This is a genomic window from Micromonospora globosa, from assembly GCF_000717585.1.
GTDB lineage: Bacteria > Actinomycetota > Actinomycetes > Mycobacteriales > Micromonosporaceae > Micromonospora > Micromonospora aurantiaca.
This window is the reverse complement of record NZ_JNZR01000006.1, coordinates 1-115,343: the sequence shown is the minus strand read 5'-3', so window position 1 is coordinate 115,343 and position 115,343 is coordinate 1. Positions and strand designations below refer to the sequence as shown.

General features: G+C 72.4%; 92 protein-coding genes and 3 tRNA genes (1 of these 95 running past the window's edge). 66 read left to right on the top strand and 29 right to left on the bottom strand.

The features are described 5' to 3' along the window. Nucleotides 1-752: the 5' portion of a glycoside hydrolase family 3 N-terminal domain-containing protein gene (locus tag IF06_RS0108905; protein ID WP_030270166.1), read on the bottom strand. It extends 700 nt beyond the left edge of the window; only the first 752 of its 1,452 coding nucleotides appear in the window; it begins with the start codon at nt 750-752; its stop codon lies beyond the left edge, outside the window. A 124-nt stretch (nt 753-876) separates the two neighbouring features. Between IF06_RS0108905 and IF06_RS0108900 the strand changes: the two genes are divergently transcribed. Next, nucleotides 877-2,082: an ROK family transcriptional regulator gene (locus tag IF06_RS0108900; RefSeq protein WP_013284437.1), complete on the top strand. Its 1,206-nt coding sequence runs from the start codon at nt 877-879 to the stop codon at nt 2,080-2,082. An 85-nt stretch (nt 2,083-2,167) separates the two neighbouring features. Here IF06_RS0108900 and IF06_RS0108895 read toward each other — a convergent pair whose 3' ends face one another. Both IF06_RS0108895 and IF06_RS0108890 read right to left on the bottom strand, forming a co-directional pair. Further along, nucleotides 2,168-3,178, bottom strand: a complete 1,011-nt coding sequence (locus IF06_RS0108895) for an ABC transporter permease subunit (RefSeq protein WP_030270165.1) — start codon at nt 3,176-3,178, stop codon at nt 2,168-2,170. Then, nucleotides 3,175-4,179 (bottom strand): ABC transporter ATP-binding protein, encoded by a 1,005-nt coding sequence (locus tag IF06_RS0108890; RefSeq protein WP_013284439.1) that lies wholly within the window; start codon nt 4,177-4,179, stop codon nt 3,175-3,177. The genes IF06_RS0108895 and IF06_RS0108890 overlap by 4 nt, the downstream gene beginning before the upstream one ends. Nucleotides 4,180-4,311: 132 nt before the next feature. On the opposite strand from IF06_RS0108890, the gene IF06_RS0108885 reads away from it, so the two are divergent. Next, on the top strand, nt 4,312-5,151 hold the full coding sequence (locus IF06_RS0108885; RefSeq protein WP_013474286.1) for an ABC transporter ATP-binding protein: 840 nt from the start codon (nt 4,312-4,314) through the stop codon (nt 5,149-5,151). Nucleotides 5,152-5,167: 16 nt separating this feature from the next. Then, entirely contained in the window at nt 5,168-6,064 is an 897-nt protein-coding gene (locus IF06_RS0108880; protein ID WP_030270163.1) for a ribokinase, read from the top strand. A 45-nt stretch (nt 6,065-6,109) separates the two neighbouring features. Here the strand turns inward: IF06_RS0108880 and IF06_RS0108875 are convergent, their stop codons facing one another. Then, complete coding sequence (locus IF06_RS0108875) at nt 6,110-6,874, bottom strand: hypothetical protein (RefSeq protein ID WP_030270161.1); 765 nt, start codon at nt 6,872-6,874, stop codon at nt 6,110-6,112. A 94-nt stretch (nt 6,875-6,968) separates the two neighbouring features. On the opposite strand from IF06_RS0108875, the gene IF06_RS0108870 reads away from it, so the two are divergent. Beyond that, the gene (locus IF06_RS0108870; protein WP_030270160.1) at nt 6,969-8,450 is read left to right on the top strand and encodes an alpha/beta fold hydrolase; all 1,482 of its coding nucleotides are present in this window, start codon (nt 6,969-6,971) and stop codon (nt 8,448-8,450) included. Between the two features lie 15 nt (nt 8,451-8,465). Here IF06_RS0108870 and IF06_RS0108865 read toward each other — a convergent pair whose 3' ends face one another. Further along, nucleotides 8,466-8,948 (bottom strand): DUF6232 family protein, encoded by a 483-nt coding sequence (locus IF06_RS0108865; protein ID WP_030270158.1) that lies wholly within the window; start codon nt 8,946-8,948, stop codon nt 8,466-8,468. Between the two features lie 58 nt (nt 8,949-9,006). Here IF06_RS0108865 and IF06_RS0108860 point away from each other — a divergent pair, with 58 nt between their 5' ends. Then, nucleotides 9,007-9,438, top strand: a complete 432-nt coding sequence (locus tag IF06_RS0108860; protein WP_013284445.1) for a nuclear transport factor 2 family protein — start codon at nt 9,007-9,009, stop codon at nt 9,436-9,438. On the opposite strand, the gene IF06_RS0108855 is transcribed toward IF06_RS0108860, so the two are convergent. After that, nucleotides 9,384-9,962: a DUF6232 family protein gene (locus tag IF06_RS0108855; RefSeq protein WP_030270156.1), complete on the bottom strand. Its 579-nt coding sequence runs from the start codon at nt 9,960-9,962 to the stop codon at nt 9,384-9,386. The genes IF06_RS0108860 and IF06_RS0108855 overlap by 55 nt on opposite strands. 131 nt (nt 9,963-10,093) lie before the next feature. On the opposite strand from IF06_RS0108855, the gene IF06_RS0108850 reads away from it, so the two are divergent. Together IF06_RS0108850 and IF06_RS0108845 are read left to right on the top strand one after the other, a co-directional pair. After that, nucleotides 10,094-10,867 carry an enoyl-CoA hydratase/isomerase family protein gene (locus IF06_RS0108850; RefSeq protein WP_013284447.1) on the top strand — a complete coding sequence of 258 codons (774 nt, stop codon included), beginning with the start codon at nt 10,094-10,096 and terminating at the stop codon, nt 10,865-10,867. A gap of 70 nt (nt 10,868-10,937) precedes the next feature. Continuing rightward, nucleotides 10,938-12,560 (top strand): acetolactate synthase, encoded by a 1,623-nt coding sequence (locus IF06_RS0108845; RefSeq protein WP_013474291.1) that lies wholly within the window; start codon nt 10,938-10,940, stop codon nt 12,558-12,560. 55 nt (nt 12,561-12,615) lie between these two features. Here the strand turns inward: IF06_RS0108845 and IF06_RS0108840 are convergent, their stop codons facing one another. Genes IF06_RS0108840 through IF06_RS0108830 form a run of 3 tightly spaced genes read right to left on the bottom strand, consistent with a single transcriptional unit; the run spans nt 12,616 to nt 13,723 of the window. Then, a complete protein-coding gene (locus IF06_RS0108840; RefSeq protein ID WP_013284449.1) occupies nt 12,616-13,014 on the bottom strand; it encodes a PLD nuclease N-terminal domain-containing protein in 399 nt (132 codons plus the stop codon). Nucleotides 13,015-13,040: 26 nt separating this feature from the next. Then, entirely contained in the window at nt 13,041-13,340 is a 300-nt protein-coding gene (locus IF06_RS0108835) for a DUF202 domain-containing protein (protein WP_013284450.1), read from the bottom strand. Next, nucleotides 13,337-13,723 (bottom strand): YidH family protein, encoded by a 387-nt coding sequence (locus IF06_RS0108830; protein ID WP_013284451.1) that lies wholly within the window; start codon nt 13,721-13,723, stop codon nt 13,337-13,339. The genes IF06_RS0108835 and IF06_RS0108830 overlap by 4 nt, the downstream gene beginning before the upstream one ends. Before the next feature lie 41 nt (nt 13,724-13,764). Between IF06_RS0108830 and IF06_RS0108825 the strand changes: the two genes are divergently transcribed. The 4 genes from IF06_RS0108825 to IF06_RS0108810 all read left to right on the top strand — a co-directional run bounded on the left by IF06_RS0108825 (nt 13,765) and on the right by IF06_RS0108810 (nt 16,897). Further along, nucleotides 13,765-14,562, top strand: coding sequence for a GNAT family N-acetyltransferase (locus tag IF06_RS0108825; RefSeq protein WP_013284452.1), 798 nt, complete (start codon nt 13,765-13,767; stop codon nt 14,560-14,562). A 2-nt stretch (nt 14,563-14,564) separates the two neighbouring features. After that, nucleotides 14,565-14,969: a hypothetical protein gene (locus IF06_RS0108820; RefSeq protein ID WP_013284453.1), complete on the top strand. Its 405-nt coding sequence runs from the start codon at nt 14,565-14,567 to the stop codon at nt 14,967-14,969. Between the two features lie 176 nt (nt 14,970-15,145). Continuing rightward, a complete protein-coding gene (locus IF06_RS0108815) occupies nt 15,146-15,925 on the top strand; it encodes an electron transfer flavoprotein subunit beta/FixA family protein (RefSeq protein WP_013284454.1) in 780 nt (259 codons plus the stop codon). Nucleotides 15,926-15,937: 12 nt separating this feature from the next. Beyond that, nucleotides 15,938-16,897, top strand: coding sequence for an electron transfer flavoprotein subunit alpha/FixB family protein (locus IF06_RS0108810; RefSeq protein WP_013474293.1), 960 nt, complete (start codon nt 15,938-15,940; stop codon nt 16,895-16,897). Nucleotides 16,898-16,994: 97 nt separating this feature from the next. Here IF06_RS0108810 and IF06_RS0108805 read toward each other — a convergent pair whose 3' ends face one another. Both IF06_RS0108805 and IF06_RS0108800 read right to left on the bottom strand, forming a co-directional pair. After that, complete coding sequence (locus IF06_RS0108805; RefSeq protein WP_030270154.1) at nt 16,995-17,762, bottom strand: anti-sigma factor; 768 nt, start codon at nt 17,760-17,762, stop codon at nt 16,995-16,997. Further along, nucleotides 17,716-18,321 carry an RNA polymerase sigma factor gene (locus IF06_RS0108800; RefSeq protein ID WP_030270152.1) on the bottom strand — a complete coding sequence of 202 codons (606 nt, stop codon included), beginning with the start codon at nt 18,319-18,321 and terminating at the stop codon, nt 17,716-17,718. The genes IF06_RS0108805 and IF06_RS0108800 overlap by 47 nt, the downstream gene beginning before the upstream one ends. A 240-nt stretch (nt 18,322-18,561) precedes the next feature. On the opposite strand from IF06_RS0108800, the gene IF06_RS0108795 reads away from it, so the two are divergent. The 7 genes from IF06_RS0108795 to IF06_RS0108765 all read left to right on the top strand — a co-directional run bounded on the left by IF06_RS0108795 (nt 18,562) and on the right by IF06_RS0108765 (nt 24,996). Then, the gene (locus tag IF06_RS0108795) at nt 18,562-19,395 is read left to right on the top strand and encodes a DUF4397 domain-containing protein (RefSeq protein ID WP_013474295.1); all 834 of its coding nucleotides are present in this window, start codon (nt 18,562-18,564) and stop codon (nt 19,393-19,395) included. After that, the gene (locus IF06_RS0108790) at nt 19,392-20,063 is read left to right on the top strand and encodes a class F sortase (protein WP_030270150.1); all 672 of its coding nucleotides are present in this window, start codon (nt 19,392-19,394) and stop codon (nt 20,061-20,063) included. The genes IF06_RS0108795 and IF06_RS0108790 overlap by 4 nt, the downstream gene beginning before the upstream one ends. A gap of 108 nt (nt 20,064-20,171) precedes the next feature. Next, nucleotides 20,172-21,347 carry a cysteine desulfurase family protein gene (locus IF06_RS0108785; RefSeq protein WP_030270148.1) on the top strand — a complete coding sequence of 392 codons (1,176 nt, stop codon included), beginning with the start codon at nt 20,172-20,174 and terminating at the stop codon, nt 21,345-21,347. Nucleotides 21,348-21,384: 37 nt separating this feature from the next. Continuing rightward, a complete protein-coding gene (gene mnmA / locus IF06_RS0108780; protein ID WP_013284461.1) occupies nt 21,385-22,461 on the top strand; it encodes a tRNA 2-thiouridine(34) synthase MnmA in 1,077 nt (358 codons plus the stop codon). 30 nt (nt 22,462-22,491) lie between these two features. After that, on the top strand, nt 22,492-23,496 hold the full coding sequence (locus IF06_RS0108775; RefSeq protein ID WP_030270146.1) for a methionine synthase: 1,005 nt from the start codon (nt 22,492-22,494) through the stop codon (nt 23,494-23,496). 37 nt (nt 23,497-23,533) lie between these two features. Next, on the top strand, nt 23,534-23,902 hold the full coding sequence (locus IF06_RS0108770; protein ID WP_030270144.1) for a VOC family protein: 369 nt from the start codon (nt 23,534-23,536) through the stop codon (nt 23,900-23,902). A gap of 26 nt (nt 23,903-23,928) precedes the next feature. Beyond that, nucleotides 23,929-24,996: an ADP-ribosylglycohydrolase family protein gene (locus IF06_RS0108765; protein WP_030270142.1), complete on the top strand. Its 1,068-nt coding sequence runs from the start codon at nt 23,929-23,931 to the stop codon at nt 24,994-24,996. 38 nt (nt 24,997-25,034) lie between these two features. On the opposite strand, the gene IF06_RS0108760 is transcribed toward IF06_RS0108765, so the two are convergent. Next, nucleotides 25,035-25,649 (bottom strand): type II toxin-antitoxin system PemK/MazF family toxin, encoded by a 615-nt coding sequence (locus IF06_RS0108760; RefSeq protein WP_030270140.1) that lies wholly within the window; start codon nt 25,647-25,649, stop codon nt 25,035-25,037. A gap of 182 nt (nt 25,650-25,831) precedes the next feature. Here IF06_RS0108760 and ligA point away from each other — a divergent pair, with 182 nt between their 5' ends. From ligA to IF06_RS0108725, 7 genes are all read left to right on the top strand, one after another. Then, entirely contained in the window at nt 25,832-27,985 is a 2,154-nt protein-coding gene (gene ligA / locus IF06_RS0108755; RefSeq protein ID WP_013284466.1) for an NAD-dependent DNA ligase LigA, read from the top strand. Between the two features lie 151 nt (nt 27,986-28,136). Next, the gene (locus IF06_RS0108750; protein WP_030270136.1) at nt 28,137-30,680 is read left to right on the top strand and encodes a putative bifunctional diguanylate cyclase/phosphodiesterase; all 2,544 of its coding nucleotides are present in this window, start codon (nt 28,137-28,139) and stop codon (nt 30,678-30,680) included. A gap of 105 nt (nt 30,681-30,785) precedes the next feature. Beyond that, entirely contained in the window at nt 30,786-31,091 is a 306-nt protein-coding gene (gene gatC / locus IF06_RS0108745; RefSeq protein ID WP_013284468.1) for an Asp-tRNA(Asn)/Glu-tRNA(Gln) amidotransferase subunit GatC, read from the top strand. Then, nucleotides 31,088-32,563, top strand: a complete 1,476-nt coding sequence (gene gatA / locus IF06_RS0108740) for an Asp-tRNA(Asn)/Glu-tRNA(Gln) amidotransferase subunit GatA (RefSeq protein WP_030270135.1) — start codon at nt 31,088-31,090, stop codon at nt 32,561-32,563. Before gatC ends, gatA begins: the two co-directional genes overlap by 4 nt. Before the next feature lie 233 nt (nt 32,564-32,796). Next, nucleotides 32,797-33,969 carry a putative Ig domain-containing protein gene (locus tag IF06_RS0108735; RefSeq protein ID WP_030270133.1) on the top strand — a complete coding sequence of 391 codons (1,173 nt, stop codon included), beginning with the start codon at nt 32,797-32,799 and terminating at the stop codon, nt 33,967-33,969. 124 nt (nt 33,970-34,093) lie between these two features. Beyond that, on the top strand, nt 34,094-35,587 hold the full coding sequence (gene gatB / locus IF06_RS0108730; RefSeq protein WP_030270131.1) for an Asp-tRNA(Asn)/Glu-tRNA(Gln) amidotransferase subunit GatB: 1,494 nt from the start codon (nt 34,094-34,096) through the stop codon (nt 35,585-35,587). Nucleotides 35,588-35,704: 117 nt separating this feature from the next. After that, the gene (locus IF06_RS0108725; protein WP_030270130.1) at nt 35,705-38,062 is read left to right on the top strand and encodes a transketolase-like TK C-terminal-containing protein; all 2,358 of its coding nucleotides are present in this window, start codon (nt 35,705-35,707) and stop codon (nt 38,060-38,062) included. 622 nt (nt 38,063-38,684) lie between these two features. On the opposite strand, the gene IF06_RS0108720 is transcribed toward IF06_RS0108725, so the two are convergent. The 3 genes from IF06_RS0108720 to IF06_RS0108710 form a co-directional block, all read right to left on the bottom strand. Next, entirely contained in the window at nt 38,685-40,298 is a 1,614-nt protein-coding gene (locus IF06_RS0108720; protein WP_030270127.1) for a metallophosphoesterase family protein, read from the bottom strand. A gap of 53 nt (nt 40,299-40,351) precedes the next feature. Then, nucleotides 40,352-41,527 carry a PQQ-dependent sugar dehydrogenase gene (locus IF06_RS0108715; protein WP_030270126.1) on the bottom strand — a complete coding sequence of 392 codons (1,176 nt, stop codon included), beginning with the start codon at nt 41,525-41,527 and terminating at the stop codon, nt 40,352-40,354. Between the two features lie 85 nt (nt 41,528-41,612). Beyond that, nucleotides 41,613-43,418 carry a SpoIIE family protein phosphatase gene (locus IF06_RS0108710; protein WP_030270124.1) on the bottom strand — a complete coding sequence of 602 codons (1,806 nt, stop codon included), beginning with the start codon at nt 43,416-43,418 and terminating at the stop codon, nt 41,613-41,615. Nucleotides 43,419-43,561: 143 nt separating this feature from the next. Between IF06_RS0108710 and IF06_RS0108705 the strand changes: the two genes are divergently transcribed. After that, complete coding sequence (locus tag IF06_RS0108705) at nt 43,562-44,488, top strand: 2-hydroxyacid dehydrogenase (RefSeq protein WP_013284476.1); 927 nt, start codon at nt 43,562-43,564, stop codon at nt 44,486-44,488. Nucleotides 44,489-44,499: 11 nt separating this feature from the next. Here the strand turns inward: IF06_RS0108705 and IF06_RS0108700 are convergent, their stop codons facing one another. Next, nucleotides 44,500-44,883 carry a PH domain-containing protein gene (locus IF06_RS0108700; protein WP_030270122.1) on the bottom strand — a complete coding sequence of 128 codons (384 nt, stop codon included), beginning with the start codon at nt 44,881-44,883 and terminating at the stop codon, nt 44,500-44,502. A gap of 430 nt (nt 44,884-45,313) precedes the next feature. Here IF06_RS0108700 and IF06_RS0108695 point away from each other — a divergent pair, with 430 nt between their 5' ends. Next, a complete protein-coding gene (locus tag IF06_RS0108695; protein WP_013284478.1) occupies nt 45,314-47,695 on the top strand; it encodes a GGDEF domain-containing protein in 2,382 nt (793 codons plus the stop codon). A gap of 11 nt (nt 47,696-47,706) precedes the next feature. On the opposite strand, the gene IF06_RS0108690 is transcribed toward IF06_RS0108695, so the two are convergent. Continuing rightward, entirely contained in the window at nt 47,707-48,732 is a 1,026-nt protein-coding gene (locus IF06_RS0108690; RefSeq protein WP_013284479.1) for a LacI family DNA-binding transcriptional regulator, read from the bottom strand. Nucleotides 48,733-49,082: 350 nt separating this feature from the next. Between IF06_RS0108690 and IF06_RS0108685 the strand changes: the two genes are divergently transcribed. The 6 genes from IF06_RS0108685 to IF06_RS0108660 all read left to right on the top strand — a co-directional run bounded on the left by IF06_RS0108685 (nt 49,083) and on the right by IF06_RS0108660 (nt 56,856). Continuing rightward, entirely contained in the window at nt 49,083-50,366 is a 1,284-nt protein-coding gene (locus IF06_RS0108685) for an ABC transporter substrate-binding protein (protein ID WP_013284480.1), read from the top strand. A gap of 70 nt (nt 50,367-50,436) precedes the next feature. Then, complete coding sequence (locus tag IF06_RS0108680; RefSeq protein ID WP_013284481.1) at nt 50,437-51,450, top strand: carbohydrate ABC transporter permease; 1,014 nt, start codon at nt 50,437-50,439, stop codon at nt 51,448-51,450. Further along, nucleotides 51,447-52,307 (top strand): carbohydrate ABC transporter permease, encoded by an 861-nt coding sequence (locus IF06_RS0108675; protein WP_030270116.1) that lies wholly within the window; start codon nt 51,447-51,449, stop codon nt 52,305-52,307. Before IF06_RS0108680 ends, IF06_RS0108675 begins: the two co-directional genes overlap by 4 nt. Then, nucleotides 52,304-54,751, top strand: coding sequence for a glycoside hydrolase family 2 protein (locus IF06_RS0108670; RefSeq protein ID WP_030270110.1), 2,448 nt, complete (start codon nt 52,304-52,306; stop codon nt 54,749-54,751). Before IF06_RS0108675 ends, IF06_RS0108670 begins: the two co-directional genes overlap by 4 nt. A gap of 78 nt (nt 54,752-54,829) precedes the next feature. Next, nucleotides 54,830-55,168, top strand: a complete 339-nt coding sequence (locus IF06_RS0108665; protein WP_013284484.1) for an ArsR/SmtB family transcription factor — start codon at nt 54,830-54,832, stop codon at nt 55,166-55,168. Next, nucleotides 55,165-56,856, top strand: coding sequence for a SulP family inorganic anion transporter (locus IF06_RS0108660; protein ID WP_030270108.1), 1,692 nt, complete (start codon nt 55,165-55,167; stop codon nt 56,854-56,856). The genes IF06_RS0108665 and IF06_RS0108660 overlap by 4 nt, the downstream gene beginning before the upstream one ends. On the opposite strand, the gene IF06_RS0108655 is transcribed toward IF06_RS0108660, so the two are convergent. Beyond that, nucleotides 56,853-57,527 carry a DUF4386 domain-containing protein gene (locus IF06_RS0108655; RefSeq protein ID WP_013284486.1) on the bottom strand — a complete coding sequence of 225 codons (675 nt, stop codon included), beginning with the start codon at nt 57,525-57,527 and terminating at the stop codon, nt 56,853-56,855. The two genes, IF06_RS0108660 and IF06_RS0108655, sit on opposite strands and share 4 nt — an antisense overlap. An 86-nt stretch (nt 57,528-57,613) precedes the next feature. Between IF06_RS0108655 and IF06_RS0108650 the strand changes: the two genes are divergently transcribed. The 3 genes from IF06_RS0108650 (at nt 57,614) to IF06_RS33890 (ending at nt 60,195) form a co-directional block, all read left to right on the top strand. After that, a complete protein-coding gene (locus tag IF06_RS0108650; protein ID WP_030270105.1) occupies nt 57,614-58,318 on the top strand; it encodes a TetR/AcrR family transcriptional regulator C-terminal domain-containing protein in 705 nt (234 codons plus the stop codon). Between the two features lie 219 nt (nt 58,319-58,537). Beyond that, nucleotides 58,538-59,932, top strand: coding sequence for a hypothetical protein (locus IF06_RS0108645; protein ID WP_030270103.1), 1,395 nt, complete (start codon nt 58,538-58,540; stop codon nt 59,930-59,932). A gap of 89 nt (nt 59,933-60,021) precedes the next feature. Next, nucleotides 60,022-60,195 (top strand): hypothetical protein, encoded by a 174-nt coding sequence (locus IF06_RS33890; protein WP_013284489.1) that lies wholly within the window; start codon nt 60,022-60,024, stop codon nt 60,193-60,195. Between the two features lie 77 nt (nt 60,196-60,272). Here IF06_RS33890 and IF06_RS0108635 read toward each other — a convergent pair whose 3' ends face one another. Next, nucleotides 60,273-60,995, bottom strand: a complete 723-nt coding sequence (locus IF06_RS0108635; RefSeq protein ID WP_232236639.1) for a hypothetical protein — start codon at nt 60,993-60,995, stop codon at nt 60,273-60,275. Nucleotides 60,996-61,181: 186 nt separating this feature from the next. Here IF06_RS0108635 and IF06_RS0108630 point away from each other — a divergent pair, with 186 nt between their 5' ends. The 9 genes from IF06_RS0108630 to IF06_RS0108590 all read left to right on the top strand — a co-directional run bounded on the left by IF06_RS0108630 (nt 61,182) and on the right by IF06_RS0108590 (nt 83,922). After that, complete coding sequence (locus tag IF06_RS0108630) at nt 61,182-63,200, top strand: DUF2075 domain-containing protein (RefSeq protein WP_030270098.1); 2,019 nt, start codon at nt 61,182-61,184, stop codon at nt 63,198-63,200. Between the two features lie 120 nt (nt 63,201-63,320). Beyond that, nucleotides 63,321-67,430, top strand: a complete 4,110-nt coding sequence (pglW, locus tag IF06_RS0108625) for a BREX system serine/threonine kinase PglW (protein WP_030270096.1) — start codon at nt 63,321-63,323, stop codon at nt 67,428-67,430. Next, entirely contained in the window at nt 67,427-70,978 is a 3,552-nt protein-coding gene (gene pglX / locus IF06_RS0108620; RefSeq protein WP_030270094.1) for a BREX-2 system adenine-specific DNA-methyltransferase PglX, read from the top strand. Before pglW ends, pglX begins: the two co-directional genes overlap by 4 nt. 12 nt (nt 70,979-70,990) lie before the next feature. Next, a complete protein-coding gene (locus tag IF06_RS0108615; RefSeq protein WP_030270092.1) occupies nt 70,991-72,256 on the top strand; it encodes a PIN-like domain-containing protein in 1,266 nt (421 codons plus the stop codon). A gap of 59 nt (nt 72,257-72,315) precedes the next feature. After that, the gene (locus IF06_RS33885) at nt 72,316-73,749 is read left to right on the top strand and encodes an HNH endonuclease (RefSeq protein WP_198039649.1); all 1,434 of its coding nucleotides are present in this window, start codon (nt 72,316-72,318) and stop codon (nt 73,747-73,749) included. Nucleotides 73,750-73,977: 228 nt separating this feature from the next. Then, the gene (locus IF06_RS0108605; RefSeq protein ID WP_030270088.1) at nt 73,978-77,784 is read left to right on the top strand and encodes a phage resistance protein; all 3,807 of its coding nucleotides are present in this window, start codon (nt 73,978-73,980) and stop codon (nt 77,782-77,784) included. After that, the gene (gene pglZ, locus IF06_RS0108600; RefSeq protein WP_030270087.1) at nt 77,781-80,513 is read left to right on the top strand and encodes a BREX-2 system phosphatase PglZ; all 2,733 of its coding nucleotides are present in this window, start codon (nt 77,781-77,783) and stop codon (nt 80,511-80,513) included. Before IF06_RS0108605 ends, pglZ begins: the two co-directional genes overlap by 4 nt. Beyond that, entirely contained in the window at nt 80,510-81,811 is a 1,302-nt protein-coding gene (gene brxD, locus IF06_RS0108595; RefSeq protein WP_030270085.1) for a BREX system ATP-binding protein BrxD, read from the top strand. The genes pglZ and brxD overlap by 4 nt, the downstream gene beginning before the upstream one ends. A 38-nt stretch (nt 81,812-81,849) precedes the next feature. Further along, entirely contained in the window at nt 81,850-83,922 is a 2,073-nt protein-coding gene (locus IF06_RS0108590; RefSeq protein ID WP_232236638.1) for a DEAD/DEAH box helicase, read from the top strand. Nucleotides 83,923-83,978: 56 nt separating this feature from the next. Here the strand turns inward: IF06_RS0108590 and ilvD are convergent, their stop codons facing one another. After that, nucleotides 83,979-85,826, bottom strand: coding sequence for a dihydroxy-acid dehydratase (ilvD, locus tag IF06_RS0108585; protein WP_030270081.1), 1,848 nt, complete (start codon nt 85,824-85,826; stop codon nt 83,979-83,981). A 110-nt stretch (nt 85,827-85,936) separates the two neighbouring features. Here ilvD and IF06_RS0108580 point away from each other — a divergent pair, with 110 nt between their 5' ends. The 5 genes from IF06_RS0108580 to serA all read left to right on the top strand — a co-directional run bounded on the left by IF06_RS0108580 (nt 85,937) and on the right by serA (nt 94,014). Then, complete coding sequence (locus tag IF06_RS0108580) at nt 85,937-88,372, top strand: putative bifunctional diguanylate cyclase/phosphodiesterase (protein WP_013284501.1); 2,436 nt, start codon at nt 85,937-85,939, stop codon at nt 88,370-88,372. Nucleotides 88,373-88,552: 180 nt separating this feature from the next. Then, nucleotides 88,553-90,448, top strand: coding sequence for an acetolactate synthase large subunit (locus IF06_RS0108575; RefSeq protein ID WP_013284502.1), 1,896 nt, complete (start codon nt 88,553-88,555; stop codon nt 90,446-90,448). A 61-nt stretch (nt 90,449-90,509) separates the two neighbouring features. Continuing rightward, complete coding sequence (gene ilvN / locus IF06_RS0108570; RefSeq protein ID WP_013284504.1) at nt 90,510-91,025, top strand: acetolactate synthase small subunit; 516 nt, start codon at nt 90,510-90,512, stop codon at nt 91,023-91,025. A gap of 58 nt (nt 91,026-91,083) precedes the next feature. Then, a complete protein-coding gene (gene ilvC / locus IF06_RS0108565; protein ID WP_013474320.1) occupies nt 91,084-92,097 on the top strand; it encodes a ketol-acid reductoisomerase in 1,014 nt (337 codons plus the stop codon). A gap of 318 nt (nt 92,098-92,415) precedes the next feature. After that, nucleotides 92,416-94,014 (top strand): phosphoglycerate dehydrogenase, encoded by a 1,599-nt coding sequence (gene serA, locus IF06_RS0108560; RefSeq protein ID WP_013284506.1) that lies wholly within the window; start codon nt 92,416-92,418, stop codon nt 94,012-94,014. A gap of 60 nt (nt 94,015-94,074) precedes the next feature. On the opposite strand, the gene IF06_RS0108555 is transcribed toward serA, so the two are convergent. Together IF06_RS0108555 and IF06_RS0108550 are read right to left on the bottom strand one after the other, a co-directional pair. Next, the gene (locus tag IF06_RS0108555; protein WP_030270079.1) at nt 94,075-94,428 is read right to left on the bottom strand and encodes a hypothetical protein; all 354 of its coding nucleotides are present in this window, start codon (nt 94,426-94,428) and stop codon (nt 94,075-94,077) included. Nucleotides 94,429-94,752: 324 nt separating this feature from the next. After that, entirely contained in the window at nt 94,753-95,625 is an 873-nt protein-coding gene (locus IF06_RS0108550; protein WP_030270077.1) for an FAD:protein FMN transferase, read from the bottom strand. A gap of 218 nt (nt 95,626-95,843) precedes the next feature. Here IF06_RS0108550 and IF06_RS0108545 point away from each other — a divergent pair, with 218 nt between their 5' ends. Together IF06_RS0108545 and IF06_RS0108540 are read left to right on the top strand one after the other, a co-directional pair. Beyond that, nucleotides 95,844-96,875 carry a 3-isopropylmalate dehydrogenase gene (locus tag IF06_RS0108545; protein ID WP_013284509.1) on the top strand — a complete coding sequence of 344 codons (1,032 nt, stop codon included), beginning with the start codon at nt 95,844-95,846 and terminating at the stop codon, nt 96,873-96,875. Nucleotides 96,876-97,063: 188 nt separating this feature from the next. Then, nucleotides 97,064-98,158 (top strand): branched-chain amino acid aminotransferase, encoded by a 1,095-nt coding sequence (locus tag IF06_RS0108540; RefSeq protein WP_030270075.1) that lies wholly within the window; start codon nt 97,064-97,066, stop codon nt 98,156-98,158. Between the two features lie 52 nt (nt 98,159-98,210). Here the strand turns inward: IF06_RS0108540 and IF06_RS0108535 are convergent, their stop codons facing one another. The 4 genes from IF06_RS0108535 to IF06_RS0108520 form a co-directional block, all read right to left on the bottom strand. Next, nucleotides 98,211-98,951 (bottom strand): tyrosine-protein phosphatase, encoded by a 741-nt coding sequence (locus IF06_RS0108535; protein WP_030270073.1) that lies wholly within the window; start codon nt 98,949-98,951, stop codon nt 98,211-98,213. Nucleotides 98,952-99,002: 51 nt separating this feature from the next. Next, entirely contained in the window at nt 99,003-99,467 is a 465-nt protein-coding gene (locus tag IF06_RS0108530) for a hypothetical protein (protein WP_013284512.1), read from the bottom strand. Between the two features lie 193 nt (nt 99,468-99,660). Further along, nucleotides 99,661-100,191 carry a carboxymuconolactone decarboxylase family protein gene (locus IF06_RS0108525; RefSeq protein ID WP_030270071.1) on the bottom strand — a complete coding sequence of 177 codons (531 nt, stop codon included), beginning with the start codon at nt 100,189-100,191 and terminating at the stop codon, nt 99,661-99,663. Nucleotides 100,192-100,193: 2 nt separating this feature from the next. Then, on the bottom strand, nt 100,194-100,754 hold the full coding sequence (locus IF06_RS0108520; protein ID WP_013474324.1) for a peroxiredoxin: 561 nt from the start codon (nt 100,752-100,754) through the stop codon (nt 100,194-100,196). 315 nt (nt 100,755-101,069) lie between these two features. On the opposite strand from IF06_RS0108520, the gene cimA reads away from it, so the two are divergent. Then, the gene (cimA, locus tag IF06_RS0108515) at nt 101,070-102,668 is read left to right on the top strand and encodes a citramalate synthase (RefSeq protein WP_030270069.1); all 1,599 of its coding nucleotides are present in this window, start codon (nt 101,070-101,072) and stop codon (nt 102,666-102,668) included. Nucleotide 102,669: 1 nt separating this feature from the next. Here the strand turns inward: cimA and IF06_RS0108510 are convergent, their stop codons facing one another. Beyond that, nucleotides 102,670-103,653: an endonuclease/exonuclease/phosphatase family protein gene (locus IF06_RS0108510; protein WP_030270067.1), complete on the bottom strand. Its 984-nt coding sequence runs from the start codon at nt 103,651-103,653 to the stop codon at nt 102,670-102,672. 288 nt (nt 103,654-103,941) lie between these two features. Between IF06_RS0108510 and IF06_RS0108505 the strand changes: the two genes are divergently transcribed. From IF06_RS0108505 to IF06_RS0108465, 9 genes are all read left to right on the top strand, one after another. Further along, complete coding sequence (locus IF06_RS0108505) at nt 103,942-104,463, top strand: hypothetical protein (protein ID WP_013284517.1); 522 nt, start codon at nt 103,942-103,944, stop codon at nt 104,461-104,463. A gap of 192 nt (nt 104,464-104,655) precedes the next feature. Continuing rightward, complete coding sequence (locus IF06_RS0108500) at nt 104,656-105,705, top strand: AAA family ATPase (protein WP_013284518.1); 1,050 nt, start codon at nt 104,656-104,658, stop codon at nt 105,703-105,705. Continuing rightward, nucleotides 105,702-106,718 carry a DUF58 domain-containing protein gene (locus IF06_RS0108495; RefSeq protein ID WP_030270065.1) on the top strand — a complete coding sequence of 339 codons (1,017 nt, stop codon included), beginning with the start codon at nt 105,702-105,704 and terminating at the stop codon, nt 106,716-106,718. Before IF06_RS0108500 ends, IF06_RS0108495 begins: the two co-directional genes overlap by 4 nt. Beyond that, on the top strand, nt 106,715-107,674 hold the full coding sequence (locus IF06_RS0108490) for a VWA domain-containing protein (protein WP_030270058.1): 960 nt from the start codon (nt 106,715-106,717) through the stop codon (nt 107,672-107,674). Before IF06_RS0108495 ends, IF06_RS0108490 begins: the two co-directional genes overlap by 4 nt. A gap of 39 nt (nt 107,675-107,713) precedes the next feature. Beyond that, on the top strand, nt 107,714-108,574 hold the full coding sequence (locus IF06_RS0108485; protein WP_030270057.1) for a S1C family serine protease: 861 nt from the start codon (nt 107,714-107,716) through the stop codon (nt 108,572-108,574). Nucleotides 108,575-108,748: 174 nt separating this feature from the next. Beyond that, nucleotides 108,749-109,045: a hypothetical protein gene (locus tag IF06_RS0108480; protein WP_013284522.1), complete on the top strand. Its 297-nt coding sequence runs from the start codon at nt 108,749-108,751 to the stop codon at nt 109,043-109,045. Nucleotides 109,046-109,054: 9 nt separating this feature from the next. Continuing rightward, nucleotides 109,055-109,480 (top strand): alternative ribosome rescue aminoacyl-tRNA hydrolase ArfB, encoded by a 426-nt coding sequence (gene arfB, locus IF06_RS0108475; protein WP_030270056.1) that lies wholly within the window; start codon nt 109,055-109,057, stop codon nt 109,478-109,480. A 49-nt stretch (nt 109,481-109,529) separates the two neighbouring features. Next, complete coding sequence (locus IF06_RS0108470) at nt 109,530-110,102, top strand: GNAT family N-acetyltransferase (RefSeq protein WP_030270055.1); 573 nt, start codon at nt 109,530-109,532, stop codon at nt 110,100-110,102. A gap of 87 nt (nt 110,103-110,189) precedes the next feature. Then, the gene (locus tag IF06_RS0108465) at nt 110,190-111,329 is read left to right on the top strand and encodes a cellulose binding domain-containing protein (RefSeq protein WP_030270054.1); all 1,140 of its coding nucleotides are present in this window, start codon (nt 110,190-110,192) and stop codon (nt 111,327-111,329) included. 24 nt (nt 111,330-111,353) lie between these two features. Here IF06_RS0108465 and IF06_RS0108460 read toward each other — a convergent pair whose 3' ends face one another. Both IF06_RS0108460 and IF06_RS0108455 read right to left on the bottom strand, forming a co-directional pair. Next, nucleotides 111,354-112,238 carry a hypothetical protein gene (locus tag IF06_RS0108460; RefSeq protein ID WP_030270053.1) on the bottom strand — a complete coding sequence of 295 codons (885 nt, stop codon included), beginning with the start codon at nt 112,236-112,238 and terminating at the stop codon, nt 111,354-111,356. Between the two features lie 34 nt (nt 112,239-112,272). Next, nucleotides 112,273-113,769, bottom strand: coding sequence for a hypothetical protein (locus IF06_RS0108455; RefSeq protein WP_030270051.1), 1,497 nt, complete (start codon nt 113,767-113,769; stop codon nt 112,273-112,275). Nucleotides 113,770-113,985: 216 nt separating this feature from the next. On the opposite strand from IF06_RS0108455, the gene IF06_RS0108450 reads away from it, so the two are divergent. The 4 genes from IF06_RS0108450 to IF06_RS0108435 all read left to right on the top strand — a co-directional run bounded on the left by IF06_RS0108450 (nt 113,986) and on the right by IF06_RS0108435 (nt 115,339). After that, entirely contained in the window at nt 113,986-114,789 is an 804-nt protein-coding gene (locus IF06_RS0108450) for a fumarylacetoacetate hydrolase family protein (protein WP_013284528.1), read from the top strand. A 107-nt stretch (nt 114,790-114,896) separates the two neighbouring features. Next, a tRNA-Gln gene (locus IF06_RS0108445) sits at nt 114,897-114,968 on the top strand. Between the two features lie 76 nt (nt 114,969-115,044). After that, nucleotides 115,045-115,117, top strand: a tRNA-Glu gene (locus IF06_RS0108440). 149 nt (nt 115,118-115,266) lie between these two features. After that, nucleotides 115,267-115,339: transfer RNA gene (locus tag IF06_RS0108435), tRNA-Glu, on the top strand. The last annotated feature ends 4 nt before the right edge of the window (nt 115,340-115,343 follow it).

Sequence of the window (115,343 nt, the reverse complement as noted above, 5' to 3'; positions counted from 1 at the left end):
CCGGTGAAGCCGTACTCGACGCGCAGCAGGTCGTGCAGGACCGCGCGGCTGAACGTGGCCGGGCCGTCGCCGGTCAGCGCCGGCACCCGGATGTGCGCGGTCATCACCGCGCGGACGCCCGCGTCGACGACGGCGGCGAACGGCGGCAGGTCGCGTTCCCGCAGGACCGCCGGGGGCACGTCGACTGTGGGCAGCTCGTGGTGGGAGTCGGCGACGGTGGCGCCGTGCCCGGGGAAGTGCTTGGCGCAGGCGGCCACGCCGGTCGACTGGAGACCGGCGACGGCGGCGGCCGAGTGGACAGCGACCCGCTTCGGGTTCGCCCCGAACGAGCGGGTGCCGATCACCGGGTTCTCGTCGGCGGTGTTCACGTCGACGGTGGGGGCGAGGTCGACTGTGATACCGAGCGCTGCCAGCTCCGCGCCGATCGCCGCGTACACCTGGCGGGTGAGGTCGGGGTCGTCCACCGCGCCGAGCGCGGCGTTGCCCGGGTACGGGCTGCCGGTGGCGTGCGCCAGCCGGGTGACGTCGCCGCCCTCCTCGTCGATCGCCACGATCACGTCGGGGCGGCCGGCGCGCAGCGCTGCCGTGGACGCCGCCACCTGGGCCGGGTCGTGGATGTTGGTGCCGAACAGGGTGTGCCCGGCGAGCCCGTCGGCGAGCAGGTCGACCGCCCAGTCCGGCGCGACCGGTCCCGGGTACGCGGCCAGCAGCGTGCCCAGCGCGAGCCGGCGCAGTCCTGGATCCAGACCCACGAGTATCCCCTTTCCCTGCCGGGTCGTCCGACCTCTGCGGATGGGGGTGGCCGATACGCTAACGGGCACCCCTCGGCAGGCGTTTTGTGGTTAGAAAACTTTACTGAAAATTGAGGACGTTGGCATGAGTGCGACCCGGCTGCCCGGCACCCCCCGACTCCTGCGGGCGCTCAACGATCGTGCGGCCCTGGAGCTGCTGCTCGAACGCGGCCCGCTGACCCGGGCCCGGATCGGTGAACTGACCGGGCTGTCCAAGGTCACCGCGTCCCAGCTCGTCGAGCGGCTGGAGGAGCGCGGCCTGGTCGCCCGGGTCGGCGAGCAGGCCGGCGGGCGGGGCCCGAACGCCCAGCTCTACGCCGTCCGGCCGAGCAGCGCGTACGTGGTGGGCGTGGAGGTGGGCGCGGAGCGGGTGGTGGCGGCCTGCGCCGACATCACCGGTACGGTGGCCGGCCGGGTCGAGCAGTCCACGAAGGACACCGACGACCCGGTCGGCGTGGTGCACAACGCCGTGGTCCAGGCGGCGAGCAGCGCCGGGGCGGAGCTGTCCGCCGTCCGGCGCGTCGTGCTCGGCACCCCCGGCCTGGTCGACCCGCAGACCGGCGACATCACGTTCGCGTTCAACCTGCCGCGCTGGCACAGCGGCCTGCTCGCCGCGCTGCGCGAGGACCTGGACACCCCGGTCGTGTTCGAGAACGACGTGAACCTCGCGGCGGTGGCCGAGGCGCAGTCCGGCGCGGCCCGTGGCACCGCCGACTTCGTGCTGGTCTGGGTGGACGCGGGCGTCGGCCTGGCCATCATGCTGGGCGGCCGGCTGCACCACGGCAGCAGCGGCGCGGCCGGCGAGATCGGCTACCTGCCGGTGCCCGGCGCGCCCATCCCGCGCGACGTGTCCAAGCGGGCCAAGCCGGCGTTCCAGCAGCTCGTCGGCGCCGACGCGGTACGCGCGGTGGCCGCCGAGCACGGTTTCGCCAGCCCGGAGGCGGCGGAGCAGGGCGTCGCGGCGGCCCGGGCCGCCGAGGTGGTACGCGCGGCCATCGCCGCCGGCACCGCCGGTGGTCCGATGCTCGACGAGCTGGCCCGGCGGCTGGCGCTCGGTGTGGCGAGCACCTGCGTGGTGCTGGACCCGCCGCTCGTGGTGCTCGCCGGGGCGGTCGGGCAGGCGGGCGGGGCGGCGCTGGCCGAGCGCGTGCAGCACGAGGTCGCCGCGATCACGCTGGTCCGGCCCCGGGTGGTGACCACCGGGCTGACCGAGGAGCCGATCCTGCGGGGCGCGCTGCGTACCGCGCTGGACGCCGTACGCGACGAGGTGTTCGGCTCGACGGTCGGCTGACCGCGTCGTGCACCCTGGCGCCATGTGAAGGAATCCTTCATCATGGCGTCAGGGTTCGCAAGGAGTTGCCGAGGTGCGGCTCCGGTCAGATCAGGTCGCGGCGGCGGAACACCGTGAACGCGGCGGCCACCAGCGCGCCGGTGAGCCCGAGCAGCACCACCAGCCCCGACGTCCAGGTGAGCGTGTAGGAGCCGTCGCAGTAGCCGGAGATCCCGGGGCCGCAGGCGTTGTTGTCCCAGAGCCGCACCTCACCGGACAGCCAGGCCGCCAGATAGCTGGACAGCATGTACCGGTCCGGCCGGCCGACCTCCAGGATCTGGAACACCAGCCGCGCCCCCAGCTCCCACACCACCACGTACGCGGCCACGGTGCCGAGCGCCGCCGACGTGTGCCGGCCCAGCGTGGCGACGGCGAACCCGAGCGCCGCGGCGAGCAGCACCAGCATCAGCCCGCGTACCCAGATCGCTGCGAGCGACGGCCAGAAGTCGCCGCCGGTCCGCCCGACCAGTCCGGACGCCTGGCCGATCAACCAGAAGGCCCCCAGGTACGCCGCCGACGCCAGCACCGACAGGCCGAGCAGCCCGCCCAGCAGCGTGCCGAGCTTCGTGGCGAGCACCGTCGGCCGCCGGGGCCGCCACAGCAGCAGGTTGACCACCCCGCCCGAGTTCAGGTCGGCCCCGATGTAGGAGGCGCCGACCAGGAACCCGAACAGCGTCAGGAACGCGATCAGGAAGTAGAGCAGCGGCTCGGCCTCCTTGGCGAAGACGAACACACCGCTGAGGTAGTCGGCCGTGGTCGGCAACTCCTCGATCTGGGCCGGGTCGATCTGGGCGCAGTCGCGCGGCAGGTAGTCGTTCTCGCCCGGCGGGATCGTGCCCTCGCGGATCCGCAGGCAGCGGTCGTACGTCATCTCCATCTGGCGCACGCTCTCCGCCGCCTGCGCCTGCGCCCGGCTCAGCTCCGCCGGGCCGGGCCGGTGCGAACCGGCGAGCGTGGTCACCACGGTCACCGCGAAGGCGGCAGCCAGCAGCACCACCATGAGCTGCACGAAGCGCCGGGCGGCCAGCCGCTCCAGTTCGGCACGGACCAGGTTCACGCGTCCACCTCCCGGATCTCCCGGACGTCGAGGTCGATCACTCCGTCGCTCGGCGGCGCGCCGTCGACCTGCCGCGGCACCGCCACGTGCTCGTTGCCGCCGGTCAGCTCCAGGAAGACGCTCTCCAGGTCCGGCCGCAGCGGGACCAGCTCGCGTACCCACATGCCCTGCTCGCCGAGCGTCCGGCTGATCGTCTCCGGATCCTGCACACCGGTCACCACCAGGTGGTCCGGCGCGACCGCCACCGACAGGCCGGCGCGGCCCAGCACCTGCCCGGCCTGCTCCGGATCGGCCACCCGGACCCGCCACTGGTGCTGGTCGAAGCCGGCCAGCACCTCCTCCACCGGCCCGTACGCGACCCGCTGCCCCCGGCTCACGATCGTCACGTGGTCGCAGATCAACTGGATCTCGGCGAGGATGTGGCTGGACAGCAGCACCGTCACCCCGGCCTCGGCCAGCGACCGGGTCAGATCACGCATCTCCCGGATGCCGGCCGGGTCCAGCCCGTTCGCCGGTTCGTCCAGGATCAGCAGCTCCGGGTTCTTCAGCAGGGCCGACGCGACCGCCAGCCGCTGCTTCATGCCCAGCGAGTAGCCCTTGACCCGCTCGTCGCCCCGGTCGCGCAGCCCGACCTGCTCCAGCACCTCGTCCACCCGGGCGGTCGGCACACCCCCGGCCAGGGCCAGCAGCCGCAGCGTCCGGTGCGCGGTGAAGTTGGCGAAGAACTGCGGGCTCTCCACGATCGCGCCGACCCGGCCGGCCACGTCCGGCAGGTGCTCGGGTGACTCGGCACCCAGCACGCGCATCCGCCCGGCGTCCGGCCGGACCAGCCCCAGCAGCGCGCGCAGCGTGGTGGTCTTCCCGGACCCGTTCGGCCCCAGGAAGCCGTGCACCTGGCCCGCCTCGACCAGCATGTCGAAGCCGTCGACGGCGACCCGGCGCCCCTGGCGCAGCGTGTGGAACGTCTTGCGGAGGCCGGCGATCTCGATGACCGCGCTCATCCGCGCGCCTCCCGGCAGCGGTCGGGCATGGGTGTCCTTCCGGAAGCGGTGACCAACGACACGGCGCCCCACCCTATGGCGGCGGCGCCGCCCGTGGGGGGCGCCGGGCCGGGTGCGTGATTGGATGGAGCGGTGACTGGTGACCTGATCCCCGGCGCCCCGGGCGCCCTCGCCCCCTCGACCGTGGACGCGGATCTGGTGGTCAGCCTCGACGGGGTCGGCGTCAAGCGTTCCGGCACGGCGCTGGTGCACGACGTCGACTGGCGGGTCGAGCTGGACGAACGGTGGGTGGTGCTCGGACCGAACGGCGCGGGCAAGACCACGCTGCTCAACCTGGCCGCCGGCCGGCTGCACCCGACCAGCGGCGTCGCGCACGTGCTCGGCGAGCGCATCGGCCGTACCGACGTCAACGAGCTGCGTACCCGAATCGGCCTGTCCACAGCGACGCTCGCCGAGCGGATCCCCGCCGAGGAGCGCGTCGTCGACGTGGTGGTGACCGCCGCCTGGTCGGTGGTCGGCCGCTGGCGGGAGAGCTACGACCGCACCGACGAGGTCCGCGCCGCCGCGCTGCTGCGCCAGCTCGGCGTCGGCCACCTCACCGACCGCACGTACGGCACGCTGTCCGAGGGCGAGCGCAAGCGGGTCCAGATCGCCCGCGCCCTGATGACCGACCCGGAGCTGCTGCTGCTCGACGAGCCCGCCGCCGGGCTCGACCTGGGTGGGCGCGAGGACCTGGTGGCCCGGCTGGCCGAGCTGGCGTACGACCCGGACGCGCCCGCGATGGTGCTGGTCACGCACCACGTGGAGGAGATCCCGCCGGGCTTCACCCACGCGCTGCTGCTGCGCGAGGGTGCCGTGGTGGCGCAGGGCCTGCTCGCCGACGTGCTCACCGCCGACAACCTGTCGAAGACGTTCGGCCTTCCGCTGGTGGTCACGCGGTCCGGCGACCGCTGGGCCGCCCGCGCCGCCTGAGCGACGGGACGACACAGTGCCGCAGACCCGGATCGCCGTCGTCGGCAGTGCCAACATGGACCTGGTCGGCATCGGTGCCGCGCTGCCCCGGCCCGGCGAGACCGTGCTGGGCGACGACTTCGTCATGCTGCCCGGCGGCAAGGGCGCCAACCAGGCGGTCGCCGCGGTACGCGCCGGCGCGTCCTGTGTCTTCCTGGGCGCGATCGGCTCGGACTCGTTCGGCGTGACGCTGCGGGCCCGGATGACGGCGGCCGGCGTGGACACCGGCCACCTGCGGGTGGTCTACGGGCCGTCCGGCGTCGCGCTGGTGATGGTCGGCGGCGCGGGGGAGAACGCCATCCTGGTCACCCCCGGGGCGAACGCCGCGTTCACGTCGCTGACCGCCGGCGAGCTTTCCGCCCTACGCGATGCGGACGTGCTGGTCGCGCAGCTGGAGGTGCCGGTCGAGACGGTGACCGAGGCGGCGCTGGTGGCCCGGTCCGCGGGCACCCGGGTGGTGCTCAACGCCGCGCCAGCCCGGTCGGTGCCGCCCGAACTGCTGGCGGCCACCGACCTGCTCGTGGTGAACGAGCCGGAGGCGCAGGCGCTGACCGGTCGCGGCCGGGACGAGCCGGCGGCGCTGCTCGACCTGGTGCCCCGGGCGGTGCTCACGCTCGGCGGCGACGGCGCCTGGTACGTCGACCGGGACCGCCCGCCGACGCACGTGCCGGCCGTGCCGGTGGACGTGGTCGACTCGACCGCCGCCGGGGACGCGTTCACCGCCGCGCTCGCGGTGGCCTGGGGCGAGGGGCGGGACCTGGCCGACGCGGTGCGCTGGGCGGCGGCCGCCGGTGCGGCGTGCGTGCGCAAGCTCGGCGCCTCGGTGGCGCTGCCGCACCGCGCGGAGATCGACGAGCTGTTCCCCGGCGGTTAAGAAGGGGCCCTTCCTCTACCGGAGGCGTTAAGAAGGGGCCCTTCCTTACACCTCGTCGGTGAGGCGCTCGCCGCGGCGGCGCAGCATGCCGAGCCCGGGGATGCCGGCGACCGCGAGCTTGAGATCGCGTGTGACGTCCAGCAGGTCGTGCAGGTCCGGGCCGACCCGGTCCAGCGTGGCCAGGATCGGCAGCACGTCCGAGGTGAGATGGTCCTTGAGCTTCGGCAACTCGTCCACCAGCCGGATCGCGGCGGTCACCTCCTCCGGGCTGAGCTGCTCCACGAAACGCGCTGCCATCGGCGCGGCCCGGCGCAGCGTCGCCTCGTACGCGGTCAGCAGCTCGGTCGCGACGCCCGTCGCCTTCTCGGCGGTCGCCAGCGTGCCCGCCGCCCGCGCGGTCACCGTCTCCGCCTCGGTCACCACACCGGCCGCCGTCCGGGCCACCCGGTCGGCCTGGCCGACCACCACGGCGGCCGCCTCGGAGACCCGCTGCGCCTCGCCGACCACCACAGTCGCCGCGGCGGCCACCTCGGTCGCCGTGTCGATCGCCGCGGTGGCGGCGGTGCTGATCACCGCCACCTCGCGGACCGCCGTCTCGGCGTCGGTGAGCACCCGGTCGGTGCGGTCGAGCGTGCCCTCGATCCGGTCCACCACCCCGTCGATCCGCCGGACCAGCGCCTCCACCTGATCGAGGACGGCGAAGGCGCGAGCGGGTACCGAGGCCACCGTGGCGGCCGAGCCGAGCGCCTGGTCCAGGGCGGTACGGGTGAGGCCGAGCACGGCGCCGGGCCGGGGAAGAGGGATCGCCATGACATCCAGTGTGCGGCGTCGCTGCCAGTGCCGCCCGACGGCAGCCGGGCGGCGAAGGTCACGCCGGGCCTCCGACGCGGCGTAGGGTGCCGGCATGCCCACCCCCGGCCCGGCGTCGCGGCGACTGCTCGCCTGCGGCGTGGTCGCGCTGCTCGCCGTCGTCCTGGGCGCCCTGCTCCTGGTCCGTGCCGACGCCGGTCTGAGCACCCGGCGGGCGACCGTGGCGGGAGTCCCGCTGACCGAGGTCCGGGCGGACGGCGTGAGCGGCGACCTGCGGCCCGGGGTGGTGATCGCGCACGGCTTCGCCGGGTCGGCCCGGCTGATGCGGCCGCTCGCCGACTCGGTGGCCCGCCGGGGCGGGATCGCGGTGCTGCTCGACTTCGCCGGCCACGGCGCCAGCCACGCCCGGCTACCCGGCGCGGGCCGGGACGAGGAACGCAGCCGGGCGCTGCTGCGGCACGACCTGGACGTGGCGGTCGCCTGGCTGCGCGGGCGTCCCGGCGTCGACCCGGACCGGATCGTCCTGGTCGGGCACTCGATGGGCGCGGGCGCGGTCACCCGGTACGCGGTGGCGCATCCGGAGATCGACCGGACCGTGGCGATCTCGCTGCCCGACGGCGGTGACGTGCCGGCCGGCTGGCCCGGGAGGCTGACGCTCGTGGTGGGCGGGCTGGAGTTCGCCGGCTTCCGCCAGGCGGTCGACGAGGCGACGCGGGACGCGCCACCGGGCACCCGCACGCGGGTGGTGGCACCGGGCACCGAGCACGTGTCGGTGCTGTTCGCGCCGCGTACCCACGCCGCGGTGCTCGACGCGCTCCCGGACCGTACCGGCGGGCCGCCGCCGGCCCCGCTGACCCGGCCGGGCGGCGCCGGGCTGCTGCTGGCAGGGCTCGCGCTGGGCTTCGTGCCGCTAGCGGCGCTGCTATCGCGCCGGGCGGGGGCGGGCACCGGCGGTCCGCGTACGGGTGCGGGCCGGTGGCTCGCCGCGACGGTGGCGGCGGCCGGGCTGGGCGCCGCGCTCGCCGCACTGCTGCCGACCGCCCGGCTGCCGCTCGCCGTGGGCGGGTACGTGGCAGTGTTCCTGCTGTTCACCGGCCTGATGCTGGCCGCCGCGGCACGCCTCGCGCAACCCCGCCGGCCACCGGTGACCGAGGGCGGCGTCCGGTCCGCTGCCGTCGCTGTCGCGCTCCTCGGGTACGCCGCGCTCGCCGTCGCGCTGCCGCTGCACCTCGGCCTCACCTCGACCGTGCCGGTCGGGGCCCGGTGGTGGCTGCTGCCCCTGGTGACGTTCTGCTGCCTGGTCTTCCTGCTCGGCGCCGAACGGCTCGCGGACGGCCACGGCATCCGTTACGCGGCCACCGGCGGGATCGCCGTGCTGGTGCTCGCCGTCGCCGCGGTGCTCGGCCTGGCACCTGGGTTCGTGCTGCTGGTGGTGCCGCTGTTCGCGGCGCTGGTGGCCTGGCAGGCGGCCTGGGCCGTGGTGTTGCGCCGCCGGGCCGCGCCGTGGTGGCTGGCGTCGTCGGTCGGGGCGGTGGTGCTCGCCTGGCCGATCGCGACCACGCTGCCGCTGGCCTGACCGTCGCCGGGCGGCTCAGCGGCGGTCGGTCTGCTGCTCCACGGCGCGTTGCACGGCCCGGTAGATCTGCCCGAACCGCAGCGCGTCGGGCGTGCGGACCAGCATCGTCTCCCGGCCGTGGTGCTGCACCCACAGCTCGTGCACCCGGTTGCCGCGCTCGTAGGAGCGGTCCAGCCACCCGAGCGGCACCTCCAGGAACGGGGTGAGCGCCAGCCCCGCCACCACGAACGCGGCCAGGATGATCAGGGCCAGTTTCCACTCGCCCCGGTCCTGCGCGGACCAGGCCAGCGAGAGCACGCAGACCACAGCGACGAGGGGTGGCAGCGACAGCAGCAGGACCAGCATCCCGCGGCCCAGCACCCGTCCCCGGACGGCGAGCGTGGTGGCGCCGCGCGCGTGCCAGACGTACGTGACGTCGGCGAGCGCGACGACCTGCCCGCCCGCGTGGATCGCCTCCGAGGTGACCTGTACGGCGTCGTCCCGGTAATAGAGGACCATGAATCAGCCTAACCGCGTGTGTCGACACCGGACGGTCGAGCGTCGGTAGGATGACGGCATGACGGACCGGAACGGGGCCGGAACCGGCGGTGACGAGCAGGCGCGCAACGTCGAGGTGGTCAGGCGCTACCTGCGCACCTTCGTCACGAAGGACCTGGCCGAACTGGCCGAGGTGGTCGACGAGGACGTGGAGATCTACGGCTCCGGCACCGCGGTACGCGGCAGGCGCTACCCCGAGGCCGCCGTCTCCTCACCCGGCCTGACCGTGATCGACCAGGAGATCCGGGAGATCTTCGCGGCCGGGGACCGGGTGGTGGTGTCGCTGGCGCAGACGTACCGGCGGGACGCGACCGGTGCGACCACCGTGCAGAGCGCCTGCAAGATGTACCGCCTGGCGGGCGGCCGGATCGTGCAGTTCTGGGGCGAGCAGGACACCTACGGCCTGTTGCGCGGGCTCGGCCTGCTGCCGGACGAGCCGATCACGTTCTGACCCGTCGCGGGACGACCGGCCGCGGGACGACCGGGTGCGGTACGGCTCGGCCCGGGGCGACCCGGTGCGGACGGCAGGCTCTCCATGGCGCGCTGCACCGCCCGGTAGACCTGCCCGAAGCGCATCGCGTCGCGGGTGTGCAGCAGCCGCACCGGGCGGCCCCGCCATTCGGCCCACATCTCCATCTCCCGGCTGCCCCGGGCGTACGAGCGGTCCAGGTGTTCGAAGAGGAAGTCCGCGAGCGGGCCGACGGCAAGGCCGACCAGCACCGAGACGCCGACGATGGCGACGGTGACCGCGGCCGAGCGCTGCAGCCACACGGCCAGCGCGATGCCCAGCACGGCGGCCACCAGCGGCCCGGCGAGCGCGGCCCCGGTCGCGCCGCGCCCGGCGAGCACCCGCCAGGAGCGGTCGCCCCGCCGGTGCCACACGGTGGTCAGTTCGGCCAGCGGGTAGCTGCGCCCGTCCACCCGTACCGCTGTGGAGGTGACCTGGACGGAGTGGTCGTCGTAGTAGGTGATCATGGCCTCACTCCCGGTGGCGGGGCTGCGGCGACTCCGGCGGCGACCTGGGGAGTCGCCGACACCACACTGTCTACCCCAACGAGGCGAGTCGTAAGGTTGGCACGCGACTTCGACGAGGAAGTGAGGGCAGCGTGGGCGAGTTCGTCAGGCTGGAAGTGAAGGACGGCATCGGCACCATCCGGCTGGAGCGGCCGCCGATGAACGCGCTCAACACCCAGGTGCAGGAGGAGTTGCGCGCCGCCGCGTCGGCGGCCACCGGCGACGCCGAGGTCCGCGCCGTGATCGTGTACGGCGGCGAGAAGGTCTTCGCGGCCGGTGCGGACATCAAGGAGATGGCCGACATGTCCTACGTGGACATGGCGGAGCGCGCTGCCGACCTGTCCAGCGCGCTCGGCGCGATCGCCCGCATCCCCAAGCCGGTCGTCGCCGCGATCACCGGGTACGCGCTCGGCGGCGGCTGCGAGCTGGCGCTGGCCTGCGACTGGCGGATCGTCGCCGAGGACGCCAAGCTCGGCCAGCCGGAGATCAAGCTGGGCATCATCCCGGGCGCCGGCGGCACCCAGCGGCTGGCCCGCCTGGTCGGCCCGGCCCGCGCCAAGGACCTGATCATGACCGGGCGGATGGTCGACGCCGCCGAGGCGCTGCGGATCGGCCTGGCCGACCGGGTGGTCCCGGCCGCCGAGGTCTACGACGCCGCGGTGGCGTACGTGAAGCCGTTCCTGACCGGGCCGGTGCAGGCGCTGCGCGCGGCGAAGGCGGCTGTCGACGGCGGTCTGGACATGGACCTCACGTCGGGCCTGGCCTGGGAGAGCCAGCTCTTCGCGGCGCTGTTCGCCACCGACGACCGGCGCGAGGGCATGGCCGCGTTCGTGGAGAAGCGCAAGCCGGGCTTCACCGGTCGCTGACGCGAGAGCTGTTCACATCCGCGATACCGGCCAGTAGCGTGACCCCGGTCGGTCGACGAAGGGGAATGGCATGACGGAGCGGATCGAGGGCCACGGGGGCGATCTGGCACTCGCGGCACTACGCGCGCACGGCGTACGGGAGATGTTCACGCTGTCCGGCGGGCACGTCTTCCCGCTCTACGACGCCGCGCACAGGGCGGGTTTCCCCCTCTACGACGTGCGGCACGAGCAGTCCGCGGTGTTCGCCGCCGAGGCGGTCGCCAAGCTCCAGCGCCGCCCCGGCCTGGCCGTGCTCACCGCCGGCCCCGGCGTCACCAACGGGGTCTCCGGCCTGACCAGCGCGTTCTTCAACGCCTCACCGGTGCTGGTGCTCGGTGGGCGGGCGCCGCAGTTCCGCTGGGGCTCGGGCAGCCTCCAGGAGATGGACCACCTGCCGCTCGTCGCGCCGGTGACCAAGCACGCCGAGACGGTGTTCAGCGCCGACGACATCCCGCGCGCGGTGTCGGCGGCGCTGACCACCGCGCTCACCCCGCACCGCGGCCCGGTGTTCCTGGACTTCCCGCTGGAGGCGGTCTTCTCGGTCGGTGACGCCGACCTGCCGGCGGTCACGCCGCCGGCGCCGATCGAGCCGGACCCGGACGAGGTGGCGAAGGCGGCCCGCCTGATCGCCGGCGCGTCGCGGCCGGTCGTCATCGCCGGCTCCGACGTGTACGCGGGCGACGCCGTCGAGGCGCTGCGCGCCGCCGCCGAGTCGCTTCGGGTGCCGGTGTTCACCAACGGGATGGGCCGGGGCGCGCTGCCGCCGGAGCACCCGCTCGCCTTCGCCAAGGCCCGCCGGGTCGCGCTCAAGGGCGCCGACGTGGTCGTGGTGATCGGCACCCCGCTGGACTTCCGGCTCTCCTTCGGCGACTTCGGCGACGCCCAGGTGGTGCACGTCGTGGACGCGCCCAGCCAGCGGGCCGGGCACGTGCAGCCGGCCGCCGCGCCGGCCGGTGACCTGCGGCTGATCCTCGGCGCGTTCGCCGACCACGCCGGTGACCGGGCCGACCACGCCGACTGGATCGCCGAGCTGCGGACCGCCGAGGACGCGGCGAAGGCCCGCGACGCGGAGGAGATGGCCGCCGAGACCGACCCGATCCGCCCGGCCCGGATCTACGGCGAGCTGCGCAGGGCGCTCGCCCCGGACGCCATCACCATCGGCGACGGCGGCGACTTCGTGTCGTACGCCGGCCGCTATCTGGAGCCGGCCCAGCCCGGCACCTGGCTCGACCCCGGCCCGTACGGGTGCCTCGGCACCGGCATGGGCTACGCGATGGGCGCCCGGGTCAGCCACCCGGACCGGCAGATCTGCGTGCTGATGGGCGACGGCGCGGCCGGCTTCTCGCTGATGGACGTGGAGTCGCTGGTCCGGCAGAAGCTGCCGGTGGTGATCGTGGTCGGCAACAACGGCATCTGGGGGCTGGAGAAGCACCCGATGCGGGCGATGTACGGCTACGACGTGGCCGCCGACCTCCAGCCCGGCCTGCGCTACGACAAGGTGGTCGAGGCGCTCGGCGGCGCGGGCGAGACGGTGGAGAAGGCCGCCGACCTCGGGCCCGCGTTGGGGCGCGCGTTCGACTCGGGCGTGCCGTACCTGGTGAACGTGCTGACCGACCCCGCGGACGCGTACCCCCGTTCGTCGAACCTGGCCTGACCACGGCGCGTGCGGGCCGTCCACCGGGTGACCGGCGGGCGGCCCGCTGCGCGTGTCAGACCTCGGGGCGGTCCCTGTCGTCCGGGCGGCCGCGCAGCTCCTCCTCGCGGCGGCGCAGGTCCTCCTCCCACAGCCGCAGCCGTTCCTGGTCCTCGCGGCGGGACCGCTCGTCCAGCGAGGCGAGGAACTCCGGGTCGTCGTCCGGTGCGAGCGGGCGGCGGGCCGGGGCGGCGGGCCGGGCCGTGCCGGTGACGCCGGCGGTCCCGGCCGGGCGCTCGCGGCCCACCAGGAACCAGGCGATCGAGCCGACCAGCGGGAAGAAGAGAATGATCAGCACCCAGATCATCCGGGGCAGCGCCTTGACCTTCTCCTCGTCGGCGGAGAGACAGCTGATCAGCGCGCACACGGCGAGGACGATCTGGACCAGGAAGAGCAGCACGTAGAGGCGGGCCATGACTCATGATGGCTCACCGCCGCTCGTCAGCGCACCCCGCCGAGCACGTGCGCCACGCCGAGCACCGCAAGTCCGGCCGCGCCGAGCGCGGTCAGCGGCACCGACCATCTGTCGAACCGGCGCGGTCCGGTGCCGGTGGCCCGGTGCCACGTCACCACGAGCACGGCGAGCCAGACCACCACCGCGAGCCCGGCCGGCGCCGCGTCCGCGGCCCGGCCGCCGAACGCCGGCCGGAGCTGGAGCAGCAGCACCGCAGTGAGCGTGAGCAGCGTCCGCCGCCACGCCAGCCGGGTGCGCTCGGGTTGCAGGCCGGGGTCACGGGTCACCGCGCGCCGCCCACCAGCACGGCGGCCACCAGCAGCAGCGCGCCGACCGCGACGACGAGTGCGAGGACGGCCGGGAAGCGGGACGCGGGCAACTCCTCGTTCAGCCGCATGGCGCGTTCGGTGCGCGCCCAGTGGTCGACCGCCCGGATCGAGACGGTGGCGCCGAGCAGCAGCAGCGCGACCGCGAGCGTCTCGCGCAGGTGGGCCAGGCGCAGCGGCGGCAGGAACTGCGCGGCGGCCAGCCCGCCCGCCACCAGCGCGAGACCTGTTCGCAGCCAGGCCAGGAACGTCCGTTCGTTCGCCAGCGAGAAGCGGTAGTCCGGCGGGGTGCCGACCGAACGCAGCTCACGCGGGTCGAACCAGCTCTTGATCGACTCCCACACGCTGCCGATTATCCGCTTTGCCCCGCGCCTAGCCTGGGGGGATGACCGATCTTGACGCGCGCGAGCTGCGCGACGCCTACGACAGCCAGATCCGACCGGAGCTGCCGGACCCGCTGCCGGCCGGGGTGACGGTCGAGCGCGACGGCCCGCTGTTCCGCGTGCTCGGGCTCGACCACCGAGGCTTCCTGACGTACCGGACGCTCGACGGTCTGGCCGGCGCCGAGCTGGACGCGCTCATCGCCCGGCAGGTCGAGGTCTTCCGGGACCGGGGCGAGCCGGTCGAGTGGAAGCTCGCCGGTCACGACGAGCCGGCCGACCTGGGCGACCGGCTGCGCGCCGCCGGATTCGTGCCGGAGGACCAGGAGACGGTCGTGGTCGGCCCGGTCGCGCCGCTCGCCGCCGCCGTCCCGGTGCTCCCCGAGGGGGTACGCCTGCGCGAGGTCACCAGCCGGGCGGACCTGGAGCGGATCGCCGCGATGGAGGAGGAGGTCTGGCACTCCGACCGCAGCCACCTGGTGTACGGGCTGGTCCGGGAGATCGAGGCCGATCCGCAGTCGATCACGATCGTGGTGGCGGAGGCGGGCGAGACCGTGATCAGCGCCGGCTGGATCCGTTACCAGCGGGGCACCGGCTTCGCCAGCCTCTGGGGCGGCTCGACGCTGCCGCAGTGGCGCAGGAAGGGCGTCTACCGGGCGCTCGTGGCCCACCGGGCGCGGCTGGCGCAGCAGCGCGGCAAGACGCTGCTCCAGGTGGACTGCTCGCCGGACAGCCGCCCCATCCTGGAGCGGCTCGGGCTCGTTGCGGTCACCACCTCCACGCCGTACGTCTACACTCCGTGATCATGGAACGGTTGACGGCGGACGAGCGGCTCACCCTGAAGACCGGTGCGTTCGGTGCCGTCTTCCTGGTCTCCAACGCCGTACCCGGGGTGCTGGCCATGGTGCGGGAGAGCTTCGCCGCCTCCGGCGCGCTCGCCGAGGTGGGGGGCGTGGTCAAGGAGGCGCTGACCACCGGGCCGCTGCCGCAGCTCCCCCGGGACTCGGTCCTGGAGGTCGAGTCGGTGGTGCTGCCCGCGCTGGGCCGGTCGGTGGAGATCCTGCGCGCCAAGTCGCCGGGCGACGTCGAGACGTACCGGTCGGTGGTGCTGGCCGCGGCGGAGCGGGTGGCCCAGGCGCACCGGGGGATCGAGCCGGCCGAGGCGGCGGCGATCGAGAAGATCCGGCAGGCGCTGGCCGAGCCGGCGTGACGGTGGTGAGTTGCGTCACTCCGGGCCGCCGGGGTGGCCATGCTACTTGCGGGTAACATTGCTCCGTGGGGAAGTGCACAGCAGCCCGCGGTTGACCCACGTTGCGTCACGCGGGAGGCTGCGCCCGTGACCGGGCGAGTGATCGCTACACCAAACAGGAGGGTCGTCGAAGCGCGATGAACATCGTCGTACTCGTCAAGCAGGTGCCCGATTCGGGCGCGGACCGCAACCTGCGTTCTGACGACAACACCGTCGACCGCGGTTCGGCGAACAACGTCATCAACGAGATGGACGAGTACGCCATCGAAGAGGCGTTGAAGATCAAGGAGGCGCACGGCGGCGAGGTCACCATCCTGACCATGGGTCCGGACCGGGCGACCGAGTCGATCCGCAAGGCGCTCTCCATGGGCCCGGACAAGGCCGTCCACGTGGTGGACGACGCCCTGCACGGCTCCTGCGCGGTGGCCACCTCGAAGGTGCTGGCCGCCGCCCTCGGGCAGCTCAACGCCGACCTGGTCATCTGCGGCGCCGAGTCGACCGACGGCCGGGTCCAGGTCATGCCGCACATGATCGCCGAGCGGCTGGGCGTGGCCGCCCTGACCGGCGCGCGCAAGCTCACCGTCGACGGGTCGAACCTGACCGTCGAGCGGCAGACCGAGGAGGGCTACGAGGTGGTCACCGCCTCGACCCCGGCCGTGGTCTCCGTCTGGGACACCATCAACGAGCCGCGCTACCCGTCCTTCAAGGGCATCATGGCGGCCAAGAAGAAGCCGGTGCAGACGCTCTCCCTGGGCGACCTGGGCGTGGCCCCGGCCGAGGTGGGCTTCGACGGCGCCACCAGCGCCGTGGTGGAGCACTCCAAGCGCCCGCCGCGCTCCGGCGGCGAGAAGATCACCGACGAGGGCGAGGGCGGCGTGAAGCTGGTCGAGTTCCTCGCCACCGAGAAGTTCGTGTGAGAGGTCACTGACATGTCTGAGGTTCTCGTCGTCGTCGAAGCCACGAAGGAATTCGGCGTCAAGAAGGTCACCCTGGAGATGCTCACCCTCGCCCGCGAGCTGGGCACCCCGAGCGCCGTCGTCCTCGGTGGCGCCGGCGCCGCCGAGGCGCTGAGCGCCAAGCTCGGCGAGTACGGCGCGGAGAAGATCTACGCCGCCGAGGGCGAGGAGATCGACGGCTACCTGGTGGCCCCCAAGGCCACGGTGGTCGCCGAGCTGGTCAAGCGCGTCCAGCCGGCCGCCGTGCTGCTCGCCTCGTCGCAGGAGGGCAAGGAGATCGCCGCCCGCCTCGCGGTCAAGCTGGACAACGGCATCCTGACCGACGTGGTCGGCCTGGCCGCCGACGGCACCGCCACCCAGGTCGCGTTCGCCGGCTCCACCATCGTCAAGTCCAAGGTCACCAAGGGCCTGCCGCTGGTCACCGTCCGGCCGAACTCGCTCAACCCGGCCCCGGCCGCGGCCACCCCGGCGGTCGAGCAGCTCACCGTGTCGGTCACCGACGCGGACAAGCTCGCCAAGGTCGTCGAGCGGGTCGCCGAGCAGAAGGGCTCCCGCCCCGAGCTGACCGAGGCGTCGGTGGTCGTCTCCGGCGGTCGCGGTGTCGGCAACGCCGACAACTTCAAGCTGGTCGAGGAGATGGCCGACCTGCTCGGCGGCGCGGTCGGCGCGTCCCGCGCGGCAGTCGACTCCGGCTACTACCCGCACCAGTTCCAGGTGGGCCAGACCGGCAAGACCGTCTCCCCGCAGCTCTACGTCGCGCTGGGCATCTCCGGTGCGATCCAGCACCGGGCCGGCATGCAGACCTCGAAGACCATCGTCGCGGTGAACAAGGACGCCGAGGCGCCGATCTTCGAGCTGGCCGACTACGGCGTGGTCGGCGACCTGTTCAAGGTCGTCCCGCAGGCCGCCGAGGAGATCCGCAAGCGCAAGTGAGCGTCGCGTGAAAGAAGGCCGCCGCCCGGTGCACCGGGCGGCGGCCTTTCTCGTAGGGAGCTGATCGGCGGGCCGGGGAGCTGAGCCGGCCCGCCGATCAGCCCGTCAGGGTGCCCCTCAGCAGGCTGTCGCCGGAGTGGCCGGGCTTGTTGTCGTACTGCTCCGCGCTGACGTCGACCACGGTGTAGGTACGCAGGTCGACGTTCGGGGGGATCGGCAGGAGCGCGTCCCCTGATCCGTTGCTCAGCGTACCCACGGAGAACATATCCATCGTGTTCGGATCGATCAGCCAGACCTCGTAGTACCCCGGAACGGTCGGGAGATTCGCCACGTGCAGATGCAATCGGTGGTCGCCGAGCACCCGGGCGTCGCCGGAGGCGTCCTTCGGCGTCGAACCGAACGCGGCGAGCGGCGCGCTGGCCAGCACCGGCGGCCGGGGATCGGTCTCCTCGCCGCCGCCGAGCACCGCGGCGGTTCCGGCCACGCCGATCACCGCGGCGGCTGTGGCGGTGACCGCTGTGGTCGCCCAACCCGGCCAGCGCCGGCTCCGCCGCGGACGACGTGCCACGACGGGTACGGCGGCCGGCTCCACCGGGTCGGCCGAACGCGGCAGGCGCCTGTCGGTCAGCGCCGGCAGCTGCTCGGCGGCCCGGACCTCGGCCATGATGCCCTGCCAGATGTGCTCCGGCGGGTCGGGCAGCTCGGCCAGGCCCTGGGTGCCCGCGCCGAGCCCGGCGACGTGCTGGAGCGTCTCCACCTCGCCCCGGCAGTGGTCGCAGGTGTCCAGATGGGTGGCCTCGCCGTCAGCCGCCTCGCTCTCACCGAGCGCCAGAAAGACCAGCCGGTCGTGGTCCAGGTGCTGCACCGTCCACCTCCCATCTGCGTTTCAGGCTCTGCATGCCGCGTCTGATGTGACTCTTGACGGTGCCGAGCGGCACTCCGGTCACCGCCGCGATCTGCTGGTGTGTCAGGTCGTCGTAGAACGCCAGCTCCAGCATCCGGCGCTGCTCGTCCGGGAGCCGGGCCAGCTCGTCGGCGACCACCAGGCGGTCGACCACGGTGTCCGGGTCGGGGCCGGTGGAGACCGGCTCCGGCAGTTGCTTCACCGTCTCGACCACCCGGGTCTCCCGGGCCGAGGCCCGGATCCGGTCGACCACCTTGCGCCGCCCGATTCCGAGCAGCCAGCCGACCAGTGAGCCTTTCGCCGGGTCGAACGTCTCCCGGCCGAGCCAGGCGGCGACGAACGTCGCCTGGGTCACGTCCTCGGCGTCGCTGCGGTTCACGAGCGTCGTGGCGGCCAGGTGCAGCACCGCTCGCCCGTACCTGTCGTACGCCTCTCGCAGGGCCGCCTCGTCGCCGTCGCGGAACCGGGTGGCGAGGTCGTCCTCGCCCGGCGGTTCGGGGCCCTGCCTCGCCGCCGTCACCGGGCGGCTCGCCTTCCGTGGGGCATGCCCGACTGTAACTCCCACAGCCTTCGCCCCACTCTCCCGGTGTGTCGGTCACGACCCTCGTCACCTCTCCTTCGTCGCCGGAGGGTCCGGCGGATGCGCCCGGAGACGGGAAAAAGAAATCGGATCCGGGCGCATCCCGGGGCGACGGAGCCGGCGTAACCCGTTCTGCAAGCCAGGCCTGACGAATCAGCACCAACCACCAGGAGGCAGACAATGCAGTACGCGATGTTCCGTCGGGTCGCCGCGGGCGGCGCAGTGGCCGCCCTCACCTTCGCCGGCGTCGGCGCCGCCACCATGAGCCCGGCCTACGCCGCCTCGTCGAAGGTCTCCGTGGTCCACGGCATCCCGGACACCCCGGTCGACGTGTACGTCAACGGCGAGAAGACGCTGAACAACTTCAAGCCCGGCGACGTCGCCGGCCCGCTCACCCTGCCCGAGGGGGAGTACGACATCGCCCTGACCAAGCCGGGTGAGGCCATCGACAAGGCGATCCTGAAGGTGGACGACGCCGCGGTGCCGGGCGGGGCGAACATCAGCCTCGCCGCCCACCTGAGCGCCGCCGGCGAGCCGCAGATCACCCCGTTCGTCAACGACGTGTCCAAGGTGGGCGCCGGCAAGGCCCGGCTGATCGTCCGGCACACCGCCGCCGCCCCGGCCGTCGACGTGCGGGCCGGCGGCAAGCCGGTCTTCGAGGGCCTGACCAACCCGAAGGAGGCGAAGGCGGACGTGGCCGCCGGCTCGGTCGAGGCGGACGTGGTGCTCGCCGGCACCGACACCGTCGCCATCGGCCCGGCCGACCTGAACCTGAAGGAGGGCACCGCCACCATCGTCTACGCGATCGGCTCGGCCGAGGCGAAGAACCTGAGCGTGGTCGCCCAGACCATCAACGGCCTGCACTCGGCGCCGGGCGGCGTGCCCAGCGGCACCGGCGGCCAGGCCGGCACCGGCGTGGACACCTGGTGGTACGTGCTGGCCGGGGCCGGCGTGCTGCTCCTGGTCGGCGGCGGGGCGCGGGTGGCGGCAACCGCCCGGGCCGGTCGCCGGTGACGGTGCGCAACCGCGGGGCGCTGGCGGCGATGGCCGCCGGCGCCGCCGCGCTCACCCTGGCGGGTGTGGTGGCGTGCGGGTCCGAGCCCGCCGAGGACGTCGGCGGCGACGAGGTGACCGCCCTGGCCGGCGCCACACCCACGCCCACACCGGCGGCGACGGCGACCGGCGGCGGTTCGGTACCGGTGAACCCGGGGACGCTGCCGGCCGACAGCGAGATCGTGCCGCCGGTGAAGCTGAGCATCCCGCCGATCCGGGTCACCGCTACCGTCAACCCGGTGGGCGTCAACGAGCGCACCGACGAGTTCGAGGTGCCGCCCAGCGTGGACCAGGTCGGCTGGTACCGCTACGGCCCGGGCCTGGAGGCCGGCGCCGGCTCGGTGGTGATCGCCGGGCACGTGGACAGCGCCGAGCAGGGCAAGGGTGCGTTCTTCCGGCTGCGTGAGCTGGGCCAGGGGGACGAGCTCACCGCCACCGGCTCGGACGGCCGCGAGCGCTCCTACCGGGTGGTTGCCCGGGAGGAGTACCGGAAGTCGAAGATCCCGCTGGAGCGGTACTTCGCGCGCGACGGTAAACCCCGCCTCACGCTGATCACCTGCGGCGGGCCGTTCGACGCGAAGACCCGCAGCTACCGGGACAACATCGTGATCACTGCCGTTCCCGCGTGATCACGGCCGTTCCCGCGTGAGCGCGCGAGAGCGGGCCGGACCGCCCCGGGTGGGACGGGGCGGTCCGGCCCCCGGTGCCTGGTACGCAGGCCGTTAGGCTGAACCGTGATGGCATACCTTGATCACGCGGCGACGACCCCGATGCTGGACGAGGCACTCGAGGCGTACGTCGCTGCCGCCCGCGAGGTCGGCAACGCCTCGTCGCTGCACGCGGCGGGCCGCCGGGCCCGGCGGCGGGTGGAGGAGTCCCGCGAGCGGGTGGCCGCCGCGCTCGGCGCTCGCCCCTCCGAGGTGATCTTCACCGGCGGCGGCACGGAGAGCGACAACCTCGCCGTGAAGGGCGTCTTCTGGGCTCGTCGCGCCGCCCGGGCCGACCGGGTCCGGGTGGTCTCCAGCGCGGTCGAGCACCACGCCGTCCTCGACGCGGTGGACTGGCTGGTCGAGCACGAGGACGCGCAGGCCGGCTGGCTGCCGGTCGACGCGGCCGGACGGCTCGATCCGGAGCGACTGCGCGCCGAGCTGGCCGAGCACGGCGAGCGTGTCGCGGTGGTCACCGCCATGTGGGCCAACAACGAGGTGGGCACCGTCCAGCCGGTGGCCGAGCTGGCCGCCGTCGCCGCCGAACACGGGGTGCCGTTCCACACCGACGCCATCCAGGCGGTCGGGCAGGTCCCCGTCGACTTCGCCGCCAGCGGCGTGTCGGCGCTCACCGTGACCGGGCACAAGCTCGGCGGCCCGGCCGGTGTGGGCGCGCTGCTGCTGGCCCGCGACGTGGCGGCCACCCCGCTGCTGCACGGCGGCGGCCAGGAGCGCGACGTACGCTCCGGGACGCTGGACACCGCCGGCATCGTCGCGTTCGCCGTCGCCGTCGAGGCCGCGGTCAAGGGCCAGCAGGAGTACGCCGCCCGCGTCGCCGCGCTCCGCGACGAGCTGGTCGAGCGGGTCCGGCAGGCCGTCCCCGAGGTGATCTTCAACGGCGACCCGGCCGACCGGCTCCCGGGCAACGCGCACTTCTCCTTCCCCGGCTGCGAGGGAGACGCGCTGCTGCTGCTCCTGGACGCCCAGGGCATCGCCTGCTCGACCGGGTCGGCCTGCTCCGCCGGGGTGGCCCAGCCCTCGCACGTGCTGCTGGCGATGGGCGCCGACGACGACCGGGCCCGGTCCTCGCTGCGCTTCACGCTCGGCCACACGAGCACCGGCGCGGACGTGGACGCGCTGATCGCCGCGCTGCCCGCAGCGGTGGAGCGGGCCCGCCGCGCGGCCGCCCTCCGTACTCCCCGCTGACCCGGATACGCTCGGTGAGGACGAGGGGAGTGGGCCGGTGAGGGTTCTGGCGGCGATGTCGGGCGGGGTGGACTCCGCCGTCGCGGCGGCACGGGCGGTGGAGGCCGGGCACGACGTGACGGGCGTGCACCTGGCCCTGGCCCGTAACCCGCAGACGTACCGCACCGGCGCCCGGGGCTGCTGCACGCTGGAGGACTCCCGGGACGCCCGGCGCGCCGCCGACGTGCTCGGCATCCCGTTCTACGTGTGGGACATGGCCGACCGGTTCCACGACGACGTGGTGGACGACTTCGTGGCCGAGTACGCCGCGGGGCGTACCCCGAATCCCTGCCTGCGCTGCAACGAGAAGATCAAGTTCGCGGCGGTGCTGGACCGGGCCGTGGCCCTGGGCTTCGACGCGGTGGTGACCGGCCACCACGCCCGGCTCGGCGCGGACGGCCTGCTGCGGCGCAGCGTGGACGCGGCCAAGGACCAGTCGTACGTGCTGGCGGTGCTGACCCGCGCGCAGCTCGACCGGTCGATCTTCCCGCTCGGTGACTCGACGAAGGCCGAGGTGCGCGCGGAGGCCGCCCGGCGCGGCCTCGCCGTGGCCGACAAGCCGGACTCGCACGACATCTGCTTCATCGCCGACGGCGACACCCGCGGCTTCCTCGCCGAGCGGCTCGGCGAGGCGCCGGGCCAGGTGGTGGACGCGCTCACCGGCGCGGTGGTGGGCAGCCACAGCGGCGCCTACCAGTACACCGTCGGACAGCGGCGCGGCCTGCACCTGGACCGCCCGGCGCCGGACGGCCGGCCCCGCTACGTGCTGTCCATCACCCCGACCACGAACACGGTGACAGTAGGCCCGGCCGAGGCGCTGGAGGTCTCCGACGTACGCGCCACCCGCCCGGTGTGGACCGGCGGGCCGCGCCCGGACGGGCCGGTCGAGTGCGAGGTGCAGCTCCGGGCGCACGGCGACGTGGTGCCGGCCGCCGTCGAGGTCGACGCCGACGGCCTGCGCGCGTCGCTGCGCCGCCCGGTCCGGGGTGTGGCAGCCGGCCAGGCGATAGTGGCCTACCGGCCGGACCCGGCCGGTGACGTGGTCCTCGGCTCCGCCACCATCACCGCCGCCTGACCGGCGACGGGCAGCGGATAGGCTGCGGCCGTGACTGAGCAGGCGTGGCCCTGGCCCACCGGCGCGGCGACCGGCATCGGGTCGCTGCCCGGCACCGACATCGCCGAGGCGCAGCGGATCGTGCTCGGCGAGCTGCCCGCACTGCCGCACCTGCCCGAGCTGCCAGCCCGGGGGCCGGGCGCGGACATCGTCGGCCGCACCGCCGGCCTGCTCGTCGAACTGCCGGTCGAGCTGTACGCGGCCCGCTGGCGGATCGCCCCGCGCCCCGGCCGGGACGTGCGTCGTGCCCGCGACCTGATGGAACGCGACCTCGACCAGCTCGCCGAGCAGGCCGAGGAGTACGCCGGACCGGTCAAGGTCCAGGCCGCCGGCCCGTTCACCCTCGCCGCCGTGCTGGAGCTGCCGATCGGCGGCCGGATGCTGCGCGACCCGGGCGCGGTACGCGACCTCGCCGGCTCGCTCGGCGAAGGGCTGCGCGGGCACGTCGAGGCGGTGACCCGGCGGCTGCCCCGTGCCTCGGTGCTGCTCCAGCTCGACGAGCCGTCCCTGCCGGCGGTGCTGGCCGGCCGGGTGCCCACCGAGAGCGGATTCGGCACCCACCGTCCGGTGGAGACCGAGGTGGCGCGGGCGCTGCTGCACGACGTGATCGAGGCGGCCGGTGTTCCGGCGCTCGTGCACTGCTGCGCGCCGGACGCGCCGCTGGAGCTGATCCGGTCCGCCGGCGCGGTGGGCGTCGCCCTCGACCTGTCGCTGGTCACCGACCTCGACCCGCTCGGCGAGGCGATCGACGCCGGGCTCGGGCTGCTGGCCGGCGCCGCGCCGACGCTGCCGCCGCCGTCCGGCCGGGCGCCGACGTCGGCCGAGGTCGCCGACCGGGTCCGGCGGGTCTGGGACCAGCTCGGCTTCCCCCGCCGCCGGCTGGCCGAGCAGGTGGTGATCACCCCCGCGTGCGGCCTGGCCGGCGCCACCCCGGGGTACGCCCGTGCAGTGCTCACCGCCTGCCGCGACGCGGGCCGGCGGCTCGCCGAGGACTGACGTTTTTCCGTCGTACCCGCCGGGCACGATGACCGGCATGATTGGACGACTGCGTTCCACAGTGATCGACTGCCCCGATCCGCGCGCGCTCGCCGCCTTCTACTCCGAGCTGCTCGGCCTGCCCGTGGTGGAGGAGAACTCCGACGGCGACGAGTGGGTGGTGCTCGGCGGCCCACCCGGGCACCAGCCGCGGGTGGCCTTGCAGCGGGCACCGGGCCTGCGCACCCCCGACTGGCCCGACCCGGCCCGGCCGCAGCAGTTCCACCTCGACGTGAGCGTCGACGACATCGAGGCGGCCGAGAAGGCGGTGCTGGCGCTCGGCGCACGGCGGCTGCCAGGTGAGGGGGAGGGCTTCCGGGTCTACGCCGACCCGGTCGGCCACCCGTTCTGCCTCTGCTGGGACTGATCTTCCGCCACTTGCGCGGCGGGGGCATGATCGCCACCGTGACCGCCTCCACCGCCACCGGCCGCGCCGCCGGTTCGCTGTTCGGCCTGGCCTACGGCGACGCCCTGGGCAAGCCGACCGAGTTCCTCACCGTCACCGAGATCGTCCGGCGCTACGGTCCGGGCGGTCCGCGCGAGCTGACCGGCGACCCGGCCCTGGTCACCGACGACACGCAGATGGCGCTGGCCGTGGCGTGGGCGCTGCACGACGCGCCCGCGTACACGGCCGAGGTGGTGGAGCCGCTGCTGCGGCAGCGCTTCGTCGACTGGTCGGTCAGCCCGGAGAACAACCGCGCCCCGGGCATGACCTGCCTGCGGGCCTGCGCCGAGCTGGCCCGGGGCGCCCGCTGGCAGGAGGCCACAGTCGCCGGTTCGAAGGGCTGCGGCGCGAACATGCGCGTCACCCCGGTCGGGCTGCTCGACGTCGACCTGGACACGATGGCCGGGCTGGCCCAGCTCCAGGCCGGCCTGACCCACGGTCACCCGACCGGGCTGGCGGCGAGCGAGCTGACCGCGTACGCGGTCCGGCTGCTGCGCGACGGCGCGGCGCTGCCGGAACTGCCCGGCCTGCTCACCGAGCGGGCCCGGGAGCAGCGCACCGTCTACCGGGACGACTGGCTCGGTGACCTGTGGCAGCGGCCCGGCGAGAGCAACGCGGCCGAGTTCGTCGCCCGGGGCTGGGACGACTGCCTGCGCGTGCTCGGCCGGCTGGAGGCGGCGCTGGCCCGCCCGGACGACGGCGGCGACCCGTGCCGGTTCACCGGCGAGGGGTGGGTCGCCGAGGAGGCGCTGGCCACCGCGCTGCTCTGCGCGCTGCGCCACACCGACGACCCGGTCGGCGCGCTGGCCCGGGGCGCCACCACCGCCGGTGACTCGGACTCCATCGCCGCGCTGGCCGGCGCGTTCGTCGGGGCCGCGTACGGCACGGCCGCCTGGCCCGCCGGGTGGGCCGGGCGGATCGAGTACGCCGGCCAGCTCACCGCGCTCGCCGACGCGTTCGACGGGGAGGCGTCCGGCGCCGGCTCACCCCGCGACGGCCGGGGACCGGCGGCGTGACCCCGCCTTCCGGGTGAGGCCGGGGCGAGGCGGCTCGCTCAGCCGGTGAGGTGGCTCAGCCGGCGGACGCCCCGCCACAGGTCCGGGTCGCAGGTGCCGGCCCGGTCGGCGAACGCGTCCAGCGGCACCGGGATCGGCTCGCTGACGTCGAGGTAGCTGTCGTGGTCGGCGTCCGGATCCCAGTCCCGGGTCGGGATCGGCAGGTGGTCGTCCCGGTCCGACTTGTCCTGGCTGGTGATCTTCAGGACCTCGGCGTCCCGGCCGTCGACGCGCAGCACCAGACAGGGACGCACCTTCGAACCGGTCCCGTCGGCGTAGGGCACGTCGGCCCACCAGATCTCCCCGGGCCGGGGCTCGTCCCGGCTCGTCCGTCCGGCGCCCCGCGGCCTCGGCGGCGTCGCGGTGCGGCCACCCCGTGGCCCGGTGCCGGCCCGGTCACCGCGGCGTCCACCGCCGGTCCGCTCGCCGTCCGGTCCGCCGGTGCGGCTGCCACGCCCGGTGCCCGGCCGCCGTCCGTCGGCCCGGTCGCGCTTCCCGTCGGCCCGGTCGCGCGTCCCGGCGCGTTCGGCCGCCCGGCGGCGCCAGTCGTTCCACAGCCAGCCGGCTGCGACGCAGGCCGCGATCACCAGCGCCCAGATCACCCCGTCGCGCATTCGTCGTCCGCCTTCCGACCGTTGTGGCCCACTACCGCCGACCGATCGTCGCACGGCCCGGCCCCACCCGCCCGGGTGGCGCGGTGGGCGTCCGTTCGCCCTGCTCGGCGCGGGTGGCCGGACGACTGTCACAGCCGACCGCTACGGTTCTCGGGTAGCACGAACACGGGAGGTCGACAGCGGTGTCCGAAGGCGGCGGCGTGTCCGAAGAAGCGGTTCCCCCAGCGGTCGACGCGGCCCAGGACGCGGCGGCGGGTGCCGAGCCGACCCCGGCGGCCCGGGAGCGGCACGCCACGCTCAGCCAGGAGCTGACCGAGCACCAGTACCGCTACTACGTGCTCGACGCGCCGACGGTCACCGACGCGGAGTTCGACAAGCAGCTGCGGGAACTGGAGGCGCTGGAGGCCGAATACCCGGCGTTGCGCACCCCCGACTCGCCCACCCAGCGGGTCGGCGGCACCTTCTCCACCGACTTCACGCCGGTCACGCACGCCGAGCGGATGCTCTCGCTCGACAACGCCTTCGCCGACGAGGAACTGGCCGCCTGGTCGGAGCGGGTCGAGCGCGACGCCGGCGGCCCGGTGCCCTACCTGTGCGAGCTGAAGGTCGACGGGCTCGCCATCAACCTCACCTACGAGAAGGGCCGGCTGGTGCGCGCGGCCACCCGGGGCGACGGCCGCACCGGCGAGGACGTCACCGCCAACGTGCGCAGCATCAAGGGCGTGCCGGCCCGGCTGACCCCGGCCGGCGACTTCCCCGACGTGCCCGACCTGATCGAGGTGCGCGGCGAGATCTACTTCCCGGTGGCCGCGTTCGCCGACCTGAACGCGAGCCTGGTCGAGCAGGGCAAGGCGCCGTTCGCCAACCCGCGCAACGCCGCCGCCGGCAGCCTGCGGCAGAAGGACCCCCGGGTGACCGCCTCCCGCCCGCTGCGCCTGGTGGTGCACGGCGTCGGCGCGCGCACCGGGTTCCGGCCGGCCGCGCAGTCCGAGTCGTACGCCGCACTCAAGGCGTGGGGGCTGCCCACCAGCGACCGGTGGCGGGTGGTGGACGACCTGGCCGGCGTCGCGGAATACATCGCCTACTACGGCAGGCACCGGCACGACGTCGAGCACGAGATCGACGGCGTGGTGGTCAAGGTCGACCCGGTCTCCATCCAGGGCCGCCTCGGCTCGACCAGCCGCGCGCCCCGCTGGGCGATCGCCTTCAAATACCCGCCGGAGGAGGTCAACACCAAGCTGCTCGACATCGAGGTGGAGGTCGGGCGCACCGGCCGGGTCACCCCGCGCGCCGTGCTCCAGCCGGTGCGGGTGGCCGGCTCCACCGTCGCCTACGCCACCCTGCACAACGCGCGCGAGGTCGAACGCAAGGGTGTGCTCATCGGCGACACGGTGGTGCTGCGCAAGGCCGGCGACGTGATCCCCGAGGTGCTCGGCCCGGTGGTCGAGCTGCGCCCGGCCGACGCCCGCCCGTTCGTCATGCCTACCACCTGCCCGGCCTGCGGCACACCGCTCGCGCCGGCCAAGGAGAGCGACGTCGACATCCGCTGCCCCAACGGGCGGGCCTGCCCCGGTCAGATCCGCGAGCGGGTCTTCTACCTGGCCAGCCGCAAGGTGCTCGACATCGAGGTGCTCGGCGAGAAGGGCGCGGCGGCGCTGCTGGACGCCCAGATCATCACCAACGAGGGCGACCTGTTCCAGCTCGACGCCGAGCAGTTGAGCCGGTCGCCGTTCTTCGTCAACAAGGACGGCAGCCTGGGCAGCAACGCCACCAAGCTGCTCGACAACCTCGCCGAGGCCAAGGAACGCGACCTGTGGCGGGTGCTGGTGGCGCTGTCCATCCGGCACGTCGGCCCGACCGCCGCCCAGGCGCTCGCCCGGCACTTCCGCTCGGTCGCCGCGATCGAGGCCGCCGGTGAGGAGGAGCTGTCCTCGGTGGACGGCGTCGGCCCGACCATCGCGGCGAGCGTGAAGGAATGGTTCGCCGTCGACTGGCACCGCGACGTGGTGCGCAAGTGGGCCGAGGCGGGCGTACGGATGGCCGAGGAGGCCGCCGACGAGGGGCCGCGACCGCTCGACGGGATCACGGTGGTGGTCACCGGCACGCTGAGCGGGTTCAGCCGCGACCAGGCGGCCGAGGCGATCCAGGTCCGGGGCGGAAAGGTGACCGGCTCGGTCTCCAAGAAGACGGGCTTCGTGGTGGTCGGCGACAATCCCGGATCCAAGGCCGACAAGGCCGCCACCCTGAAACTGCCGATCCTCGACGAGGACGGTTTCCGGGTGCTGCTGGACTCCGGCCCGGAGGCGGCCCGCGAGGTGGCCCGGGTGGAGGACTGACAGGCTGGTCACAGCGATCGTCCGGCGGATACCAAGTTAATTACGACTACGACCGATTCGTGACTGTCGTGTCGGGGAAATCGCCTCGGAGGGCGTTTCATTGGCGTACGACGCGTGACGGCGCGCGCCAGGACGTTCCCCGGGAGGTGCGATGGAGACCGGCGACCCGCGTAACTCCGTCCCGCCCGGGCGGAGCGGGCCGTTCTTCGGCTTCGTCGGCGCGATCGGCGTGGTCGCCCTGGCGGTCTCGGCCGGGCCGCTCGTCGCGCTCGCCGACAGGTGGAGTGAACTGCCGGCTGCGTTCTGGACAATGGCGGCGCTCGCCGTCGCCTGCGACGCCCGCCCGTTCGTCCCGCCCGGCCGGCGGCAGACCTCGGCGGTGTTCCCGTCGACCTGCTTCACCTTCGCCATCCTGCTCGGCTGGGGCTTCGGTCCGGCCGTCGCGGTGCAGGCCGTGGCGGTCGCGGTCAGCGGCTGGCGGCTCGGGTACGCCCCCTGGCGTACCGGCTTCAACGCCGCGCAGTACGCGTGCGCGCTCGCCGCCGCGTACGCGGTCACCCGGCTGGGCCCGGGTGAGCTGTTCGACGGCGGCCGTCTGCACTGGACCGACGTGGCGGCGGTGGGCGGCGCGACGGTCGCCTGGTTCGTGGTCAACTACGGGCTGGTCAGCTCCGCGGTCCGGTTGCGCTTCGGCGACAGGTGGTGGCCGAGCGTCCGCAGCGGCCTGGCCTACGAACTGCTCGCCACCGGTTCGCTGCTGCTGCTCGCGCCGGTGCTGGTGGCCGCCGCCCGGGCCAGCGCGGCGCTGATCCCGCTGGTGCTGGTGCCGCTGTTCGCCGTCTACCGGATGGCCCGGCTCTCCGCCGAACGGGAACAGCTCGCCGACGTGGACCCGCTCACCGGGCTGCCCAACCGCAAGGCGCTGCTCACCGAGGTGGCCGAGCAGGTGCACCTGCACGGCGACCGGGCCGCCCGGGGCGCGCCGGACGCGCACCTGGCGCTGCTGCTGCTCGACCTCGACCGGTTCAAGCACGTCAACGACGCGCTCGGGCACGCGGTAGGGGACCGCCTGCTGGTCGAGGTGAGCGCCCGGCTGACGGGCGCTGTGGGCGCCGGTGACATGGTGGCGCGGCTCGGCGGCGACGAGTTCGCCATCGTCGTACCCCGGCTCACCGACATCGACCAGGCTCGCGAGCGGGCCGCCCGGGTGGTCGCCGCGCTCGCCGAACCGGTGCCGCTGGACGGGCTGCCGCTGGACGTGGGCGGCGCCATCGGCATCGCGCTCTACCCCGACCACGGCGAGGACTTCGCCACCCTGATGCGCCACGCCGACGTGGCCATGTATGACGCGAAGCACCGCAACGACACGGTGGCGGTCTACGCGCCGGAGTCCGACCACAACTCGGCCGAGCGCCTGAGCCTGCTGGCCGACCTGCGCCGGGTGCTGGAGTCCGGCCCGTCCGCGCAGGGCGGGGAGACTGTGGGCGTACGCGGGGGTGACGGCGCGGCCCTGACCCCGGCGCTGCCGGTGCGGGCCGACCGCCCGGCCCGCAACCAGCGGCCGGCGCGCGACGGCGGCCGGCGGTCCGGCGACGGGCCGAACCGCTGGCTGCGACGGCGCCGCGAGCGCGTCGAGGAGCGGCACGACGACGACCTGATCGAGCGGATCCTCACCGGCGCCGACCCGATCCGCCGCCGGGCCGCCCGGGCCGGCACCGGCCCGGGCGCGGGTCCGCTCGTGGTGGACGACGCGGAGTTCGCGCCGGAGACGGAGACCGCCGACGCCGACGCCGACGTCACCCAGGACGCGGAGGCCGCAGTGAGCACCGGTGCGCCGGGCGTCATCGGGCCGACCGCCGACGGGAGCACGGTGGCCGGGCCGGACGAGCAGGCCGGGCACCCGGGCGAGATCACCATGTACTACCAGCCGCAAATCGCCATCGCGACAGGCGAGGTGGTGGGCGTCGAGGCGCTGCTGCGCTGGCGGCACCCGCGCCGGGGCATGGTCGACCCGGGTGAGCTGATCCAGGTCGCCGAGCAGAGCGCGGTGATGCGGCTGCTCACCCGCCGCGTGGTGGACGACGTGGTGGAGCAGCTCGCCAAGTGGTCGGCGGCCGGGCTCACGCTGCGGGCCGCGCTCAACGTCAGCGTCCGTGACCTGCACACCGGCGAGATCGCCGACCAGATCGCCGACCGGCTGGCCCGGTACGGCGTGCCGCCGGAGCGCCTCCAGGTGGAGATCACCGAGGGCGCGCTGATGGCCGACCCGCGGCGGGTGCTCGCCAGCATCACCCAACTGCACCGCATCGGCGTCGGCATCGCGCTCGACGACTTCGGTACCGGTTACTCGTCGCTGCAACACCTGCGGCGGCTCCCGCTGTCCGAGGTGAAGGTGGACCGGTCGTTCGTCCTCGGGATGGCCGAGGACCCGGACGATGCGGCGATCGTCCGCTCGATGATCGAACTGGCCGGGGCGCTCGGGCTGCGTGTGGTGGCCGAGGGCGTGGAGGACGAGCGCACCTGGCGGATGCTGCACGCCGCCGGGTGCGACGTGGCGCAGGGCTGGTTCCACGCCCGGCCGATGCCGGCCGAGGACCTGGTGGCCTGGCTGTCCCGCTACCGGCCGGTGCGCCCGGCGGAGGCGGGGAGCCGCAGCGGTCCGGCCCCGGAGGGGGAGTCGAAGGCGTCGTCGTGACGGCGGGACAATAGACTCGCTCCGGTCACCGCGCGTCATCGAGCACGCCCGCACGCGCGGCCGGCCCACCGCAGACGTCTCAGGACAGCCACGAAGGGGGCACTGATGGCCGCCATCTCCCGCGAGGAGGTCGCGCACCTCGCGCGACTGTCGCGGCTCGCCGTCACGGAGGAGGAACTGGACACCTTCGCCGGCCAGCTGGATGTGATCCTCCAGTCGGTCGCGCAGGTCGGCGAGGTCGCCGCGGCGGACATCCCGCCGACGTCCCACTCCGTGCCGCTGACGAACGTGCTCCGTGAGGACGTGGTGCGGCCGGGCCTGACCCCGCAGGAGGCGCTGTCGGGCGCCCCCGACGCCGAGGAGCAGCGGTTCCGCGTCCCGCGGATCCTGGACGAGGATGTGGCCTCATGACCGACCTGACCAAGCTCACCGCCGTTGAGATCGCCGGGCTGGTGGCGAGCGGCGAGACCTCCGCGGTCGAGGTCACTCAGGCCCACCTGGACCGGATCGGCGCCGTCGACGACCGGGTGCACGCGTTCCTGCACGTCGACACCGAGGGGGCACTGGCGGCCGCGCGTGCCGTGGACGAGCGCCGCGCCGCCGGTGAGGAACTGGGCCCGCTCGCCGGTGTGCCGGTCGCGGTGAAGGACGTGCTGACCACCAAGGGCGTGCCGACCACGGTCGGGTCGAAGATCCTGGAGGGCTGGCGCCCGCCGTACGACTCGACGATCGTCGAGCGGCTGCGCGACGCCGGCACGGTGATGCTCGGCAAGACGAACATGGACGAGTTCGCGATGGGCTCCTCCACCGAGTACTCCGCGTACGGGCCGACCCGCAACCCGTGGGACCTGGAGCGGATCCCGGGCGGCTCCGGCGGTGGCAGCGCGGCGGCGCTGGCCGCGTACGAGGCGCCGCTGTCGATCGGCTCGGACACCGGCGGCTCGATCCGCCAGCCCGGCGCGGTTACCGGCACCGTCGGCGCGAAGCCCACCTACGGCGGCACCTCCCGCTACGGCCTGGTCGCGTTCTCATCGTCGCTGGACACGCCCGGCCCGTGCGCGCGTACCGTGCTCGACGCCGCGTTGCTGCACCAGGTGATCGGCGGTCACGACCCGCGCGACTCCACCTCGATCCCGGCCCCGGTGCCGGACGTGGTGGCCGCGGCGCGGCGTGGCGCCACCGGCGACCTGACCGGCGTGAAGCTCGGCGTGGTCACCGAGTTCACCGGTGAGGGCGCGGAGCCCGGCGTGATGGCCGCGTTCCGCGACGCCGCCGAGGCGCTGGCGAAGCTGGGCGCCGAGATCGTCGAGGTCTCGTGCCCGAACTTCAAGTACGCGCTGCCGGCGTACTACCTGATCGCGCCGAGCGAGTGCTCCTCCAACCTGGCCCGGTTCGACGGCGTCCGGTTCGGCCTGCGGGTCGGCGACGACGGCAACCGGTCGCTGGAGGAGGTCATGTCGCTGACCCGCGAGGCCGGCTTCGGCCCCGAGGTCAAGCGCCGCATCATGCTCGGCACGTACGCCCTCTCCTCGGGCTACTACGACGCCTACTACGGCCAGGCGCAGAAGGTCCGCACGCTCATCACGCGGGACTTCACCAGTGCGTTCGAGCAGGTCGACGCGCTGATCTCGCCGACCACGCCGTTCGTGGCGTTCCCGATCGGGTCGCGCACCGCCGACCCGTACCAGATGTACCTGGCAGACCTGTTCACCATCCCGACGAACCTGTACGGCGGCCCGGCCATCTCGGTGCCGTGCGGCCTGTCCGACGGGCTCCCGGTCGGTTTCCAGATCATGGCGCCGACCATGGCCGACGACCGGATGTACCGGGTCGCCGCCGCGCTGGAGAACGCCGTCGGCACGCTCACCCCGCCGGCGCTCTGAACCAAGGGGTACGGAGGCGGGCCGCCCGCCTCCGTACCGGACGACGTCCCGCGCCAGGTGCGGTCACCACGACCGCGCCGGGCGCGGCTGTCGTCGCGGCGACACGGTGATCACCGATCAGTGGATTGCCCGGGGTCACTGGCACTGGTCGAATAAACTCCGAGTCTGCTGGATCGACTGGACTGTGGCCCGCTGGCGGACGCGAGCGGTTCCGACCGAGAGCTGGATGTGCGATGGGGACACTTCGCCCGGTCATGGCCCTGACGATGGTCGCGGCGTTGCTGCTGGGCGCCGCGCAGCCCGCCACTGCGCAACCGGCCACCGCCGTCACGGAGACCGTCACCATCACCTCGGGCAAGCCCCGGCCGGTCATGGTCATCGGGCAGGTCTACGCGATCCACACCGTGGAGGCCGCAGGTGGCACCGAGCCGTACCGGTTGTCGGTGACGTCGGGCGGTCTGCCGCCGGGGATGCTCGTGGTGGGGACGTCGCTCGGTGGTGCGCCGACGACGCCCGGCACGTACACGTTCACGTTGCGGATGACCGACCAGAACGATCTCTTCGACGAGCAGACGGCGACCATCGAGGTACGCGAGCCGACTGTCGTCATCACGTCCGGCACGCCGCGGTCGCCCATGTACCTCGGGCGGGTGTACGCGATCCACACCGTCGAGGCCACAGGCGGCACCGAGCCGTACCGGCTGTCGGTGACGTCGGGCGGTCTGCCGCCGGGGATGCTCGTGGTCGGGACGTCCCTCGGTGGCGCGCCGACGACGCCCGGCACGTACACGTTCACGTTGCGGATGACCGACAAGAACGACCGCTTCGACGAGCAGAAGGCCACAGTCGTCGTCGCCGAGGCGGCGACGGCGTTCACCTCCGGCGAACCGCCCGCCGCCACTGCCGGTAAGCCCTACTCGTTCCGGTTCACCGCCGACGGTGACTCGGACATCGCGTTCGCCCTGGCCGCCGGGGCCCTGCCGGGCGGTCTCACCCTCGACGAGGAGGGCCGGCTCCGCGGCACCCCGGGCAGCGCCGGCACGTTCACCTTCACCGTCTCGGCGAAGGGATACAGCACCAGCGCCACGACTGAGGTGTCCCTGACCGTCGCCGCCCCGGCCCCGGCCACCCCCACGGCGACCCCGACCGGCTCGACGCCCACCCCGGCCGCCCCGACTGCGACGCCGACGCCGAGCGATCCGGCCGCCACGCCGTCGGCGAGCAGCAGCACCGTGGCGCCCCAGCCGACGCCCTCGCCGTCGAAGGTGAGTGGCGCGTGGCTGCCGATCACCGGGCCGGGTTCGCCGCTCGTACTGCTGCTGTTGAGCGTCGTGGCCTTCTCCGTCGGCGGCATCCTGCTCGTGCTGGCCTACAACCGCCGGCGGAGCTTCACCGCACCCGAGTGACGCCCGGCCCGGGCCAGGTCGTCGTGGCGGGCCGCCGTGCGGTGATCTCGAAGCCCGGCATCGGGGTGGCCGGGCCAGCCGATTAGGCTGGAACGGTTCTGTCCGGATCGCGCCTGGAGCTCAGATGACGACGACACTGCCCGCGTACGACGAGGTCGTCGCGCGCTTCGAACCGGTGATCGGCCTGGAGACCCACGTCGAGTTGGGCACGAACACCAAGATGTGGTGCGGCTGCCCGACCGACTTCGGCGGCGAGCCGAACACCCGGGTCTGCCCGGTCTGCCTCGGCCTGCCCGGCTCGCTGCCGGTGGCGAACAAGGCCGCCATCGAGGCGACCATCCGGATCGGGCTGGCGTTGAACTGCTCGATCGCCGAGTGGTGCCGGTTCGCCCGGAAGAACTACTTCTACCCGGACATGCCGAAGAACTTCCAGATCAGCCAGTACGACGAGCCGCTGTGCTTCGACGGCTACCTGGACGTCGAGGTGAACGGCGAGCTGGTGCGCATCGGCATCGAGCGGGTGCACCTGGAGGAGGACACCGGCAAGACGCTGCACGTCGGCGGCGCCACCGGTCGCATCCACGGCGCCACCGAATCGCTCGTCGACTACAACCGGGCCGGCATCCCGCTCGTCGAGATCGTCACCAAGCCCATCCCGGGCACCGGCGCGCTCGCGCCCGAGGTCGCCCGCGCGTACGTCACCGAGCTGCGTGACGTGATCCGCTCGCTCGGCGTCTCCGACGTGCGGATGGAGGAGGGCTCGCTGCGCTGCGACGTCAACACGTCGCTGAACCGGCCGGGCGAGGAGTGGGGCACCCGCACCGAGACCAAGAACGTCAACTCGCTGCGTTCGGTCGAGCGGGCGGTGCGCTCGGAGATGCTGCGCCAGGCGTCGGCGCTGGAGGCCGGCGGCCGGATCACGCAGGAGACCCGGCACTTCCACGAGGACACCGGCGACACCACGTCGGGCCGGTCCAAGGAGACCGCCACCGACTACCGGTACTTCCCGGAGCCGGACCTGGTGCCGCTCGCCCCGGACACCGCGTGGGTGGCCGAGCTGAAGGCCGCCCTGCCGGAGCTGCCGCGGCTGCGCCGCAAGCGGATCCAGCAGGACTGGGGCCTGTCCGACCTCGACATGCAGTCGGTGGTCAACGCCGGCGCGGTCGAGCTGATCGAGGCGACGGTGGCCGCCGGCGCCACCCCGGCCGCGGCCCGGAAGTGGTGGCTGGGCGAGCTGTCCCGCCGCGCCAACGAGACCGGCGTGGAGCTGGCCGACGTCGGTGCCACCCCGGCCCAGGTCGCCGAGCTCCAGGGACTGGTCGACGCCGGCAAGCTCAACGACAAGCTGGCCCGTACCGTGCTGGAGGGCGTGGTGGCCGGCGAGGGCTCGCCGACCGAGATCATGACCAACCGCAACCTGGAGGTCGTCTCGGACACCGGCGCGCTCACCGCCGCCGTGGACGAGGCGATCGCCGCCAACCCGGACGTCGCCGACAAGATCCGCAGCGGCAAGGTCGCGGCGGCCGGCGCGCTGGTCGGCGCGGTCATGAAGACCACCCGCGGCCAGGCGGACGCGAAGACCGTCCGCGAGCTGATCCTGGCGCGCCTCGGCGCCTGATCTGTTGTAAGGAAGGGCCCCTTCTTAACGCCTGGTGCATGGGAAGGGGCCCTTCCTAACGCCTCGCCACCCCCTCCCCGGACAGGGCGTCAACGGCGACGCCCGGATGGAGTCACCGTGAACCAGCACGACCTCGACGTCCTCGACGAGATCCAGCGCCGGGTGCTCTGGCTCGCCACCCGCATCGTCGACGCGGCCAACCACGACCGCGACAGCGGTGACGGGGTGAAGGTCGGCGGCCACCAGGCATCAAGCGCCTCCCTTGTGACCGCGATGACAGCGCTCTGGTTCCACCACCTGGACGCCGAGGACCGGGTGGCGGTGAAGCCGCACGCCTCGCCGGTGTTCCACGCGATCCAGTACCTGCTCGGCAACCTCGACAGGTCGTACCTGCCGAAGCTGCGGGCGCGCGGTGGGCTCCAGTCGTACCCGTCACGCACCAAGGACCCGGACGAGGTGGACTTCTCCACCGGCTCGGTCGGCCTGGGCGCCGCCGCGCCGCTGTTCGCCGCCGTCACCCGCCGCTACGTCGACGCGCACTTCGGCGCGCGCCCGCACTCCCGGTTCGTCGCCATCATCGGTGACGCCGAGCTGGACGAGGGCAACATCTGGGAGGCGGTCGCCGACCCGGCAACCACCGGGCTCGGCAACGTGATGTGGCTCGTCGACTTCAACCGCCAGTCGCTGGACCGGGTCGTACCCGGCATCCGGATCAACCAGTGGCGCGGCCAGTTCGAGGCCGCCGGCTGGCACGTCGTGGAGGTCAAGTACGGCCGCAAGCTGGCCGAGGCGTACGCCCGGCCCGGCGGCGCGGCGCTGCGCGACTGGATCGACCGGATGCCCAACGAGCAGTACCAGTCGCTGTTCGGGCTGGCCGGGCCGGCGCTGCGCAAGCAGTTCCTGGACGGCGCGCCGGCCGAGGCGGCCGCGTTCGTCGCCGACATCGGCGACGACGAGCTGGGCCCGCTCGTCACCGACCTGGGCGGGCACGACGCGCAGGCCATGCTCGACGCCTACGCCCAGTGCGACGCCGTCACCGATCGGCCCAGCGTCGTCTTCGCGTACACGGTCAAGGGCTGGGGCCTGCCGATCGCCGGCAACCCGCGCAACCACTCGGCGCTGCTCACCACCGAGCAGGTCGACACGTTGCGCGCCGCGCAGGGCCTGACCCCGGAGACCGAGTGGGACCGTCTCGACCCGGCGACACCGGCCGGCATCCGGGCCGGCGAGCGCCGGGAGGCGCTGTCCCGCCCGCCGCGCGAGCGCGCGCTGGGCGTCACCGTTCCGGAGACCACGAGGGTACGCGCGAACAAGCCCGTCTCCACCCAGGAGGTCTTCGGCCGGGTGCTCGTCGACCTGGCCCGCGATCCGCAGGTTGCGCCCTACCTGGTGACCACCGCGCCGGACGTGGCCACCTCGACCAACCTGGCCGGGTTCATCAACAAGACGGGCGTCTTCGCACCGACGGAGCAGCGTTCCTGGACCGAGGACCGGATGCTGCGCTGGACCGAGAGCCCCGCCGGGCAGCACATCGAGCTGGGCATCTCGGAGATGAACCTGTTCCTGCTGCTGGGCCAGCTCGGCCTGTCGTGGGATCTGTCCGGCCAGCCGCTGCTGCCGGTGGGGACGGTCTACGACCCGTTCGTGCTGCGCGGTCTGGATGCGTTCCTGTACGGCACGTACTCCGGTTCCCGGTTCGTGGTGGCAGGCACCCCGTCCGGCATCACGCTGGCCCCGGAGGGCGGCGCGCACCAGTCCACCATCACCGCGTCGGTCGGCCTGGAGCTGCCGGGGGTGACGTTCCTGGAGCCCGCGTACGCCGGCAGCCTCGACTGGCTGCTCTGCGACGCGCTCGGGCAGATCGCCGGCGGCTCCGCTCCGGCCGCGACAGCCGCGCCGGCCGAGGACGGGGCGTACTACTTCCGGCTCAGCACCCGGCCGATCGACCAGGCGCCGTTCGAGGCGGCCCGGGCACGGCTCGGGGACGCCGTGCTGCGGCGGCAGGTGGTGGCCGGCGCGTACCGGCTCGTCGACGCGCACCAGGCGTACCCCGATCTGGCTGACGCCCCGGTCGTGCAGCTCGCCGCCTCCGGCGCGGTTCTGCCGGAGGTGCTCGCGGCCGCCGCGGAGCTGGCGGAGGAGGGCGTGGCCGCGCACGTGGTCGACGTGACCAGCCTGGACCGCCTCTACCGGGCGTGGCAGCGGACGCTGCGCCAGGGTGTGCGGACCGCGACCGTGCCGAGCGTGCCGGGCGCGCTGCGGTCGGCGTTCGCCGACCGGGTGCCGGTGGTCACCGTGCACGACGCGGCCTCGCACGCGATGGCCTGGCTCGGCTCGGCGGTCGGCGCTCCGGCGGTGCCGCTCGGGGTGGACGAGTTCGGCCAGTCCGGCAGCGTCCGGGAGCTGTACGAGCTGCACGACCTGCTGCCCGGCAGCATCGTCAACGCCGCGCTGGCCGCGATCGCGCTGCGCTGAGGCGCGCGTCCGTTGCGCTGACCGCACGCCGCCACGGGGCCGGCCGGACATCCGGGCGGCCCCGGGCCCTCGCGGTGGAGGTCCGGCCTCCGTGCGGCGGCCCCGGGTCCTCGCGGTGAGGTCCGGCCTCCGGGTGGGCCTCAGCCTCTCGGCTCGCCGGTCTTCCGGCTCTCTCGGGCCGATCCCGGCCTGCCCTTGGCACTCGGCCCGGTGCGCCTGCGACCGGGTTCTGCCGGCTGTCCCGGCTCTCCCGGATCGACTCCGGCACGGCGGGCCGCGTCCTGGCCGATTCGGGTGGCGCGGTGGACGGCATTCCTCACGGAAAGTGACGGCGGGAATGGCTGCGGAGAGTAACCGCCTCTGGCGATCCGGGGGATCACCTCTTGGCCCCTTTGCTCTGCAGCCATATCCGCATCACCGTCCTGAGCTGGGGCGGAGTGGAACGCCCGCCGCTCTGCACCCACCCAGGCGGTGACTCTCGGTGCCTGCTGCGCCGATGGGTGCAGAGCAAAGTCGGCGACGGGGCATACCGGTGGCGGACGGGATTCGTGACGCCGAGTGACCGGGTGTCAGTGCGGCAGGGCGCCGGGCTGACCGCGAGAAAGGCGAGAAAGCGGGGCGGTCAGCTCGTGGGGGTGGGGCTCAGCGTGGTCGTGCCCGGCGACGGCGACTCCGACGGGCCGCGGGTCGGGGTCGGGGTGACCGGCACCTGGTCGCCCTTCGCCGGGTCGCGGATGACGTGCCGCTCCAGGTTGACCTGCGACTGCCCGGTGCCGCCCACAGTGATCTCGTCGTACGCCTGGAGCAGCTTCTGCTGGTCGAAGTAGAGCACAGTCATGGTCAGCGGAGTCGGCTTCTCGCCCTCCAGGCCGCGAAGCCCGGCCCCACCGGTGGAGCCCTGCACCATCAGCGTGGTCGGCTGCTTGCCCTCCACCTGCGGCAGCTTCGACACCTGCCGGGAGTGGGTGTGCCCGGAGAGCACGAGCGGGCAGTCGCCGGAGAGCGGGCCGGCCGAGGCGGGGTCGTGGATGAGCGCGATGTCGACCTTGCGCGGCGACTTGTCGATCGTGGCGGCGAGCTGTTCGCCGGCGCCGATCACCTGGTCGGCGACCGCCGAGGTGAGGCCGCTGCCGGCCGGTGAGGTCTCCTTGTCGGGGGTGAAGCGGGGGTCGCCGATGCCCGCGATGGTCAGCCCACTCACTGTGGTGACCGAGTTGTTCAGCACGATCGCGTTCGGCTGCTGCGCCACCGCGGCGGCGGTGCGCGGCGAGTCGTGGTTGCCGCGGATGAACACGTACGGCTTCTTGAGCAGGCCGATCGACCCGACGAACGAGGCTTCCGGCTCGCTGCCCCAGTCGGTCATGTCGCCGGTGTCGACCACCACGTCGATGCCGAACTGCTCGACCACGGTACGGATCAGCTGCCAGCCGGTCGGGTTGAGGTGGATGTCCGACACGTGCAGCACCCGTGTGGTGCCGGGCGACGGCTGCACCACCGGCAGCGCCGAGACCGTGGTGTAGAGCTTGCTGACGTTGCCGACCAGCCGTTGGAGCTGCTCGGCGTACTTGGTGTAGTCGTTCGCGATCCGCCGCGCGTCACCGACGATCGCCGGCGCGTTGACCAGCAGGCCCTCGTACCGCGGCTCCTCGATCGCCTGCGGGCGCAGCGTGCTCGCGGCCATCCCGAGGCTGCCGGCGGTCACGACCAGCGCCAGGCCGCCGGCCCAGGCGGTACGCCGGACGTCCCGGAAGACCAGCGCGGCCAGCAGCAGCGTTGCGAGCACGACCGAGGCGAGCGTACGCAGCCCGAGCCGCATCACGCCGTCGCGGACGTCCTGGACGGCCGACTGGCTGGCCCGGCTGATGCTGGCCGGGTCGTCGATGAGCGCCTCGGTGCGCCCCTGGTCCAGCGAGCCCACCTCGACTGTGAGGTACGCCGGGCCGTCGTGGCTGTCCAGCAGCAGCGCGCCCAGCGGCGGGATGTCGACGGTGGTGCCGCCGGACAGCGACGGGCTGAGTTTCAGTTCGGCCCGGAACGGGCCGATGTCGGTGCCGACGTGGCCGCCCGCGTACGTGCCGATCACGATGCCGCCGAGCGTGACCGCGAGCAGAGCCAGCACGACACCCAGCCGGCGCAGCCGGTGACCGGGCCGCCACGCCGTCAGACGGCGGGCGCGCCCGCGCTCCGGAGACGTCTCGTCCCCGGTGCGGTGCTGTTCGTTCTCGTGGCCGTCCATGCTGAGATTCTGACCTGCCCCTTGCGCGATCTTGACAAACCCGGTGGGCCGGATCAGCTCCGGCCGGCGCCCCCGTCGGCGAAGACGAGCCGCAGGAGGCGGTCGTCCTCGGCGGTGGGCGTACCACGCCCGTCCCGGTTCGACGTGCCCACCCAGAGCGAGCCGTCCGGCGCCGCCGCGACGGCCCGTAGCCGACCGTACCGGCCGTTGAGCAGGTCGCGCGGCTGACCGAGGACTGTGCCGTTGCCGGCCAGCTCCACCAGCCAGAGTCGCTGGCCGCGCAGGCAGGCGGCGACGAGCAGACGGTCCGCCGCCGCCAGGCCGGAACAGGAGGCGTCACCTGTGGGCCACTGTGTGATCGGGTTCACGTAGCGCTTGTCGTCGCCGCGCCCCTCGACCCGGGGCCAGCCGTAGTTCCCGCCCTTGTTGATCTGGTTGATCTCATCCCAGGTGTTCTGGCCGAACTCCACCGCGTACATCTTCTTGTCCGGCGTCCAGGCGAAGCCCTGGACGTTGCGGTGACCTGTCGACCAGACCGGCGACCCGGCGGTGGGGTTGCCCGGCGCAGGCTTGCCGTCCGGCGTGATCCGCAGGATCTTGCCGCCGAGGCTCTTGGCGTCCTGGGCGTTCTCGGTGCGCCCCGCGTCGCCGGTACTCGCGTAGAGGTGGCCGTCCGGCCCGAAACCGAGCCCGCCGCCGTTGTGCGTGCCGGACTTCGGGATGCCGGTCAGGATCGGCTTCGGCGCCTGCCCGAGCTGCATCTTCGCGATCCGGTTGTCGTCCTCGGCCGTGTAGTAGACGAAGACCGTGCGGTCCTTGGCGTACGCGGGGGAGACCGCGATGCCCAGCAGGCCGCCCTCGCCGCCGGCGGCCACGTCCGGCACGGTCTGCACCGGCCGGACGGCCAGCCCGTCCGGGCCGGACTCCGGGCCGACCTGGAGGATCCGTCCCTTGTCCCGCTCGGTCACCAGCGCCCCGCCGTCGGGCAGGAACGCGATGCCCCACGGCACTTCCAGCCCCTTGGCCAGCACGGTGGCGACAACCTGCTGACCGGCCCCGCCGGGACTCGCGGTGCCGGACGGTGTGGGCAGGTTGGGCGGTGCGCCGGCCGGGTCCGGCTCGGGCTCGCCGAGGGAGCAGCCGGCGGTGCCCAGGAGCAACGCCGCGCAGGACGCCGCCAGCGCCGTCCGGAGACGGCTGACACGGGGGTACGCAAGACGCGGGCTCACCCGGCCCAGCCTAGCCGGGCGGACCGGCGAACCGGGCACGTCGCGCGCACCCCTGCCCGCGTCCGGCCGTTCGGAGGAGTCCCGGTCAGCCGGCCCGCAGCGCGAGCAGGGCGACGTCGTCCTCGCGCCGGTGCGCGGCGGCGAGCAGCCGGTCGCAGAGCAGGTCCAGCGGTACGCCCGGCCCGCCGGCCGCGAGGTGGGCGAGCAGCTCGGCCTGTCCCTCGTCGATCGGCTGGTCCCGGCGCTCGATCAGCCCGTCGGTGTGCAGCAGCAGCGTGTCGCCCGGTGCCAGGGTCAGCGTCCGGCCGGTACGCCGGGGCGGCCGGGCCAGCCCGAGCAGCGGCCCGCGGCCGTCGGCCACCGAGACCGTGCCGTCGGCGCGGACCAGCAGCGGCGGCGGATGCCCCGCGTTGCACCAGAAGACCGTCAGCCCGCCGGCGGCCGGACGGACCCGGGCCAGCACGGCGGTCGCGACGGTGGGCACCCGAAGCCCGCCCATGGCCTGGTCGAGGTGGGCCACCAGATCCTCCACCGGGTCGTTACGCCCGTACGCGTTGCCCCGCACCAGGTTGCGCAACTGGCCCATGGTGGCCGCCGCCTCGATGTCGTGCCCGGCGACGTCGCCGATCGCGGCGATCAGCTCGCCGTCGGGCTGGACGAACGCGTCGTACCAGTCGCCGCCCACCTCCACCCGGTCGGCGGCCGGCAGGTAGCGGGCGGCCAGCTCGATCCCGGGCACGGCCGGCAGGCTCGGCAGCATGCTGTGCTGGAGCACCTCGGCGACGTGCCGCTGCTCCCCGTAGAGGCGGCTGTTGCCGACCGCCTGTCCGGCACGTACCCCGATGTCCTGCGCGGTGCGCAGGTCGCTGGCGTCGAAACCGCGCCGCCCCTGACGGTTGACGAGCGTGACGGCGCCGATCACCCGGTCCCCGGCGGCGGTGATCGGCACGGTCAGGTGGGAGCCGATGCCGAGACGGTCGGCGAGCGGCACCAGCTCCGGGCGCGTGGTGCCGCGCGCCACGTCGTCCAGGTCGGCCACTGCGCGCACCGCCGGCCGCCCGGTACGCAGCACCGACCGGATCTGCGACTCCGCGCTGAGCCCGGTGGTCAGCAACTCGGCGAAGCGGGTCAGGTCGGCCTCGCGCTCGGCGTCGCGGTGCACGCCGGTGACGGTGCGCGGCCGGCCCGCCGGGTCGACGAGCGTGATCAGGCACCAGTCGGCGAGCAGCGGCACCATCGCGTGCCCGAGCCGGTCCACGGCGGTGGCCACGTCGAGCGTGCCGCCGAGCATCTCGCTCATCCCGGCCAGCATGGCGAGCCGGTCGTGCGCCTCCTCGGCGCGGCGGCGGGCCTGCTCGGCGCCGCGGACCGCAATACGTAGTCGCAGCTCCGAGGAGCACGCGGCGGCCAGGTCGGCGAGCGTCCGCAGCTGCTCCTTCGTCCAGGCCCGGGGCTTGCTGTCGATCGCGCAGAGCGAGCCGAGCACCCGCCCCTCCAGGTCGGTCAGCGGCATGCCCGCGTACGCCACCACGCCCAGGTCCTCGATCGCCAGGTTGAGGCGTACGCGCGGGTAGAGACGGGCGTCGGGCAGCACCAGCGGCATCTCGATGTCGACGACGTGCTGGCAGAACGAGTGGCTCAGCGGCGTCTCCCGGCGGGCCGCCCACGGCTCCGGCAGGCCGGTCGCGCCGGGAAAGAACTGGCGCTCGGCGTCCACCAGGGAGACGAGTGCGACAGGCACGTCCAGCAGGTCGCCGACCAGACGCGCGAACCTGTCGAACGCCTCGTCCGGTACGGCGTCGAGCCGGGTCTCGTCGAGTGAACGCAACCGGTCGGGGTCGGCGAGCGCCGGAATCGGCACGGGCACCCGTCCCCGGCCGTCCTCGCTCATCGCCACCGCCCTCAGCAAGCGGAACACCCGACCGGCATCCCGTTCTCGGTTATACCCCGCCGGGCCGCCACTCCATTCCCGGCGCGGTGTTCGTCACGGGTCACGCCGCGCCGGCCGGTCCGGGGCCGATATCGTCGGCGGTCGTGAAGGTATGGATCCCGCACCCGGAGGGCCGCCGGCTGCTCGGCGAGCTGCCGCCCGGCGTCACCGTGGAGCTGCTGGACGACCCGCGGCGGCTTCCGTCGTCCCCGTCCGGGGTGCGGTTCTGGGTGCCACCGTTCCTGTCCGGCCCGGACGCCGGGGCGCTCCTCGCCGAGCTGCCCGACGTCGAGGTGGTGCAACTGCTCTCCGCCGGGGCGGACGCCTGGGTGGGGCGGATCCCCGACGGCGTGACGCTCTGCGACGCCCGGGGCGTGCACGACTCACCCACCGCCGAATGGGTGGTCGCCGCGATCCTCTCCTCGCTGCGCGGATTCGCGCCGCTGGCCCGCGCGCAGGCCCGGCGCGAGTGGGCGTACGACGAGGTGGCGCCCACCGACGAACTGGCCGGCAAGCGGGTGCTGATCGTCGGCGCCGGCTCGATCGGCACCGCGGTACGCGACCGGCTCGCCCCGTTCGAGGTGAGCTTCACGCTCGTGGCCCGTACGCCGCGACCCGACCAGGGCGTGCACGGGGTGGACGAGTTGCCCGCGCTGCTGCCCGAGGCGGACGTGGTGGTCCTCCTGGTGCCGCTGACCGAGCAGACCCGGGGCATGGTCGACGAGCGCTTCCTCGCCGCGATGCCTGACGGCGCGCTGCTCGTCAACGCCGCCCGCGGGCCGGTGGCACGTACCTCGGCGCTTGTGGCCGAGCTGACCTCGGGCCGCCTGCGCGCGGCGATGGACGTCACCGACCCGGAGCCGCTGCCCGCCGATCATCCCCTGTGGGAGCTGCCGAACGTGTTGCTCACCCCGCACGTCGCCGGCTCGGTACGCGGGCTGCTGCCCCGCGCGTACCGCCTGGTGGGCGAGCAGTTGCGCCGGTACGTGGCCGGGGAGGAGCTGACGAACCGGGTGGTCGACGGCTACTGATCGCCGGTGGCTTAATGATCGCTGCCGGTGTCCGGCAGCTCCTGCCCGGTGACGGCGATCAGCCGGGGCAGTTCGGTGGCGCGTACCGCCGGCAGCATCACCACTTCGCCGTCGTCGAGCCGGGCCACCGCCCGGCCGCGGGGGTCACCGGCGAGTTCGGCGACCTGGTTCCACGGCACCCGGCGCTGCCCGACGAGCGCCCGCAGCCGCAGCTCCCGGGCATCGGCGTCGGTGCCGGCCCGCCACGCCCAGACCGCGACGGCGAGCGGCACGAGCAGCACCCAGAGCAGCCACCAGCGGGCGGAGGCCAGCGGCAGCGCGCCGATGAAGGCGACGATCGCGGCGACCAGGATGGCCTGGTTGTGACGGAAACGGACGGTATCGGCGCGGCTCACCCCCCGATAATCCCACCCGGCCAGTCCACCCCACCCCGCGGGCGTCCCCACCCTCCCTGCGTCCCTCCCCGCACCCGCCGACGATCTTGGTACGGTTCCGCCCCGCGAGGGGCGGAACCGTACCAAGATCTCGCTCGAGTTGGAGATCTTGGAAGCGTTGGGCCCCTCCGCGGGCCGTTTCCTTCCAAGATCTCGCCCGGGAGACCGACGCGGGACCGACGCGTCGATCTTGGGCGTGATCCGGGCCGGTGACCGCCGTTGATGTGACGGATGTCACTGTGGCGGTGACGTCACCGGGCGCTTCCGGGATCGTTTCTAGGCGTGGCCGCAGCGGTCCCCGCCGATGCGTTCCCGTACCGCCCCGACCCCGCACGTCGTACCGCGTACCGCAACCGCACCGCCCCCGTGCCCCCTCACGAAGGCGACCGCCGTGCCCGTCCCCCCTCCCGCCGTTCCCCGTCGGCGATCAGTCCTGCCCGATGTCGCCGTCTCACTCGTCGGCACGGCCTTCCTCCTCGCCGGCGTCGCCGGTGCCCTTCCCGGCCCCGCAGCCGCCGCGCTCGCCGTCGCCGGAGGCTTCGCCCTCGCCTGCGTCCGGCTCGCCTGGCTGGCCGGAGCCGCCACACCGCCCGACGGCCCCGCGCCGCCCGACCGTCCCGCACCGACCGACCGTCCCGCGCCGAACGGCCACCGCGCGCCGACCGGCCGTCCCGTGCCGACGGGCGAAGCTCCGGACCTCGCCGTGACGCACGGCGCGACGGCACTCGGCCCGAGGACCGGGCGACGGGCTCGCCGGGCTGCGCTGTCCCGCCGGGTCGCCGCCATCCTGGACAGCGCCGTCCTGGTCGCCGGGCTCACCGTCGCGGTGCTGCCGCTGAGCGACGCCGCCCACCGGCTGCCGATCGCGCTGGCCGGGCTGTGCCTCACCGGGGCGCTGCACGTGACGGCCCTGCTGCGCCTGCCCGGCCGATCGCGGCTGTCCGGCCCGGAACTGGTGCGCCGTACCGTCGACGTGCTGGCGCTCGGCGTCAGCCTGGTCTTCGCGGGCTGGATGCTGCTGCCGGGCGGCCCGGTCCCGGCCGTGGCCGGAATGGTGGCGGCGGGCGGCGCGGTGGTGCTCGCCGTGCTCGCGGTGGCGGCCGTCGCCGAACGCCGCCGCCGGCCGGGCGCCGCGCGCTGCCACGCCGGGGCCGCCCTGACGCTCGGCGGGCTGACGCTACTGGTGGTGCTGCTGGCTTACGGCGCGCCGGACCGGGCGCTGCCGCTCGTCGCGGCGCCCCTGGTGGCCGGGGCGCTGCTCACGGCCGCAGGCGCCCGGCGTACCTCGGGCGGTGAGCGGCCGGGCCGGGACGCGGCGCCGGCTGCCTGGCCCCGCCTCACCGCGCCGGCCGGGATCGCCGCGCTGGCCGCCGGGATCCACCTGATGACGGCGGGGGAGTTCAGTACCGCCGCGATGGCCCTGGGCCTGGCCGTCATTCCGCCGATCATGGTGGGTGAGCTGCTCGCCGCCGCCGACCAGCGCCGCCGGGTGCAACGGCTCGCGGCCCGCGAGGCGTGGTTGCGGCGCCGGCTCGGACCGGACTCCCGGCCGGTGGAGCCCGTGCCACTGACCCGCGTGGATCTGGTCCGGGCGATGGCGGAACGCAGTGGCGGCGGGCTACTCGTCGTCGACCTGCACGGGGTGGGTGGCGCCGTGCCGGAGGGGCCGGTGCTCAGCGAGGCCGCGCGCCGGCTGCGGGCAAGCTCCGAGACGCACGATCTGGTGGCCCGGCTCGGCGACACCGAGTACGCCGTCCTCACCGATCTCGGGCCGGTGCTCGCGTACGCGCTCGGCCTGCGGCTGCTGGCGGCGCTGGCCGAGCCGTACCCCCGGCCCGGAGGCGTCGCCCGGCTCGGGGTGAGCGTCGGGCTGGCCGAGACCAGCGGCGGCGATCCGGAGGACGTGCTGCGCCAGGCGGACCTGGCCCGCCGCCGGGCGGTGCAGCTCGGCCGGGACCGGGTCGAGTGGTACGACGCCTACCTGGAGGAGCAGCTGGTCCGCCGCCTGGATCTGGAGCGGGAGCTGCCCGGCGCGGTGGCGCGCGGTGAGCTGGACCTGGTCTACCAGCCGGTGGTGGCGCTCGCCGATCGGATGCCGGTGGGTACGGAGGCGTTGCTGCGGTGGCGCAGCCCGGCGCTGGGCACAGTGCTCCCGGCGGAGCTGCTGCCGGTGGCGGCCGACCTGGACCTGACCGGCGAGATCGGGCGGTGGGTGCTGGACCGGGCCTGCCGCCAGCTCGCCGCGTGGTCGGAGGGCGGTCGCGAGCTGTGGATGGCGGTGAACGTGACGCCGCGCGAGCTGGCCGCGCCGGACTTCGTGGCGCGTACCGCTACCGCGCTGGCCGCGTACGACGTGGCACCGGAACGGCTGGTGGTGGAGGTGGCCGAGCCGGTGGTGGGACTGGAGCTGTCCACAGTGGTAGCCCGGCTGGCCGGCCTGCGGTCGATCGGTGTACGGATCGCGCTCGACGACTTCCGGGCCGAGCACGCCTCGCTCGCGCAGCTCCGCCGACTGCCGATCGACCTGCTCAAGGTGGGTCCGCACCTGGTCGGCCCGGGTGGGGACGGTCAGCGCCCGCTGATCGACGTGGTGGCGAACCTGGCCGACCGGCTCGGCGTGGAGCTGGTGGTCGAGGAGCTGGAGTCGGAGGGGCAGGTGGCCGGTGCGCGGCGGGCCGGCTGCCGGTACGGCCAGGGCTTCGCGCTGGCCCGGCCGGCGACCGCCGAGCGGGTCGAGGCGTGGTTCGAGGAGTATCCGTCCACCGCCCGGTGAGCTGAACCGGTTCAGCGGGTCGTCGTACGAGGTGGGGCGGTGCTGCCGCGCGGCGTCAGGTGCGCCGTCTCGTCCTGCACGACAGCTGCCGGCTCGCCCGCGATCACGGCCAGGAGCTGCCGGGCGGCGTGCGCGCCGTACGCCGGGATGTCCCTGCCCAGCGCGGTGAGCGGCGGGTGCACCAGGCGGCAGAGCGGCGAGTCGTCCCAGGCCACGATGGACAGGTCGCCGGGCACGGTGAGGCCCATCTCCTGGGCCACCGAGAGCCCGGCGATCGCCATCACGTCGTTGTCGTAGATCACCGCGGTGGGGCGGCCCGCGGAGCTGAGCAGCCGGCGGGTGGCGCGCGCGCCCTCCTCACCGGTGTAGTCGGACCAGACGGTGGTCGCCTCGTCCAGCCCGAGCCGCCGGCACACGCCGGTGAACGCCTCGGTGCGGATCTCGGTGTGCAGCAGCGTGGGCAGCCCGCCGACCCGGGCGATGCGCCGGTGGCCGAGCGCGACCAGGTACTCCACCGTCTCGACGAGGGCCGCCGCGTCGTCGGCCCAGACGCTCGCCAGGCCGCCGGTGTGCCCGGGGCCGCCGATCACCACCGCCGGCAGTTGCAGTTCCTCCAGTGCCGGCACCCGCCGGTCGTCGGTGCGCAGGTCGCAGACGAGCACACCGTCCACCCGGCGTTCGGCCCACCACCGCCGGTAGACGGCGATCTCGGCCTCCTGGTCGCTGACCACCTGGAGCGTGAGCGCGTACGAGCGGGCCGACAGTTCGGCCTCGACGCCGCTGATCAGCTCCATGAAGAACGGCTCGATGCCGAGTATCCGGGCGGGGCGGCACAGCGCCAGCCCGACCGCCTTGGCGGTGGCGCCGGACAGTGCGCGGGCGGCGCTGCTCGGACGGAACCCGATCTCGGCGGCGATGGCGAGGATCCGCTGCCGGGTCGCCTCGGAGACACCGGGCTGGCCGTTGAGCGCGTACGACACCGCGCCCTTGGAGACCCCGGCGCGCCGGGCGACGTCGGCGATGGTCGGCCGCTTCACCGAAGCGTTCCTCCACTGTGTCCGGCCCTCGCGGGCGTTCTCGGTCGCCGGGTCACCGGCGTCTGGTGACGCTACTGCACGCCGCGTCGGTCCCGGGTGCCACCGGCGGGTGGCGGTGGACGGGTTCCGGCGGCCGTCGCTTGTGCGGTTCAGCTTAGAGCGCCGATCGCCCGGCACTTGCCCTGGACGGCTGTGAACGGCAGTCGTGAGCGGCGGCGAGGTTACCGGACGGGCACATCGGTAACCGCCCGTTGACAGCCCTGAAGGTGAACCGTACGGTGGCCTCACTTATCCGGTTCAGTCAACGTTCCTCGATATCGGGAGCGTTCCCATTCGGCGCGGAGGATGACATGAAACGGTCCTGGACGCACCTGGCGCGCGTGGCCGCCGTCGGTGCCGTCAGCCTGGTCATGATCGCCGCCTGTAGCGGCAGGAGCACCACCGGCGGCTCGGACTCGGCCGGTGGTCAGGTCACGCTGAAAATCAACTTCTGGGGCGACTTCGGGCTCCAGGATCTGAAGGCCAAGTACGAGGCCGAACACCCGAACGTCAAGATCCAGCTCAACTCGGGCGAGTACAACGCCCAGCACGAGGACCTGCAGAAGAAGCTCGTCGCCGGCAACGGGGCGCCGGACATCGCGGCGATCGACGAGGGCTTCATGGTCCAGTTCCGCAGCCAGTCCGACAAGTTCGTCAACCTGCTCGACAAGGGCGCCGGCTCGTACGAGAGCAAGTACCTGCCCTGGAAGTGGAAGCAATCGCTGTCGGCCGACGGCAAGACGCAGATCGGCCTCGGCACCGACGTCGGCGGACTGGCCATGTGCTACCGCACCGACCTGTTCAAGGCCGCCGGCCTGCCCACCGAACGCGACCAGGTGTCAGCGCTCTGGCCCACGTGGGACAAGTTCATCGAGGTCGGCCAGCAGTACACCGCCACGACGAAGAAGAAGTTCATCGACGCGGGCACCAACCTGTTCAACCCGATCCTCGGCCAGCAGCCGGTCGGCTTCTACGACGAGCAGGACCAGCTCCGGATGGAGCAGGGCCCGAAGGTGGCGTTCGACTACACGGTAAAGGCCGTGGGCGCCGGGCTGTCGGCCAACCTGGTCAGCTTCCAGGCCGACTGGGACAAGGGCTTCACCAGCGGCGCGTTCGCGGTGCTCGCCTGCCCGGCCTGGATGCTCGGCCACATCAAGGACACCGCGCCGGGCACCGAGGGCAAGTGGGACATCGCCGCGGTACCGGGTGGCGGCGGCAACTGGGGTGGCTCCTTCCTGACGCTGCCGAAGCAGGGCAAGAACGTCGACGAGGCGTACAAGCTGCTGACCTGGCTGGTCGCGCCGGAGCAGCAGATCGAGATCTTCAAGAAGGTCGGCAACCTGCCGTCGCAGCCGGCGCTCTACACCGACCCGGCGATCGCCGACTTCAAGAACCCGTTCTTCAACGACGCCCCGGTCGGCCAGATCTTCCCGAAGATGGCGCAGGGCCTCACCCCGCAGTACCTGGGCCGGAAGAACGGCCCGACCCGGGTGGCGGTGGAGAACGTGATCCGGCGGGTGGAGAACAAGTCGCTCAAGTCCGACGCCGCCTGGTCCGAGGCGGTCAAGGAGGCCGAGAAGGCCGCCAAGTCCTGACGTGTCAGCGGTGACGGGGCGGCCCGGTCCGCCCCGTCACCGTCCGATCTCCCGGCCCTGGAGTGAACCGATGTCCAGCACCCGTGCCGCGCCCGCGCCGCCCGGCCGCCCACCCGCGCGCAAGCGCGGCCGTACCGGCGCCGGCGACCGGCGGATGACCTGGCGCGACCGGCTGTACCGCTTCGACATGCGGTACATGCCGTACCTGATGATCGCGCCGTTCTTCCTGCTCTTCCTCGTGTTCGGGCTGTTCCCGCTGCTGTTCAACGCGGTCGTGTCGCTGCGCAACTACCGGCTGGACGACCCGACGCTGCCGTACTGGGCCGGCGCCGAGAACTTCAGCCGCCTGTTCGCCGACGAGGACTTCTGGAACGCCCTCTACAACACGTTCGGCATCTTCCTGCTCTCCACCGTGCCGCAACTGCTGCTCGCGCTGCTCGTCGCGTCGCTGCTCAACCGCAAGCTGCGGGCGCAGACGTGGTGGCGGGTGGGCGTGCTGCTGCCGTACGTGACACCGATCGTGGCCTCGACGATGGTGTTCAGCGTCTTCTTCTCCCGCGACTTCGGCATGGCGAACTGGGCGCTCGGCCTGCTCGGCATCGGCGGCCCGGACGACCCGATCGACTGGCGGGCGGACAAGCTGCACGCCTGGATCGCCATCGCCACCATGGTCAACTGGAAGTGGATCGGCTACAACGCGCTGCTCTACCTGGCCGCCATGCAGTCCATACCGCGCGACGTCTACGAGGCCGCGGCGATCGACGGCGCCGGGCCGTGGAAGCAGCTCTGGCGGATCACCGTCCCGATGATCCAGCCGGTGGTCCTGTTCACGGTCATCCTGTCCACCATCGGCGGGTTGCAGCTGTTCACCGAGCCGATGCTGTTCGACCCGAACGCCCAGGCCGCGACCGGCGGGCCGGACGGCGAGTGGCAGACCATCGCCCAGCTCATCTACAAGGTCGGCTGGAAGGACCTCAACCTCGGGTACGCCGCCGCGATGTCCTGGGCTCTGTTCCTGATCATCCTGGTGGTCGCAGGCGTCAACTACCTCCTGACCAACCGACTCTCCGGAGGCCGCCGGTGACGACGCGACGCGTGGTGGCCCGGGCGCCACAGGACACCCCGGCCGGGCTCTGGACCTACCTGCTCCTCGCGGTGAGCATGCTGTTCGCCGCGTTCCCGCTCTACTGGATGTTCGTCATCGCCACCAGCGACGACGAGGCGCTGGCGAAGCTGCCACCGGCTGTCGTACCGGGCGACCGCTTCCTCACCAACGTCGACGAGGTCTTCTCCCTCCAGGACGTCTACTTCGCCGCATCACTGGTCAACAGCGTCATCGTCTCGGTGGTGGTGACCGCCTCGGTGCTGTTCTTCTGCTCGCTGGCCGGCTTCGCCTTCGCCAAGCTGCGCTTCAAGGGCAGCCGCGCGCTCATGCTGTTCGTGGTGCTCACCCTGACCGTGCCCAACCAGCTCGGCATCGTCGCGCTCTACATCGTGATGGGCGAGCTCGGCTGGAACGGCACGCTGCTCGCCGTCATCGCGCCCGGCCTGGTCACCGCGTTCGGCGTGTTCTACATGCGGCAGTTCATCGTGAACACCGTCCCGGACGAGCTGATCGAGTCGGCCCGGGTCGACGGCGCCACGACCATGCGGGTGTACGCGACCATCGTGCTCCCGGCCATCCGCCCGGCCCTGGCGGTGCTCGGCCTGCTCACGTTCGTGGCCACCTGGAACGACTTCCAGTGGCCGCTGATCACGCTCAGCGGCACCGACTACCCGACGTCGATGGTGGCGGTCTCCGACCTGGCCAGCGGCAACTACGTGATCTACCGGCGGGTGCTCGCGGGCGCGTTCATCGCCACCGTTCCCCTGCTGGTCATGCTGTTCATCGGTGGACGTCAGATCGTCCGCGGAATCATGGAAGGCGCGGTGAAGTCGTGAGCCGTCGAACGCTGCTGCACGAGGGGTGGACGCTGCGGGCCGAGCCCGGGCCGGCGGTGCCGCCGGAGATCGCCGGGACGGCGGTGCCGGCGACAGTCCCCGGTTGCGTCCACACCGACCTGCTCGCGGCCGGCCTCATCCCCGACCCGTACCTGGACGACAACGAGAACCGCCTCACCTGGATCGGCCGCACCGACTGGGTCTACGAGACCACGTTCGCCGGGCAGCCCGGTGACGACGAGCGGGTCGACCTGGTCTGCGCCGGCCTCGACACGGTCGCCACCGTCACGCTCAACGGCGTCGAGGTCGGCCGCACCGAGAACCAGCACCGCTCGTACCGCTTCGACGTCCGCGCGCTGCTGCGCCCGGACGGCAACACCCTCGCCGTACGCTTCGACTCCCCGTACCGGTACGCCGAGGCGCACCGGGACCGGCTCGGTGACCGGCCCAACGCGTACCCGGAGCCGTTCCACTTCATCCGCAAGACCGCCTGCAACTTCGGCTGGGACTGGGGGCCGACGCTCGTCACCGCCGGCATCTGGCGCGACATCGGCCTGCACGCCTGGTCCACCGCCCGGCTCGCGTCGGTCCGGCCGATTGTCACGGTGGCCGACGACGTCGGCCGGGTCGAGCTGCACGTGCAGGTCGAGCGGGCCGACGACGAGCCGCTGACCGTCCGCGCCGCCGTCGCCGGGGTCACCGCCGACGTCGCCGTACCGGCGGGGGAGCGGACCGCCGTCGTGACGCTCACCGTCGCGGACCCCGCGCTGTGGTGGCCGATCGGGTACGGCGACCAGCCCCGGTACGACCTCGACGTCACCCTGCACGGCGCCGACGGCCGGGAGCTGGACGCCGCCGCCCGCCGGATCGGGTTCCGTTCGGTCCGGCTGGACACCACGCCCGACGCCTACGGCACCCCGTTCACGCTGCACGTCAACGACGTGCCGGTGTTCGTCAAGGGCGTCAACTGGATCCCCGACGACGCGTTCCCCAACCGGGTCACCCGGGAGCGCCTCGCGGGGCGGTTCGGCCAGGCGGCCGGCGCGAACGTCAACCTGCTGCGCGTCTGGGGCGGCGGCCGGTACGAGTCGGACGACTTCTACGACCTCGCCGACGAGATGGGGTTGCTGGTGCAGCAGGACTTCCTGTTCGCCTGCGCCGCGTACCCGGAGGAGGAGCCGTTCCGCACCGAGGTCGAGGCGGAGGCGCGGGAGCAGGTGACACACCTCGCCGGGCACCCGTCGCTGGTGCTCTGGACCGGCAACAACGAGAACATCTGGGGCTGGCACGACTGGGACTGGCAGGAGCCCCTGGCCGGACGCACCTGGGGACGCGGCTACTACCTGGACCTGCTCCCCGCGATCGTCGGGGAGCTGGACCCGACGGTCCCGTACTGGCCGGGTAGCCCCTGGTCCGGCAGCGAGGACGTCCACCCCAACGATCCGGCGCACGGCACCACGCACATCTGGGACGTGTGGAACACCGACGACTACACGCGCTACCGGGACTACGTTCCACGCTTCGTGGCCGAGTTCGGCTACCAGGCGCCGCCCGCGTACGCGACGCTGCGCCGGGCACTCTCCGACGACCCGCTCACGCACGACTCACCGGGCATGGCACACCACCAGAAGGCTGCGGACGGGGACGGCAAGCTCCGGCGCGGGCTCGACGCCCACCTGCCGCCGCCCGCCGACTTCGACGACTGGCACTACCTCACCCAGCTCAACCAGGCCCGCGCCATCCAGCTCGGCGTGGAGCACTTCCGCTCGCACCGGCCGGTCTGCACCGGCACCGTCGTGTGGCAACTGAACGACTGCTGGCCGGTCACGTCCTGGTCGGCGATCGACGGCGACGGCCGCCGCAAACCCCTCTGGTACGCGCTGCGCCGCGCCTACGCCGACCGGCTGCTGACGGTGCAGCCGCGCGACGGCGGGCTGGCGCTGGTGGCGGTGAACGAGACCGATCGGGCGTGGAGCGGGCCGGCCACCGTCACCCGGCTGGCACTCACCGGGGAGCCGAGGGCGAAGACCTCGGTCGACCTCGACGTCCCCGCGTACTCCTCGGTGGTGCTGGCGCTGCCGGCGGAGCTGGCGCGGCCGGACGACGGCCGCGCGGAACTGCTCGTCGCGGACGCCGGGGACACCGCGGAGCGCGCGCTGTGGTTCTTCGCCGAGGACCGCGACGTGCGGTGGCCGGCGGCGCAGTGGGACGCGACTGTCGAGCCGGTCGACGGCGGCCGGCGGGTCCGGGTGACCGCCCGGACCGTGCTGCGCGACCTGACGCTGTTCCCTGATCGCCTCGATCCGGGCGCGCAGGTGGACCGGGCGCTGGTGACGCTGCTGCCGGGGGAGAGCGCGACGTTCACCGTGCACGCGCCCGGCCCGCTCGACGCCGACGCGCTCACCCGCCGCCCGGTGCTGCGCTGCGTCAACGACCTCGCCTGAGGGGCTATACCCGCATCCCCATCGATTTGAAGATTTCTGCAAGTGCTAAAGTCTTCAGAGTCGTCGGAGAGGTGAGTCATGTCGGTGCCGCTGTACCAGGCCAAGGCGGAGCTGTTCCGCACCCTCGGGCACCCCGTGCGCATCCGGGTGCTCGAACTGCTCCAGGACGGGCCGAAACCGGTCCGCGACCTGCTCGCCGCCATCGACGTGGAGGCGTCGAACCTCTCCCAGCAGCTCGCCGTGCTGCGCCGCGCCGGCATGGTCACCTCGTACCGGGACGGCCCGCTGGTCATGTACGCGCTCAGCACCCCCGACGTGGCCGACCTGCTCGCCGCCGGACGGCGCATCCTCGGCGCGGTCCTCACCGACCGGGACGCCCTGCTGGACGAACTGCGGGCCTCCGGGACGGACCGGTGAGCGCGGCTGCCCTTCGCGCCGGTGACGCCGTACGCCGGGCGGGCCGGCTGTTCGCCGGGCTGCTGCCCGGCCGGGCCGACTGGCAGAACGCGCGCCGCTCACCCCGGCGCGACCTGCTCGCCGGGCTCACCGTCGCGGTGGTGGCGCTGCCCCTGGCGCTCGCCTTCGGCGTCACCTCCGGGCTCGGGGCGCAGGCCGGCCTGGTCACCGCCGTCGTCGCCGGGGCCGTCGCGGCGGTCTTCGGCGGCTCCAACCTCCAGGTCTCCGGTCCCACCGGGGCCATGACAGTCGTGCTGGTGCCCGTGGTGCAGCAGTTCGGTGCCGGTGGCGTGCTGATGGTCGGCGCGCTGGCCGGGCTGATCCTGATCGCGCTCGCAGTGGCCCGCCTCGGCCGGTACGTCCGCTACCTGCCGGCCCCGGTGATCGAGGGCTTCACCGCCGGCATCGCCGTGGTCATCGCGCTGCAACAGGTGCCGGCCGCGCTCGGCGTCACCGCCGCGCACGGCGAGAAGGTGTGGGCGGTGGCCGCCGACGCGGTCGCCCGGTTCGCCGCGCACCCCCGGCCCGCCGCGATCGCTGTGGCGCTCGGCGTGGCGGCGCTGATGCTGCTCGGCGGCCGATGGCGGCCCGCCGTGCCGTTCTCCCTGGTCGGGGTGGCCGCCGCGACGCTGCTCGCCGAGCTGGCCCCGATCGACCTGGCCCGGATCGGTGAGCTGCCGCAGGGGCTGCCCGCGCCGTCGCTGGACTTCGTGGACCTCGGCGCGCTGGGCGTACTGCTGCCGAGCGCCCTCGCCGTGGCCGCGCTCGCCGCCCTGGAGAGCCTGCTCTCCGCCACTGTGGCGGACGGCATGACGGTCGGCGAGCGGCACGACCCGGACCGGGAACTGTTCGGCCAGGGCCTGGCCAACCTCGCCTCCCCGGTCTTCGGCGGCATCCCGGCGACCGCCGCCATCGCCCGTACCGCGGTGAACGTGCGTGCCGGGGCGTCCTCGAAGCTCGCCGCACTCACCCACGCGGTGGCCCTCGCCGCGATCGTGCTCGCCGCCGCCCCGCTGGTCGGCCGTATCCCGCTGGCCGCCCTGGCCGGGGTGCTGCTCGCCACCACGGTACGGATGGTGGAGGCGGCCTCCCTGCTCGCGCTGATGCGGGCCACTCGCGCCGACGCGGTGGTGCTGGTGCTGACGTTCGCCGTCACGGTGATCTGGGACCTGGTGACAGCAGTGGTCGTCGGGCTCGCGGTCGCGGTCGTCCTGGCGCTGCGCGCGGTGGCCCGCAGCGCCAAGCTGGAACAGGTGCCGCTGGACACCGGCGAGCACAGCGACGAGGAACACGCGCTGCTCGCCGAGCACATCGTGGCGTACCGGCTGGACGGGCCGCTGTTCTTCGCCGCCGCGCACACGTTCCTGCTGGAACTGGCCGAGGTGGCCGACGTGCGGGTGGTGATCCTGCGGATGTCCCGCGTCTCCACGGTCGATGCGACCGGCGCCCAGGTGCTCGGCGACGCCATCGCCCGGCTGCGCGGCCGGGGGATCACGGTGCTGCTCTCCGGCATCACCCCGGGCCACGACCAGGTGCTCAGCACGCTCGGCGTCGCCGACGAGCTGCGCCGCGAGGGCCTGGTGTTCGCGGACACCCCGGCCGCCATCCGGTACGCCCGGGGTGTCGCCCTCGCCGCGAGCCCGGCCTAGGCTTCGGTCCCTTCGAGTGCCCGCCTGCGCACGCCGAAGATGATCAGGTAGCCGAGGATCCAGACCTCGCCCACAGTGGCGGGGATCACCAGCAGGTCGCCGGCGGCGCCGGCGCCGGGGGCGAGGTACGCGACGAACGTCATGAGCACGTAGCCGACACCACCGGCGACGAGGACCCAGCCCAGCGGCCGGGGCAGCCAGCCCGACCGGAGCACGCACCAGCCCATCGGCACCAGCCAGAGGCCGAAGAAGAGCCCGCCCACCTCCCACAGGTTCCCGCTGACCAGGTAGAGCAGCTGGACGGTGTCGGCGTCGCCCGGCCCGCCGGTCGCGACCTGCAAGGCCGTCGCGAGGACGGCGGCGCTGCCGAGGATCGCGACGGCGTTGACGAGCCCGAAGGCGGCGATGCTGCCCGCGGCGGTGCCGTCGACGGTACGGAACAGGCGGTGGAACCAGACCGCGGTGAGCGTCTGGGTGAGGACGACCAGTAGTTCGAGGGCGATGCCGAGGCGGGCCAGCGACTCGTGGGCCACCAGGTTGGCGAGCGTCGTGCCCGCGTCGTCGGCGTCGAAGAGCATGGGACGGACGGTGAGGAACCCCAGGGCGCCGGTGACGGCGAGCCCGAGGTAGAACAGCCCGGTCACCCGGGCGGTACGGATCAGCTGGTGCATGGCGGCTCCTTCGGGGGTGATCGACGTGCCGGGGCCGGGGTCGCCTTACGTCGTAAGGCCAACCATACGTTGTAAGGTCAAGGGAGATGGGAAGCCGGATGGGAGCGAGGAAGCCTCGGGAGCCGCTCAGCCGCGAGCGGGCCCTGGCCAGCGCGATCGCCCTGGTCGACGCCGAGGGGATGGCGGCGCTCACGATGCGACGGCTCGCCGCCGAACTCGGCGTCGAGGCCATGTCGCTCTACCACCACCTGCCCGGCAAGGCCGGACTGCTCGACGGCCTCGTGGACGCCGTCGCCGCCGAGATCACCGCAGCCGCCGAACGGGCCGAGGCCGACGCGCCCGGCGGTGACTGGCGTACCCGGCTGCGGCTGCGCTTCCTCGCCGCGCGTGCGGTCATGCTGCGGCACCCGTGGGCCCCGGCGCTGCTCAGCTCCCGCCCGACCGTCCCCGCCGGGGTGTACGCCTACTACGACGGCATCCTCGCCACGCTCGTCGAGGGCGGCTTCTCGTACCGGATCGCCCACCGGGCGCTGCACGCCTTCGGCAGCCTTGCGCTCGGCTTCGCGCAGGAGGTGTTCCGGCCGGACGCGGGCGGGGAGGCCGACGCGGCGGCAGCGGAGGCCGAGATGGTGGCGCTGGCCGAGCGGCTGCCGCACCTGGCCGCCATGGTCGCCGCCGAGACGCACGACGCGGCGGATCCGACGCTCGGCTGGTGCGACAGTCAGACCGAGTTCGAGTTCACCCTCGACCTGCTCTTCGACGGCCTGGAGCGACACCGCCCGAGCCCTTGACCCGGCCCGTGCCATTCGCAGTCAGGTATCGGACTGAGAAGCCGACGAAAGCCGAACTGATGAGACCGCGTATCCGTCCGGCATTCGCTTTCGGCCGGGATGGATCGCTCGACATCCGACCGGCCAACTCTTTTCGTTCGTACGCGCCAATGGTCGCGCCGCTTTTCGACCGGGCTCGCGAGTAACTTCTCGTACCACCGCATTCACGAGGAGTCACTTATGTCTGAGGAAACCTGGCTCGCGGCACGTCTGATTCCTACTTCGGGTATCAACGGCGCCGAGGAGCAGGAACGCCGGGCGACCTCCGCCCTGCTGGCGGTGATGAGCGCGGTCCGGGAGTTCGGGCGTGTCCTGACCCAGTCCGTCGGCGCGCCGGCCGGAGTCGTGCAGACCTTCATCGAGGTTCCGTTCAAAATCGGAAACCAGCAACTCTTTCCGGACGGCCTCATCCGCGTCACGAGGGGGCAACGCCAGTGGACCGCGCTCGTGGAGGTGAAGACCGGCAGTAACCCGCTGCGATCCGAGCAGTTGGAGGCCTACCTGGACATTGCGCGGGAGCAGGGATTCGACGCCCTCATCACGATCTCGAACGAGATCGCTCCCGTTCCGGGTCAGCATCCGACGACAGTCGATCGCCGGAAACTGCGCAAGGTCGCCCTGTATCACCTGCCCTGGACGGAGATCCTGACCCAGGCCGTGATCCAGAAGGAATACCGCGGCGTCGCAGACCCGGATCAGGCATGGGTTCTGGGCGAGCTGATCCGATACCTCGAACACCCGCGTTCGGGCGCTCTCGAGTTCAGCGACATGGGGCCGGCCTGGGTGCAGGTGCGGGACGGGGTGTCGGCCGGGACATTGCGGGCCGGCGACAGTGCCGCGGCGCAGGTCGCCGGGCGCTTCGACGCCTTGATCCGTTACGCGTGCCTCCGGCTCGGCCGACAGTTGGGCACCGACGTGACTCCCGCGCTGAGCCGCCGCGACCTCGCCGATCCGGCGGCGCGCACCCAGTCGCTCGCCAACCAACTCGCCAGCGCCGGCACCCTGAGCGGCAGCATCCGGATTCCGGGCGCGGTCGGGCACCTGCACGTGACGGCCGATCTGCGGGCCGGGCAGATCGTCTGCCACGTCGATGTCGACGCTCCCCGGTCGGGCCGGCCGACCACCCGGGTGAACTGGCTGGTCCGTCAACTGAAGGACGCGCCGGAAACGGTCCGGATCGAGGCATTCGCCATGCACGCCCGAGGAGGTGGCGCCACCGATCTCCTCCGCCAGGTACGCGCCGAGCCCACGACGCTCATCACCGACCCCTCGCGCGAGCTGCGAGCATTCCGTATCGCCCAGAGCACGGCTGCGGGAACCAAGCGTGGCAGTGGTCGGGGCGCCTTTATCGACTCCGTGCTGCACGCCGTCGACGACTTCTACGAGCAGATCATCCAGAACCTCAAGCCGTGGATGCCCGCGCCGCCCCGGTTGCGTACGTCGGAGGACGTGATCCCCGTTCAGCCGGTCGCTTCCAGCCTCGTCTCCACCGCGATCTCCTCCCAGGACAGCCCCGAGTTCGACACCGAGGGAACGCCCGGCGGCTCTGGTTCCTCGGACCGCCCCGGCGAGTGACCCCACGGTTCCGCCCGTAGCGGGGGGCGTTTCGTCCAGCCCTGACGGACGGGCGGGTTCGGGCGGCGTGCGGCGGGTACCAGGACGGCATGACTGATCCGGTTGAGCTGTCCGAACTGCACGCCGGAGGCGCCGACCCCGACGACGTCACCCCGGAGGACCCGCACGCGGACCTGGACGGCACCGACGAGAACTCGCCGGCGGAGTTCGGCCTGCCCATCGACGGCACCGCACCGGCCGAGGAGGACCCCACCCAGCGGTGAGGGGAACGCCATGGGTGTCAAACGGGTCCGGAGACACCCATGACGTTCCACCCGATGGCGGCGCAGGCCGCGGGCCGTCAGCTGGGGAGGGCGGCGAGGCCGGCCAGCAGTTCCCACCGCTCGGCCTCGGTGAGCGCCGCGTACGCCGGTTCGTCGCGGCGGTCGGTGTCCGCCTCGATCGCCGCGCGTTCCGGGCCGTCCGGCAGCGCGCGGATCTCGTCGGCGGTCAGCCCGGCGGCCCGCCACGCGGCCCGGTGCGCGTCGGCGCGGTGGTGGCGCAGCGAGCCCAGCCGGGTGACCAGCAGCAGCGCCGGGGAGGCGCCCGCCGGCTCGTACGGCGGGGACATCGCCCGGAACACCGGCCCGCCGGTGGCCTGCGCGTGCGTCAGCACCCGGCCGACCAGGTCGGCGAGGCGGGGCACGATGCGCAGAGCGGGCAGCACACCGGGCAGCGTCGACCACAGTTCCTCGGCTGCCTCACCGGTGGCCCGCTGGGCGAACAGCGTCAGCTCGCGGCCGAGGTCGGTGAGGTGCCAGGCGCCGTCGGCGTCCCGGACCACGACGCCCTGCTCCAGCTCCTCGTCCATGCTTCCGGAGGTGTAGATCAGGCCGTCGGCCAGCGCCTCGGCGGGCATCGGCCGGGCCAGCACGCCGGAGAAGAAGCTGTTCTCCGCGCCGAGTGTGCAGCCCCGCTCGGCGTAGAACGCCTCCATCCGGGCACGGGCTCTCCACCTGGCGCCCACGTACACCCGGTCGATCGCCGGCCGGACCAGTCGCGCGTAGCTCACCGTCGTCTCCACGCCGCCAGACCCTAGCGACCAGGAAGCGTGCCGTGTGACCGAGTGGATGCGGCATCTGGCTGCATGAATGGGTAGCCCCTGTCCGGAGGAGGTCGCTAAAGTGGCGGCGGTTCAGCGGATCGACGGGCTTCCCGTTTGGGACACGCCCCCACCGCACGAGATCTTCGTGCCTGGGGGGCCACTCAATTGCTCGCCTTTCAGACCAGTGCCAAGCAGATTCTGGAGCTGACGAGGGAGGCTCAGCTCGTCGAGCAGCTGACGGCTCATCTGACTCGGGTCGGCTTCCGGATTTCGAAAAGTGAGCGTTCGTCCTGGCAGCAGAGCCTTCCAGCGCTGGCGATGGAACTCGTCGGCGCGGGTCTTGGGGAGCTCGACGTGCTCGTGGAGTGTCAATTGCCACGCAGCAGCAAGCGAATCGACGTCATCCTCGCTGGCATGGAGCCACTCACCCGACGCCCGGCGTATCTCGTCGTAGAACTCAAGCAGTGGAGCGTTGCGACCACCTACGACGAAGCCGAGAAGTTGGTACAGGTTCCGGGAATGGCCGAGCCCCAGGTGCATCCTGCGGTGCAGGTCGAGAACTACTGCTCCTACCTGACCGACTTCCTGCCGATGTTCGCCGAATCGCCTGACCGGGTGCACGGTCTGGCATACCTGCACAACGCAGAGCAGGGGCACATACCGGCAATGACCACCAAGGAGGATGACGGCCGGAGTCACCGGCGGATGGTGTTCACCAGAGACCGCACCCGAGAGATGCGCCGCTATCTGAGTAGACGGTTCGCTCCCTGGCGGGACGAGGCAGCCACACAGACGTTGTTGACGGCCGCAGTGAAGCCCAGTCGGCAACTCCTCACCTTCAGTGCGGAGGAATTGAACAGCCGAGGGCATCTGGTTTTGCTCGATGAGCAACGCGCGGCATACGAACTGGTCATGCGCGGCGTGCACTGGGCGGACCAAGGCCGGCGAAAGCGGGTGGTGCTCGTCACGGGCGGGCCTGGGAGCGGCAAGAGCGCCATCGCGTTGACGCTGCTCACCGATCTGGCACGGGAGGGCCGTTCGGTTGCCCACGCGACCGGCTCCAAGGCGTTCCGGGAGAGCCTGCGGCGATACGCCCGGAGCCAGCCGCGCAGCCCTGACCAGCGCATCGCACCGTTGTTCCACTACTTCATGGACTTCATGGATGAGCCCGCAGACAGCCTGGACGTGTTGATCTGCGACGAGGCGCATCGGATCCGCGCCCAGTCCTCTCGCGGGAGCCGCCGAGGACGAAAGCCGCAGGTCCGGGAACTCATCGAAGTGGCGAAGGTGCCCGTCTTCCTGCTCGACGACGACCAGGTGGTGCGACCGAACGAGGTGGGCAGCGTATCGATGATCCGTGACGCGGCGGAGCGGCTGGACCTGGAGGTCGACTTCGTTCATCTCGGGGCCCAGTTTCGATGTGGTGGCAGCCCACGTTACGAACGATGGGTGCACCACCTGCTGGGTCTTGCTGCAGATCGACCCTACCGCTGGAGCGGGGACGAGTCCTTCCGGCTCGCCCTCGCCGACTCACCGGGTCAAATGGAGACGTTGCTGCGCCGTACCCACAACCGGAAGGCGTCGGCGCGCATCTCGGCCGGTTTCTGCTGGCCGTGGACGGAGAAGCCGCGCGGCCGAGATCTCGTCCCGGACATCCGGATCGGCCCTTGGTCGAAGCCGTGGAACGCGGCCGGTATGCGTCCGCCCAGGGGCATTCCGTCGAGTTCCTTCTGGGCCGTCGACCCGGACGGCTTCGAGCAGGTCGGGTGCATCTATACGGCCCAAGGCTTCGAGTACGACTGGTCGGGGGTCATTCTCGGCCCCGATCTGGTGTTCCGGAACGGCAGGCTGATCAGTCAACCGTCGAAGTCACATGACAGTGCCATCTTCGACCAGCGGCGGGGAGTCGTGGCACGGGATGCCGATCGGCTCATCCGTAACACGTACAAGGTCCTGCTCACCCGCGGTATGCGCGGGACGCTGATCTACTCGGCGGACCCGGAGACGCAGCAGTTCCTGGCCTCGCTGGTGCCTCCCGCGCAGGTGCCGCGATCGCTCGTTGCAGACGGTGTGCAGCGGGTGGGTGTCCCAGCCGACCAAACGTCCTCCGTACCGGATCGGTCGTCCGGGCAAAATCTGCGCACCTCGAGTACGGGTGCCAGTGGGTCTCACGGCGCAGGATGAGAAAAAGTGTCGGATATTCGACTTTGTCGCTGTTCGACGGCCGGTACCGTGCACCGGATCCAACACAGTTGAATACGTGGGGAGTGGCCGTCATGACTGCGCAGATTCGCTTGGTGCATCATGCGTGAGGACTCACCACGCTGGCAACAAATCAACCCCACTGCTTACCTGCATGAACAGGACGGCCTGCGGGAGTTGGCGTCGTACCTGCCGGACGCCGAGCCTTATCATGTCTGGGCCAACGTGGAGTTCGTCGGCACCGACGGCTCCATCAACGAGATCGACGCCCTGGTACTCACCCGCAGCGGCCTTTACGTGCTCGAACTCAAGCACTGGCAAGGTCGAATCTCTGGCGACGGGCAGCGGTGGCAGCATGGTCGATCGCACGTAGACAGCCCGCTGATCCTGACCAACCGCAAGGCCAAACGGCTGCGCAGCGTCATTCGCCAGTACGCCCCGCCCGCTGCCCGGATCCCCTTCGTGCACGCGGCAGTGTTCCTGCACGCCCGGAACATGCACTGCGAACTGGACGACATCGGGCGTCAGCACGTCTACGGCTTGGACGACAACAACAGCCAGTTGCCGAGCCTCAAGCAGATGCTGCTGGCGCCGCCAGCGGATTCCCGCCATCTCGTCGACGCGGTACGTGCCCGCCAGATCGTCGAGCTGGTGCGCGGCGCCAAGATACGTCCGTCGGTGGCCGAGCGGCGGGTCAACCAACTCATGCTGCACCAGCGGCCCTTCGCTGAGGGCATCGGCTGGCAGGACTTCCTCGCCGACCACACAGTGGACTCCTCGCTGCTGCGACGGGTGCGGTTCTATCTGACCAGCCGGGCCGCGGAGGAGGACGCGCCGGCCATCCGGCGGGCCGCCGAACGCGAGTTCCGGCTGCTGCAGGGCATCCACCATCCGGGTATCGCCCGCGCGCTGGACCTGGTCGACCACCCCTGGGGCCCGGCGGTGGTCTTCGACCACCGGCCCGAGTGGCAGCGACTCGACCAGTGGCTGGCCGAGCGAGACGGCCGGCTTCAACTGGCCCAGCGACTGCAACTGGTGCAGGATCTCGCCGAGATTGTGGGACACGCCCACTCGCGTCGACTGTCACACCGCTCGCTGAACCCCCGGGCGGTCTACGTCTGCGACCCGGACAGCGCCCGCCCCACGCTGGTGGTCACCGACTGGCAGACCGGTGGGCGGCTGCCCGGCACCCGGATGACGTCCCTCGGTTCGCCCACGGACCCGGCTTCTCTGGAGCTCTTCTTCGACGACTCGGTCCGGCGTTACCAGGCACCTGAGGCGGCAACCCTGGACGACCTGCCGGGCCATCAGCTCGACATGTTCTCGCTCGGGGCGCTGGCGTACCGGATCTTCACGGCCGTGGAGCCGGCAGCTTCGGCGGAGGAACTTGTCGCAGCGGTGGCCGGCGGTGGCCTGCGGCTGGACGCGGTCGCCGACGGCATGCCGAAGGCGCTCGTCGAAATCGTCTACGACGCCACCCGAGGCGATCCGGGGCCGCGGATGCGGCGGGTCACCGACTTTCTCGCCGGCCTGGAGCTGGTCTGGGAGGAACTGACCGCGCCGGAGCCGGAGCCGGTGGTGGATCCGTTACGCGCCCACCGCGGCGACGTCCTCGACGGCGGGCTGACGGTGCTCGGCCGGCTGGGCAGCGGCTCCACGGCGGTCGCCCTGCTGGTAACCGAAGAGGCCGGATCGGACCGGCGACCGGTGGTGCTGAAGGTCGCCCGGGACGAGCAGTACGCGGACCGCTTCGCCGCCGAGGCCCGCGCCGTGGACAAGCTGCGGGACGCGCGAGTTGCCGCGCTGGTGCGTGGTCCGGTCAAGGTGGGCGGCCGGACCGCGCTACTGCTGGAGAACGCGGGCGAACGTACTCTGGCCGAGGACCTGCGTGGCGGGCGGCTGGCGCTGGACCTGCTGGAACGGTACGGCCGGGACCTGCTGGAGATCGTCGCCTTCCTGGACGGGCAGGGCGTGTGGCACCGGGACATCAAACCGGCGAACCTGGCTTCCCGCCCTCGTCCGAAGGACAAGCAACCACACCTGTGCATCTTCGACTTCTCGCTGGCAGCGGTCCCCGCCGACCAGCTCACCGCTGGCACCACCGCCTACCTGGACCCGTTCCTCGGTCCGCCTCGCCGACTGCGCTACGACGCCGCGGCCGAACGGTTCGCCGCCGCCGTGACGCTCTACGAGATGGCCACCGGGACACTGCCCCGGTGGGGCAACGGCGCCAACCCGGCCGCTGTCAGCGACGAAGTAACCCTCGACCCGGCGGCCTTCGATCCCTCGGTCGCGGACCGCCTGGTCGCCTACTTCGCCAAGGCGTTGGCCCGGGACACGGCGGACCGGTTCGACACGCTCGACGAGATGACCGACGCGTGGCGGGCGGTGTTCCGGGAGATTCCCGAACCGGCGGCCCTCGCCGGCGACACCGGTGGTCTCGCGCCGTTGAGCCGAGCCTCGTCGCTGGAGGCGGCCGAGTTGACCGCCCGCGCGCGGTCGGCGCTGGAACGCCTCGGCATCGGCACCGTCGGCGAGTTGCTGGACGCCGAGCCCTCCGCGTTGACCCGGGCTCGGGGGGTGCCGGACGCCACCCGCAAGGAGATCCTCGCCCGGAGCCGGGAGCTACGTGAGCTCCTCGCCACCGTCGAGCCGCCGGTACCCGGCCGGCCGGACGCACAGCACGTCGAGGCGCTCTGCGCCACCCTGCTGCCTGCGGAGACCGCCCGCACCTCCTGGCACCGCACCGCCATTCAGGTGTTGCTCGGTCAAGCCGCCGACGAGGACGGTCACTACCTGCACTGGCCGTCCCAGGCGGATGTGGCACGGGTGGTCGGCAAACAGCAGCCGCAGATCTCCAACCTGTTGCGCCGGGTCCAAACCCGCGACTGGCTGTCCAACTCGGCGCTCGGCCTGGTCCGCGACGAGGTCGTGGCGCTGCTGGACGCGCGGGGTGGGGTGGCGTCCAGCGAAGAGATCGCTGAGGCGCTGAACGTCACCCGCGGCTCCTACACGGCCGAGCCCAAGCGCACCGCGCAGGCCATCGGCCTGGTCCGCGCCGCGGTGGAGACGGAACTGGCCCGGGGCGGTGACGCACGGCTGGCGATGCAGCGGTTGCGCGGTGGGGACACCGTGCTCATCGGTCGCGAACCGGACGATCCCTCCACCGAGCGCACGGCCGACGATCTGCTCGGATACGTCACCCGCCTGGGTCGCCGGGCGGCGGTGCTGGCCGGCGCGGACCCGCTGCCGAGCCGGAGTCGTGCCGTGGAGGAACTGCGGGCGCTGGAGCGTCCCCCGGCCGGTATGCCACCGTTGAGCGAGGCCCGGCTGCTTCAGCTCGCCGCCGCCGGCAGCGGCGGTGAGGCCGCGGTCAACGCGCAGGGCCAGCTCTACCCGGCCGAGCGGATGGCCGCCGAGCGCGCGCTGCGCCTGGCTGCCGGCGCGCTCGTGGGCCAGAAGCTCGATCCCGAGACGGTACGCGCCAGAGTGAGTGCCCGGTTCCCGCGTGCTCAGGAACTACCGCCCCGACCGAAGCTCGACGAACTGCTGCGGGAGATCCCGCTGTTCTGGGACGCGAGCACCGGTCGTTACGTCCCGCCGGACCGCACCTCGTCGTTGACCGGTACCCGCTCGGTCAGCACAGTCGGGCCGATCCTGGCGCCGGGTGCCGCCGCCCGGGCCCGCCGGCGGCTCGCCGAGGTGATCGACCGGCGCGGCTTCCTGGTGGCGCTGACGTCGATCCGGCGGCCGGGCCGCGCCCGCCAGGCCCTGCTGGACCGCTACGACCTCACCGAGGTCGACGTGACCGCGGTCATGCTGGAGCGGCTCCGCGCGCTCGGCTTTCCCTGGGAGACGATCGTCGCCGCCGACACCGGCTCGGCGACCGACGCTGATTTCCGGTCCCTTGTGGAGCTCTTCCAGCACGAGGTGATGCCGGCGATCCGGACCGCGCTGGCCGAGACCGACCGGCCGGTGCTGATCACCGAGGCGGCGCCGTTGGCCCGCTACCAACAGTTGCGGGTGGTCCAGGAGTTGGCCGACCCGACCCGTCCCCGTCCGGCCGCCCGGTTGCTGCTGGTGCCGGTGCGCCGCACCGAGCCGCTGCTGCTCGACGGGCAGCAGCTTCCGCTCACCTCGCCGGCCAGCCAGTCGCTGTGGCTGCCGGACGAGTGGGACACCCCCATCCTGGAGAGGACCGTTCCCCGATGATCCCGCTGAAGGCGCTGCAGACCCAGGTCACCGGCCTCACCGACGACCTGCGCGGGCAGGTCGCCGCGGACTCCGAGTTGGAGTCGTCGCTGCGCAAGGAGCACGCCCAGGCGACCGAGGCCCGGCGTACGGGGGGAACATTCGAGACCTGGCTGGACGACGTCCTGGACCAGGCGGCGGTGGCCTGGGTGCTTGGCTGCGTGTTTGTCCGCTTCTGCGAGGACAACGAGCTGGTCGAGCCGCTCTGGATCGGCGGCCCGGAGCAGGTCGCGCCGGTCGGCCGGGCCATGCAGCACCGCCAGCAGCACCTGATCGACAACCCTCGGCATAACGACCGGGAATGGCTGCGCGAGGCGTTCACCTATCTGCGCGGGCTGCGCGCCACCGGCAAGATCTTCGACGAGCACAACCCGGTGTGGCGGTTCGGCATCTCCGGCGAGGCGGCGGAGAAGCTGTCGGAGTTCTTCCGGCGTGGGCCGGGCCTCGCGTCGCTGCGCGTCGACGACCTGAACACCCGCTTCCTCGGCGACCTCTACCAGGACTTGTCGACGCACGCGAAGAAGACGTACGCGCTGCTGCAGACGCCGGATTTCGTCGAGGCGTTCATCCTCGACCGCACGTTCGAGCCGGCAGTTCGCGAATTCGGCCTACCGGAAACCTCGGTCATCGACCCGACCTGTGGATCGGGGCACTTCCTACTGGGCGCGTTCAGCCGGCTTGTACGCAAGTGGCGGGAGCGCGAGCCCGCCACCGACATCCGAGTGCTGGTGGAGCGGGCGCTCGGCCAGGTGACCGGGGTGGACATCAACCCGTTCGCGGTGGCGATCGCGCGATTCCGGTTGCTGATCGCCGCGATGAAGGAGTGCGACCTGCGGTCGCTGGAACGTACCCCGTCCTGGCCCGCCCGGGTGGCGACGGGCGACTCCCTGTTGCAGTGGGGGCGCAAGTCGCGACACCAGGGCGACCTGATCGCGATGTTGGAGGGGCAGAACGCCTTCGCGTACGCGACTGAGGACGCCGACGTGCTCGCCGACTACCTGCGCGAGGGCCAGTACACGGTGGTGGTCGGTAATCCGCCGTACATCACGGTTGCAGACAAGGCACGCAACCAGCTCTACCGGGAAATCTATCCCGATGTCTGTCACCGGCAGTACGCGTTGACCGTGCCGTTCGCGAAGCGCTTCTTCGACCTGGCGAGGCAGTCAGACGAGCACGGCGAGGGAGCGGGCCATGTCGGCCAAATCACCGGGAACGCCTTCATGAAGCGCGAGTTCGGTAAAAAGCTAATTGAGGATTACTTTGCGCATACGGTTGAGTTGACCGAGATCATTGATACTTCTGGAGCCTACATTCCCGGGCACGGTACCCCGACCGTTGTCCTTATTGGCCGGGCCAACGCGAGCCGACGATCCGAGTCGGTGCGAGCAGTCCAAGGAATACGAGGAGAGCCTGCTCAGCCAGCCGAACCTGCTCAAGGGTATGTGTGGCGCGCCATTGTCGAAGGAAGTTCTGGATTGGGCGGGGGATCGGGCTGGGTTGAGGTCGCCATGCTTGCTAGGAGCCACTTCGATAGGCACCCTTGGAGTATGGTCGGCGGAAGTTCGTCCGGTCTCATGGCAAGCCTGAAATCGACGTCCCCGGAACTGCTTCGTGCAAGGCTGCGTCGAGTTGGGTTTTATGGAATGACACATGCTGATGAGGTCATGATCCTCCCAAGGAGAGTGAAGGCTCTCCTTGGGGACGAGTCAGAGGCTCTTGCAGATATCGCCTCCGGTGACCAGATCCGTGACTGGGGGCAATCTAGGCCTGACGTGGCTTTCCACCCGTATCGCGAGGAAGGCCGCGAGCTAATTCCTCTCTCGGTGCTGCCGGGTTTGGGCCAGCACCTCTGGGCATTTCGCGCCAGCCTGGAAGCGCGGGGCACCTTTGGCGGCAAGACCTACCGTCAGGCCGGCCGCCCCTGGTGGGAGTGGCACCAGATGCCGAAGGACTCTGGCGCGCATAGTTGGGCTCTAGCTTTCGCCTTTGTCGCTACGCATAACCATTTTTTACTGGCTAAAGGTTCAACTGTTTTCAAACAGTCGGCACCGGTGATCAAGCTGCCGGAGGGGGCGACGGAGGACGATCACCTGCGGCTGCTCGGAGTGTTGAACAGCTCCACCGCCTGCTTCTGGCTCAAGCAGGTCAGTCATAATAAGGGCGAGGGCGGGGGGGCCCGTGTTGACGCTGGCTATGCCGCAATGGGGAGCGAGGATTGGAAAAATCACTTTGAGTTCACCGGGACGAAGCTTCAGGAGTTCCCACTGCCGGCGGCGTACCCGTTGGAGCGGGCCCGGCTGCTCGACTCGCTGGCGCAGCGGCTCGCCGGCCTGACCCCGGCGGCGGTCGCGGAGTCCGCGGTGCCGACCCGGGAGCGGCTGGCGACGGCGCACGCCGACTACGACGAGACCCGGGCGCGGATGATCACCTTACAGGAGGAGTTGGACTGGGAGGTCTACCGGCTCTACGGGCTGCGCGACGACGACCTGACCTTTGTCGAGCCGCCGCGACTCGCGTTGGGGGAGCGGGCGTTCGAGATCGTGCTGGCGCGACGGATGGCGGCCGGTGAGGTGGAGACGCAGTGGTTCGCCCGGCACGGGTCGACACCGCTCACGGAGCTGCCGGCGCACTGGCCGGACGACTATCGGGCGTTGGTGCAGCGGCGGATCGAGGTGATCGAGTCGGACCGGAACATCGCGCTGATCGAACGGCCGGAGTGCAAGCGGCGGTGGGCCACCGAGGGCTGGGACTCCATGCAGGCCAAGGCGCTGCGTGACTGGCTGCTCGACCGGCTGGAGGTGCCCGAACTGTGGGGCGACCGGCCAATACCGCAGTCGGTGGCGCAGCTCGCAGACCGGGTACGCCACGACGACGACTTCCGCGCGGTGCTGGAGTTGTGGGCCGGCCGCGACGACTACGACCTGACGAAGACGCTGGCGAAACTAATCGCCGACGAACACGTCCCCTTCCTGCCCGCCTACCGCTACAAGCCGTCCGGCTTACGCAAGCGCGCGCAGTGGGAGCGGACCTGGGCGCAGCAGCGGCTGGAGGACGCGGGCGAAGACGTGGACATCAAACTGCCGCCGAAGTACACGTCGGCGGACTTCGCCAAGCCGTCGTACTGGCGGGCGCGCGGCAAGCTCGACGTGCCGAAGGAGCGCTTCATCTCGTATCCGAAGGCGGGTCGCGACGGTGACGGTACGGAACTGCTCGGCTGGGCGGGGTGGGACCACCTCGCGCAGGCACAGGCGCTGGCGACCGTCTATCTGGATCGCAAGCTGCAGGCTGCGTGGTCGGCGGAACGACTGCTGCCGTTGCTGGCGGGCATCGCGGAGCTGGAGCCGTGGCTGCACCAGTGGCACACCGACGAGCGTCCCGACTTCCCCGGAGTCCCGGCCCAGTTCTTCACCGACCTCATCGACACCGAACTGTCCCAGCTTGGGGCTGACCGACCAGATCTCCTCGCGCTGCGAGGGCTTGGTGGCCATGCCGACAACCGCGGCGAGTAGCAGGAGTAGAAGATGATCGACCAGGCAAGTCTGGGCGGCCTGTACGACGGCTTCGAGGGCTACCGCAATGTGGAGCGAGCGGATCTCGATCAGGTGCTCCGAACAGGCATCGTCGCACTGGACACCAACCTGCTGCTGGATCTCTACCGCTACTCCAAGAACGCTCGGAAGCAGGTCTTCTCGGCGCTCGACGCAGTGGCGCCCGCGTTGTTCATGCCGGCTCAGGTGCAGAAGGAGTTCTGGCGCAACCGGGACGACGTGATCCGGCGCGTGATCGCCACCAACTCAGTCGCCGGCCTGCAGGAAGCCAGGAAGAAGGCTCTCGCCGAGGTCGACTCGTGGGCTGCCCGCACGACGCCTGGGGCCGAAGCAGACGAGCAGCGGGCACTGCTCGACAAGGCATTCACCGAGGTGATCGGCTGGGTGAAGCGTGGCGGGAGCGGGCTCAACCTGCGGGCGGCACTTCGTGACGTTGCCGAGGACCCTGTCCTCGGCAAACTCCGCGAACTCTTCGAGCACCGCGTCGGCCGGCCGTTCCCTTCCGAGCGCCTGGCGGAGTTGATCGCCGTCGGGCGACAGCGCTTCGAGCGCCGGATGCCGCCCGGATACATGGACGCGGACAAGCCGGGCCAGCAGGAGGAGGGAACCGGGGACTTCCTCCTCTGGGAGCAGCTCATCCAGCACGCGGCGGTGCAGAGGAAAAACCTGCTCTTCGTCACCCGGGACCGCAAGGAGGACTGGTGGCGGCTCGACGCGGCCAGAGAGCCGATCGGGCCGCGCGTGGAGTTGATCAACGAGATGTCCGAACGGGCGGGCGTGGGCTTCTTCATGGCCGTACCCGAGGACTTCCTGGCGGCGGCGTCCGCCGCCTTCCAGGTCGACGTCAGTGAGAGCACGCTCGATACGACCGAGCGGCTCGCCGAGGAGCCGGAGCAGGACGGACCACGGCCCTGGACCCGGGCTCAGTTCGAGATCCTGCTGGCACGGCTTGAGGAGTCTGGCTATCCGCTGCGGGCGGCCGTACTTCGGGAGGCGGCCCAGAGTCCGAAGGGCTTTCTGCCGAGACAACGGGTCTACGAACTCGGTGAGTATCCCGAGGGACGTCTGCTGGTCGGCTTCACCCGGCCCGTGATCGGGGCCACGCGAGACCTGGTTGCCACCGGCAGTCTGCCCGAGGGCCTTGAGCCGGCGCTTCGGGCGCACTATGTGCGTAGCGGCAAGGCGGACGGTTTCGTGGTGCCGCGTTCGATCGTCGAGAACCCGGGCGGTGGAGAGTAGCCGTGCCAGACCGTGGACGACTCGACGCCGGAGCGACGCCAGGACACCGGCCGCAGCTGGTGTTGCAGTTGCGGGGCGGGGCGAACGTACGCGGCCCGAAGCACTATCAGCACTCCATCATCCGAGGCGTCCGGCTCGCCGAGATTGCGGCGGAACTGGGGCCGGAACTGCCGGTGCTGCGGCGGCTCTATCCGGAAGGTGTGGCGCGACTGTGGGGTTCGACGCCGACTGAGCAAGTGAACAACGACAAGGCGCGTGCGCTCCGTGAACGTAAGGTCGGCGACCACGTTCTCTTCTACGCTGACAAGGTCTTCTACGCCCGCGCCCGCATCCTGCATCTCTTCCGGAATCAGGCCGTCGCGAAGAGGGTGTGGCAGACCGACGATGAGGGCCAGACCTGGGAACACATCATGGCGCTGGGGGCGATCGATCAGTTCACTCATGCCGTGCCGGCCGAGCCCATCCTGCGTCAACTCGGACTCCGTTGTCCGCTGCGGAGTCTCACGCTTGTCAACGCTGAAGCGTACGACTCGATCCTGCCGCTCCTCCCGACGTTGCCCAGCATCGGCTCACCGCACGGTCTGCCCACCCGGAAGCGGATGGGCCGTAAGCAGTTCTTCCGCGTGCTGCGGCAGGTGCTCGAAAGGAGCAGTGAGGCATCGCCACCTGACCTGCCGCTGGCGATGCTGTGGGCGATCGGTCGAGCGGCCGCCGCTGCGGAGCCGAGCAGCCGCACCGCAGAGACCACCACGTCCCTAGAGGCGTTCCTCGAACGTCACGGCGGTTCGAACGAGCGATCGCTGCTGCGGCCTCTGGTCGATAGTGGGCTGTGGGACCACGAGCGTGCACTGAACTGGGAGGTAGATCGCTCCGGCTTCCACGGTGGCCGGGCACCGAGCGCTCCGGACGTCGTCAAATCTGACTTGTCGGCAGAGGCCGCCGCGCTGCTGGCCGACGTCGACATGCGGGGTCGCGCCGTGGCGATACTGTCCCGGGCGCTGACCTCCGACCTCGACCGGGCAACGGTACTGGCTCGGGTGGGGCTTGCGGGGTACGACTCAGCGGCCGGCACGCTGGAGCCGGATCTCCTCACGCCCACCGGCTCGGGTGATCCGGCGGAGAGAAAGCTCGTGACGGTCGACCGCATCGTCCGCAGCAGCCGGTACGCGAAGGCCGTGAAGCGGCTCTACGACCATCGGTGCCAGATCTGCGGAGTCCGGCTGGCGACCCGGGACGGCTACTACAGCGAAGCGGCGCACATCCGTGGGTTGGGCAAGCCGCACGACGGCACGGACGACCTCAGCAACCTGCTCTGCCTCTGCCCCAATCACCACACCCAGTTCGACTTCTTCGCCCTGTACATCGATGAGAAGTTCACGGTGCGACGGACGAGCGACGACTCGCCGATCAGCGAGCTACGCCGCCACCCGCAACATCACATCGATCAAAACCATCTGCGGCATCATCGTCGCTTCTGTGGACTTCCAAAATGACGGACAAGGGTGAGGCGACTGTCCGGAATCCGACTCATCCTCACTGTCCTATGGGCCGGTGCCAAGCGAACTGATCTGCGGTTCCTCCCTCGATCGGTGGATGGCAAGCTCAACAGTTTGCGAGGAGTTTTCCCAATCGGTCTGGACGATGTCCAATCAGGGCGCTGCCAACCAATCAGGTCGATGGGTAGCGTGTCGGGCACCCTGGGGAGGCTTGGAGGAACACCTGTGACGCTGCTGCGCGACCTGATCGACATCCCGACGTCCGTCGGCGAAGGGGACTTCGTGGTGAAGGCGGCCGAGGGTGCCGACCTGCACCGGTACGTCGTCACCGACCAGCTACGCGACAACTTCGCTACGGCGTTGCAGCGGATCGGCCACGCGATCACCACCGGCCGCTCGCAGGCCATGTTCCTGCACGGCTCGTTCGGCTCCGGTAAGTCGCACTTCATGGCGGTGCTGCGGGAGATCCTGGCGCACAACCCCGAGGCCCGGAAGATCAAAGGGCTCGAGGGTCCGGTGGTCGCGGCCGATTCCTGGCTCCCCGGCCGGAAGTTCCTCACCCTGACGCTGCACATGCTCGACGCGCGCTCGGTCGAGCAGGCGATCCTCGAAGGCTATCTGCGCCAGATCACCGCCGCGCATCCGGACGCGCCAGTACCTGCCGTACACCGGTCGGATGCACTGTTGGACAACGCAGCGGGGCTGCGGCGGACGCTGGGCGACGACAAGTTCTTCGCGGCGCTGCGTGGTGGCGCCGCCGCGCCCGGCGCGGGCGGCCTCGGCCTGGCCGCGATGCGGGCCCAGGCCGAGGGGTGGACCCCGCAGCGGTACGCGGAGGCGGCCGCTCAGCCACCCGGCACGAAGGACCGCGACGCGCTCGTCAGTGCGCTCACCCAGACGTTCTTCAGCGGCGCGGTGCACAGCGCCGAATATCTCGACCTGGACAGCGGCCTCGCGGTCATCACCCGGCACGCCAAGTCCCTCGGGTACGACGGGATCGTCCTCTTCCTCGACGAGTTGATCCTCTGGTTGTCCGGCCGCATCGCCGACTACACGTTCGTCAACACCGAGGGAGCGAAGCTCAACAAGCTGGTCGAGTCCGCAGACGCGGCCCGGCCGCTGCCGCTGATCTCCTTCGTCGCCCGGCAGCGCAACCTGGAGGAGTTCCTCGGCCCGCAGGTCGGCGGCACAGAGCGGGAAGCGCTGGCACACGTGATGCGCAGCGTCCAGGGCCGGCTCGGGGAGATCGTCCTCGCCGACACCAACCTGCCGGAGATCACCGAGAAGCGCCTGCTGCACCCCAACGACGAGGCGGCGCGGGCGGTCATCGACAACGCTTTCGCCGCTGTCCGGCACAACCGCGAGGTGTGGGACATCCTGCTGCTCGGCGCACAGTACGGCGACGCCGGCATCGGTTCCGACGCCACCGCCTTCCGCCAGCTCTACCCGTTCTCGCCGGCGCTGGTGGCCACCCTGGTCGCGCTGTCGCAGGCGTTGCAGCGCGAGCGGACCGCGCTGAAGGTGATGACCGAACTGCTGGTCGAGCGGCGGGACACGCTGAAGGTCAATGACCTGATCGGGGTCGCCGCGCTCTTCGACCCGCTGGTTCTGCACGGCGAACTACCGGATCGCCCGAAGCTACGCCAGCAGTTCGACGCCGCCCGCAACCTCTATCTGCGCAAGATGCGCCCGCTACTGCTCACCCTAAACGGCATCGACGACGAGCGGGCAGCGGCACACACCCAGTTCCAGCTCGACGACAAGCTGGTCAAGACCATCCTGCTCGGCGCGCTGGTGCCCGAGGTGCCGGCGCTGCACAACCTGACCGCGGCCAAGTTGCACGCGCTCAACTTCGGCTCGATCGCCTCGCCGATTCCGGGCTACGAGAACACCATGGTGCTCACCCGGCTGCGCAAGATCTCCCAGGACGCGGGAGAACTGCACCTCACCGACGACCATGACCCGGTCGTGTCGCTCAAGCTGCACGCCGTCGACTTCGACAAGCTGCTGGACCTGGTGCCGCACAACGAGACCTCGGCCGGCGTACGGCAGCAACTGCTCCGCGAGCTGATCAGCGCGGAGATGGGGCTGACCGGCACCGAGGGGAGCCACGGTGAGTTGCAGCACCCCCGCGAGTGGCGAGGGCGGCGGCACGTCGTACAGGTCAAGTTCGGCAACGTCCGCGACCCGCTCACGATGCCGGTCGCCGCACTGATCGCTCCTGGCGAATCCTGGCGAGTCATCATCGACTACCCGTTCGATCCGCAGGACTTTCCCCGCAACGCGGACCGGGCCCGGATCGACGAGCTGCCGCGTGGCTCCAACACGGTGTTCTGGCTACCGCTGTACCTGACCGACGACATGATGAGCCGGGTCGCCCAGCTCGCAAAGATCAACTACTTGCTCGGCGTGGGTGGTGCCGGAGAGCGGCTCAACACACTTGCTGCCGACTGGCCCCAGGCCGACCGGCAACAGGGTCGCGTTTACCTGCTGCAGCGTCAGACCCAGCTGCGCGACGGCCTGATCACCGCGCTCAAGCAGGCGTACGGGGCCGCGACTCCGCAGCCCTCCGACGTGCATTCGGACAGCGTCGGCGTGCTGCACACACTGGCCGACGGCCTGCGCGTCGGCGACCCGAGGGGTGGGACGCTCGCCGACGCGTTCCGCAACCTCACCGGTGAGTTGCTGGAGTGGTCGTACCCGGGCACCCCCGCGCTGCCGGTCGACGAGAAGCCGCTCGCCCGGGCCGACCTGCTGAAGGTGTTCGAATACGCCAAGCGCGCCGTCGCCGACCCCACCCACGGCGTCTCCATCGACTCCCCGGCAGACCAGAAGACGCTGCGCCGAATCTGCAACCCGCTGCAGCTCGGTGAGGTGGTCGACCACCGCTACGTTCTCGACATCAGCACCTGCTTCTGGAGCCGGCACCTGCTGCAGGAGGCGGCCCGGCAGGACTACCGGGACCGCTGGCCGGTACACGCGTTGCGCAAGCTGCTCGACCTGCCGAAGGCGCGCGGCTTCGATCGGGAACTGCAAAATCTGATCATCGCGGTCTTCGCGTTCGAGCAGCAGCTCAGCTGGTACGACAACGGTGGCAAGATGAGCGTAGCGGCGGTCAACGGCGTGGAGGACCGCTTCGAGCTGCGCCACCCACCGATGCCGGACGACGAGACCTGGAAGGCGGCGGTGAGCTTCGGCCAACCCTTCTTCGGCGAGGTCCTGCCCCGGTTCCGCAATCCGGCCAACCTGGGCACCCTGGCCGGCACCATGCGCCAGGTCGCGAACCGGTACGCAGGCGACGCCGGCCAACTCGTCGTGAAACTTGATGAGAACGCCGAGCGGCTCGGGCTCGACCCGCACGCCGAGACCGGTCGGCTGGCCACCGCCCGCCGGGTTGCGCAGTTCCTCTCCGAGGTAGCGCAGGAACCCGACGACGTGGTGCTCGTCGCGGTGGTCGCCGAGGGCGAGCCGCGTCTCGGCGGTATGGACGGCCACGCTGCGAGTCAGGTGTTCAAGCAGGCGCGGCAACTCGTTGATGCGCTTGCTGCGGCTCAGTGGTCGGTGATCGACGCCATCACCCGGCGTGCGTGGGCACAGGAGGACGCGCGCGCCCGGCTCATCATCGACCGGCTCCACGCCGCCGGACGGGACGAGCAGCACGGTACGGACCTGGCTGAGGCGCTGCGGCAGGCGGTCGACGCGTCGGTCGAGATGCTCGCCGCACAACGGATCACTCCGCACCCGCTTCCGCCGGCGACACCCATTTCGCCGGATCCGACGCAACGGGTCGTTCCGTCCGGTGGTCCGGCACCAGTGGTCGACCCGGGACGGCCGGACGTCAGGCCGGCGATTCCGAAGCCTCGGGAGAACGGCAGCAGCGCGCTCGCCGACCCGGACCCGATGACTGGGGAGGCGGTCGTGCACGACGCGGCGGCCCTGGAAAAAGTTGTCGGAGAGCTCAGGAAAGAGATCTCCGCAGGTCGCCGGGTCATCATCAGCTGGCGTGCCGAAGCGCCGGAGCGGCAGTCGTGAGCGTTCCGCGTGCTGCCGTCCGCCCTGCGGCGGTCCGACGGAAGGTGGAGTCGTGGCTCGCCGAACAGGACGAGGCAGACGCCATCGTGCTACTCGCCCGGCCGCAGTGGAACGACGAACCGGTGCTCACCGTGGCTGGCAGAACCGTGCGCGTCGTGCCCTGCCCGACGCCGCTCGCAGCACGTGCCGCCCTCGCCGACCGGCCGCCGCACGAGAAGCTCGTCCTCCTGACCGACCTCACAGACAACGAGCTGGGAGACGGTTTACTGGCCCATGTCAGCCTTCAGCAGGGGCGGAGCGTGGACCCCTGGGACCTGGTCAGCCAGACGTTCGGGGGACAGGTACGTCCGGACTCCACGCTGGTGCGTACTGGCCGGTGGGTCGCCGATGCGTTGACTGAGCTTGCGCCGGCCGTGGGCTGGCCGCCGCCGACCGGTACGATCCTGACCCGCGACCACGCCCTGAGGCACCTTGCCGGAACGGTGCTCGGACTCGAACCCGATGGGCTGGACGCTGCGGGGCTGCTGCAGTGGAGCACTGACGCTCCGGCACAGATGCGCCTGGGTGACCTGCCGGTCGAATGGATCGACGGAATCGGTACGTTCCTGGTCGACGTCGCCGGTCCGGTCGCGGTACCGGTGCTGGCAGCCGTACGCGCCGGGCACGGGGTCGATGCCATTCCGCTCGGTCTGCTGGCCGGGGTGCTCTGGCCGCGCGACTCCGCGCAGTCCTCGGACGTCGAACTCGCGGTGGCACGGACCCGCCTCGAGCCGCGCTTCGCTGGTACGCGGCTCACCGAGACCCAGGCATGGGCCTACACCGAAGCTGCCGAGGCGTGGATCTACCGCGCCCTCGACGACGAGGCAGTGCGGCACGACGCGCACCGGATCCTGCGTCGAGCCGAGGACATCGCCGAGGAGATCGGTGTCGCCGGCCGGCTTGCCGCCTCGCCCCTGCTCCCGGCCGGCTTCACCCAGCGGATGCGCGCCTTCGGCGCCGCGGTGCGGTTCTCCCTGCCGGTTGCCGGGCCGGCCGTGCCCGCCGGCGACCTGATCGAACGGGCACAGGAGCGGCTGGCCGAGGTGGAAGCCCACCGGTCGGCCGACCGGACGCGGGTGGAGACCGCCCGGATGGCGGTCCGGCTCTTGCGTTGGCTGGCCACCCCCGAGCAGCAGCCGCCCGCCACCATGCTCGATGCGGTTCACCGGCAGATTCGCGAGGACGGCTGGGTCGACCGTGCTCGCCTCGACGTCTTCGACGGTGACGTCGACCAGATGGTCGGCGATGCTTACCGGGTCCTGCACCAGGCAGTCCACGCGCGGCGCTCCCGCCACGACCGCCATTTTGCTGAGCTGTTTCAGGACGCCACCGGCGCGGAACGGGATCCGGGTGCCCTGTTGCGGGTGGAGGACGTGCTGGACCGGGTGATTCAGCCGATCATCGACAATGGACGGCGCGTCCTGTTGCTGGTCCTGGACGGCATGGGAGCGGCAGCCGGAATCGAGATCGCCGAATCACTGGTGCGCAGCGGCGCCTGGACCGAATTGACCCCGCACGGCGGACAGCGTACGGGGGTGCTCGCCGCGCTGCCGACGGTTACCGCCGTCAACCGGTGCAGTCTCTTGAGCGGCATGATCAGTGTTGGTGACCGCAGCGACGAGCTGAAGGGATTCGCGGCCCGCTTTCCGGACGGGGTGCTGCTGCACAAGGCCGACCTGCGGACGCCTGCTGGGCTGGCTGTCGACCGCGAAGTCGCCGCCGCGATCGAGGATCCGGCGGTGCCCGTGGTCGCCGCTGTCATCAATGCCATCGACGACGCCCTCGACCGGAGCGATCCAGGCACCGTCGAGTGGAGCGCCGATACCGTCAAAGGGCTGCGCGACCTGCTCGCGATCGCACAGGACCGGGTCGTGGTGATGGTCTCCGATCACGGGCATGTCGTCGATCGCGGCTCCGAGGCCGTGGTGGGCAAGTCGGAGAGCAGCGAGAACAGATGGCGTCCCGCTACCGGTGATCCGGCCGACGGCGAACTGCTTTTTCGCGGCACCCGCGTGGCCCTCGCCGACGGCGAGCTCATCCTGCCGTGGCAGGAGGAGCTGCGGTACGGTCCGCGGAAGGCCGGCTATCACGGTGGCGCGAGCCCCGCCGAGGCGGTCATTCCGCTGTTGCTCTTCGCCTCTGGCAACGACGAGACCGTGCCCGGATGGTCGGGAGCTCCGGTCGCCAGCCCGGGCTGGTGGCGGGAACCGCTTCGTCAGACCGCACAGGCGGACCAGCCCGCGGCCGCTGCTCCCCGCACCGTGGCAGCCCGCCCGAGCCGCCGCCCGCGCGCAGTTGTACAGGACGAGAGCCTGTTCGACCTGCCCGCGGCATCGATTCCGCCCCCGCTTGCCGGTCCGCCGGCCCCGGTCGATCCGGCATCGGCACTCGTCGAAGCGCTGCTGGCCAGCCCGGTCTACGCTGATCGGCGGGGAATCCGGGCACCCATCCCCGACGAACGCGTGGCCGCGATGATCACCGCCCTGCTGGCGGGCAACGGCCGGGCCACTCTGGAGACGTTGGCCACCCGGGCGGGGGTGCCGGTGCACCGCATTTCCGCCACCTTCACGGCACTCCGGCGGCTCTTGCAGGTCGAGGGCTACCCGGTCCTCAGCCTGGACCCGGACGGGCGGACCGCGAAGCTGGACATTCCGCTGATGATTGAGCAGTTCGTGCTGGCGCCTTCATGACGGCCGACGTGAGCGCCCGGCGCCGACGTGACATCGTCGACGCGTTGCGCAGGGGAGTGGTACCGGCCAACGGCCTGGACGCGCTCGCGGTCGGCCTCGACCGCTTCGTCACCGCGCTCGACGAGGATTTGGATCGCGTGGCCGGCGCGGGCAGCGTGTTCAAGGCCGTCCGAGGCGAGTACGGAGCTGGCAAGACCTTCTTCACCCGGTGGCTCGGCGAGCGGGCGAAGCGGCGCGGGTTCGCCGTGGCCGAGGTGCAAGTCTCCGAACTTGAGACACCGCTGCACCGGATGGAAACCGTCTACCGGCGGCTCGTCGAGCAGTTGTCCACCGAGCAATTCCCGCCGAGCGCGCTGCGGCCCGTCCTGGACAACTGGATCTTCGCCTTGGAGGAGGATGTCCTCGCGGCCGGCCGGGTGACCGAGGAGGATGCCGAAGCGCTCGACCGAGCGGTGGGCGAACTGCTTGAGACCCGCCTGGCGGACATCTCGCGGAGCACGCCCGCGTTCGCCGCGGCGCTGCGTGGCTACCGTACCGCCCTCGCGGATGGTGACGACGTCACCGCCGGTAGCCTCGCTGCATGGCTGGGCGGGCAGCCGCATGTCGCCGCAGCCACCCGGCGTGCCGCTGGGGTCAAGGGGGACCTCGACCACTTCGGCGCGCTCAATTTCTTGCGGGGCCTGCTGACGGTGCTGCGCGACAGCGGCCATCCCGGTCTGCTTCTGGTGCTCGACGAAGTCGAGACCCTGCAGCGGGTTCGCGCGGATGCCCGCGACAAGGCCCTCAACGCCTTACGTCAACTCGTCGACGACATATACGCCGGTCGTTTCCCTGGGTTGTTCCTGGTGATCACAGGCACGCCCGCGTTCTTCGACGGGCCACAGGGTGTCCAGCGGCTTGCCCCACTGGCCCAACGCCTCGCCACCGACTTCGGCCCGGAGATTCGCTGGGACAATCCTCGGGCCACGCAGCTCCGGCTGCCCGGATTCACCGAGGAGTCCCTGATTCAACTGGGCGTGCGGGTGCGGGAGATCTACGGTCGCGAGCAGGTGTCCCGGCGCGTCGACGACGGTTATCTGGGCGAACTCGCTCGTGCGGTGGCAGGGCGGCTGGGTGGCCAGGTCGGGGTGGCACCGCGGGTCTACCTAAAGAAGCTGGTCGCGGAAGTCCTCGACCGGGTCGACCAGTTCCCCGAGTGGGATCCGCGCCAGCACTACGGGCTGACCCTGCGACCCGCCGAGTTGACCGAGGTGGAGCGGAACGCGTTTGCGGCCGACGACGTCGAGCTGTCGTTATGAGGGACAGTGTCCACTTAGACCCGGTACTGCTGCACCACGTGGTCAACAGCCTCGGTTGGCCGGACTTGCGGCCGCTGCAGCGAGACGCCCTGGCACCTGTGACCCGAGGGGACGACGCGCTACTGCTCGCCGCTACGGCGGGCGGCAAGACCGAAGCGGCGATCTTCCCGCTCCTGACACGCATGGCAGGCGAGCGTTGGGACGGCACCTCACTGATCTATCTGTGCCCGTTGAAGGCACTGCTCAACAACCTGCTACCCCGGCTCGAACGGTACGCCGGATGGCTCGGCCGCTCGGTCGCACTCTGGCACGGCGACGTGAGCACAACGGCTCGCCGACGGACGCTGTGGGAACGCCCAGACATCCTGCTGACCACTCCCGAATCAATCGAGTCGATGCTGGTCAGCGCGAACGTGGACCATCGGATGTTCCTCGCCGGCGTACGAGCCGTCGTGGTGGACGAGGTGCACGCCTTCGCCGGCGACGACCGCGGCTGGCACCTGCTGGCGCTGCTGGAGAGGCTGACCCGGCTGGCCGGACACCCGCTGCAGCGGGTCGGGCTCTCGGCCACCGTGGGGAACCCTGACCAGTTGCTCCGGTGGTTGCAGGGTGCCGGCGCAGACAGCCGACCTGGTGTCGTCGTCGCACCCTCACGTCCCACCGAGGCAGCCCTATCCGCGTCTACGCAGCCACCCGGTCAGGTCGAGCTCGACTATGTAGGCTCCCTGGCCAACGCAGCCGTCGTCATCGCCGCGCTGCATCGAGGAGAGAAGCGGCTGGTCTTCTGTGAGTCCCGGCAGACGGTCGAGGAACTGGCACAGTTGCTCCGCGAACGCGGTGTCACCACCTTCCTCTCCCATGCTTCGCTCTCACTCGACGAGCGGCGCCGGGCAGAGCAGGCGTTCGCCGAGGCCAGAGATTGCGTCATCGTTTCCACCAGCACGCTCGAGCTCGGTATTGACGTGGGGGACCTGGATCGAGTGGTCCAGGTCGACTCACCGTCAACTGTCGCGTCCTTTCTGCAGAGGCTCGGCCGCAGCGGCCGCAGACCGGGCAGTTCGCGCAACTGCCTCTTTCTCTGCCGCAGTGCTATGGAGCTGACCAGGGCAGCCGCTCTGCTGTCATTGTGGGGCGAAGGCAGGGTGGAGCCCGTCCTCCCACCGCCCGAGCCTCGTCACATCGTCGCCCAGCAAATGCTCGCGCTCTGTCTGCAGGAGGGCCGCGTCGGCAGCCGCCTCTGGGCGCAGGCATGGAACGGGCTGGCCCCGTTTGACCACACCGCCCAGCCCGTTGTGCGTCACCTGACGGAGGAGGGCTACCTGGACAGCGACGGCGGGCTGATGTTCATCGGCACGCAGGCGGAACGCCGATTCGGCCGAAGACATTTCATGGAGCTGACGGCGGTGTTCACCGGCCCGCCGGAGTTCACCGTCCTGCACGGGCGCCAGGAAATCGGGCGGATTGACCCGAGCCTGCTCACCGAGGAGGTACGGGGCGACCGCCAGTTGCTGCTCGGCGGCCGGAGTTGGCGGGTCACCTACGTCGACTGGCGCAGACGGCGTTGTTTCGTGGAACCCGCGGACGGCGGGGGCCGAGCACGGTGGACCTCGCAGGGGTGGCTCGGGTCGAGCTTTCCGCTGACCCGAGCGATGCGGGAGGTCCTGCTCGGGAACGACCCGCCGGTGCGGTTGACCACTAGGGCGGCGAGCCGGCTCGCGACGATCCGGGAGGAGCGCTCGTCCCTGGTCCACCCGGGAGGTACCTGCGTCGTGCGTTCCCGCGGCGAGCTTCACTGGTGGACCTGGGCGGGTCTGCGGGGCAACGCTACGCTGGCCGCCACGCTCGGCGAGGTGATCGACCCCTCGCAGCGCTTCGACGACTGTGCCATCCGGCTCCGCCGGGATGTGACAAGGGACCAGTGGCGAGCCGTGGTGACCGGAGCCGGTGAACGGTTGTGCCTTCCCGACATCGACCGGCGTGCTGTCGCCGGCCTCAAGTTCGGCGCAGCCCTGCCCGAGCGGCTTGCCGCCGCGACCCTGGCGGCACGCCTCGCCGACCTCGACGCAGCAGCAGCCGTGCTGGCGGAGCCGGTTCGCTTCGCGAATCTTTGATGTTAAGAAGGGCCCCCTCCTCTACCGGAGGCGTTAAGAGGGGGCCCTTCCTTACGTCACTCCGGGACGCGACGGTAGGCGCCGTCGCTGGCCGAGGTCGCCATCGACGCGTACGCGCGCAGCGCCGCCGACACCGGACGCTGCCTGTCGACCGGGGTGTACGGGCGGTCCCGCTTCTCCTCGGCCACCCGCCGCGCCTCCAGCTCGTCGCCGGGCACGTTCAGCTCGATCGACCGGCCCGGGATGTCGATGACGATCTCGTCGCCGTCGCGGACCAGCGCGATCAGCCCGCCCGAGGCCGCCTCCGGGGAGACGTGCCCGATGGACAGGCCGGAGGTGCCGCCGGAGAACCGGCCGTCGGTCAGCAGCGCGCAGGAGCGGCCCAGCCCACGGCCCTTGAGGAACGAGGTGGGGTAGAGCATCTCCTGCATGCCGGGGCCACCCTTCGGGCCCTCGTAGCGGATCACCACCACGTCCCCGGCGACGATCTCCTTGGCGAGGATCGCGGTCACCGCGTCGTCCTGCGACTCGTAGACCTTGGCCGGGCCGCGGAACGTCAGGCACTCCTCGGGCACACCGGCGGTCTTCACCACGCAGCCGGCCGGCGCGAGGTTGCCGTGCAGGATGGCCAGGCCGCCGTCCGCGCTGTACGCGTTCTCCCGGTCCCTGATGCAGCCGCCGGCCGCGTCGGTGTCCAGCGACGACCAGCGGTTGGTGGTGGAGAACGGCTCGGTGGTGCGCACCCCGCCCGGCGCGGCGTGGAACAGCTCGACCGCCTCCGGCCGGGCCGCGCCGCCGCGCACGTCCCAGTCGGCCAGCCACTTGTCGAGGCTGGGGGAGTGCACCGACCGCACGTCGCGGTGCAGCAGCCCGGCGCGGTCCAGCTCACCGAGGATGGCCGGGATGCCGCCGGCGCGGTGCACGTCCTCCATGTGGTAGTTCGGGGAGTTCGGGGCGACCTTGGCCAGGCACGGCACCCGGCGGGAGATCGCGTCGATGTCGGCCACGCCGAAGTCCAGCTCCGCCTCGCGGGCGGCGGCGAGCAGGTGCAGCACCGTGTTCGTGGATCCGCCCATCGCCACGTCGAGGGCGATCGCGTTCTCGAACGCCTCCCGGCCGGCGATCGAGCGCGGCAGCACCGAGGCGTCGTCGTTCTCGTACCACTGCTTGGCGATCTCGACGACGGTGCGCCCGGCCTCGACGAACAGCGACCGCCGCGCGGCGTGGGTGGCGAGCGTCGACCCGTTGCCCGGCAGGGCCAGGCCGATCGCCTCGGTGAGGCAGTTCATCGAATTGGCGGTGAACATGCCGGAGCAGGAGCCGCAGGTCGGGCACGCGGAGCGCTCGATCTCGCCGAGCTGGTCGTCGGTTACCGCCTCGTTCGAGGAGGCGATCATGGCGTCGATCAGGTCGATCTTGGAGTGCACCACGCCCTCGATCGCCACCGTCTTGCCGGCCTCCATCGGGCCGCCGGAGACGAAGACGGTCGGGATGTTGAGCCGCAGCGCGGCCAGCAGCATGCCCGGGGTGATCTTGTCGCAGTTGGAGATGCAGACCAGGGCGTCCGCGCAGTGCGCGTTGACCATGTACTCCACCGCGTCGGCGATCAGCTCCCGGCTGGGCAGCGAGTAGAGCATGCCGCCGTGGCCCATGGCGATGCCGTCGTCCACGGCGATCGTGTTGAACTCCCGGCCGACGCCGCCGGCCTCGGCCACCGCGTCGGCGACCAGGCCACCGAGGTCCTTGAGGTGGACGTGACCGGGTACGAACTGGGTGAAACTGTTCGCGATGGCGACGATCGGCTTGCCGAAGTCGTCGTCGGTCATCCCGGTGGCCCGCCAGAGGGCCCGGGCGCCGGCCATCGTCCGACCATGGGTGGAGGTCCTCGACCGCAGCTCAGGCATGACAACCAGTCTGACACCATCCGCGCGGCGACTCCGCCGCGCGCACCCTGTGTCCCAACAGTTGCACACCCGGTCCCCCACGGGAGGCGCTCATCCGGCAGAGTTGACGCGTGCAGTCGTCCCCGGGGATGGTCACCGTCGCGGTGTTGAGCGGGATCGCCGCGGCCGGTGCCGCCGTGCTGCTCGTCGCGTCGGTGCGGCGTCGCACCGGCCCCCGCCGGCCGGCTCACCTGCTGCTCGCGGTCGCCGCCGGCGCCGCCCTGTTCAGCCTCCTGGTCGGCCTCGGCGGTCTGCTGGCCGCCGGTGACCACTGGGCGCACCGGCAGGGCCAGCGGACCGGATGGGCGGTCCTCGTCGCCGCCGGTACGACGCTCGCCGCGCTCGGCCTCGGCGCCGCCGTCCTGCGGCTGCCCGGCGCGGCCGCGACCCGGGCCGCCACCGCCCGGCTGCTGCTCGACGGCCTGATCATGGGCAGCGCGCTCTGGTTCGTCGGCTGGGTGGCGTTCAGCGAGCCGACCCGGCTGCTCGGCGACGCCACACCCGTCGCCTGCCTGCCGATCGTGCTGGCCACCGTGAGCGCGGCGCTCACCACGGGGCTCACAGTGATCGTCGTGCTGCGGGTCGCGCCGCCGCGCGGATGGCTCACGCTGCTCGCCGCCGGCGCGATAGCGGTGACGGCCGGCGGGCTGGCCGTGTCCGCCGGGCTCTGCCAGGCCGGCCCGGGCATGGTGCTCACCGGCGCGGTGCTGACCGCCGCCGGTCTGCTGGCCACCGCCGTGGCCGGGCGCCGGGCCGACCTGACGCAGCTCGACGTCGACTTCATCCGCCGCGACGGCGAGTACGCCTTCGTACCGATGTTCGCCATGGCCGCCTCCGCGATCTACCACCTGGTGCAGGGCGGCGGGTTCGACGGGTACGCCATCGTGGCCGGCACGGTCGAGGGGTTCGCCCTGGTGACCCGGCAGTACCTCGCCCTCAACGACGTCCGCGGCTACGCCATCCGGCTGGCCGAGCGGGAGGCGCACTTCCGCGAGCTGGCGCACACCGACCCGCTGACCGGGCTGGCGAACCGGCGCGGGCTGCTGCGTGCCCTGCACCGCAGTGCCGAGGCGGGCGTGCCGTGCGTGCTGCTCGGGCTCGACCTCGACGGCTTCAAGAACGTCAACGACATGCGCGGGCACGACGTCGGCGACGCGGTGCTGATCGAGGTGGGGCGACGGCTGCGGGGCAACCTGCGCCCGGGTGACCTGGCCGCCCGGCTCGGCGGCGACGAGTTCGCGGTGCTGATGCACGGGTCGGCCGACCCCGGCCCGGTCGCGGACCGCCTGCTCGGGGTGCTCGGCCGCCCGTACGAGCAGGGCGACGGGCCGGTCTTCCTGTCGGTGAGCATCGGCGTGGCCGCCGGGCACGGTGAGCAGGACGTCGAGCTGCTGCTGCGCAACGCCGACCTGGCGCTGCGCTACGCCAAGCAGCGGGGCAAGAACCGGATCGAGCGCTACGACGCCACCTACGACCAGTTGCTGAGCCGGCGTACCCGGATGGAGCACGAGCTGCGCGGCGCGATCGAGCGCGACGAGCTGCGGCTGGTCTTCCAGCCGGTGGCCTCGCTGCCGTCGGTGCGGCCGGTCGGCGCGGAGGCGCTGCTGCGCTGGCGGCACCCGGAGCTGGGCAACGTCCGGCCGGACGAGTTCATCCCGCTCGCCGAGGAGTGCGGGATGATCGCCAAGCTCGGCGCGTGGGTGCTGCACCAGGCCTGCTACCAGCTCTCCCGCTGGCTGGCCGACGGGCACGACGTCTGGGTGTCGGTGAACGTGTCGCCGCGCGAGCTGCACGCCCCCGAGTACGTGGTCCAGGTCGCCGACGCGCTGCGCGCGCACCACGTGCCGCCGCAGCGGCTGGTGCTGGAGGTCACCGAGCACGCGGTGGCCACCGACCTGGACGAGCTGATCCGGCGGCTCACCGCGCTGCGGCTGACCGGCGTCCGGATCGCGCTCGACGACTTCGGCGCCGGTTACTCGTCGCTCGGCCAGCTCCGGCGGCTGCCGATCGACATCCTGAAGATCGACCACAGTCTGGTCGCCGAGCACGAGCCGGTCCGGCCGGTCGGGCGGGACGGTCCGGCGTTCGCCCCGATGGTCGACATCGTCATGCGCCTGGGGCACCAGCTCGGGCTGGAGGTGATCGCCGAGGGCGTCACCAACCCGACCGAGCTGGCCGCGGTGGTGGCCGCCGGGTGCCGGTTCGGCCAGGGCGCGCTGTTCGGCTGGGGCGTACCGGCCGAGCACCTGGAGGCGATGCTGGAGGCGGCCACGGCGCCCGGCAACCGGCACACCGCGATGCCGCCGGTGCCGCCGCCCGCGCCGGCGCGCGCCCCGTCGCCGCTGCTGCCCCGGCTGCGCAACAACCCGCCCGCCCCGCGTCCCTCGATGGAGGGATCTTCGCAGGTGGCGCCGGGCGCGGAGGGGGTCGCGGCGACCGACACGCCCACGTCCGTGAACCAAAATGTGGGATCAGTTGACTCATCGCGTGAGATGCGTCAGGCTTAGCCGCATGTCGTCGAACCGGTCGCCGCGAGTACTTACCTGAGCGCACTCTCCCACCGAGAGTGCGCTGGCCCCGTGCATCCTGCACGTGGGCTTTTTTGTTGCCGTCGGACCATCGCCGGGACCTCCCCGTCCCATCCTGAGAAGCGCGTCACCCACTCACTTCCGAAGGCTTGAACCGCCATGACGAGACCCACGCCAGAGACCCTCGCCCACTCCGCCCGCCGTGCCCGCTCCGGCACCGGCGCGGCCGGTGACTCCGACCCCGCCGCCCGCCCCGGCCGTACCGTCCCGGCGGCCGCCACCACCGAGACGCCCGTACGGGAGCCCGCCACCGCGGAGGTCTCGGGCGCCGGTTCGCTCGTGCGGTCGCTGGAGGCGCTCGGCGTCGACGTGGTCTTCGGCATTCCGGGCGGCGCGATCCTGCCCGCCTACGACCCGCTCTACGACTCCACGGTCCGGCACATCCTGGTCCGCCACGAGCAGGGCGCCGGGCACGCGGCCACCGGCTACGCGCAGGCCACCGGCCGGGTCGGCGTCTGCATCGCCACCTCCGGCCCGGGCGCGACGAACCTGGTGACGCCGATCGCGGACGCGTACATGGACTCGGTCCCGATGGTGGCGATCACCGGGCAGGTGGCCCGGCCGTCGATCGGCACCGACGCCTTCCAGGAGGCGGACATCCAGGGCATCACGCTGCCCATCACCAAGCACAACTTCCTGGTGCAGACCGCCGACGAGATCCCCCGCGTGCTGGCCGAGGCGTTCCACCTGGCCGCGACGGGCCGGCCCGGCCCGGTGCTCGTCGACATCCCGAAGGACGTGCTCCAGGCGCCGGCGACGTTCTCCTGGCCGCCCACGCTCGACCTGCCCGGCTACCGGCCCACGCTGCACCCGCACGGCAAGCAGATCCGCGAGGCGGCCCGGCTGATGACCGGCGCCCGCCGTCCGGTCCTCTACGTCGGCGGCGGCGTGCTCAAGGCCGGCGCCACCGAGGGGCTGCGCAAGCTGGCCGAGCAGACCGGCATCCCGGTGGTCACCACGCTGATGGCGCTGGGCGCGTTCCCCGACTCGCACCGCCAGCACCTGGGCATGCCCGGCATGCACGGCACCGTCGCCGCGGTCTACGGCCTGCAGAAGGCCGACCTGATCGTGGCGCTGGGCGCCCGCTTCGACGACCGGGTGACCGGCAAGCTGGACTCGTTCGCGCCGGACGCGACTGTGGTGCACGCCGACATCGACCCGGCCGAGATCGGCAAGAACCGGCACGCCGACGTCCCGATCGTGGGTGACGCGCGGCACGTGATCGACGAGCTGATCGCCGCCGTCACCGCCGAGCAGGCCGCGCACCCGCCGGCCGACCTGACCGACTGGTGGGCCCAGCTCGACGACCTGCGCGAGCGGTACCCGCTCGGCTTCGAGGAGCCGGCCGACGGCACGCTCTCCCCGCAGTACGTGATCAAGCGGCTGGGCGAGATCGCCGGCCCGGACGCGGTCTACGTGGCGGGCGTCGGCCAGCACCAGATGTGGGCCAGCCAGTTCATCTCGTACGAGAAGCCGCACACCTGGCTCAACTCCGGCGGCCTGGGCACCATGGGCTACGCCGTCCCGGCCGCGATGGGCGCGAAGGTCGGCAAGCCGGACACCACCGTGTGGGCGGTCGACGGCGACGGCTGCTTCCAGATGACCAACCAGGAGCTGGCCACCTGCGCGCTGGAGGGCATCCCGATCAAGGTCGCCGTGATCAACAACGGCAACCTCGGCATGGTGCGGCAGTGGCAGACCCTGTTCTACGGGGAGCGCTACTCCAACACCGAGCTGGGCACCCACAAGCACCGCATCCCGGACTTCGTCAAGCTCGCCGAGGCGCTCGGCTGCGTCGGGCTGCGCTGCGAGAACGCCGCCGACGTGGACAAGACCATCGAGGCGGCCATGGCGATCAACGACGCGCCCGTGGTCATCGACTTCGTGGTCGGCAAGGACGCGATGGTCTGGCCGATGGTCGCCGCCGGCACCAGCAACGACGAGATCATGTTCGCCAGGGGTGTGCGCCCCGCGTTCGACGAGGACGAGTTGTAGTCATGACCGAATGCACCGAGCGCAGCGAGGGCCATGAGGGCATGACGAGGAAGGCACAGCAATGACTATGCACACGCTGTCCGTGCTGGTGGAGAACAAGCCGGGTGTCCTCGCCCGCGTCTCCGGGCTGTTCTCCCGGCGCGGGTTCAACATCGACAGCCTCGCCGTGGGCGAGACCGAGAACCCGGACGTCTCGCGCATCACCATCGTGGTCAACGCCGAGTCCTCGCCGCTTGAGCAGGTGACCAAGCAGCTCAACAAGCTGGTCAACGTACTCAAGATCGTGGAGCTGGATCCGCAGGTGTCGGTGGCGCGGGAGCTGCTGCTGGTCAAGGTCCGCGCGGACCGCGCGGCCCGCGCCCAGGTGCTGGAGACGGTCGGCCTGTTCCGCGCCCGGGTGGTCGACGTCGCGCCGGACACGCTGACCATCGAGGCCACCGGCACGCCGGACAAGCTCGACGCGCTGCTGCGCGACCTGGAGCCGTTCGGCATCAAGGAGATGGTCCAGTCCGGCACCGTGGCGATCGGGCGGGGTTCGCGGGCCATCACCGCCGGCCCGGCCCTGCGCGCCGCCTGATCCGTACCCACAAGTTTTTCGACGGGCCGACGGGCACCGCCGTACGAAAGGGAAGTCAATGAGCGTTGAGGTGTTCTACGACGACGACGCCGACCTGGGCCTGATCCAGGGCCGCAAGGTCGCCGTGATCGGGTACGGCAGCCAGGGCCACGCGCACGCGCTGTCGCTGCGCGACTCCGGCGTCGACGTGGTGATCGGCCTGCCCGCCGGCTCGAAGAGCCGGCCGAAGGCCGAGGAGCAGGGCCTGCGGGTGCTCACGCCCGCCGAGGCGGCGGCCGAGGCCGACGTGATCATGATCCTGGCGCCGGACACCGCCCAGCGTGGTCTCTACGCCGACGCCATCGCGCCGAATCTGGCCGCGGGCAAGGCGCTGTTCTTCGGCCACGGCTTCAACATCCGGTACGGCCTGATCAAGCCCCCGGCCGACGTGGACGTGGCGATGGTCGCCCCGAAGGGCCCCGGTCACCTGGTCCGCCGCCAGTACGTCGACGGCAAGGGCGTGCCCTGCCTGGTCGCGGTCGAGCAGGACCCCAGCGGCAACGCGTTCGGCCTGGCCCTGGCGTACGCCAAGGCGATCGGCGGCACCCGGGCCGGCGCGATCCGGACCACGTTCACCGAGGAGACCGAGACCGACCTGTTCGGCGAGCAGGCGGTGCTGTGCGGTGGCGCGGCGGCGCTGGTGCAGACCGGTTTCGAGGTGCTCACCGAGGCCGGCTACGCGCCCGAGGTGGCCTACTTCGAGTGCCTGCACGAGCTGAAGCTGATCGTCGACCTGATGTACGAGGGCGGCATCGCCCGGATGCGTTACAGCATCTCCGACACCGCCGAGTACGGCGACCTGTCCCGTGGCCCGCGCGTCATCGACTCGCGGGTCAAGGACGAGATGCGCAAGATCCTCGGTGAGATCCAGTCCGGCGAGTTCGCCCGCGAGTGGGTGGCCGAGGACGAGGCCGGCCGGCCGAACTTCGCCAAGTGGCGGGCCGAGGGCGCGGCGCACCCGATCGAGGAGACCGGGCAGAAGCTGCGCGCCATGATGAGCTGGGTCGACCGGCCGATCACCGAGACCGCCTGAGCTTCTCCCTCGTGCGGCCCGCGGCCCGACGCTCTCCCCGGCGTCCGGCCGCGGGCCGCCGTTCGTTCACGTGCTGGGACACGGTGAGTAACGCCTCGTCCCGCACCGCCCCCGGGTGAACGGGGGATGACAGGCGTGCGACGGACCTGTGTGAGGGCGCTCACCCCGTAGTCCGCGACCCGGAGAGCGGGCAGGCACCTACCATTCCTTGGTGTGGTGCCCGAGCGCACCCGACGGCCGTGGCACGGATCGGCGCAGGGCGCAGCGCGGCGTCCCGGCGCCCCAGGCCGAACCATTACCGAGCGTCTACGAGGACCGATGAATCCTGTCGTACTGATCGCCGAAGAACTCGCCCCCGCCGCCATCGAGGTGCTCGCGCACGACTTCGACGTGCGCCACGTGGACGGCACCGACCGCCCCGCTCTGCTCTCCGCCCTCTCCGAGGCCGACGCGGTGATCGTACGCAGCGCCACCCAGATCGACGCCGAGGCGATCGCCGCCGCGCCGCGGCTGAAGGTGGTCGCCCGGGCCGGCGTCGGCCTGGACAACGTCGAGGTGCCGGCCGCCACCGCCCGGGGCGTCATGGTCGTCAACGCGCCCACCTCGAACATCGTCTCCGCCGCCGAGCAGGCCGTCGCGCTGCTGCTCGCGGTCGCCCGCAACACCGCCAGCGCCAGTGCCGCGCTCAAGGCGGGGGAGTGGAAGCGGTCCAAGTACACCGGCGTCGAGATCCAGGGCAAGACCGTGGGCGTGGTCGGCCTCGGCCGCATCGGCGTGCTCTTCGCGTCTCGCATCGCCGCGTTCGGCACCCGGCTGATCGCGTACGACCCGTACATCCAGCCCGCCCGCGCCGCGCAGCTCGGCGTCCGCCTGGTCGGGCTGGAGGAGCTGCTGCGGGAGAGCGACTTCATCTCGATCCACCTGCCCAAGACGCCGGAGACGGTCGGTCTGATCGGCGAGAAGGAACTGGCGATCGTCAAGCCGGGCGTCCGGATCGTCAACGCCGCCCGCGGCGGCCTGGTCGACGAGCAGGCGCTCGCCGACGCGATCGCGGAGGGCCGGGTCGCCGGCGCCGGTGTCGACGTGTACGCCAAGGAGCCGTGCACCTCCTCGCCGCTGTTCGCCTTCGACAACGTGGTGGCCACCCCACACCTGGGCGCCTCCACCAACGAGGCGCAGGACAAGGCCGGTCTCGCGGTGGCCAAGAGCGTCAAGCTCGCGCTCCAGGGCGAGTTCGTCCCGGACGCGGTGAACGTGCAGGCCGGCGGCGTGGTCGCCGAGGACGTCCGCCCGCTGCTGCCGCTGGCCGAGCGGCTGGGCCGGGCGTTCACCGCCCTGGCCGGCGGGGTGGCCGCCAGCGTCACCGTCGAGGTGCGCGGCGAGATCGCCGCCCACGACGTGTCGGTGCTCAAGCTCGCCGCGACCAAGGGGCTGTTCAGCTCCGTGGTGGAGGAGCAGGTCACCTACGTCAACGCGCCGCACCTGGCCGCCGAGCGGGGCGTCGAGGTCACGCTGGCCACGCCGGGCGAGACCGTCGACCACCCGAACCTGGTGACCGTGCGCGGGGCGCTGCCGGACGGGCGTACCGTCCGCGTCTCCGGCACCGTGGCGCACACCGGCACCCGCGACGTGTTCAAGCTGACCGAGGTGGACGGTTTCGACGTGGAGATCGGCGCGGAGGGCATCCTGGTCTTCCTGCGCTACGCGGACCGGCCCGGCGTGGTCGGCACCGTCGGCACGCTGCTCGGCGAGGCCGGCGTCAACATCGCGGCCATGCAGGTGGCCCGCCGCGAGGCCGGTGGCGAGACGCTGATGACGCTGACCGTCGACCAGGCGCTCGGCGCCGACCTGCTCACCTCCGCCGCCGACTCGATCGGCGCGGTCGCGGCCAGCGCGGCCGACCTGCGCGACGTGTAGTCCGGACAGGACATATCGGGGCCCGGCCGGATCGGCCGGGCCCTTCGTCGTCCCGGTGGGTCAGGAACGGACGCGGGCCGGTGGCGGGTAGACCGAGCCGTCCTGCGCGTCGAAGAGCATCAGGTCGTGCTCGCCGGCCAGCCGCTCGACGTCCAGCAGGACCTGATCGGGGCAGGCCGGGTTCAGGTTCATCTCGATGTGGTCGGCCGCCGTGTGCAGCGGCGCCTCCCACGGCGTACCGGGCCGGGCCGGGCGGTCCGGATAGCTCGCCGTGATCGCCCGGTAGAAGGCGACGAGTCGCGGGTCGGGGTGCTGCTCGCCGTGGCGGCCCTCGCGGCACTGCTGCACGGCCGCCCGCACCTGCTCCGGTGTCGCCCCGTTCGGCAGGGCCCACACGCTCAGATCGAAACTCACGGCGGACAGCGTGCCATCCCGGGCCCGGCCCGTCACCTCTGCCCCACCGTGCGTTCACCGCTGATTGCCGACATCGTTCACCCGGCGTCCGCTGTGGAGACTCTTGCGTCGAGTTGCGTCGATTCGCTAGCGTACCGATGCGGTTTCCGCTGAGTCGATCCCCGGCCCGTCTTCGGGTGGCGCGGTCGGGCGCCCGGCCCCTCGGCCCGCACCCCTCGATTGCGCGAGCCACGCGCACTCGTCGCTGACCGGCCCTCACGGTCGTTGCCGAGACCGTGGGGGCCGATCGCGCTCCCGGCCGGTGTCGTGCGGGCCGACGGCGACTCAGCGCCGGTGGTGCGCGAACAGCGGGCGGTAGTCCGTGTCGTGACGGAACCAGGCCAGCCCGGCCGGTCCGGCGGCGTACAGGGCGGTGGCGTAGGCGTCGGCGACGGCGAGGTTCGGGCCGAGCACGGTGGCGGCCACGAGCCGGTCGGTCGGCTCGCCGGTGTGCGGGTCGACGACGTGCCCGCGCCGGCCGGTGACGCCCGAGGTGCCGACCGCGCCCGTCGTCATCTCCAGCACGACAGGTGTCCGGCGGGTGTCGGTGGGGTGGTGCACGGCGACGCGCCACGGGCCGCCGTGGGCGGCGTGTCCGCGTACCGTCAGGTCGGCGCCGCTGAGCACGGCGTAGTCGTGGATGCCGGCGGCGCGCAACCGCGCCGCGGCCCGCTCCACCGCCCAGCCGCCGAGCAGGCCGCCCGGGTCGAAGCCGCCCGGCACGGCCCAGGCGTCGAACCAGCCGTCGGTCGCCGCCCGCATCGCGGCGCAGAGGTCGATCAGGTCGGCCAGCGGGGGGTACGAGTCGGGACTGATCTCGTCGCGGCGCAGCCGGGAGACGAGGCTGTCCGGCCGGTTCGGGCCGTAGGTGAGGTCGACGGCGCGCAGCTCGGCGACGGCGTCGCGCAGCGCCTCGCTGACCGCCCGGTGGCCGAACCACCCCGGCGCGTTGAGGAGCATGGTGTAGTCGGCGGTCGAGGTGGTGACGGTGTGGCGGACGCTGATCCGGCCGGACGCGGAGGCGCCGGCCCGCTCGACGCGGTGGTTCGTGGCGCCCAGGTGCAGGTCCGGGCGGGTCGGGCGGAACGCGGACTGGTCGACCCAGCGGGTACGTGGCTGCTCGTCCGCCCAGTGGGCCCGCCGGTGCTCGATCCGCATGACACCTGCCCCCTCGGTGGTCGCCGCTACGTCGCAGCGGTGCCGGATTCCGGGCCCCCGTCGACCCGTGAACTCGACCCTAAGCAGTGGAGATGACCGCACCATGAATGTCGGCTGGGAGCCTCCTGTGATTCGCCGTCCCGGATGATGGAAGATTCGTACCGGGGGCCGGGACGGCGACGTACGGTTGCGCCTAACGACGAGACGAGGAGCGCCAGGTGGCACACATCGCGGTGGTGGCCGGCGACGGCATCGGACCCGAGGTGGTCGCGCAGGCCCGCAAGGTCCTCGACGCGGTGGTGCCCGGGATCGAGGCCACCGAGTACGACCTGGGCGCGGCGCGCTATCACCGCACCGGCGAGGTGCTGCCCGACTCCGTCCTCGACGAGCTGGCCGGTCACGACGCCATCCTGCTGGGCGCGGTGGGCGACCCGACCGTGCCGCCGGGTGTGCTGGAGCGCGGTCTGCTGCTGAAGCTCCGGTTCGCCTTCGACCAGTACGTCAACCTGCGCCCGTCCCGGCTCTGGCCCGGCGTGGCCGGTCCGCTCGCGGCGGTCAAGCCCGGCGAGGTCGACCTCGTGGTGGTCCGCGAGGGCACCGAGGGGCTGTACGCGGGCGCCGGTGGCGCGCTGCACCGGGACACCCCGGCCGAGGTGGCCACCGAGGAGAGCCTGAACACCCGGCACGGCGTCGAGCGGGTGATCCGCGACGCGTTCGCCCGCGCCGGCCGCCGGGAGCGGCGCAAGGTCACGCTCGTGCACAAGACGAACGTGCTCACCCACGCCGGGTCGCTCTGGGCGCGCGCCTTCGCCGCGGTGGCCGCCGAGCACCCGGACGTGACCACGGAATACCAGCACATCGACGCCGCAGCGATGTTCCTGGTGACGAACCCGTCCCGGTACGACGTGGTGGTCACCGACAACCTGTTCGGCGACATCCTCACCGACATCGCCGCCGCCGTGACCGGTGGCATCGGGCTCGCGGCCAGCGGCTGCATCAACCCCGAGGGGCGCTACCCGTCGATGTTCGAGCCGGTGCACGGCTCGGCGCCGGACATCGCCGGCCAGGGCGTCGCCGACCCGGTCGCCGCGGTGCTGTCCGCCGCGCTGCTGCTGGACCAGCTCGGCCACGCCGACGCCGCCGCCCGGGTCACCGCCGCGGTCGGCACCGAGCTGGCCGGGCGTACGCCGGGGACGCCGCTGCGCACCGAGGAGGTCGGCGACCGGCTCGCCGCGTACGCCGTAGCCTGACCGGGCCGACCCTGCTGGCGGCCCGGTACCGGGCCGCCAGACCCGTCACCGGGCCCACCTGACCGTCCGGCGCGTCGCATCCGCCGGGGCGGAGCTATCCGCTGAACGACCGTTCGGGGTAAGTTTCTGGCACCAGTGACGTCGGCGTGCGATCCCGCATGCCGTGAACCCGCAGGGAGGTCAGCGCGATGAGCGGTGGTGACATGCTCGATTTCGAGATCCGTCCGAATCCCGCGCCGGTATCCGCCGCCGACCGGGCCGCCCTGCTGGCGAACCCGGGCTTCGGCCGGGTCTTCACCGATCACATGGTCACCATCCGCTACGCCGAGGGCAAGGGCTGGTACGACGCCCGCCTGGAGGCGCGCGCGCCGATCCCGATGGACCCGGCCGCGGCGGTGCTGCACTACGCGCAGGAGATCTTCGAGGGGCTGAAGGCGTACCGCACCGGTGACGCGGTGACGATGTTCCGTCCCGAGGCCAACGCGGCCCGGTTCGCCGCGTCGGCGCGCCGGCTGGCCATGCCGGAGCTGCCGGAGGAGACGTTCGTGGAGTCGCTGCGCCGGCTGGTCGAGGTCGACCAGGCGTGGATCCCGGAGCACGAGGACGCCAGCCTCTACCTGCGTCCGTTCATGTTCGCCAGCGAGGTCTTCCTCGGTGTGCGCCCGGCCAACGAATACCTCTACTGCGTGATCGCCTCGCCGGCCGGCGCGTACTTCGCCGGTGGCGTGAAGCCGGTGACGGTGTGGGTCTCGCCGGACTACACCCGGGCCGCGCCCGGCGGCACCGGCGCGGCCAAGTGCGGCGGCAACTACGCCGCCTCGCTCGCCGCGCAGGCCGAGGCGATCGAGGCCGGCTGCGACCAGGTGGTGTTCCTGGACGCGGTCGAGCGGCGGTACGTCGACGAGCTGGGCGGCATGAACGTCTTCTTCGTCTACGACGACGGCAGCATCGTCACCCCGCCGCTGGGCGGCACGATCCTGCCGGGCATCACCCGCGACGCGATCCTCAGGCTGGCCGCCGAGGCCGGGCACGAGGTGCGGGAGGCGCCGGTCGCCTTCGACGACTGGCGGGCCGACGCGGCGAGCGGGCGGCTGCGCGAGGTCTTCGCCTGCGGCACCGCCGCCGTGATCACCCCGATCGGCGGCGTGCGCTTCCCCGACGGGGAGTTCCTCATCGGCGGCGGCGAGCCGGGCCGGGCCACGATGGCGCTGCGGCAGAAGCTCGTCGACATCCAGCGCGGGCGTGCCGCCGACCCGTACGGCTGGGTCACCCGGGTCCTCTGACGGCGCTTCGCGGTGATCGAGGGGTTCGCTCCTCGATCACCGCGAGGCCGGGTCAGTCCAGGAGGTGGGTGCGGAGGGACTCCACCTGCGCCCCGGTGACGCCGGCGTGGGTCAGGTAGCCCTCGACGGACCCGTAGCCGGTGCGCAGTTCGGCGAGGAACAGCTCCATCGCCTCGGCCGGCGATTCCAGGAACGGCGGCGGCGGTTCCTCCGCGTCCGGCAGCGTGGCCCGGACCCAGGCGGTGAAGCGCTGCGACGCGGCGGTGCTGAGCGCGTAGTCGGCTACCACGTCCTCGTCGGGCACCCCGAGCACTGCCAGCGTGAGCGCGCAGACGATGCCGGTGCGGTCCTTGCCGGCGACGCAGTGCACCACCACCGGGGCGTTGGCGCTGTCCGCGATCAGCCCGACCGCCTCGGCGAGCCCGGCGGTTCCGGTACGCGCCAGGTCGGCGTACCGGTCGGCCAGGTAGCGGGCCAGGCTGACGCCGGAGGCGTCGAACCGGTTCGCACCCCAGTCGGCGTGCTCGGGGTGGATGTGCCGGTAGGTCAGCCCGTCGTAGTCGGGCACCCGCCCGTCACGTTCCACCTCGGACGGCCGGCGCAGGTCGATGACGGTACGGATGCCGAGCGCGGTGAACGCGCTCCGGTCGGTCTCGTCGATGCGGTGCAGCGAGTCGGAGCGGTAGAGCCGGCCGCGGCGGACCGTGCGCCCGTCCCGAGCGGCGTATCCGCCGACGTCGCGGAAGTTGAACAGGGCGGGGAAGGGGCTCTGCGCGGCGTCCACATCCGACACGGTAACGGCCGGCGGGGCGTTCGTCCGTCCCCGCCGGCCGTCGCCGGGATGTCAGGCGCGCGGCGGCACGTCCGGCGGCAGCGCCGAGTGGTTCTCGCCGTAGTAGCCGCCCAGCCGGTCCCGGTAGCCCGGTTCGGCGTGGCTGGACTCGTCGTACTCCGGGGCGGCCTTGATCTGGTCCTTCTCCCGGTCGACGTGCACGGTCCGGGCGTCGTGGTCGACGTGGTTCACGGTCCCGGCCGGGAGCATCACCTTCTTGCCGAAGATCCACGGCCCGGTGTCCACGACCAGGTAGCTGTCGTCCACCTCGTGGCTCGCCCGGTCGATTTTGCCGATGGCGCCGTCGGTGGCCTCGACCTTGTAGCCGGTCAGGTCGGCGCTCGCCACACCCGCCTCGTCGCGGTAGCGCCACGGGTCGAAGGCGCCCGCCGGGGCGCCCCCGGCGACCGTGCCCCGGCCGTCGTCGAGGATCGGCTCGGTGCCGCCGTGCGTGGCGCGCGGGTCCAGTCCGTCCATGTGCCGCCTCCCGTCCCCAGGGCCGCGGCCGTCGCGGCGCCGTCGTCAGTCGGGAGGGTTACCCACCCTGTCCGGGCACCAACCCGCCGGCGGCCGGCCCGCCGACGCCGAGGGGCCGGCGCCACGGTGGTGACGCCGGCCCCTCGGGTCGTCGGCCCGTGCGGTGCCGGTCGGGCACGTGCGGGCCGGTCGATCAGGCCAGTGCGGCCTCCGCGTCCAGGGTCACCGCGGCGGCGTGTACGACGGCGGCGATCCGCAGCCCCTCGTGCACCTGCTCACGGCTGAACCCGGCCGCGCGCAGCGTCTTCTCGTGCGACTCCAGGCAGACGCCGCAGCCGGTGATCGCCGAGACGGCGAGGCACCACAGCTCGAAGTCGGTCTTCTCCACACCGGGGCGGGCGATGATCTGCATTCGCAGCCGGGCCGGCAGCGACGCGTACTGCTCGTCGCCGATCAGGTGCTTGGCCCGGTAGTAGACGTTGTTCATCGCCATGACCGCCGCCGCGCCCTTGGCCGCCTCGACCGCCCCGGGCGTGAGGTGACCGGCCGCCTCGGCGGCGATCTCCCGCAGCACCACCGGGTTGCGGGCCGCCACCGCGCAGGCCAGGGCGGTGCCCCACGCCTGCTCCGGCTTCAGCGTCGAGGTGGTGATGGTGGAGCCGAGGTTGAGCCGGATGTCCTTGGCGTACTCGGGCAGGCCCGCCTTGATCGCGTCCAGGCCCATGGTCAGGCCCCGGCGCCGGCGAGAAGAGCCTTGGCGTCGAGCGTCGCGCCGCCGGAGTTCCAGTTGCACGGGCACAGCTCGTCGGTCTGAAGGGCGTCGAGCACCCGCAGCACCTCGGAGACGTTGCGGCCGACCGAACCGGCGGTCACCATGACGAACTGGATCTCGTTGTTCGGGTCCACGATGAAGGTGGCCCGCTGCGCGACACCGTCGGCGCCGAGCACGCCGCAGGCGGAGGTCAGCTCACGCTTGATGTCGCTGAGCATCGGGAAGGGCAGCTCGCGCAGGTCCGGGTGGTCCTTGCGCCAGGCGTAGTGGACGAACTCGTTGTCGACGGAGACGCCGAGCACCTGGGCGTCGCGGTCGGCGAACTCGCCGTTGAGGCGACCGAACTCGGCGATCTCGGTGGGGCAGACGAAGGTGAAGTCCTTCGGCCAGAAGAACACGACGCGCCACTGGCCCTCGTGGGACTTGTGGTTGATCGTCTCGAACGCCTTGTCGGCGTCGAGCGACACGCAGGCGGTGAGTTCGTACTCGGGGAAGTGGTCACCGACAGTGAGCACGGGTCCTCCTTGAACGTGGCCGGGCGGGGTGGCCGGGCCAGTAACTGGATCAGTTCAAGATTCTTCCGTAGCCCCGTTTGCGCTCGTGGCGGGCGGTGGCCGGGTGTGAAGACGATCACCGCACGCGCGATCGTCCCGGAATATGGGTTTCGCCTCCCAAAGCCGGGGCCGGGGTGGCAGAGTACGGGTCGTGACCAGCTTCGTCCTGATCATTAGCAGCTAGCGCGCCGGCCCTTCCCCCGCCGAGCGCGCAGACCTCCCGCATCCGCGGGGGGTCTTTTTGTTTGCTCCCCAGGGCACGAGAAGAGGACTCCGATGACGTTCCAGGTGTACGACACGACGCTGCGCGACGGCGCGCAGCGCGAAGGGCTCACGTACTCGGTGGTCGACAAGCTGGCGGTGGCCCGCCTGCTCGACGACCTCGGAGTCGGCTTCATCGAGGGCGGCTGGCCGGGCGCGGTGCCGAAGGACACCGAGTTCTTCCGCCGCGCCCGCACCGAGCTGGAGCTGCGGCACGCGATCCTGGTCGCCTTCGGGGCCACCCGCAAGGCCGGCCTCGCGGTCGAGGACGACCCGCAGGTGCGCGGCCTGCTCGACGCCCGGACCCCGGCCGTGGCCCTGGTCGCCAAGGCGGACCTGCGGCACGTGGAGCGCGCGCTGCGCACCACCGCCGAGGAGAACCTCGCCATGATCCGCGACACCGTGTCGTACCTGGTGGCGCAGGGACGGCGCGTCTTCGTCGACGGGGAGCACTGCTTCGACGGGTTCCGGTTCGACCCGGGCTACACCTCCGCCGTGGCGGAGACCGCGCTGGCCGCCGGCGCCGAGCGGTTCGTGCTCTGCGACACCAACGGCGGCATGCTGCCCTCCCAGGTCACCGCCGTGGTCGAGCAACTGGTGGCGCGGACCGGCATCGCGCCGGAGCGGCTCGGTATGCACGCGCAGAACGACACCGCCTGCGCGGTCGCCAACACCATCGCCGCGGTCGAGGCGGGCGTCCGGCACGTGCAGGGCACCGCCAACGGGTACGGCGAGCGCCCCGGCAACGCCGACATCTTCGCGATCGTCGCCAACCTCCAGCTCAAGCTGGGCATGCCCGTCCTACCGGAGGGCTGCCTGGAACAGATGGTGCGGGTCTCGCACGCCATCTCCGAGATCGCCAACATCGCCCCCGACACCCACCAGGCCTACGTCGGGGCCGCCGCCTTCGCTCACAAGGCGGGGCTGCACGCGAGCGCGATCAAGGTCGACCCGTTGCTCTACAACCACGTGGAACCCGCTGTGGTGGGCAACGACATGCGGATCCTGGTGACCGAGATGGCCGGCCGGGCCAGCATCGAGCTCAAGAGCCGCGAGCTCGGTCTGGACCTGGCCGGCCATCCGGACGCCCTGTCCCGGGTCACCGGGCGGGTCAAGGAGCTGGAGGCCGACGGCTGGTCGTTCGAGGCCGCCGACGCCTCGTTCGAGCTGCTGGTCCGCTCCGAGCTGCCGGATGCCGCGCCGGCCCGGCCGTTCGCGCTGGAGTCGTACCGGGTGATCGTCGAGCACCGCGAGGACGGCGCGGTGGTCTCCGAGGCGACGGTGAAGATCCGGGTACGCGGCGAGCGGGTGATCGCCACCGCCGAGGGCAACGGCCCGGTCAACGCGCTGGACGAGGCGCTGCGGGTCGGCCTGGCCCGGCACTACCCGGAGCTGCGCGAGTTCGAGCTGGCCGACTACAAGGTGCGCATCCTGGAGGGCAGCCACGGCACCGGCGCTGTCACGCGCGTACTCGTGGAGACCGCCGGCGCCGGCCGCGACTGGACCACAGTGGGCGTGCACCCGAACGTGGTCGAGGCGAGCTGGCACGCCCTGGTCGACGCGCTCACCTACGGCCTGGACCGGGCCCGGGTGCCGGGCGGTAGCGCGGCCTGACTCACCCGGCCGGCAGGCGCAGCTCGGCCAGCAGCGCGCGGTGGTCGCTGCCCGGCACCGGGTAGGTGCGGGCGGCGCGCACCGCGATGCGCCTGTCGACGAGGACGTGGTCGATGGTGACCGGCGGGATCGGGTCGCCGTCGTACGGGCCCCAGGTGCCGCCGAACCCCGCCCCGGCCGCGTCCGCCGCGTCGGTGTAGCCGGTGGCGATCAGGTCCCGCAGCGCCGCGTGGTCGAGCGTGGCGTTGAAGTCGCCGGCCAGCACGCTCAGCCCGCCGTCCGGGGTGGCAGGCGGCTGGGCGCGCTGGTCGGTCCACCAGTCCGGCACCACGTGCGGGGCGTACGGCGCGGCCGGGTGCGCCGACTCCACCCGCAGCGGTGGCGCCCCCGGGACGGTCACCGTGGCGTACGCCTGGGTGAAGAAGAAGCCCTTGTTGCGCCGGTGACCGGTGTCGCGCAGCGGGTGCCGGGCGTACACGCCGGAGCCGGTCGAGCCGACCTCGGGGGTCAGCGACCGGTGCGGCAACAGTGCGGCCAGGCCGAGCCGGTCCAACTCGGCAGCCAGCGGCGGGGTGAGCTCCTGCACCGTGAGCACGTCGACCCGCCGAGTCCGGACCAGGTCCACGAGCGCCGCGGGGTCGGCCGAGCCGAGGCGCAGGTTGGCGGTGAGCAGCCGCAGCGTCGGCCCGTCGGCGGCGGGCCGGTCGCCGGGGACCGCACGGGGCGCCACCGCGCCGATCAGCGCCAGCGCGGCCAGGACCGCGACCACCGCCGGGGTGCGGCGCCGCAGGGCGAGTGCCGCCACCGCCACGACCGGGGCCACGGCGGCGGCGTACGGCGTGAACGCGACCGCCTGCACCAGCGGACCGCGTTCCAGCCCGGTCAGGCGTACCAGCGCCCACGCGGCGACCGGTGCGACGGCGAGCCAGCATGCGGCGGTGGCCGGGCGGCCGCCCCGGGTGCCGGCCCGGGCTGGTCGCGGCATGGTGATCACGACGGTGAGGCTACCCGGAGCCGGGTCGGCGCGATGCCCTCCGAAACAATTTCGTGAATTGTTCCTCGCAATTTCCGGGCATCTTTGACGATCGGCCGGACACGCAATAACGCTATTGACCGCCCACATTTTCCGGTGCTAGGTTCCACCTGGTTGAGACGTCGCGACTCTCTGTAGTAAGGCCAGCTCACGAGCGGTGCGCTCCCGAGCGGATACCCGATGATCCGCAATTTGACGCGCGCAGTCGCCGTATCACCACGGTCTACAAAGGGAGAACTCATGGCCACATTCTTCAAGCGGAAGGCGACGGTGGTGGCGCTTGCCGCGCTGTCGCTCAGCCTGGCCGGTGGCGGGATCGCCGCTGCCGCCCAGCCGGAGGCGAAGCCGCAGCCCGGCCCGCGGCACTCCACGGCGCAGCCGCCGGTGACCGCCGTCGAGCGGCAGGCCGCCCGGACCGCGATGCGGGCCACCCTGGCCCCGCCGGCCGCCGGCCAGGTCGCCTGGGCCGTCGTGGCGGCCAACGGCACGCTGTTGCAGCACTCCGGCAACGTGGTGTCCTCGTTCCGGTTCACCCCGGGCATCGGGGTGTCGCCGGGGCAGTACCAGGTGCTGCTGGACTACAACGTGTCCGCCAAGGCGTACGTGGCGACCATCGGCACGAACGACACGGCGAACGTGCCGCCGGCGGGTGAGGTGTCGGTCGCGCCCCGCACGCTCACCCCGAACGCCGTCTTCGTGCAGACGCGCAGCTCCTCCGGCAGCGCCTCGGACCGGCCGTTCCACCTGGTCATCGCCAACTGATCCGTCCGGCCCCGCATCGGCCCCCGCTCCGGCGGGGGCCGGTGTCGTGTTCCGTGCCCCTCCGGCCGGTGCCGCGCCGCTTCGTGTCGTTCCCGCCCGGCTGGGGAGAAGCTGCCGGTCCGGCCCGCCGACCACCGCCCAGGGGCCGATAATCCGACGTTTGTCGCCGGTCCGGCCCGGGAAGCAAGCACCGTGACGGACATCTCGGACACCCCGGCCAGCGTGCTCAGCCCGGTCGACGCCGACGCGAGCGGCGTCGAGCTGGAACAGACCCTCGTCGAGGTCAAACGCGTGATCGTCGGGCAGGATCGGCTCGTCGACCGCCTGCTCACCGCCCTGATCGCCGACGGGCACTGCCTGCTGGAGGGCGTACCGGGGGTGGCCAAGACGCTGGCGGCGCAGACACTCGCCACAGTGGTCGGTGGCACGTTCTCCCGGATCCAGTTCACCCCCGACCTGGTCCCCTCCGACATCGTCGGCACGCGCATCTACCGCGCCTCCACCGAACAGTTCGACGTGGAGCTGGGGCCGATCATGGCGAACCTGGTGCTCGCCGACGAGATCAACCGGGCCCCGGCCAAGGTGCAGTCGGCGCTGCTCGAGGCGATGGCCGAGCGGCAGGTCTCCATCGCCGGCCGGAGCTGGCCGGTGCCGGACCCGTTCCTGGTCCTGGCCACCCAGAACCCGATCGAGTCCGAGGGTGTCTACCAGCTCCCGGAGGCGCAGCGCGACCGCTTCCTGATGAAGGTGGTGGTCGACTACCCGAGCGACGCCGACGAGCTGGCCATCCTCTACCGGATGAGCACCGACCGGCCCACCGCGCGTACCGTGCTCGACCCGGTCCGGCTGCGCGAACTCCAGCGCCGCGCCACCGACGTCTTCGTCCACCACGCGCTCGCCGAGTACGTGGTCCGCCTCATCCTCGCCACCCGCGACCCGGAGCGCTTCGGCCTGCCCGACGTCGCGCCCCTGCTGGCGTACGGGGCCAGCCCCCGGGCCACGCTCGGCCTGGTGGCCGCCGCCCGCGCCCAGGCGCTCATCCACGGCCGGGACTACGTGCTCCCCGAGGACATCCGGGAACTCGCGGTGGACGTGCTGGCGCACCGGCTCGTGCTCTCCTTCGACGCGATCGCCGACGGGATCTCCGGCGAGGACGTGGTGCGCCGCGTGATCGAGGCGGTGCCGCCGCCCCGGCTGGTGAACGGGCCCACCGAGACGGTGAACGACCTGGCGGCGGCATGACCGGCGAGGCCGGACCCGGGCTCGCCGATCTCGCCCCGGACCAGCGGCTGCGCCGGCTGGAGCTGACGGTGACCCGGCGGCTCGACGGGCTGCTGCACGGCCGGTACCGCGGCCTGCTCCCCGGACCGGGCAGCGAGGCGGCAGGCAGCCGCGAGTACCGTCCCGGCGAGGACGAGGTACGCCGGATGGACTGGGCGGTCACCGCCCGGACCACCGTCCCGCACGTCCGGGAGGTCGACGCGGACCGGGAACTGACCACCTGGCTGCTCGTCGACGCCACCCCCAGCATGGAGTACGGGACGTCCACGCTGGACAAACGGGAACTGGCGGTGGCCGCAGTGGCGGCGATCGGCTTCCTCACCGCGGGAGTCGGCAACCGGCTCGGCGCCCAGGTGCTCAGCCCGCGCGGGTTGCGCCGGTTCCCGGCCCGCAGCGGGCGTACCCATCTGCTCGGGCTGCTCCGCGCGCTGCTCGGCGCCCCGCGTACCGGCGACCTGCCGGACTCCGGCGGCGCGGGCGCGGCCGGCGCGGGCCGGACGGACGCGGCACCGGGCCTGGCCGACGGGCTGGACGGCCTCCAGCGCGTCGCCACCCGGCGCGGGCTCGTGGTGATCGTCTCCGACTTCCTCGACGAGCTGCCCGACGACCCGGACGCGGCGCCGCCGCCGTGGGCCGCCGCGCTGCGCCGCCTCGCGGTACGTCACCAGGTGCTCGCCGTCGAGGTGACCGACCCGCGCGAGCTGGAACTGCCGGACGTCGGCCTGGTCACGCTCGTCGACCCGGAGAGCGGCCGGCACCGCGAGGTGTGGACCGGTGACCCGGGCCTGCGCGAGCGGTACGCGCGTGCCGCCGCCGAGCAGCGCGACCAGGTACGCCGCACGCTGCGCCGGGCCGGCGCGACCCACCTGGCGCTGCGCACCGACCGGGACTGGTGCGCGGACGTCGTCCGGTACGTGCACGAGCAGCGCCGGCTGGCCACCGTGCCGGCCGCGGCCCGCGGAGGTGTCGCATGACCTGGCAGTCACCCGCCCGCCTCTGGCTGCTGCTCGCCGTCGTCGCGCTGGTCGCCGGCTACCTGGTGCTGCAACGGCGGCAGAGCCGGTACGCGGTGCGCTTCACCAACCTGCGCCTGCTCGACCGGGTCGCCCCGCGCCGCCCGGCCTGGCGGCGGCACGTCCCGGCGGGCCTGTTCCTCGCCATGCTGGCGCTGCTCGTGGTCGGGTTCGCCCGGCCCGAGGCTGAGGTGCGGGTGCCCCGGGAGCGGGCCACGGTGATGGTCGCGGTAGACGTCTCCACCTCGATGCTCGCCGGTGACGTGGACCCGGACCGGCTGACAGCGGCCAAGGACGCGGGCCGGCGGTTCGTCGACGGGCTGCCGGACGAGTTCAACGTCGGCCTCGTCGCGTTCGCCGGCAGCGCGGCGGTGCTGGTGCCGCCGAGCACCGACCGGGAGGCGCTGCACGACGGGATCGGGCGGCTGGCCGAGGGCATCACCGGCGTGCAGGGCACCGCCATCGGCGAGGCGATCAGCACCTCGCTCGGCGCGGTCAAGAGCCTGGACGCCACCGCCGCCAAGGATCCGCCGCCGGCCCGGATCATCATCCTCTCCGACGGCGCGAACACCTCCGGCATGGACCCGATGGAGGCCGCCGACCAGGCGGTCGCCGCGAAGGTGCCGGTGCACACCATCTCCTTCGGCACGCCCGGCGGCTCGGTCGACAGGGGTGGCCGGGCGATCCAGGTGCCGGTGGACGGCCAGACGCTGCGGGCGGTCGCCGAGCAGACCGGCGGGGGCTTCCACGAGGCGTCCACCACCGCCGAGCTGAAGGACGTCTACGAGGACATCGGCACCTCGGTCGGCTACCGCACCGAGCGGCAGGACATCTCGGCCCGCTTCATCGGCCTCGGGCTGGTCCTGGCGATGGGCGCCGCGGCCGGCTCGCTGCGGTGGTTCTCCCGGCTGCCCTGACCCGCACACCACTACCGCACGACATGTGAGGAGCCAGGCATGGCAGTGCAGACCGGACTCGGCGAGCCACGCGGACCGTGGTTCGTCTCGCCGGAGCTGGACCCGGACGGGCGCGGCTACCGGGACGTACCCGGGGGCGGGCCGGAGGCCGGGCGGCGTAGCCTGCGGCACCGGCTGCTGAGCGTGGCGGCGGTGGTGGCGCTCTCCACCGTCTCCGGCGCGGCGGCCGGCACCTGGGCAGCCGACCGGGGCGCGCCGGGACCGGCAGCGGCGTCCGCCGCGCCGGTGCCGGCGGAGCTGATCACCGCCGCCGGCAAGACGGTGCCCGGGGTGGTGTCGGTGATGGTCGGGGGCCGCTCCGGCGCGTCCGCGTCCGGCTCCGGGTTCGCCATCGACAACGAGCAGCACATCGTCACCAACGACCACATCCTGGCCCGGGGCGGTTCCGGCGCGGTGACTGTGGAGACGTCGGACGGGCGGCGCTTCCCGGCCGAGGTGGTGGGCCGGGAACCGGCCAGCGACCTGGCCGTGCTGAAGGTGCCCGCGTCGGCCGGGTTGCCGCCGTTGCCGCTGGCAAAGGCGAACTCGACGAGAGTGGGGGAGCCGGTGCTCGCGGTCGGGTCGCCGCTCGGGCTCGCCGGGACGGTCACCGCCGGCATCGTCAGCGCGCTCAACCGGCAGGTACGCATCGGCAACGGCCGGCACACGGCGGTGCAGACCGACGCCTCGATCAACCCGGGCAACTCCGGTGGCCCGCTGGTGAACGCGCGCGGTGAGGTGGTCGGCGTGAACACGGCGATCGCCACCATCGACGGCAACGGCTCCATCGGTATCGGCTTCGCCATCCCGATCGACCAGGTCCAGCAGACCGCCGACACCATCATCGGCCGGGGCGGCTGAGTCGTCTGCGCGGCCACCCGCGCGGGCCCGGCCTGGCGCCCGCGCGGGGTTGCCCTGCCGCCCCTCCCGGCGCTGACCTGCACAAGCGTCGCAAGATCGGTGCGAAGTGTCGGATATCCGGCGTGGGATCATTGGGCCATAGAAATATTACGCTGAGTATGAATACTGGCGGAGGTGGAGCAAGCTGTCATTGCGGCCCTCCTCGTGGTGGGCCTGATCATCGGTGCCGGTGTCGGCGCCTCCTACGCGCGTGCGAAACGCGGCTGGACGGACTACCAGACGATCCGGACCAGCGTCCCCGGCGCCCGGCGCAACGCCTGGCTCGCGATCCGGGGCGTGGTCGTCAAGCTCGCGGTGATCGCCCTGCTGCTCGTCGGCGCGGCCGCGTACGCGGCGTCCGGCGGCGGCGAGGAACGGGCCGGTCCCACGCCGAGCGCCACCCCCACCCCGAGCCACCGCGCCGGGCGCTAGCCTCGGGGAGTGGACGACGGACTGCGGGTCACCGATCGGCTCGTGGTGCCCGCCGCCGAGCTGCGGGAGCGGTTCTCCCGCTCGTCCGGCCCGGGCGGGCAGGGCGTGAACACCACCGACTCCCGGGTGGAGCTGAGCTTCGACCTGGGCGGCTCGCCGAGCGTGCCGGAGACGCTGCGGGAACGCGCGCTGGCCCGGCTCGCGGGCCGTCTGGTCGGCGGCGTGCTCACCGTCACCGCCAGCGAGCACCGCGCCCAGCTGGCCAACCGGGAGGCGGCCCGCGAGCGGATGGCCGCGCTGCTGCGCGAGGCCGTCGCCCCGCCGCCGAAGGCGCGCCGCCCGACCCGCCCCTCCCGTGGCGCGAAGGAGCGCCGTCTGGCCGAGAAGAAGCGCCAGTCCCAGCGTAAACGCGACCGCCGGGTGGACGGCGACTGACCGAAAATCCGTTGAGCCGCCACACGCCACGCCCGGAGAATTCCGCCATGTGATCGACTTCTCCGTCAAGCCCACGCTCACCGGCGAGCTCGTGGTGCTGCGCCCGTTCCACGACGACGACCTGCCGGCGCTCGCCGAGATCCTGGCCGACCCGGAGGTGGCCCGGCTGACCGGCAGCCCGGCCGGCGAGACGTTCGAGCCGTCCCGGCTGCGCGCCTGGTACGGCACCCGCAACAGCCAGGACGACCGGCTCGACCTCGCGGTGGTGGACCGGGCCAGCGGCACCTGCGTCGGCGAGGTGGTCCTCAACGAGTGGGACCGGACCAACGCGAGCTGCAACTTCCGCACCCTGATCGGCCCCGGCGGCCGCGACCGCGGCCTCGGCACCGAGGCGGTCCGGCTCATCGTCGGGTACGGCTTCGAGCGGCTCGGCCTGCACCGCATCGGCCTGGAGGTGTTCGCGTTCAACCCGCGTGCCCGGCGCGCCTACGAGAAGGTGGGCTTCGTCGCCGAGGGGACGCTGCGGCAGGTGCTGCGCGACGGCGACGACTGGGTGGACGCCACAGTCATGTCGATCCTCGCCCCGGAGTGGAACCGGCACCGGGGGCACCCGGAGGGTTGAGCCGAAGGCGTCGAAGCGCTTCAATGCGTACGGGAGCTTCAGGGCCGTCACCGACCACCACGTCACAGTGACAGGAGTCCCTTCCGCATGTCCCGAAACCCGCTGCGCGCCGCGCTGACCGCGCTCGCCGCGCTGCTACCGGTCCTCGCCCTCGGCCTCACCCTCACCGCCACCACGCCCCCGGCCGCCGCGGCGGCCACCCCGGTCCGCGTCATGCCGCTCGGCGACTCCATCACCGGGTCGCCCGGCTGCTGGCGGGCGCTGCTCTGGAACCGCCTCCAGTCCACCGGCCACACCGACGTCGACTTCGTCGGCACGCTCGGGCCGCAGGGCTGCGGTGTGCCGTACGACGGCGACAACGAGGGCCACGGCGGCTACCTCGCGACGAACGTGGCGAACCAGAACCTGCTGCCCGGTTGGCTGGCCGCCACCCGCCCGGACGTCGTGCTCATGCACTTCGGCACCAACGACGTGTGGAGCAACATCGCACCCGCCACCATCCTGGCCGCGTACTCGAAGCTGGTGGACCAGATGCGGACCGCCAACCCGGCCACGACCGTGCTGGTCGCGAAGATCATCCCGATGAACCCGGCGAGCTGTCCCGAGTGCGGCCAGCGGACGGTGGCGCTCAACGCGCTCGTCGACGGCTGGGCGGCCGGGAAGACCACCGCCGCGTCGCCGATCGTGGTGGTCGACCAGTGGACCGGGTTCAGCACCGCCACCGACACGTACGACGGCGTGCACCCGAACGCCGCCGGGGACCAGAAGATGTCCGACCGGTGGTACCCGGCGCTGGTCGCCGCGCTGGACCGGACCACGCCCGGCCCGACCGCGACCCCGACCGGCAGCCCGTCGCCGTCGCCCACGACCAGCCCGTCACCGACGACCAGTCCGTCGCCCACGGCCAGCCCGACGCCCACGGCCGGCGGCTGCACCGCCACCTGGCGGATCGCCGGTCAGTGGCCGGGCGGCTTCCAGGGGGAGGTGACCGTCCGCAACGGCGGCGCCGCGCCGATCGCCGGCTGGACCGTGCGCTTCCCGCTCACCGCGGGCCAGCGGATCACCCAGGCGTGGAGCGCGGACGTGTCGCAGAGCGGAACCACCGTGACCGCCCGGAACGCGAGCTGGAACGGCGCCCTGGCCCCGGCCGCCCAGACCACGTTCGGGTTCCTCGCCGACGGTGCGGTCCCCAACCCGGTGCCGGTCCTGACCTGCGCCGCGAACTGATCCCCGCGCCGGCCGGCCCCGCGCTCAGCGGCGGTCGGCCGGCACGGCCCGGTCCAGCGCGGCCAGCAGCCGGGCCCGCAACCCGGCGGCGCGCTCGGCGAACCCGCGCTGGGCGGCGGCGTACTCGGCCCGGCCTTCCGGCGTCTCCACCCGCACCGGCGGGTAGCCCAGGTCGGCCAGGTCGTACGGGCTGGCCCGCATGTCCAGCGCCCGGATCTCCCGGGCCAGCGCGAAACAGTCCGCCACCAGCTCCGACGGCACCAGCGGCGACAGCTTGTACGCCCACTTGTAGAGATCCATGTTGGCGTGCAGGCAGCCCGGCTGCTCCAGCGCGTGCTGACCCTCCCGGGTCGGCTGGAGCACGTTCAGCGGCCGGGCCGGCGCGGTGAAGAACCGGAACGCGTCGAAGTGGCTGCACCGCACGCCGCGTTCCTCGACCACCGCCGCCGTCGCCGCTGGGCTCAGCCGCAACGGCCAGGCGTTGTGCCGTACCTGCTCCTGCGTCTGCCGGTAGACCATCGCCCACTCGTGCATGCCGAAACAGCCGAACTGCGCCGGGCGCCCGGCGGTCGCCGCGAGCAGCGTACGGATCCAGGCGATCGACTCGGCGCGCCGCGCGTGTACCCGATCGGTGTCGAGAGTGAGCCCGGCGGAGGCCGCCGTGTAGTCCGGGCCGAAACCGGCCGGGTCGGCGTCGCGCAGCACCACGCCCGCACCCGGGTGCCAGCGGCGCAACTGCGCCGGGCGGTGCGAGTAGTACGTGAACAGGAAGTCCTCGACCGGGTGCTTCACCCCGGTGCGGCGGCGTTCCAGGTGCGGCGTCAGCCAGGCGTCCACCCGCGCCTCGTGGGCGTGCCGGCGCGCCTGCCAGTCGGCCAGGTCGAGCGCGGGGGCGAGGGCGGCGGTCACACACCCCAGGGTACGACCGCCGCCCGTGCCCGGATCACGCCACGTCCACCCGCACGCCCGCCGAGAAGACGCCGCTGCGCAGCTCCAGCCGTTTCGGCGGCTCGTCGCCGCGCATGGTGAACACCAGCGGCAGCAGCACCCGCCGCCCGGCGGCCACCGGCTGGGAGAAGACGTCCCGGCCGAGGTTCGCCACCCGGGTCGCGTCCTCGTCGGCTGCCACCCAGTTGCCGCTGGGCAGGTACGCCCGCTGCAACTGCCCGTGCCAGGTCTGGTCCTCGGTCGTGAGGTTGCGCACCCCGACCGTGGCCAGGCACGGCCGGCCGCCGCCGGGCGCCGGTGGCAGGACGTCGGCGCCGCAGCTCAGCCGGTAGACGGTGAACTCGAACGCGGTCTCGCGCAGCGGCTGGCCCAGCGCGCCGGTAACGCTGCTGCCCACCCACGCGCCGCTCGTCGGCTGCTTCGTGGTGTCCATCGCGGCCACCCGCTGCGTGGCCGACCAGGCCGCCGCGCCCACCACACCGGCCAGCACGGCCGCCGCCACGCCGACCACGAGCCAGACCGGCGGCCTTCGGCGGCGGCTCGCGGGCGACGGCACGGCCGTACGCGGGTAGACCGTGCCGCGCTCGGCCGGCCCACCGGTCGCGCCTGGGCCCGGTCCGCCCTGGCCCGGTCCGGCTCCGCCGGGCACACCGCTTCCGGGGGCGCCGGTGTGCATGGTGCCGCCCGCGGGCGTACCGGTGGGCGTCGCGCCGCCTCCGGGGGCGCCCGTCCCGCCGCGGGCCATGCCGCCCGGTGCGGCGCTTCCCGCCGCGGTGCGCCGGCGGCGGCGCCACACCGCCCACCACACCACACCGGCGGTGACCACCAGCAGCGCCGTGAACGCGGCGAGCAGCACCGGCGGTCGCCGCCAGGCCGGGGCGGCGGTGACCTGCGCCGCCGGGGCCGTCGCGGCGCCCACCCAGGTCGCCGTGGCGCAGTCGAACGGGCGCGTGCCGTCCGAGCCGTAGACGCAGGTGGGTGCCGTCACCGAGCGGCCCGGACCGGGGACCGACAGCGCGGTGTGCAGCGTGGTGGTGCTCTTCGCCGGCAGCCGCAGCCGCCAGGTCACCTCACCGGCGCTCATCCCGGCGGGGCGGCTGGTCCGCCCACCGCCGGTCACCGTGGTGGCCCGCGACCCGTTCGGCAGTTCCTGCCGGACCATCGTGTCGACGGGTGCCGTGCCGGCGTTGCGGACCTCGATCCGGTAACCCGGCGCCGGGGTGCCCGCCGCGCCCACCGCCACGCTGACCGGGGGCATCGACGGGCGGACCGGTGCCGGGCCGGTGGTCGGCACCGCCGGGGGCACCGCCGGCACGCCGGTCGGGATCGGGGTGGCCGCGGCACCGGGGATGACAGCCGGTGGTGGGGCCGGATGGGCGGGGGCGGCGGCCGCGCGGGGCGTCGCCGGGGACAGCGCCGGTACGGCGGCGATGACGCCGAGGCAGTTCACGAACACTGCCAGGGCCCTGTGGTGTCGTCTCGATGCAGGCATACCAACGAACCTCCGGACCCGAAGCTATGGTCCGGGGCCCGCCGGGCGGGTACGAAGCCGCCATTCCCGCCCTGTCCGGCGCGATCGCGCGTACCCTGTCCGGCTCCTGGCGGTCCGGTGCCGCCGGCGGCCCGCGAGGGTGTGGTGCGCGACCGCCGGGGCGTGCCGCCTGCCGGTGTCCGCCGGGCGGCCCGCGGGCGGGGATAGATTGGCCGGGTGCGTATCGCTCGTTTCGCTCATGCCAAGGGAATGTCGTTCGGGGTCGTCGAGGGCGAGCCGGAGGCCGGGCCACAGGGCCTGACCATCGCCGAGATCGAGGGCCACCCGTTCGGGCAGATCCAGTTCTCCGGCGCCCGCTGGGCGCTCTCCGACGTCCGGCTGCTGTCGCCGATCCTGCCCAGCAAGGTGGTCTGTGTCGGCCGTAACTACGCCGAACACGCCGCCGAGCACGGCAGCGAGGTGCCGAAGGAGCCGCTGCTCTTCCTCAAGCCGTCCACCTCGGTGATCGGCCCGCGCGACGCCATCCGGCTGCCGATCTTCTCCAAGCAGGTCGAGCACGAGGCGGAACTCGCCGTGGTGATCGGCGCCCCGGGCGCCCGCCGGGCCGACCGGGCCGCCGCCGAGCGGGCCATCTTCGGCTACACCTGCGCCAACGACGTGACCGCGCGGGACCTCCAGCGCTCCGACGGGCAGTGGACCCGCGCCAAGGGCTTCGACTCGTTCTGCCCGATCGGGCCGTGGATCACCACCGGGCTCGACGTCAGCGACCTGGAGATCCGGTGTGAGGTGGGCCGCAACCCGGAGGAGATGGAGGTGCGCCAGCTCGGCCGGACCAAGGACATGGTCTTCGACGTGCCGGGCCTGGTGTCGTACATCTCGCACGTGATGACGCTGCTGCCCGGCGACGTGGTGCTGACCGGCACGCCGGCGGGGGTTAGCCCGCTCACCGAGGGGGATACGGTCACCGTGCGGATCCAGGGGATCGGGGAGCTGAGCAACCCGGTGGTCCCCGTCGCCTGATTCGCTCCGATGCCTCGTTTCCGCTGGTCAGGTGGGTTTCGAGGGGTTGGATTTGGCCTGTCGGCACCGGGAGGGTAAAGTTCATTCCCGGCGCCGCAAGGGGCCAATGGGGTATGGGGTAATTGGCAGCCCGACTGATTCTGGTTCAGTTAGTCTAGGTTCGAGTCCTGGTACCCCAGCGCAACCGAGGGTTCGCGAGAACTCTCGGACGCTGGATTCCGGCAGCTCACGCTGACGGAGTGCAATGAAGGTTCTGGCCCCGTCGTCTAGCGGCCCAGGACGCCGCCCTCTCAAGGCGGTAGCGCCGGTTCGAATCCGGTCGGGGCTACAGCACCGACAGCCCGTCCCGTTTCCGGGGCGGGCTTTCTGCTGTCCGGCCACGTGCGCAGGGGGTGACCCCCGGCGGTGGTGCCGGACGGGATGCCGCTAGACTACTGCCACACCGCCCGGCAGGGTGGTGAAGCAGGAAAAGTGCCTGGCCCCGTCGTCTAGCGGCCCAGGACGCCGCCCTCTCAAGGCGGTAGCGCCGGTTCGAATCCGGTCGGGGCTACATC

Bases quoted from the DNA above. Each gene is read 5' to 3' on its own strand.
- IF06_RS0108455 (WP_030270051.1), bottom strand. From the start codon at position 113,769: ATGCCTGCATCGAGACGACACCACAGGGCCCTGGCAGTGTTCGTGAAC.
- IF06_RS0108870 (WP_030270160.1), top strand. From the start codon at position 6,969: ATGCCCACCCCCGGCCCGGCGTCGCGGCGACTGCTCGCCTGCGGCGTG.
- IF06_RS0108720 (WP_030270127.1), bottom strand. From the start codon at position 40,298: ATGGACGGCCACGAGAACGAACAGCACCGCACCGGGGACGAGACGTCT.
- IF06_RS0108820 (WP_013284453.1), top strand. From the start codon at position 14,565: ATGGAACGGTTGACGGCGGACGAGCGGCTCACCCTGAAGACCGGTGCG.
- IF06_RS0108815 (WP_013284454.1), top strand. From the start codon at position 15,146: ATGAACATCGTCGTACTCGTCAAGCAGGTGCCCGATTCGGGCGCGGAC.
- pglX (WP_030270094.1), top strand. From the start codon at position 67,427: ATGATCCCGCTGAAGGCGCTGCAGACCCAGGTCACCGGCCTCACCGAC.
- IF06_RS0108540 (WP_030270075.1), top strand. From the start codon at position 97,064: ATGAGCGGTGGTGACATGCTCGATTTCGAGATCCGTCCGAATCCCGCG.
- IF06_RS0108840 (WP_013284449.1), bottom strand. From the start codon at position 13,014: ATGGCCCGCCTCTACGTGCTGCTCTTCCTGGTCCAGATCGTCCTCGCC.
- gatC (WP_013284468.1), top strand. From the start codon at position 30,786: ATGGCCGCCATCTCCCGCGAGGAGGTCGCGCACCTCGCGCGACTGTCG.
- IF06_RS0108710 (WP_030270124.1), bottom strand. From the start codon at position 43,418: ATGAGCGAGGACGGCCGGGGACGGGTGCCCGTGCCGATTCCGGCGCTC.
- IF06_RS0108760 (WP_030270140.1), bottom strand. From the start codon at position 25,649: ATGCGCGACGGGGTGATCTGGGCGCTGGTGATCGCGGCCTGCGTCGCA.
- ilvC (WP_013474320.1), top strand. From the start codon at position 91,084: ATGAGCGTTGAGGTGTTCTACGACGACGACGCCGACCTGGGCCTGATC.
- IF06_RS0108550 (WP_030270077.1), bottom strand. From the start codon at position 95,625: ATGCGGATCGAGCACCGGCGGGCCCACTGGGCGGACGAGCAGCCACGT.
- IF06_RS0108855 (WP_030270156.1), bottom strand. From the start codon at position 9,962: ATGATCACCTACTACGACGACCACTCCGTCCAGGTCACCTCCACAGCG.
- IF06_RS0108615 (WP_030270092.1), top strand. From the start codon at position 70,991: ATGATCGACCAGGCAAGTCTGGGCGGCCTGTACGACGGCTTCGAGGGC.
- IF06_RS0108825 (WP_013284452.1), top strand. From the start codon at position 13,765: ATGACCGATCTTGACGCGCGCGAGCTGCGCGACGCCTACGACAGCCAG.
- IF06_RS0108530 (WP_013284512.1), bottom strand. From the start codon at position 99,467: ATGGACGGACTGGACCCGCGCGCCACGCACGGCGGCACCGAGCCGATC.
- IF06_RS0108865 (WP_030270158.1), bottom strand. From the start codon at position 8,948: ATGGTCCTCTATTACCGGGACGACGCCGTACAGGTCACCTCGGAGGCG.
- IF06_RS0108750 (WP_030270136.1), top strand. From the start codon at position 28,137: ATGGAGACCGGCGACCCGCGTAACTCCGTCCCGCCCGGGCGGAGCGGG.
- IF06_RS0108665 (WP_013284484.1), top strand. From the start codon at position 54,830: ATGTCGGTGCCGCTGTACCAGGCCAAGGCGGAGCTGTTCCGCACCCTC.
- IF06_RS0108510 (WP_030270067.1), bottom strand. From the start codon at position 103,653: ATGCCGCGACCAGCCCGGGCCGGCACCCGGGGCGGCCGCCCGGCCACC.
- gatB (WP_030270131.1), top strand. From the start codon at position 34,094: ATGACGACGACACTGCCCGCGTACGACGAGGTCGTCGCGCGCTTCGAA.
- cimA (WP_030270069.1), top strand. From the start codon at position 101,070: ATGACGTTCCAGGTGTACGACACGACGCTGCGCGACGGCGCGCAGCGC.
- IF06_RS0108650 (WP_030270105.1), top strand. From the start codon at position 57,614: ATGGGAAGCCGGATGGGAGCGAGGAAGCCTCGGGAGCCGCTCAGCCGC.
- IF06_RS0108785 (WP_030270148.1), top strand. From the start codon at position 20,172: ATGGCATACCTTGATCACGCGGCGACGACCCCGATGCTGGACGAGGCA.
- IF06_RS0108845 (WP_013474291.1), top strand. From the start codon at position 10,938: ATGACGGAGCGGATCGAGGGCCACGGGGGCGATCTGGCACTCGCGGCA.
- gatA (WP_030270135.1), top strand. From the start codon at position 31,088: ATGACCGACCTGACCAAGCTCACCGCCGTTGAGATCGCCGGGCTGGTG.
- IF06_RS0108645 (WP_030270103.1), top strand. From the start codon at position 58,538: ATGTCTGAGGAAACCTGGCTCGCGGCACGTCTGATTCCTACTTCGGGT.
- ilvD (WP_030270081.1), bottom strand. From the start codon at position 85,826: ATGCCTGAGCTGCGGTCGAGGACCTCCACCCATGGTCGGACGATGGCC.
- IF06_RS0108735 (WP_030270133.1), top strand. From the start codon at position 32,797: ATGGGGACACTTCGCCCGGTCATGGCCCTGACGATGGTCGCGGCGTTG.
- IF06_RS0108795 (WP_013474295.1), top strand. From the start codon at position 18,562: ATGCAGTACGCGATGTTCCGTCGGGTCGCCGCGGGCGGCGCAGTGGCC.
- IF06_RS0108810 (WP_013474293.1), top strand. From the start codon at position 15,938: ATGTCTGAGGTTCTCGTCGTCGTCGAAGCCACGAAGGAATTCGGCGTC.
- IF06_RS0108465 (WP_030270054.1), top strand. From the start codon at position 110,190: ATGTCCCGAAACCCGCTGCGCGCCGCGCTGACCGCGCTCGCCGCGCTG.
- IF06_RS0108770 (WP_030270144.1), top strand. From the start codon at position 23,534: ATGATTGGACGACTGCGTTCCACAGTGATCGACTGCCCCGATCCGCGC.
- pglW (WP_030270096.1), top strand. From the start codon at position 63,321: ATGCGTGAGGACTCACCACGCTGGCAACAAATCAACCCCACTGCTTAC.
- IF06_RS0108685 (WP_013284480.1), top strand. From the start codon at position 49,083: ATGAAACGGTCCTGGACGCACCTGGCGCGCGTGGCCGCCGTCGGTGCC.
- IF06_RS0108900 (WP_013284437.1), top strand. From the start codon at position 877: ATGAGTGCGACCCGGCTGCCCGGCACCCCCCGACTCCTGCGGGCGCTC.
- brxD (WP_030270085.1), top strand. From the start codon at position 80,510: ATGACGGCCGACGTGAGCGCCCGGCGCCGACGTGACATCGTCGACGCG.
- IF06_RS0108680 (WP_013284481.1), top strand. From the start codon at position 50,437: ATGTCCAGCACCCGTGCCGCGCCCGCGCCGCCCGGCCGCCCACCCGCG.
- IF06_RS0108890 (WP_013284439.1), bottom strand. From the start codon at position 4,179: ATGAGCGCGGTCATCGAGATCGCCGGCCTCCGCAAGACGTTCCACACG.
- ilvN (WP_013284504.1), top strand. From the start codon at position 90,510: ATGACTATGCACACGCTGTCCGTGCTGGTGGAGAACAAGCCGGGTGTC.
- IF06_RS0108490 (WP_030270058.1), top strand. From the start codon at position 106,715: ATGACCTGGCAGTCACCCGCCCGCCTCTGGCTGCTGCTCGCCGTCGTC.
- IF06_RS0108765 (WP_030270142.1), top strand. From the start codon at position 23,929: ATGATCGCCACCGTGACCGCCTCCACCGCCACCGGCCGCGCCGCCGGT.
- IF06_RS0108575 (WP_013284502.1), top strand. From the start codon at position 88,553: ATGACGAGACCCACGCCAGAGACCCTCGCCCACTCCGCCCGCCGTGCC.
- IF06_RS33890 (WP_013284489.1), top strand. From the start codon at position 60,022: ATGACTGATCCGGTTGAGCTGTCCGAACTGCACGCCGGAGGCGCCGAC.
- serA (WP_013284506.1), top strand. From the start codon at position 92,416: ATGAATCCTGTCGTACTGATCGCCGAAGAACTCGCCCCCGCCGCCATC.
- IF06_RS0108525 (WP_030270071.1), bottom strand. From the start codon at position 100,191: ATGGGCCTGGACGCGATCAAGGCGGGCCTGCCCGAGTACGCCAAGGAC.
- IF06_RS0108875 (WP_030270161.1), bottom strand. From the start codon at position 6,874: ATGGCGATCCCTCTTCCCCGGCCCGGCGCCGTGCTCGGCCTCACCCGT.
- IF06_RS0108485 (WP_030270057.1), top strand. From the start codon at position 107,714: ATGGCAGTGCAGACCGGACTCGGCGAGCCACGCGGACCGTGGTTCGTC.
- IF06_RS0108495 (WP_030270065.1), top strand. From the start codon at position 105,702: ATGACCGGCGAGGCCGGACCCGGGCTCGCCGATCTCGCCCCGGACCAG.
- IF06_RS0108860 (WP_013284445.1), top strand. From the start codon at position 9,007: ATGACGGACCGGAACGGGGCCGGAACCGGCGGTGACGAGCAGGCGCGC.
- IF06_RS0108505 (WP_013284517.1), top strand. From the start codon at position 103,942: ATGGCCACATTCTTCAAGCGGAAGGCGACGGTGGTGGCGCTTGCCGCG.
- IF06_RS0108655 (WP_013284486.1), bottom strand. From the start codon at position 57,527: ATGCACCAGCTGATCCGTACCGCCCGGGTGACCGGGCTGTTCTACCTC.